106 protein-coding genes and 1 riboswitch (2 of these 107 only partly in view) are annotated in these 111,368 nt (G+C 75.2%); of the genes, 45 read left to right on the top strand and 61 right to left on the bottom strand.

The features are described 5' to 3' along the window. The 5 genes from ACIBPB_RS05305 to ACIBPB_RS05285 all read right to left on the bottom strand — a co-directional run. On the bottom strand, positions 1 to 704 hold the 5' portion of the coding sequence (locus ACIBPB_RS05305; protein ID WP_396838327.1) for an amino acid ABC transporter ATP-binding protein. It extends 52 nt beyond the left edge of the window; only the first 704 of its 756 coding nucleotides appear in the window; the start codon lies at positions 702 to 704; its stop codon lies off the left edge, out of view. Further along, a complete protein-coding gene (locus ACIBPB_RS05300; protein ID WP_396838326.1) occupies positions 701 to 1,474 on the bottom strand; it encodes an amino acid ABC transporter permease in 774 nt (257 codons plus the stop codon). The genes ACIBPB_RS05305 and ACIBPB_RS05300 overlap by 4 nt, the downstream gene beginning before the upstream one ends. 36 nt (positions 1,475 to 1,510) lie before the next feature. After that, positions 1,511 to 2,368 carry an ABC transporter substrate-binding protein gene (locus ACIBPB_RS05295; protein WP_396838325.1) on the bottom strand — a complete coding sequence of 286 codons (858 nt, stop codon included), beginning with the start codon at positions 2,366 to 2,368 and terminating at the stop codon, positions 1,511 to 1,513. A gap of 105 nt (positions 2,369 to 2,473) precedes the next feature. Beyond that, positions 2,474 to 2,605: a hypothetical protein gene (locus ACIBPB_RS05290; RefSeq protein ID WP_396838324.1), complete on the bottom strand. Its 132-nt coding sequence runs from the start codon at positions 2,603 to 2,605 to the stop codon at positions 2,474 to 2,476. Positions 2,606 to 2,637: 32 nt separating this feature from the next. Continuing rightward, positions 2,638 to 2,748: riboswitch (SAM riboswitch) on the bottom strand. A gap of 69 nt (positions 2,749 to 2,817) precedes the next feature. Further along, positions 2,818 to 4,293 carry an NAD(P)/FAD-dependent oxidoreductase gene (locus ACIBPB_RS05285; RefSeq protein ID WP_396838323.1) on the bottom strand — a complete coding sequence of 492 codons (1,476 nt, stop codon included), beginning with the start codon at positions 4,291 to 4,293 and terminating at the stop codon, positions 2,818 to 2,820. A 199-nt stretch (positions 4,294 to 4,492) separates the two neighbouring features. On the opposite strand from ACIBPB_RS05285, the gene ACIBPB_RS05280 reads away from it, so the two are divergent. The 5 genes from ACIBPB_RS05280 (at position 4,493) to ACIBPB_RS05260 (ending at position 9,568) form a co-directional block, all read left to right on the top strand. Further along, a complete protein-coding gene (locus ACIBPB_RS05280; protein WP_396838322.1) occupies positions 4,493 to 5,800 on the top strand; it encodes a hypothetical protein in 1,308 nt (435 codons plus the stop codon). A 48-nt stretch (positions 5,801 to 5,848) separates the two neighbouring features. After that, on the top strand, positions 5,849 to 6,421 hold the full coding sequence (locus ACIBPB_RS05275) for a PadR family transcriptional regulator (RefSeq protein ID WP_396838321.1): 573 nt from the start codon (positions 5,849 to 5,851) through the stop codon (positions 6,419 to 6,421). After that, on the top strand, positions 6,418 to 8,139 hold the full coding sequence (locus ACIBPB_RS05270) for an acyl-CoA dehydrogenase (RefSeq protein WP_396838320.1): 1,722 nt from the start codon (positions 6,418 to 6,420) through the stop codon (positions 8,137 to 8,139). Before ACIBPB_RS05275 ends, ACIBPB_RS05270 begins: the two co-directional genes overlap by 4 nt. Positions 8,140 to 8,395: 256 nt before the next feature. Then, positions 8,396 to 8,944 (top strand): GNAT family N-acetyltransferase, encoded by a 549-nt coding sequence (locus ACIBPB_RS05265; protein WP_396838319.1) that lies wholly within the window; start codon positions 8,396 to 8,398, stop codon positions 8,942 to 8,944. 213 nt (positions 8,945 to 9,157) lie between these two features. Beyond that, a complete protein-coding gene (locus tag ACIBPB_RS05260) occupies positions 9,158 to 9,568 on the top strand; it encodes a type II toxin-antitoxin system Phd/YefM family antitoxin (RefSeq protein WP_396838318.1) in 411 nt (136 codons plus the stop codon). Positions 9,569 to 9,658: 90 nt separating this feature from the next. Here the strand turns inward: ACIBPB_RS05260 and pgi are convergent, their stop codons facing one another. After that, complete coding sequence (pgi, locus tag ACIBPB_RS05255; RefSeq protein WP_396838820.1) at positions 9,659 to 11,293, bottom strand: glucose-6-phosphate isomerase; 1,635 nt, start codon at positions 11,291 to 11,293, stop codon at positions 9,659 to 9,661. 242 nt (positions 11,294 to 11,535) lie between these two features. Between pgi and ACIBPB_RS05250 the strand changes: the two genes are divergently transcribed. The 3 genes from ACIBPB_RS05250 to ACIBPB_RS05240 all read left to right on the top strand — a co-directional run bounded on the left by ACIBPB_RS05250 (position 11,536) and on the right by ACIBPB_RS05240 (position 14,410). Continuing rightward, positions 11,536 to 12,585, top strand: coding sequence for an aldo/keto reductase (locus ACIBPB_RS05250; protein ID WP_396838317.1), 1,050 nt, complete (start codon positions 11,536 to 11,538; stop codon positions 12,583 to 12,585). A 155-nt stretch (positions 12,586 to 12,740) separates the two neighbouring features. Beyond that, complete coding sequence (locus ACIBPB_RS05245) at positions 12,741 to 13,829, top strand: hypothetical protein (protein WP_396838316.1); 1,089 nt, start codon at positions 12,741 to 12,743, stop codon at positions 13,827 to 13,829. A gap of 41 nt (positions 13,830 to 13,870) precedes the next feature. Further along, entirely contained in the window at positions 13,871 to 14,410 is a 540-nt protein-coding gene (locus tag ACIBPB_RS05240; protein WP_396838315.1) for an RNA 2'-phosphotransferase, read from the top strand. A gap of 60 nt (positions 14,411 to 14,470) precedes the next feature. Here the strand turns inward: ACIBPB_RS05240 and ACIBPB_RS05235 are convergent, their stop codons facing one another. The 7 genes from ACIBPB_RS05235 to ACIBPB_RS05205 all read right to left on the bottom strand — a co-directional run bounded on the left by ACIBPB_RS05235 (position 14,471) and on the right by ACIBPB_RS05205 (position 20,101). Next, a complete protein-coding gene (locus ACIBPB_RS05235; protein ID WP_396838314.1) occupies positions 14,471 to 15,754 on the bottom strand; it encodes a sulfite oxidase in 1,284 nt (427 codons plus the stop codon). Positions 15,755 to 15,871: 117 nt separating this feature from the next. Beyond that, a complete protein-coding gene (locus ACIBPB_RS05230; RefSeq protein ID WP_396838313.1) occupies positions 15,872 to 16,387 on the bottom strand; it encodes an NUDIX domain-containing protein in 516 nt (171 codons plus the stop codon). A 188-nt stretch (positions 16,388 to 16,575) separates the two neighbouring features. Next, positions 16,576 to 17,151, bottom strand: a complete 576-nt coding sequence (locus ACIBPB_RS05225) for an NADAR family protein (protein WP_396838312.1) — start codon at positions 17,149 to 17,151, stop codon at positions 16,576 to 16,578. A 164-nt stretch (positions 17,152 to 17,315) separates the two neighbouring features. Beyond that, positions 17,316 to 17,957, bottom strand: coding sequence for an SRPBCC family protein (locus ACIBPB_RS05220; RefSeq protein ID WP_396838311.1), 642 nt, complete (start codon positions 17,955 to 17,957; stop codon positions 17,316 to 17,318). Then, positions 17,954 to 18,316 (bottom strand): ArsR/SmtB family transcription factor, encoded by a 363-nt coding sequence (locus ACIBPB_RS05215; RefSeq protein ID WP_396838310.1) that lies wholly within the window; start codon positions 18,314 to 18,316, stop codon positions 17,954 to 17,956. The genes ACIBPB_RS05220 and ACIBPB_RS05215 overlap by 4 nt, the downstream gene beginning before the upstream one ends. A 254-nt stretch (positions 18,317 to 18,570) precedes the next feature. After that, on the bottom strand, positions 18,571 to 19,245 hold the full coding sequence (locus ACIBPB_RS05210; protein ID WP_396838309.1) for a peptidoglycan recognition family protein: 675 nt from the start codon (positions 19,243 to 19,245) through the stop codon (positions 18,571 to 18,573). Positions 19,246 to 19,354: 109 nt separating this feature from the next. Further along, a complete protein-coding gene (locus ACIBPB_RS05205) occupies positions 19,355 to 20,101 on the bottom strand; it encodes a lysozyme (RefSeq protein ID WP_396838308.1) in 747 nt (248 codons plus the stop codon). Between the two features lie 223 nt (positions 20,102 to 20,324). Here ACIBPB_RS05205 and ACIBPB_RS05200 point away from each other — a divergent pair, with 223 nt between their 5' ends. Genes ACIBPB_RS05200 through ACIBPB_RS05190 form a run of 3 tightly spaced genes read left to right on the top strand, consistent with a single transcriptional unit; the run spans position 20,325 to position 23,152 of the window. Next, the gene (locus tag ACIBPB_RS05200) at positions 20,325 to 20,675 is read left to right on the top strand and encodes a YciI family protein (RefSeq protein ID WP_396838307.1); all 351 of its coding nucleotides are present in this window, start codon (positions 20,325 to 20,327) and stop codon (positions 20,673 to 20,675) included. Beyond that, on the top strand, positions 20,672 to 21,895 hold the full coding sequence (locus tag ACIBPB_RS05195; RefSeq protein WP_396838306.1) for an RNA polymerase sigma factor: 1,224 nt from the start codon (positions 20,672 to 20,674) through the stop codon (positions 21,893 to 21,895). Before ACIBPB_RS05200 ends, ACIBPB_RS05195 begins: the two co-directional genes overlap by 4 nt. A gap of 54 nt (positions 21,896 to 21,949) precedes the next feature. Then, positions 21,950 to 23,152, top strand: a complete 1,203-nt coding sequence (locus ACIBPB_RS05190) for an endo-1,4-beta-xylanase (protein ID WP_396838305.1) — start codon at positions 21,950 to 21,952, stop codon at positions 23,150 to 23,152. Between the two features lie 18 nt (positions 23,153 to 23,170). Here ACIBPB_RS05190 and ACIBPB_RS05185 read toward each other — a convergent pair whose 3' ends face one another. Then, entirely contained in the window at positions 23,171 to 23,626 is a 456-nt protein-coding gene (locus ACIBPB_RS05185) for a MarR family winged helix-turn-helix transcriptional regulator (protein ID WP_396838304.1), read from the bottom strand. 103 nt (positions 23,627 to 23,729) lie between these two features. Between ACIBPB_RS05185 and ACIBPB_RS05180 the strand changes: the two genes are divergently transcribed. Next, positions 23,730 to 25,481 (top strand): ABC transporter ATP-binding protein, encoded by a 1,752-nt coding sequence (locus ACIBPB_RS05180; protein ID WP_396838303.1) that lies wholly within the window; start codon positions 23,730 to 23,732, stop codon positions 25,479 to 25,481. 73 nt (positions 25,482 to 25,554) lie between these two features. Here ACIBPB_RS05180 and ACIBPB_RS05175 read toward each other — a convergent pair whose 3' ends face one another. Continuing rightward, positions 25,555 to 26,514 carry a hypothetical protein gene (locus ACIBPB_RS05175; RefSeq protein ID WP_396838302.1) on the bottom strand — a complete coding sequence of 320 codons (960 nt, stop codon included), beginning with the start codon at positions 26,512 to 26,514 and terminating at the stop codon, positions 25,555 to 25,557. A gap of 100 nt (positions 26,515 to 26,614) precedes the next feature. Here ACIBPB_RS05175 and ACIBPB_RS05170 point away from each other — a divergent pair, with 100 nt between their 5' ends. Continuing rightward, positions 26,615 to 27,301 carry a VOC family protein gene (locus tag ACIBPB_RS05170; RefSeq protein WP_396838301.1) on the top strand — a complete coding sequence of 229 codons (687 nt, stop codon included), beginning with the start codon at positions 26,615 to 26,617 and terminating at the stop codon, positions 27,299 to 27,301. A 5-nt stretch (positions 27,302 to 27,306) separates the two neighbouring features. On the opposite strand, the gene ACIBPB_RS05165 is transcribed toward ACIBPB_RS05170, so the two are convergent. After that, positions 27,307 to 30,066: an AAA domain-containing protein gene (locus ACIBPB_RS05165; RefSeq protein WP_396838300.1), complete on the bottom strand. Its 2,760-nt coding sequence runs from the start codon at positions 30,064 to 30,066 to the stop codon at positions 27,307 to 27,309. 169 nt (positions 30,067 to 30,235) lie between these two features. Between ACIBPB_RS05165 and ACIBPB_RS05160 the strand changes: the two genes are divergently transcribed. Further along, the gene (locus tag ACIBPB_RS05160; protein WP_396838299.1) at positions 30,236 to 30,793 is read left to right on the top strand and encodes a M23 family metallopeptidase; all 558 of its coding nucleotides are present in this window, start codon (positions 30,236 to 30,238) and stop codon (positions 30,791 to 30,793) included. Positions 30,794 to 30,817: 24 nt separating this feature from the next. Here the strand turns inward: ACIBPB_RS05160 and ACIBPB_RS05155 are convergent, their stop codons facing one another. Then, the gene (locus ACIBPB_RS05155; RefSeq protein WP_396838298.1) at positions 30,818 to 31,969 is read right to left on the bottom strand and encodes a hypothetical protein; all 1,152 of its coding nucleotides are present in this window, start codon (positions 31,967 to 31,969) and stop codon (positions 30,818 to 30,820) included. 274 nt (positions 31,970 to 32,243) lie between these two features. Between ACIBPB_RS05155 and ACIBPB_RS05150 the strand changes: the two genes are divergently transcribed. Further along, the gene (locus tag ACIBPB_RS05150; protein ID WP_396838297.1) at positions 32,244 to 33,359 is read left to right on the top strand and encodes a MerR family transcriptional regulator; all 1,116 of its coding nucleotides are present in this window, start codon (positions 32,244 to 32,246) and stop codon (positions 33,357 to 33,359) included. A 43-nt stretch (positions 33,360 to 33,402) separates the two neighbouring features. Here the strand turns inward: ACIBPB_RS05150 and ACIBPB_RS05145 are convergent, their stop codons facing one another. Both ACIBPB_RS05145 and ACIBPB_RS05140 read right to left on the bottom strand, forming a co-directional pair. Further along, the gene (locus tag ACIBPB_RS05145) at positions 33,403 to 33,666 is read right to left on the bottom strand and encodes a hypothetical protein (protein WP_396838296.1); all 264 of its coding nucleotides are present in this window, start codon (positions 33,664 to 33,666) and stop codon (positions 33,403 to 33,405) included. A gap of 2 nt (positions 33,667 to 33,668) precedes the next feature. Next, positions 33,669 to 33,947: a cell division protein DivIVA gene (locus ACIBPB_RS05140; RefSeq protein WP_357326652.1), complete on the bottom strand. Its 279-nt coding sequence runs from the start codon at positions 33,945 to 33,947 to the stop codon at positions 33,669 to 33,671. A 244-nt stretch (positions 33,948 to 34,191) separates the two neighbouring features. Here ACIBPB_RS05140 and ACIBPB_RS05135 point away from each other — a divergent pair, with 244 nt between their 5' ends. Next, on the top strand, positions 34,192 to 34,431 hold the full coding sequence (locus tag ACIBPB_RS05135) for a winged helix-turn-helix domain-containing protein (protein ID WP_357326655.1): 240 nt from the start codon (positions 34,192 to 34,194) through the stop codon (positions 34,429 to 34,431). A gap of 123 nt (positions 34,432 to 34,554) precedes the next feature. Here the strand turns inward: ACIBPB_RS05135 and ACIBPB_RS05130 are convergent, their stop codons facing one another. Next, positions 34,555 to 37,308 (bottom strand): LamG-like jellyroll fold domain-containing protein, encoded by a 2,754-nt coding sequence (locus ACIBPB_RS05130; protein ID WP_396838295.1) that lies wholly within the window; start codon positions 37,306 to 37,308, stop codon positions 34,555 to 34,557. 613 nt (positions 37,309 to 37,921) lie between these two features. Here ACIBPB_RS05130 and ACIBPB_RS05125 point away from each other — a divergent pair. The 4 genes from ACIBPB_RS05125 to ACIBPB_RS05110 all read left to right on the top strand — a co-directional run bounded on the left by ACIBPB_RS05125 (position 37,922) and on the right by ACIBPB_RS05110 (position 43,442). Beyond that, the gene (locus tag ACIBPB_RS05125; protein ID WP_396838294.1) at positions 37,922 to 40,849 is read left to right on the top strand and encodes a M36 family metallopeptidase; all 2,928 of its coding nucleotides are present in this window, start codon (positions 37,922 to 37,924) and stop codon (positions 40,847 to 40,849) included. A gap of 212 nt (positions 40,850 to 41,061) precedes the next feature. Then, positions 41,062 to 42,327 carry a cellulose-binding domain-containing protein gene (locus tag ACIBPB_RS05120; RefSeq protein WP_396838293.1) on the top strand — a complete coding sequence of 422 codons (1,266 nt, stop codon included), beginning with the start codon at positions 41,062 to 41,064 and terminating at the stop codon, positions 42,325 to 42,327. 262 nt (positions 42,328 to 42,589) lie between these two features. Next, on the top strand, positions 42,590 to 42,961 hold the full coding sequence (locus ACIBPB_RS05115; protein WP_396838819.1) for a ribonuclease domain-containing protein: 372 nt from the start codon (positions 42,590 to 42,592) through the stop codon (positions 42,959 to 42,961). A gap of 64 nt (positions 42,962 to 43,025) precedes the next feature. Then, complete coding sequence (locus ACIBPB_RS05110) at positions 43,026 to 43,442, top strand: barstar family protein (RefSeq protein WP_396838292.1); 417 nt, start codon at positions 43,026 to 43,028, stop codon at positions 43,440 to 43,442. 21 nt (positions 43,443 to 43,463) lie between these two features. Here ACIBPB_RS05110 and ACIBPB_RS05105 read toward each other — a convergent pair whose 3' ends face one another. Continuing rightward, entirely contained in the window at positions 43,464 to 44,222 is a 759-nt protein-coding gene (locus ACIBPB_RS05105) for a phosphohydrolase (RefSeq protein ID WP_396838291.1), read from the bottom strand. A gap of 60 nt (positions 44,223 to 44,282) precedes the next feature. Further along, a complete protein-coding gene (locus tag ACIBPB_RS05100) occupies positions 44,283 to 44,723 on the bottom strand; it encodes an ATP-binding protein (RefSeq protein ID WP_396838290.1) in 441 nt (146 codons plus the stop codon). A 188-nt stretch (positions 44,724 to 44,911) separates the two neighbouring features. Here ACIBPB_RS05100 and ACIBPB_RS05095 point away from each other — a divergent pair, with 188 nt between their 5' ends. Continuing rightward, positions 44,912 to 45,571 (top strand): DedA family protein, encoded by a 660-nt coding sequence (locus ACIBPB_RS05095; RefSeq protein WP_396838289.1) that lies wholly within the window; start codon positions 44,912 to 44,914, stop codon positions 45,569 to 45,571. 114 nt (positions 45,572 to 45,685) lie between these two features. On the opposite strand, the gene ACIBPB_RS05090 is transcribed toward ACIBPB_RS05095, so the two are convergent. The 7 genes from ACIBPB_RS05090 to ACIBPB_RS05060 form a co-directional block, all read right to left on the bottom strand. Next, the gene (locus ACIBPB_RS05090) at positions 45,686 to 47,323 is read right to left on the bottom strand and encodes a polysaccharide lyase family 1 protein (RefSeq protein ID WP_396838288.1); all 1,638 of its coding nucleotides are present in this window, start codon (positions 47,321 to 47,323) and stop codon (positions 45,686 to 45,688) included. A gap of 201 nt (positions 47,324 to 47,524) precedes the next feature. Then, on the bottom strand, positions 47,525 to 48,874 hold the full coding sequence (locus ACIBPB_RS05085; protein ID WP_396838287.1) for a polysaccharide lyase family 1 protein: 1,350 nt from the start codon (positions 48,872 to 48,874) through the stop codon (positions 47,525 to 47,527). Between the two features lie 195 nt (positions 48,875 to 49,069). Then, on the bottom strand, positions 49,070 to 50,248 hold the full coding sequence (locus ACIBPB_RS05080; RefSeq protein WP_396838286.1) for a Gfo/Idh/MocA family protein: 1,179 nt from the start codon (positions 50,246 to 50,248) through the stop codon (positions 49,070 to 49,072). After that, on the bottom strand, positions 50,245 to 51,735 hold the full coding sequence (locus ACIBPB_RS05075) for a mannitol dehydrogenase family protein (protein ID WP_396838285.1): 1,491 nt from the start codon (positions 51,733 to 51,735) through the stop codon (positions 50,245 to 50,247). The genes ACIBPB_RS05080 and ACIBPB_RS05075 overlap by 4 nt, the downstream gene beginning before the upstream one ends. Further along, positions 51,726 to 53,027, bottom strand: coding sequence for an enolase C-terminal domain-like protein (locus ACIBPB_RS05070; RefSeq protein WP_396838284.1), 1,302 nt, complete (start codon positions 53,025 to 53,027; stop codon positions 51,726 to 51,728). The genes ACIBPB_RS05075 and ACIBPB_RS05070 overlap by 10 nt, the downstream gene beginning before the upstream one ends. After that, the gene (gene uxaC / locus ACIBPB_RS05065) at positions 53,024 to 54,454 is read right to left on the bottom strand and encodes a glucuronate isomerase (protein WP_396838283.1); all 1,431 of its coding nucleotides are present in this window, start codon (positions 54,452 to 54,454) and stop codon (positions 53,024 to 53,026) included. The genes ACIBPB_RS05070 and uxaC overlap by 4 nt, the downstream gene beginning before the upstream one ends. Before the next feature lie 17 nt (positions 54,455 to 54,471). Next, on the bottom strand, positions 54,472 to 55,800 hold the full coding sequence (locus ACIBPB_RS05060) for a Gfo/Idh/MocA family protein (RefSeq protein WP_396838282.1): 1,329 nt from the start codon (positions 55,798 to 55,800) through the stop codon (positions 54,472 to 54,474). Positions 55,801 to 56,038: 238 nt separating this feature from the next. On the opposite strand from ACIBPB_RS05060, the gene ACIBPB_RS05055 reads away from it, so the two are divergent. The 6 genes from ACIBPB_RS05055 (at position 56,039) to ACIBPB_RS05030 (ending at position 62,161) form a co-directional block, all read left to right on the top strand. Next, positions 56,039 to 57,085: a LacI family DNA-binding transcriptional regulator gene (locus ACIBPB_RS05055; RefSeq protein ID WP_357322463.1), complete on the top strand. Its 1,047-nt coding sequence runs from the start codon at positions 56,039 to 56,041 to the stop codon at positions 57,083 to 57,085. Positions 57,086 to 57,182: 97 nt separating this feature from the next. Then, a complete protein-coding gene (locus tag ACIBPB_RS05050) occupies positions 57,183 to 58,523 on the top strand; it encodes an ABC transporter substrate-binding protein (protein WP_396838281.1) in 1,341 nt (446 codons plus the stop codon). A 26-nt stretch (positions 58,524 to 58,549) separates the two neighbouring features. Beyond that, positions 58,550 to 59,530 (top strand): carbohydrate ABC transporter permease, encoded by a 981-nt coding sequence (locus tag ACIBPB_RS05045; RefSeq protein WP_396838280.1) that lies wholly within the window; start codon positions 58,550 to 58,552, stop codon positions 59,528 to 59,530. Next, complete coding sequence (locus ACIBPB_RS05040) at positions 59,527 to 60,402, top strand: carbohydrate ABC transporter permease (protein WP_396838279.1); 876 nt, start codon at positions 59,527 to 59,529, stop codon at positions 60,400 to 60,402. The genes ACIBPB_RS05045 and ACIBPB_RS05040 overlap by 4 nt, the downstream gene beginning before the upstream one ends. Next, positions 60,399 to 61,115, top strand: a complete 717-nt coding sequence (locus tag ACIBPB_RS05035; protein ID WP_396838278.1) for a hypothetical protein — start codon at positions 60,399 to 60,401, stop codon at positions 61,113 to 61,115. Before ACIBPB_RS05040 ends, ACIBPB_RS05035 begins: the two co-directional genes overlap by 4 nt. After that, positions 61,112 to 62,161, top strand: a complete 1,050-nt coding sequence (locus ACIBPB_RS05030; protein ID WP_396838277.1) for a DUF6807 family protein — start codon at positions 61,112 to 61,114, stop codon at positions 62,159 to 62,161. The genes ACIBPB_RS05035 and ACIBPB_RS05030 overlap by 4 nt, the downstream gene beginning before the upstream one ends. A gap of 55 nt (positions 62,162 to 62,216) precedes the next feature. Here the strand turns inward: ACIBPB_RS05030 and ACIBPB_RS05025 are convergent, their stop codons facing one another. From ACIBPB_RS05025 to ACIBPB_RS04945, 17 genes are all read right to left on the bottom strand, one after another. Continuing rightward, positions 62,217 to 63,224, bottom strand: coding sequence for a LacI family DNA-binding transcriptional regulator (locus tag ACIBPB_RS05025; protein ID WP_357322445.1), 1,008 nt, complete (start codon positions 63,222 to 63,224; stop codon positions 62,217 to 62,219). An 84-nt stretch (positions 63,225 to 63,308) separates the two neighbouring features. Beyond that, a complete protein-coding gene (locus ACIBPB_RS05020; protein WP_396838276.1) occupies positions 63,309 to 64,079 on the bottom strand; it encodes a hypothetical protein in 771 nt (256 codons plus the stop codon). 18 nt (positions 64,080 to 64,097) lie between these two features. Next, a complete protein-coding gene (locus ACIBPB_RS05015) occupies positions 64,098 to 64,574 on the bottom strand; it encodes a hypothetical protein (protein WP_396838275.1) in 477 nt (158 codons plus the stop codon). A 70-nt stretch (positions 64,575 to 64,644) separates the two neighbouring features. Further along, positions 64,645 to 65,568 (bottom strand): hypothetical protein, encoded by a 924-nt coding sequence (locus ACIBPB_RS05010; RefSeq protein WP_396838274.1) that lies wholly within the window; start codon positions 65,566 to 65,568, stop codon positions 64,645 to 64,647. 10 nt (positions 65,569 to 65,578) lie between these two features. Next, positions 65,579 to 66,196, bottom strand: a complete 618-nt coding sequence (locus tag ACIBPB_RS05005; RefSeq protein WP_396838273.1) for a phage tail protein — start codon at positions 66,194 to 66,196, stop codon at positions 65,579 to 65,581. Further along, complete coding sequence (locus ACIBPB_RS05000) at positions 66,177 to 68,885, bottom strand: putative baseplate assembly protein (protein ID WP_396838272.1); 2,709 nt, start codon at positions 68,883 to 68,885, stop codon at positions 66,177 to 66,179. The genes ACIBPB_RS05005 and ACIBPB_RS05000 overlap by 20 nt, the downstream gene beginning before the upstream one ends. After that, positions 68,882 to 69,325 carry a GPW/gp25 family protein gene (locus ACIBPB_RS04995; protein ID WP_396838271.1) on the bottom strand — a complete coding sequence of 148 codons (444 nt, stop codon included), beginning with the start codon at positions 69,323 to 69,325 and terminating at the stop codon, positions 68,882 to 68,884. The genes ACIBPB_RS05000 and ACIBPB_RS04995 overlap by 4 nt, the downstream gene beginning before the upstream one ends. Further along, positions 69,322 to 69,660, bottom strand: coding sequence for a hypothetical protein (locus ACIBPB_RS04990; RefSeq protein WP_046563466.1), 339 nt, complete (start codon positions 69,658 to 69,660; stop codon positions 69,322 to 69,324). The genes ACIBPB_RS04995 and ACIBPB_RS04990 overlap by 4 nt, the downstream gene beginning before the upstream one ends. After that, positions 69,660 to 71,231: a phage baseplate assembly protein V gene (locus ACIBPB_RS04985; RefSeq protein ID WP_396838270.1), complete on the bottom strand. Its 1,572-nt coding sequence runs from the start codon at positions 71,229 to 71,231 to the stop codon at positions 69,660 to 69,662. Before ACIBPB_RS04985 ends, ACIBPB_RS04990 begins: the two co-directional genes overlap by 1 nt. Further along, entirely contained in the window at positions 71,228 to 71,998 is a 771-nt protein-coding gene (locus tag ACIBPB_RS04980; protein ID WP_396838269.1) for a hypothetical protein, read from the bottom strand. Before ACIBPB_RS04980 ends, ACIBPB_RS04985 begins: the two co-directional genes overlap by 4 nt. After that, complete coding sequence (locus tag ACIBPB_RS04975) at positions 71,998 to 72,681, bottom strand: hypothetical protein (RefSeq protein ID WP_396838268.1); 684 nt, start codon at positions 72,679 to 72,681, stop codon at positions 71,998 to 72,000. Before ACIBPB_RS04975 ends, ACIBPB_RS04980 begins: the two co-directional genes overlap by 1 nt. A gap of 1,141 nt (positions 72,682 to 73,822) precedes the next feature. Continuing rightward, positions 73,823 to 74,305, bottom strand: coding sequence for a phage tail protein (locus ACIBPB_RS04970; RefSeq protein ID WP_046564871.1), 483 nt, complete (start codon positions 74,303 to 74,305; stop codon positions 73,823 to 73,825). Position 74,306: 1 nt separating this feature from the next. Beyond that, complete coding sequence (locus ACIBPB_RS04965; protein WP_396838267.1) at positions 74,307 to 75,551, bottom strand: phage tail sheath family protein; 1,245 nt, start codon at positions 75,549 to 75,551, stop codon at positions 74,307 to 74,309. A gap of 17 nt (positions 75,552 to 75,568) precedes the next feature. Then, on the bottom strand, positions 75,569 to 76,246 hold the full coding sequence (locus ACIBPB_RS04960) for a carboxypeptidase regulatory-like domain-containing protein (protein WP_396838266.1): 678 nt from the start codon (positions 76,244 to 76,246) through the stop codon (positions 75,569 to 75,571). After that, entirely contained in the window at positions 76,243 to 76,851 is a 609-nt protein-coding gene (locus tag ACIBPB_RS04955) for a glycine zipper family protein (RefSeq protein WP_396838265.1), read from the bottom strand. Before ACIBPB_RS04955 ends, ACIBPB_RS04960 begins: the two co-directional genes overlap by 4 nt. 14 nt (positions 76,852 to 76,865) lie before the next feature. After that, complete coding sequence (locus ACIBPB_RS04950; RefSeq protein ID WP_357322405.1) at positions 76,866 to 77,210, bottom strand: hypothetical protein; 345 nt, start codon at positions 77,208 to 77,210, stop codon at positions 76,866 to 76,868. 108 nt (positions 77,211 to 77,318) lie between these two features. Next, positions 77,319 to 78,113 (bottom strand): LppM family (lipo)protein, encoded by a 795-nt coding sequence (locus tag ACIBPB_RS04945; RefSeq protein ID WP_396838264.1) that lies wholly within the window; start codon positions 78,111 to 78,113, stop codon positions 77,319 to 77,321. Between the two features lie 364 nt (positions 78,114 to 78,477). Between ACIBPB_RS04945 and ACIBPB_RS04940 the strand changes: the two genes are divergently transcribed. Beyond that, positions 78,478 to 79,647 carry an aromatic acid exporter family protein gene (locus tag ACIBPB_RS04940; protein WP_396838263.1) on the top strand — a complete coding sequence of 390 codons (1,170 nt, stop codon included), beginning with the start codon at positions 78,478 to 78,480 and terminating at the stop codon, positions 79,645 to 79,647. A 6-nt stretch (positions 79,648 to 79,653) separates the two neighbouring features. Here the strand turns inward: ACIBPB_RS04940 and ACIBPB_RS04935 are convergent, their stop codons facing one another. Then, positions 79,654 to 80,334, bottom strand: a complete 681-nt coding sequence (locus ACIBPB_RS04935) for an alpha/beta hydrolase (RefSeq protein ID WP_396838262.1) — start codon at positions 80,332 to 80,334, stop codon at positions 79,654 to 79,656. An 8-nt stretch (positions 80,335 to 80,342) separates the two neighbouring features. Beyond that, positions 80,343 to 80,804: a DUF6328 family protein gene (locus ACIBPB_RS04930; protein WP_396838261.1), complete on the bottom strand. Its 462-nt coding sequence runs from the start codon at positions 80,802 to 80,804 to the stop codon at positions 80,343 to 80,345. 194 nt (positions 80,805 to 80,998) lie between these two features. On the opposite strand from ACIBPB_RS04930, the gene ACIBPB_RS04925 reads away from it, so the two are divergent. Together ACIBPB_RS04925 and ACIBPB_RS04920 are read left to right on the top strand one after the other, a co-directional pair. Next, positions 80,999 to 82,396, top strand: a complete 1,398-nt coding sequence (locus ACIBPB_RS04925) for a sulfatase (RefSeq protein ID WP_396838260.1) — start codon at positions 80,999 to 81,001, stop codon at positions 82,394 to 82,396. 12 nt (positions 82,397 to 82,408) lie between these two features. Continuing rightward, complete coding sequence (locus ACIBPB_RS04920) at positions 82,409 to 83,272, top strand: bile acid:sodium symporter family protein (RefSeq protein WP_396838259.1); 864 nt, start codon at positions 82,409 to 82,411, stop codon at positions 83,270 to 83,272. A gap of 46 nt (positions 83,273 to 83,318) precedes the next feature. Here the strand turns inward: ACIBPB_RS04920 and ACIBPB_RS04915 are convergent, their stop codons facing one another. Both ACIBPB_RS04915 and ACIBPB_RS04910 read right to left on the bottom strand, forming a co-directional pair. Further along, the gene (locus ACIBPB_RS04915; RefSeq protein ID WP_396838258.1) at positions 83,319 to 83,879 is read right to left on the bottom strand and encodes a DUF421 domain-containing protein; all 561 of its coding nucleotides are present in this window, start codon (positions 83,877 to 83,879) and stop codon (positions 83,319 to 83,321) included. 136 nt (positions 83,880 to 84,015) lie between these two features. Then, positions 84,016 to 85,005 (bottom strand): LacI family DNA-binding transcriptional regulator, encoded by a 990-nt coding sequence (locus tag ACIBPB_RS04910; protein WP_396838257.1) that lies wholly within the window; start codon positions 85,003 to 85,005, stop codon positions 84,016 to 84,018. A 146-nt stretch (positions 85,006 to 85,151) separates the two neighbouring features. Between ACIBPB_RS04910 and ACIBPB_RS04905 the strand changes: the two genes are divergently transcribed. The 4 genes from ACIBPB_RS04905 (at position 85,152) to ACIBPB_RS04890 (ending at position 88,112) form a co-directional block, all read left to right on the top strand. Continuing rightward, on the top strand, positions 85,152 to 86,369 hold the full coding sequence (locus tag ACIBPB_RS04905) for an MFS transporter (RefSeq protein WP_396838256.1): 1,218 nt from the start codon (positions 85,152 to 85,154) through the stop codon (positions 86,367 to 86,369). A gap of 187 nt (positions 86,370 to 86,556) precedes the next feature. Further along, positions 86,557 to 86,889: a hypothetical protein gene (locus ACIBPB_RS04900; RefSeq protein ID WP_396838255.1), complete on the top strand. Its 333-nt coding sequence runs from the start codon at positions 86,557 to 86,559 to the stop codon at positions 86,887 to 86,889. A 121-nt stretch (positions 86,890 to 87,010) separates the two neighbouring features. Beyond that, positions 87,011 to 87,652, top strand: coding sequence for a DUF2306 domain-containing protein (locus tag ACIBPB_RS04895; RefSeq protein WP_396838818.1), 642 nt, complete (start codon positions 87,011 to 87,013; stop codon positions 87,650 to 87,652). Between the two features lie 79 nt (positions 87,653 to 87,731). Continuing rightward, the gene (locus ACIBPB_RS04890; protein ID WP_396838254.1) at positions 87,732 to 88,112 is read left to right on the top strand and encodes a VOC family protein; all 381 of its coding nucleotides are present in this window, start codon (positions 87,732 to 87,734) and stop codon (positions 88,110 to 88,112) included. A gap of 36 nt (positions 88,113 to 88,148) precedes the next feature. Here ACIBPB_RS04890 and ACIBPB_RS04885 read toward each other — a convergent pair whose 3' ends face one another. The 3 genes from ACIBPB_RS04885 to ACIBPB_RS04875 form a co-directional block, all read right to left on the bottom strand. Next, positions 88,149 to 88,838, bottom strand: coding sequence for an MBL fold metallo-hydrolase (locus ACIBPB_RS04885; RefSeq protein ID WP_396838253.1), 690 nt, complete (start codon positions 88,836 to 88,838; stop codon positions 88,149 to 88,151). 183 nt (positions 88,839 to 89,021) lie between these two features. Continuing rightward, a complete protein-coding gene (gene crcB, locus ACIBPB_RS04880; protein WP_396838252.1) occupies positions 89,022 to 89,384 on the bottom strand; it encodes a fluoride efflux transporter CrcB in 363 nt (120 codons plus the stop codon). Further along, a complete protein-coding gene (locus ACIBPB_RS04875; protein WP_396838251.1) occupies positions 89,381 to 89,896 on the bottom strand; it encodes a CrcB family protein in 516 nt (171 codons plus the stop codon). The genes crcB and ACIBPB_RS04875 overlap by 4 nt, the downstream gene beginning before the upstream one ends. A gap of 264 nt (positions 89,897 to 90,160) precedes the next feature. Between ACIBPB_RS04875 and paaK the strand changes: the two genes are divergently transcribed. From paaK to ACIBPB_RS04860, 3 genes are read left to right on the top strand one after another with little or no spacing between them, the layout of a single operon-like run. Further along, complete coding sequence (paaK, locus tag ACIBPB_RS04870) at positions 90,161 to 91,468, top strand: phenylacetate--CoA ligase PaaK (protein WP_396838250.1); 1,308 nt, start codon at positions 90,161 to 90,163, stop codon at positions 91,466 to 91,468. 1 nt (position 91,469) lies between these two features. Further along, positions 91,470 to 91,877 carry a hydroxyphenylacetyl-CoA thioesterase PaaI gene (paaI, locus tag ACIBPB_RS04865; RefSeq protein ID WP_396838249.1) on the top strand — a complete coding sequence of 136 codons (408 nt, stop codon included), beginning with the start codon at positions 91,470 to 91,472 and terminating at the stop codon, positions 91,875 to 91,877. A gap of 47 nt (positions 91,878 to 91,924) precedes the next feature. Then, positions 91,925 to 92,491, top strand: a complete 567-nt coding sequence (locus ACIBPB_RS04860) for a dienelactone hydrolase family protein (protein ID WP_396838248.1) — start codon at positions 91,925 to 91,927, stop codon at positions 92,489 to 92,491. Positions 92,492 to 92,703: 212 nt separating this feature from the next. Here ACIBPB_RS04860 and ACIBPB_RS04855 read toward each other — a convergent pair whose 3' ends face one another. After that, positions 92,704 to 95,382, bottom strand: a complete 2,679-nt coding sequence (locus ACIBPB_RS04855; protein WP_396838247.1) for an adenylate/guanylate cyclase domain-containing protein — start codon at positions 95,380 to 95,382, stop codon at positions 92,704 to 92,706. Positions 95,383 to 95,572: 190 nt separating this feature from the next. On the opposite strand from ACIBPB_RS04855, the gene ACIBPB_RS04850 reads away from it, so the two are divergent. From ACIBPB_RS04850 to ACIBPB_RS04840, 3 genes are all read left to right on the top strand, one after another. Further along, entirely contained in the window at positions 95,573 to 98,503 is a 2,931-nt protein-coding gene (locus ACIBPB_RS04850; protein WP_396838246.1) for a helix-turn-helix transcriptional regulator, read from the top strand. Positions 98,504 to 98,622: 119 nt separating this feature from the next. Beyond that, the gene (locus tag ACIBPB_RS04845) at positions 98,623 to 99,393 is read left to right on the top strand and encodes a DUF5995 family protein (RefSeq protein WP_357322341.1); all 771 of its coding nucleotides are present in this window, start codon (positions 98,623 to 98,625) and stop codon (positions 99,391 to 99,393) included. A gap of 76 nt (positions 99,394 to 99,469) precedes the next feature. Beyond that, on the top strand, positions 99,470 to 100,210 hold the full coding sequence (locus tag ACIBPB_RS04840; RefSeq protein ID WP_396838245.1) for a phosphotransferase enzyme family protein: 741 nt from the start codon (positions 99,470 to 99,472) through the stop codon (positions 100,208 to 100,210). A 4-nt stretch (positions 100,211 to 100,214) separates the two neighbouring features. Here the strand turns inward: ACIBPB_RS04840 and ACIBPB_RS04835 are convergent, their stop codons facing one another. Further along, a complete protein-coding gene (locus ACIBPB_RS04835) occupies positions 100,215 to 100,763 on the bottom strand; it encodes a CGNR zinc finger domain-containing protein (protein ID WP_396838244.1) in 549 nt (182 codons plus the stop codon). Between the two features lie 126 nt (positions 100,764 to 100,889). On the opposite strand from ACIBPB_RS04835, the gene ACIBPB_RS04830 reads away from it, so the two are divergent. From ACIBPB_RS04830 to ACIBPB_RS04820, 3 genes are all read left to right on the top strand, one after another. After that, positions 100,890 to 101,765, top strand: coding sequence for an alpha/beta hydrolase family protein (locus tag ACIBPB_RS04830; protein WP_396838243.1), 876 nt, complete (start codon positions 100,890 to 100,892; stop codon positions 101,763 to 101,765). 127 nt (positions 101,766 to 101,892) lie between these two features. Beyond that, positions 101,893 to 102,327, top strand: coding sequence for a hypothetical protein (locus tag ACIBPB_RS04825; protein ID WP_396838242.1), 435 nt, complete (start codon positions 101,893 to 101,895; stop codon positions 102,325 to 102,327). 101 nt (positions 102,328 to 102,428) lie between these two features. Beyond that, entirely contained in the window at positions 102,429 to 104,531 is a 2,103-nt protein-coding gene (locus ACIBPB_RS04820) for an amino acid transporter (protein ID WP_396838241.1), read from the top strand. Between the two features lie 11 nt (positions 104,532 to 104,542). On the opposite strand, the gene ACIBPB_RS04815 is transcribed toward ACIBPB_RS04820, so the two are convergent. The 6 genes from ACIBPB_RS04815 to ACIBPB_RS04790 all read right to left on the bottom strand — a co-directional run bounded on the left by ACIBPB_RS04815 (position 104,543) and on the right by ACIBPB_RS04790 (position 109,894). Further along, on the bottom strand, positions 104,543 to 105,502 hold the full coding sequence (locus ACIBPB_RS04815) for a TIGR03557 family F420-dependent LLM class oxidoreductase (RefSeq protein WP_396838240.1): 960 nt from the start codon (positions 105,500 to 105,502) through the stop codon (positions 104,543 to 104,545). Positions 105,503 to 105,719: 217 nt separating this feature from the next. Then, positions 105,720 to 105,926, bottom strand: a complete 207-nt coding sequence (locus ACIBPB_RS04810) for a hypothetical protein (RefSeq protein ID WP_046564384.1) — start codon at positions 105,924 to 105,926, stop codon at positions 105,720 to 105,722. A 145-nt stretch (positions 105,927 to 106,071) separates the two neighbouring features. Then, entirely contained in the window at positions 106,072 to 107,280 is a 1,209-nt protein-coding gene (locus tag ACIBPB_RS04805; RefSeq protein WP_396838239.1) for a low temperature requirement protein A, read from the bottom strand. Positions 107,281 to 107,459: 179 nt separating this feature from the next. Then, positions 107,460 to 108,296, bottom strand: a complete 837-nt coding sequence (locus tag ACIBPB_RS04800) for a helix-hairpin-helix domain-containing protein (RefSeq protein ID WP_396838238.1) — start codon at positions 108,294 to 108,296, stop codon at positions 107,460 to 107,462. Between the two features lie 231 nt (positions 108,297 to 108,527). Next, a complete protein-coding gene (locus ACIBPB_RS04795; RefSeq protein ID WP_357322314.1) occupies positions 108,528 to 108,875 on the bottom strand; it encodes a TcmI family type II polyketide cyclase in 348 nt (115 codons plus the stop codon). 209 nt (positions 108,876 to 109,084) lie between these two features. Then, positions 109,085 to 109,894 carry a BTAD domain-containing putative transcriptional regulator gene (locus ACIBPB_RS04790; protein ID WP_396838237.1) on the bottom strand — a complete coding sequence of 270 codons (810 nt, stop codon included), beginning with the start codon at positions 109,892 to 109,894 and terminating at the stop codon, positions 109,085 to 109,087. 436 nt (positions 109,895 to 110,330) lie between these two features. Between ACIBPB_RS04790 and ACIBPB_RS04785 the strand changes: the two genes are divergently transcribed. Both ACIBPB_RS04785 and ACIBPB_RS04780 read left to right on the top strand, forming a co-directional pair. Next, positions 110,331 to 110,663: a TcmI family type II polyketide cyclase gene (locus ACIBPB_RS04785; protein ID WP_357322308.1), complete on the top strand. Its 333-nt coding sequence runs from the start codon at positions 110,331 to 110,333 to the stop codon at positions 110,661 to 110,663. Continuing rightward, a protein-coding gene (locus tag ACIBPB_RS04780) for an acetyl-CoA carboxylase carboxyltransferase subunit alpha (RefSeq protein WP_396838236.1) crosses the window boundary here: on the top strand, positions 110,660 to 111,368 show its 5' end (the start). It continues 1,004 nt past the right edge of the window; only the first 709 of its 1,713 coding nucleotides appear in the window; the start codon lies at positions 110,660 to 110,662; the stop codon falls past the right edge of the window. Before ACIBPB_RS04785 ends, ACIBPB_RS04780 begins: the two co-directional genes overlap by 4 nt.

Genomic DNA, 111,368 nt, shown 5'->3' with positions numbered 1-111,368 from the left:
AACACGGCGGCCGGCTCGCCGGCTTCGAGGACCACGCCGCGGTCCATGAACGCCACCGTGTCGGCGACCTCGCGGGCGAAACCCATCTCGTGGGTGACCACCACCATGGTCATCCCGGCGGCGGCGAGGTCGGCCATCACCGCGAGCACGCCCTTGACCAGCTCCGGGTCGAGCGCGGAGGTGGCCTCGTCGAAGAGCATCACCTGCGGGCGCAGGGCCAGCGCCCGGGCGATCGCCACCCGCTGCTGCTGCCCGCCGGAGAGCTGCGCCGGCCGGGCGTCGGCCTTGTGCGCGAGCCCGACCAGGTCCAGTTGGGCCCGGGCGAGCCGCACGGCCTCCTCCTCGGGCAGCTTCTTCAGCTTGCGCAGCGCCAGGGTGATGTTGCGCAGCACGCTCAGGTGCGGGAAGAGGTTGAACTGCTGGAAGACCATGCCGACGCGCTGGCGCAGCGCGTCCGGGTCGTCGTGCAGCACGCTGCGTCCGTCCAGCAGCACGTCGCCCCGGTCCGGCTCGATGAGCCGGTTGATGGTGCGCAGCAGGGTCGACTTGCCGGAGCCGGACGGCCCGATCACGCAGGCGGTGCTGCCCCGGGCGACGTCCAGGTCGGCGCCGCGCAGCACCTGGTGCGACCCGAAGGCCAGGTGCACGTCCCGGACGGCGAGACCGACCGAGCCGGCGGGGGCGGTCGTGGTGGTGGTGCTCATCGCGGGTCCTTCCCGGTGCTGGCCGGCGCGGGGTCGACGTCGAGGTCCGGGTCGGGCAGGGCGACCGCCCGGCCCTGGCGCAGCCGCCGGTCGAGCCAGTTCACGGCGTGGGTGAGCGGCACGGTCAGCGCCAGATAGAACAGCCCGGCCAGCAGCAGCGCCGACTCGTTGCCGGTGGTGGCGGCGTAGTCCTGACCGATCCGGAACAGCTCCCGCTGGCTGGCCACCAGGCCGAGGAAGTAGACCAGACTGGAGTCCTTGATCAGGGCGATGAGCTGGTTCACCCAGGCCGGCAGCACCCGGCGTACGCCCTGCGGGATGATCACCAGCCGCATCGCCTCGCCCCAGGAGAAGCCGAGCGCCCGGGCCCCCTCGAGCTGGGCGGCCTCGACGCTCTGGATGCCGGAGCGGAAGATCTCCCCGAGGTAGGCGGCGGCGATCAGCGACAGCGCCAGCACGCCGAGCGGATAGGGGTTGGGACCCCACACCCGCATGCCCAGCGGCGCCAGGCCGACGCCGATGAGCAGGATGGTCGCCGCCGCGGGCAGGCCGCGGAACACGTCGGTGTAGACCCGGGCCGGCCACCGCAACCAGCGGGTACGCGAGATTCCGGCGACCGCCAGCAGCATGCCCAGCACCGAGCCGAGCAGGGCGGCGGAGACCGCCAGGAGCAGCGTGTTCGGCAGCCCGACGGTGACCATCTCGGGCAGCGCCTCGCGCATCGAGGCCCAGTCGAAGAAGGTCTCCCAGAGGGTGCTCAGTGGATCCATGTCTGCCTCCGCCCCGCTCGTGCCACGTCGGTCCGGTCAGGAGGCCGCCGACGGCGACGGCACCGCGACCGTGCCGCTGCCCGGCGTGAAGTCGGCCGGGATGGGCCGGCCCGGGTAGTACTGCGCCTCGAGCTTGCTCCAGGTGCCGTCGGCGATCACCTCGTCCAGGCCCTTGTTCAGCGCCTCGCGCAGCGTGTCGTTGCCCTTGGCGACGGCGTACGCGGTCGGCGCGGGGCTGAGCTGCTTGGCGGCCACCTTGATCTTGCCGTTGCTGTCCGCGGCGGACGTGTCGCCGATCTCGGCCGGGGCGATCCAGGCGTCGGCGGTGCCGGCCTTGAGCTGGTTGACCGCGCCGTTGTAGTCGGGCACCCGCACCGGGTTCAGGTTCTGCCTGGTGGCGTAGTCGTCCTGCACGGTGCCCTGCACGACCACCACCCGCTTGCCGGCGAGCTGGTCGAAGCCGGTGATCGTCGAGCCGGCCGGCACGTCCAGTCCGAAGTAGCCGAAGTCGTAGCCGTTGCCGAAGTCGACGGTCTTCTTCCGCGCCTCGGTGATCGTGATGGACGAGCTGCCCACGTCGAACTTGTGGTTGTTGACCTGCGCCAGCAGCGCCGAGAAGTCGGTGCCGACGAACTCCACCTTCAGCCCGGCCCGGGCGGCGACGGCGGTGAGCAGGTCGTTGTCGAAGCCGGTGAACTTCCCGTCCTTCAGGTACACGTTCGGCGGGGCGTCGGTGAGCGTGCCGGCCCGCAGGACGCCGGGCTGGAGCAGCCCGTACGGGTTGGCGGCCTCGCTGGTCGAGCCGTCGTCACCGCAGGCGGTCAGTCCGGTGGCGGCGAGCACGGCGGCGGCGCCGAGCACGGCGACGCGGGTCAGGGCGGTACGGATACGCACGTGTCTTCTCCAATGTGGACGGCGACGCGGCGCGCGCGTCGCCGACGGCACCGCCGGACAGGGCGGGGCCGCGAGGTGGATCGAGGAAAACGGGGGAGGTGGCGCTCAGCGCGCGCCGGCGCCGCGACAGCCGTCGCTGCACACCCGCATCAGGTCGACGTGCCGGCGCTTGACCAGCGCGAAACCGGCCGGGTGGGCGACGCCGTCGGCGGGTGGGGTGCGGAGTCGAGCAGACATGGGTCTCCCTGGTCGTTGCTGACCTGGGTGCCAGGCCACGCTTGCACCGGCGGCTGCCGGTGCCTGGTCCTCACCCGGGGCACCCCACCGCGGAGGAGGGTTGCCGGCCAGCGAGCCGGGGCTTGACGCTGGCGCTCATGACCTGCGCAGAAGGCTAGCAGCAGCCCCGCCGGTGTCGTCCAGCGGTTATGACCACCCTCACGCGCCGCGCCTTACCGGCGGGCCGGCATGATCGGCGCGTCCCGGCCGGTGCCGTGCCGCGACGGCGCCTTCTGCTCGTGGTAGTCCTGCTCGACGTTGACCGTCCAGACGTCGTGGCCGGCGCCGTGGGCGATGTTCTCCGCGGTCAGCATGGCGGTGAGCATCGAGTGGTCGGCGTTGTTGTAGCGGTGCATGCCGTTGCGCCCGACCGGGTGCACGTTCTCGGCCTCCCGGGCCAGCCAGCCCCGGATCACGTCGACGTTGTGCTGGTAGTGCTCGTCGTAGACCGGGTACGCCTTGGGCATCCGGACCACGTAGCCGGTCTCCACGCAGCCGGGGCGGACCAGGCCGAGCCGCTCCAGTTCGGCGGTGGCGAGGGCGATCAGGTCGGCGTCCGGGGTCCGCCACATCTCGTCGTCCTCGAAGACGAAGTACTCCAGCCCCAGGCAGGTCCGCCCGTCCTTGACCAGGTACGGCGACCAGGAGCCGAAGTTCTGGATCCGCCCCACCTTCGCGGCCGGGTCGTGCACGTAGATCCAGTTGTCCGGGAAGGAGAACTCGGCGGGCACCACCAGCGCGACGGTGAGGAAGTCCCGGTAGCGCAGGTCGTCCGCGGCGGCGCGGACCTCGGGCGGCGCCGCCGGCCGCATGGCGTGCACCAGCGCCGAGATCGGCATCGAGGAGATCACGTGGTCGGCGGGCTCGGTCCGCTCGCCGTCGGCGTCGAGCACCGTCACGGCGGTGGCCCGGCGCGTCGCCGGGTCCCGGTGCACGGCGGCCACCCAGGTGTTCAGCCGTACCGTGCCGCCCCGCTTCTCCACCTCCTCGGTGCAGCGCTCCCACATCATGCCGGGGCCGTGCTTCGGGTACTGGAACTCCTCGATCAGGCTGGTCACGTCCTTGCGGTTGCGCCGGGGCAGCAGCGCGTTGAGCACCGCCGTGGACAGCGACAGGTTCTTGATCCGCTGGGCGGCCCAGTCCGCCTGCAACTGGTCGGCCGGCATCCCCCAGACCTTCTCGGTGTACGTCTTGAAGAAGATCGAGTAGAGCCGCCAGCCGAACCGGGCGGAGACCCAGCCCTCGAAGTGCGACTGGTCCCGCGGCGGGCGCAGCCGGGCCCGCCCGTACGAGCCGACGCAGCGCAGCGCCTCCCGCAGGCCCAGGTTGCGCAGGGCGTTGGTGGCGTTGAGCGGGTAGTCGTAGAGGGCGCCCCGGTAGTAGATCCGGCTCATCCGGGGCCGGAGCAGGAAGTCCTCGTCGGGCAGGATCTCGTGCCAGAAGTCCTCGACCCGGGAGACCTTGGTGAAGAACCGGTGCCCGCCGATGTCGAACCGCCAGCCGTCGCGTACCACCGTGCGGCTGATCCCGCCGACCACTTCGTCGGCCTCGTAGACCCGTACCGTCTCGCCGTGGCGCAGCAGTTCGTAGGCGGCGGTCAGCCCCGCCGGCCCCGCTCCGATGACCACGGTTCCGTTGCCGTCACCCATACCGTCCGTGCCCCCCGTGAGCGTGCCGATGCGGCCCCGCCCTTACCCGTCCTGGCCGCGAACTCACCTCCGGTGCGGCCCGGGATCGGAGGTGAGTCCGGCCGGTCGGGGGGCCGAAGGTGTCAACCGGGCCGGAACGGGGATGCCGGGGACGGTTCGCGGTCCGAGGGTCGGTCGCGGGGCGATCGGTGGGAGCGCGATGGCGGACGAGGTGCGGGCCGGCCCGACCGGCGGCTCCGCGGCGACCGGGCGGTCGGGCGTACCGGCCCGGGGGGTCGGCCGCGGCGTGCGGGCCCGGCTGGCCGGCGCCGGCCGGCGGGTGTCCGGCCTGGCCGACCGGATCCCGACGCCGTGGGGCTTCGTGCTCGCCGTCTTCGTCGGTTCGAAGGTCGTGCTCAGCCTGGTCGGCACGCTGGTGCTGACCGCCTGGGACCTGGCGCCCGGGTCGCTGCCCGCGGACGAGGCGACGATGCGGGCCCAGCAGGACGCGATCTCCGGGCAGCGCTGGTTCTCGCTCTGGTTCGCCTGGGACTCGTTCCTCTACGACCACCTGACCCGGTTGCCGCTGGACCGGCCCTGGACCGACTTCGGGTTCCCGCTGCTCTACCCGTTCCTGGCCCGGCCGCTCGCGCCGCTGCTGGGCGGCCACACCGCCTGGGCGCTGCTGCTGGTCGCCAACGTGGCGCTGCTGTTCCAGCTCTACTACGCGTACCGGCTCGGCGGCCGCCTGCTCGGCGCGGCCGACGGGGACGCCGCCGGCGCGGACGGCCGGCGGTCGGTGCGGTACCTGCTGCTCCTGCCGACCGCGTTCCTGTTCCAGGCGGCGCTGACCGAGTCGCTCTTCGTCTGCCTGGCCCTGGCCGCCTTCTGGTACGCCGAGCAGCGCCGCTGGCTGGTGGCCGGGATCGTCGGCTACTTCCTCGCGATGAGCCGCTCGGTCGGCTTCCTGGTGGTGATCCCGCTGGCCCTGGTGCTGCTGAACCAGCACGGCTGGCGGTTGCGCCCGGCGAGCTGGTGGCGCTACCTGCGGCAGGGCTGGCCGCTGGTGCTGGTCCCGGCCGGCTGGCTGACCTTCATGGCGTTCTGCCGGTGGCAGGGCGGCGACTGGTTCGCCTACCAGCACGCCCAGGAGAAGGGCTGGGGCATCAGGGTGCAGAACCCGCTGCCGGTGGCCTGGGCGGCGCTGGCCGGCGACAACTCGGCGGACGCGCTGCGGGTGTGGATCGCGGTCGCCATGGTGGCGGTGGCCGTCGCCGGGCTGCGCCGGCGCGCCGAGTGGCCGTACCTGGTCTACACCCTCGTCGTGGTGCTCGTGCCGCTGTCGATGGGGCCGCCGGTGTACAAGAGCCTGCTGCGCTACCTGCTCGCCGCCTTCCCGGTGGCGCTGGTGCTGGCCCGCTGGGCGCGCCGGCCCGGCCTGGACCCGTGGCTCACCGCGGGACTGGCGCTGCTGCAGGGCGTGCTCTTCGCCGTCTGGCTCACCTACTGGACCCACTTCATCATCTGACGCCGGCGCGGCTTGCTATGCAACGAGTTGCATAGCAGGATGGCCGGCATGTCGCTGGAGCACGCCATCCTCGTCTCGCTGCTGGAGCAACCCGCCTCCGGCTACGACCTGGCCCGGCGCTTCGACCGCTCGATCGGCCGCTTCTGGACCGCCACCCACCAGCAGATCTACCGGGTGCTCAAGCGGATGGACGGCGACGGCTGGGTCACCGCCGAGGCGGTCGGCCAGGCGGCGCTGCCGGACAAGAAGGTCTGGTCGGTCACCCCGACCGGGCGGTCCGCCCTGGTCGGTTGGCTGCGCGCCCCGGTGCAGCCGGAGGCGGTCCGGCACGAGCTGGCCGTCAAGATCCGCGGCGCGGCCTTCGACGACGACGCCGGCCGCGCCGCGCTGGTCGCCGAGGTCGAGCGCTACCGCGCCGACCACGCGGCGATCCTCGCCGGCTACCTGGCCGGCGAGGCCCGCGACTTTCCCGACCCCGCCGCCCCGGACGCCCGCGGGGCGCTCCAGCACGTCGTGCTGCGCGGCGGCATCGCGTACGAGCGGATGGTGCTGGCCTGGCTCGACGACGTCCTCGACACCCTCCGCGACCTCGACCGCTGCCCAGAAAGGCGACCGGCGTGACCGACCCGCTGCTGTTCCACCCGCACCACTACGACCCCGCCGACCTCGACGAGACCTCCCGGCGGCTGCTGCGCGCCACCATCGACTGGTTCGAGTCCCGGGGCAAGCGCGCCCTGGTGGAGAGCTACAACCACCACGAGTGGTACGCCGACTTCCTCGACTTCGCCGCCAAGGAGCGGCTCTTCGCCACCTTCCTCACCCCGGCCGCCGACGCCGGCGGCGACCCGGACAAGCGCTGGGACACCGCCCGCAACGCCGCGCTCAGCGAGATCCTCGGCTTCTACGGCCTCGGCTACTGGTACACCTGGCAGGTCACCGTGCTCGGCCTCGGGCCGGTCTGGCAGAGCGGCAACACCACCGCCCGGGCCCGCGCCGCCGCGCTGCTCGACGAGGGGCACGTCATGGCGTTCGGCCTCTCCGAGCGGCCGCACGGCGCCGACATCTACGCCACCGACATGCTGCTCACCCCGGACGGCGCGGGCGGCTTCCGGGCCACCGGCGGCAAGTACTACATCGGCAACGGCAACGTCGCCGGGCTGGTCTCCGTCTTCGGCCGCCGCGCCGACGTCGACGGCCCCGAGGGGTACGTCTTCTTCGCCGCCGACAGCCGGCACCCGGCCTACCGGCTGGTCCGCAACGTGGTGAACGCGCAGATGTACGTCAGCGAGTTCCGGCTCGAGGACTACCCGGTGCGCGCCGAGGACGTGCTGCACACCGGGCAGGCCGCCTTCGACGCCGCGCTGAACACCGTCAACGTCGGTAAGTTCAACCTCTGCACCGCCTCCATCGGCATCTGCGAGCACGCCATGTACGAGGCGGTCAGCCACGCCCACAACCGGGTGCTCTACGGCCGACGGGTCACCGACTTCCCGCACGTGCGCCGCGAGTTGACCGACGCGTACGCCCGCCTGGTGGCGATGAAGCTGTTCAGCGACCGCGCGGTCGACTACTTCCGCTCGGCCGGCCCGGACGACCGGCGCTACCTGCTGTTCAACCCGATGACCAAGATGAAGGTCACCACCGAGGGCGAGAAGGTCATCGACCTGCTCTGGGACGTGATCGCGGCGAAGGGCTTCGAGGCCGACACCTACTTCGACAAGGCCGCCCGGGACATCCGCGGCCTGCCGAAGCTGGAGGGGACGGTGCACGTCAACCTGGCCCTGATCCTCAAGTTCCTGCCGAACTACCTGTTCCGGCCGGCCGAGCACCCGCCCGTGCCGACCCGCCGGGATGCGGCCGACGACGAGTTCCTGTTCCGGCAGGGCCCGGCCCGCGGCCTCGGCGCCATCCGCTTCCACGACTGGCGCACGCCGTACGACGCGCACGCCCACCTGCCCAACGTGGCCCGGTTCCGGGAGCAGGCCGACGGGCTGGCCGCGCTGCTCGCCGCGCACGCCCCGGACGAGGCCCAGCAGCGGGACCTGGACTTCCTGCTCACCGTCGGCCAGCTCTTCGCCCTGATCGTCTACGGTCAGCTCATCCTGGAGCAGGCCGGGCTGACCGGCCTCGACGCCGACCTGCTCGACGGGATCTTCGACCTGCTTATCCGGGACTTCTCCGGGTACGCCACCGAGCTGCACGGCAAGGCCGCCACCAGCGACGAGCAGGCCGCCTGGGCGCTCACCCAGGTGCGCCGCCCGGTCCGCGACGCCGAGCGCGCCGCCCGGGTCTGGGCGCGGGTCGTCGCCCTCTCCGGCGGGTACGAGATGAACCCCTGACGGTCGGGAGTGTCGTTCCCGGCTGCCGCTGGCCTGCGGGTGGGTCGGTGACGGCGCGGAGTGCCTTCCTAGCCGCTGCCGACTTGATGACGTGGACGGATCACCCGTTACCTCGGCGGGGTCCGGACCCTGGCTGGGCAGCTCGGTCGCGGCCGGCGGGCGGGGACAGCGGTGCGGCGGCCCGGGTGTCTCACGCGCGACCGCCAGGCGGGGAAAGCCGGTGCGGCGCCGAGGGGGCCGGCACTAGGTTGCGGGGATGTTCTCCCTCGCGCTGACCGATGACGCCGAGCTGCGGCCGCTGCAGCCGTGGCACTCGACCGAGTTCCTCGCCAATCTCGACCGCTGCCGGGAGCACATCGCCCCCTGGGTGGGCGCCTCCTTCGTGGCCACCGATCCCGAGTCGGCCCGCCGGGTGCTGCAGAACTACGCCGACCGGTGGGCCCGGGACGACGGCGGGATCTGGGGCATCTGGCGGGGCGGCACGCTGGTCGGTGGGGTGATGTTCGTGTCGCTGAGCACCGCCACCGGTGTCGCCGAGGCCGGCTGCTGGCTGGAGCCCGCGGCCGAGGGGCAGGGCCTGGTGACCCGGGCCGCCCGCGTGATCATCGACTGGGCGATCCGGGAGCGCGGCATCCACCGGGTGGAGTGGGTCACCAAGGCCGCCAACGCGCGCAGCATCGCCGTCGCTCGACGGCTGGGGATGAGCCGCGACGGCGTGCTACGGGCGGCCGCACCCGGGCCGGGCGGCCGGGCCGACCTGGAGGTCTGGTCGGTGCTGGCCCCGGAGTGGCAGCCGGCGGGCTAGCCGGGCGATCCCGGGCACCGGAGGTTTCCGGCACCGGCCGCGGCGCATGGCGCGCCGCGGCCGGCTGCGCCCGGCGCGGGCTGCGGCGTCCACCCCGCCGGCTGCGGCGTCCACCCCGCCGGCTGTGGCGTCCACCCCGCCGGGTGTCCGCGCCGACGGCCCACGGTGGACACGCGGCGGAGTTTTGTCGTACCCGGACGTGAACATGTGTCCATGGCTGCCCCCGCCCTGGCCGACCGGTCCCCCCAGCCGCGCGCCCTGCCGCTGCGCGAGGTCCGCACCCGGCTCACCCAGCTCGTCGCCCTGGCCGAGCTGACCGACACCGTCACCGTGGTCACCCGCGACGGCGACCCCCGACCCATCGCCGCGATCGTGCCCGCGGCGGCGGCCCGCACGGCGGCCCAGACCCGGGCCGACGCCGAGCGGATCGCCGCGATCAGCGCCGGCTGGTCCCGGCGGCTGGAGGAGCAACGCCGGCAGAGCAGCCGGCGGCACGCCGCCGAGCGGCAGGCCCTCGTCGACGCCCTCGCCGAGGCCTGGGCCGAGCTGGACCGGCGCGCCCCGGCCGGCGACCCGGCGCTGGCCCGGCTCCGCGCCGCCCACGCCGACCTGCTGCGCGACTGACCCGCGCCGCCGGCCACGCCGGCCTTTGGCGCGACTGACCCGCGCCGCCGGCCGGCGACGCCCGACGCGGGCGCCGCCGGTGGCGTACGGTCAGTCGCGGCCGCGCTGGGCGCGGTAGCGGCGGATCAGCGCGGCGGTGGAGGAGTCCACGTCGGCCAGGTCCGGGCCGGCCCCGGTCAGCTTCGGCGCGAGCTGGTTGGCCATCACCTTGCCCAGCTCCACCCCCCACTGGTCGAACGCGTTGATGTCCCAGACGGCGGCCTCGGTGAAGACGATGTGCTCGTACAGGGCGATCAGCTGGCCCAGCGTCGACGGGGTGAGCTTCGGCGCGATGATCGAGGTGGTCGGGTGGTTGCCCGGCATCACCCGGTGGGGCACCACCGCGGCGGCGGTGCCCTCCGCCTCGACCTGCTCCTTCGTCCGGCCGAAGGCCAGCGCGGCGGTCTGCGCGAAGAAGTTGGACATGAACAGGTCGTGCATGTCGCCGAGGTCGTGGTTGGGCTGGCTGAACGCGATGAAGTCGGCCGGGATCAGCCGCGTCCCCTGGTGGATGAGCTGGTAGAAGGCGTGCTGGCCGTTGGTGCCGGGCTCGCCCCAGAAGACCTCCCCGGTCGGGTACGTCACCGGCCGGCCGTCCACCGTCACCGACTTGCCGTTGCTCTCCATGGTGAGCTGCTGCAGGTACGCGGGGAACCGGTGCAGGTACTGCGAGTACGGCAGCACCGCGTGCGTCTGCGCGTCGAGGAAATCGGTGTACCAGACGTTGAGCAGGCCGAGCAGCGCCGGCACGTTGCGCTCCACCGGCGTGCTGCGGAAGTGCTCGTCGACGGCGTGGTAGCCGGCCAGCAGGTCCCGGAACCGGTCCGGACCGACGGCCAGCATCACCGACAGCCCGACCGCCGAGGGCAGCGAGTACCGGCCGCCCACCCAGTCCCAGAAGCCGAACATGTTCGCCGGGTCGATGCCGAAGTCGCGTACCCGCTGCTCGTTGGTGCTGACCGCGACGAAGTGCCGGGCGATCGCCGAGTCGTCGGCGTCCAGCCCGGCCAGCAGCCAGCGCCGGGCCTGGTCGGCGTTGGCCAGGGTCTCCTGGGTGGAGAAGGTCTTGGAGACCACCACGAACAGGGTGCTCGCCGGGTCCAGGTCGGAGGTCTTGTCGTGGATGTCGGTCGGGTCGATGTTGGACACGAACCGGCAGGAGATCCCCGCGTCCCGGTACGCCTTGAGCGCCTCGTACGCCATCACCGGCCCGAGGTCGGAGCCGCCGATGCCGATGTTGACCACGGTGGTGATCCGCTCGCCGGTGTGGCCGCGCCAGGCGCCGGAGCGTACCCGGTCGGCAAAGGCCGACATCCGGTCCAGCACCGCGTGCACGTCGGCCACCACGTCCTGGCCGTCCACCACCAGCGTGGCGTCGCGCGGCAGCCGCAGCGCGGTGTGCAGCACGGCCCGGTCCTCGGTGGCGTTGATGTGCCGCCCGGCGAACATGGCCGCGATCCGGTCGGCCAGCCGGATCCGCTCGGCCAGGGCGGTGAGCAGCGCGACGGTCTCGTCGGTGACCAGGTTCTTGCTGTAGTCCACGTGCAGGTCGGCGACCTCGCCGGTGAGCCGCTCGCCCCGCTGCCCGTCGGCGGCGAACAGCTCCCGCAGGTGCGTGCCGCGCATCGCCTCGGCGTGCTTGCGCAGCGCCTGCCATTCGTCGGTGGTGGTGACGTCCACAGCCATCGGGTCGATCTTCTCCTTCACGACGGGTCTGCCAGCGGGCCGTCGTCGCCCCGCTGCCGGCGACCCCACCAGCCTGCCACCCGGGCCGGGCCCGCGCGACGCGACCCGGCATCGCCCACCCGTCGGGCGTGGCGGGACGCCGGGCCGGCCGGCGCGGTTGACCTCGAGTGCGCTCGAATCCCTACCGTGGCGGGACCGGTCGCCGCCCGGTCAGCGCGGCGACACCCCGGAGAAGGAGCAGTATGCGTTACCGCGTTCTGGGCGGCACCGGCATCCAGGTGAGCGTCCACACTCTCGGCACGATGATGTTCGGCGCGGTCGGCAACCCCGACCACGACGATTGCGTACGCATCGTGCACGCCGCCCTCGACCAGGGCATCAACGTCGTGGACACGGCCGACATGTACTCCGCCGGGGAGTCCGAGGTGATCGTCGGCAAGGCGTTGAAGGGCCGCCGGGACGACGTGGTCCTCGCCACCAAGGTGCACTTCCCGATGGGGGAGGGGCCGAACCGGGGCGGCAACTCGCGGCGCTGGATCGTCCAGGCGGTCGAGGCCAGCCTGCGCCGGCTCGGCACCGACTGGATCGACCTGTACCAGGTGCACCGCCCCGACCACACCACCGACATCGAGGAGACCCTCGGCGCGCTGACCGACCTGGTCCGGGCCGGGAAGATCCGGGCCTTCGGCTGCTCCACGTTCCCGGCCGAGGAGATCGTCGAGTCGCACCACGTCGCCGAGCGGCGGGGCCTCGGCCGGTTCCGCACCGAGCAGCCGCCCTACTCGATCGTGGCCCGGGGGATCGAGACGTCGGTGCTGCCGATCTGCCGGCGCTACGGCATGGGGGTGCTGGTGTGGAGCCCGCTGGCCTCCGGCTTCCTCTCCGGCCGCTACCGGCGGGGCCGGTCCGTCGACCTCACCGCCGGCCGGCCGGCGCGCACCCCGGCCCGGTTCGACCCGACGCTGCCCGGCAACGCCGCCAAGTACGCCGCCGTCGAGGAACTGGCCGCGCTCGCCGACGAGCTGGGCTGCACGCTGCCCGAGCTCGCCGTGGCGTTCACCGTGGCGCACCCGGCGGTCACCTCGGCGATCATCGGGCCGCGCACCATGGAACAGCTCGACGGGCTGCTCAAGGGGGCCGCGCTCACCCTCGAGGACGCGGCGCTGGACCGGATCGACGCGATCGTGCCGCCCGGCACCAACCTCTACCAGCCCGACGGCGTCTGGTCGCCGCCGTCGCTCACCGATCCGGCCCACCGCCGCCGCCCGGCCGCCGCCCGGGCCGCCGCCTGAGCTGACCGCCGCCCGGGTCGGCCCGAGCCCGTGCTGGGGCGCGTCGTCCGGCGCCGGTGGTGGGGTGCCGGGTGGTGGGGGTGCCGGCGGTGGGGGTGCCGGCGGTCGGTGCCGGTGCTGGACGCTGCGGCCGGACCTGCGGCAGGATGCCCGGAATGGCCACCCCGCCCGCCCGCCGCGCCGGCGTCGCCGCCGCCGCCGCGCTCGCGCTCCTCGCCGCCGGCTGCTCGGGCCCGGCCCCCTCCACCGCCGCGCCCGCGCCGGCCGCCACCACACCCGCCGCCACCGCGCCGGTCGCCACCGCCGCCCCGGTGCCGCCGGCACCCGCCGCCGCGCCGGCGGCCCGCAGCGGCCTCGGCGCCCGGCCCAGCCGGGCCGCCCGGGCCTGCACCGTCTTCCCGGCGGACAACGTCTGGCACGCCGACGTGTCCCGGCTGCCGGTGCACCCGCGCTCCGCGGCCATGGTCGACGCGATCGGATCCGGGGCGGCGGTGCACGCCGACTTCGGCTCCGGCACCTGGCAGGGCGGGCCGATCGGCATCCCGGTCACCGTGGTGCCGGCCGGGCAGCGGCGGGTCCCGGTCTCCTTCACGTACGCCGACGAGAGCGACCCGGGCCCGTACCCGGTGCCGGCGAACGCGGCGGTCGAGGGCGGGCCGGCCGCGACCGGTGACCGGCACGTGATCGTCTGGGACCGGGCGGCCTGCCGGGCGTACGAGTTGTTCGACGCGCGTCCGGCCGGGGCTGGCTGGCGGGCCGGCTCGGGCGCGGTCTTCGACCTCCGGTCGAACCGGTTGCGGCCGGCCGGGTGGACCTCGGCGGACGCCTCCGGGCTCGCCATCCTGGCCGGTCTGGTCCGCTACGACGAGGTGGCCGCGGGCCGCGTCGACCACGCGGTCCGGGTGACCGTGCCGCGTACCCGCACCGGCTGGACCTGGCCGGCCACCCACTCCGCCTCCTCGGCGACCGACCCGAACCTGCCCCAGCTCGGCCAGCGGCTGCGGCTCAAGCCCTCGGTCGACCTGTCCCGGCTGCCCCGGCAGGCACGCATCGTCGCCGAGGCGATGCGCCGGTACGGGCTGATCGTCGCCGACCACGGGTCGGCCTGGTACCTGTCCGGCGCGCCGGACCGGCGCTGGGACAACGACGCGCTGCACGCCCTCGGCGGCTTGCGGGGCAGCGACTTCGAGGTGGTGGACGCGTCCGGGCTGGCGGTCGGCCAGGGCTCCGGCGCCGTCCGCTGAACCCGGTCGACCGCGCGCCGGCCGTCCGCCACACTGACGGTGTGGATCATCGTGACCTGGTCCGGGTGAGCAAACGGATGTCCCTGGCCCTGCGGCACCGGCCGGACCGGTTCGGGCTGGTGCTCGACCGGGCTGGCTGGGTACCGGTCGCCGACCTCCTCGCGGCGCTGCGGATCGGCCGGGCCGAGCTGGACGCCGTGGTCGCCGGCAACGACAAGCAGCGCTTCGCGGTGCTCCGTGGCGCGGACGGTGTCGACCGGATCCGGGCCAGCCAGGGCCACTCCGTCCCGGTCGAGCTGGGGCTGGCCCCGGCCGTCCCGCCCGACCGGCTCTACCACGGCACCAGCGAGAGCGTGCTGGCCGCGATCCGGGCCGAGGGGCTGCACCGGGGCCGCCGCCACCACGTACACCTCTCGCCGGACGTGGCGACGGCCCGCCGGGTCGGCGCCCGCCGTGGCGGCGCGGTGGTGGTGCTCACCGTCGACGCCGCCGCGATGGCCGGCGCCGGGCACCTCTTCTTCCGCAGCGACAACGGCGTCTGGCTCACCGACACGGTCCCGCCGCGCTACCTCACCGCCTGACCGGCCCCGCGCGCCGCCGCCGCGGGCACCCGCCGGTCAGCGCGCCGGGGGGCGGCCGGGTCAGCCGGCGGTGACCGGGTGGCGCACCACCCCGTCGAAGAGGTAGCCGAGGTCGTTGGGGGCGGCGCGGTCGGGCTGGACGGCGCCGGTCACGTCGGTGGCGCGGGCGCGCAGGATCCACCGGCCGGGCGCCGGCGGGCGCCACCGGACGGTCCACCGCTGCCACGGTCCGCCCCGGTCGGCGGCGACCAGGTCGGCCGGGCGCCAGCCGTCCCCGGTGTCCACCTCCACCCGGTCGATCGGTCCGGCCCCGGACCAGGAGCGGCCGCGCAGCAGCACCTCCTCCCCGGCGGTGACCCGGGCGTCCCAGGCCAGCTCGAAGGCGCTCTTGATCGACTGGGTGGCCAGCATCCCGCCGCCGGCCGGCTGCCCGGGCCCGAACATCCGGTAGAACTGGGTGTTCCACGGGGAGAAGAGCGGGGTGGCGGAGACCTCCACCGGGCCCACCCACTTGATCGAGGAGATACCGATCCAGCCGGGCACCACCACGCGCACCGGGAAGCCGTGGTCGGCGGGGAGCGGCTCGCCGTTCATCTCGTACGCCAGCAGCACGTCGTCGAGGGCCTTGGCGATGGGCAGCGGCCGGCGTACCCGGCCGAGGTTGATCCCACCGGTCACGTAGTCCGGGTCCAGCCCTTCCGGCATCACGTCGACCGCGTCCCCGGTCAGGCCGGCCAGCCGGAGCACCGTGCCCAGCCGGACGCCCCGCCAGCGGGCCACCCCGACGCCGCCCAGGTCCCAGGCCACGCCCGGCGCGGGCTCGTCCTGCTGGTCGGCGAAGAAGCGCCGGCCGTTGCCGGCGCACTCCAGCAGCGCGGCGCTCTCCTCGGCGGGCAGCCGGCGCAGGTCGTCGAGGCCGAACTCGACCGGGGTGTCGCGGGTGGGCGCGCCGCGCAGCCCGGTGCCGAACAGGCGCAGCCGCCAGGCGTCCGGGTCCAGGCGGGGCGTCACCGTGTGGTTGCGCACGAAGAAGCGGTCGTTGGGCACCACGTAGCCCTGTCCGGCCAGCGCCGTCCAGCGCATCTCCGCGTTGGTGTCCAGCGGGCGCAGCAGGTCGGGCCGGAGCGGCTTGCGGATCGGCGTACCGGGGTCGACGCCGACCGGCGCGGCGGCCACCGCGACCGGTTCGCGTTCCGCCGCGGCGGCGGTGAGGGCGGCCATCGCGGCGCCCACCTCCAGCAGCCCGTCGCGGTCGACGCCGGCGCCGTGCGCCTCGCCGGCCAGCCACTGCCGGCTGCGGCGGGCGTCGTGCCCGGCTTCCTGGGGCGGCGGGGTACGGGACACGACTGACCTCCGGCTCGGCGACGTTGCCGGCCCCATTCAACCCCGGTGGTACCGGTCGATCCGTCCCAGGTCAGGACCCGTGCCGGCCCGCCCAGCCAGGCACCGGCGCGGGCCGGGTCAGACCGGACGCTGGCCGGCGAGGAAGTCGGCCAGCACCCGGGTGTGCGTGGAGAAGGCCAGCTCGACCGGCTCGGTGAGGACCAGCCACTCGGTGGCCTCCTCGGTGGGGGCGGACGGCGGCAGGTCCCCGACCGGCCGCTCGGGCAGCACCCCGAAGACCATCATGGTGCCGCCGGCCGGCGCCCCGTGCACCGCGAACAGCCGGGCCTCGTCGGCCTCGGCCAGCAACCCGGTCTCCTCGCGCAGCTCCCGGACCAGCGCCGCGGACCACTCCTCGCCGTACTCGATGAAACCGCCGGGGAGGGCGAGCTGGCCGCGGGCCGGCTCGATGTCGCGACGGACCACCACCACGCCGAGGCCCGCCGGCGTACGGACCGGCAGCACCGCCACCGCGACGGGCAGCGGATTGCGCCAGACCGTCTCCCCGCAGACCGCGCAGAGCCGCGGCCAGCCGGCGTCGACCGGGTAGGCCGAGCCGCAGTACGAGCAGTGCGAGAAGGGTGCAGCGGTCACGCCGCAGCACGTTACCCGCCGGGCGGCCGTCCGTCAGGCGTCGCGCCGCGCCCGGTGGCCGGTCGGGCGTCGCGCCGGGCGGTCGGTTGGGCCCCGCGCCGGGCCGCCGGGCGGTCGGGCCCTCGGCACCGGGCCGTCGGTCAAGCCCTGCGCCGGGCCGCCGATCAGCCGCCGCGCCCGGCAGGTGGTCAGCTGTCGCGTCCCTCCGGTGGGGCGGCCCGGAGGGTGGCGCGCGCCGCCATCAGCGCGAAACCGAGCAGGTTGTCGCCCCGCCAGCTCGCCGGATCGGCGGTACGGGGATCGTCGGCGGCCAGGCCGATGCCCCAGATCCGGTCCAGCGGGCTGGCCTCCACCAGTACCCGGTCACCGGTGCCGAGCAGGTAGCGGCGCAGCTCCTCGTGCTGGCCGAACTTCGCCACGCTGCCGGCCACCACGATGCCGTAGCGGCGGGCCGTCCAGGTGGCCCCGTCGAAGCCGCGCACCTGCCGGCCCAGCGCCTTGGCCCGCTCCGGATGGTCGGCCGCGAGCACCCGCCCGGCGATGGCGTCGTCGCCGAACAGGGTGGCCTTGTGCCACATCATCCAGTGTTCGGCGGTGGCGTAGGTCCGGCCGTCCACGGTGAACGGCGCCGGCCACCACTGGCTCAGGCAGCCGGCGCCGACGCTGCCGTCGCGCTGCGGTCGGTGCCCCCAGAAATACAGGTAACGCGGTCGCTGGCCGGACTCGACGGCGGCGAGCAGTTCGGCGACGGATCGGATCGGCACGATCGACAGTGTGCCGGACGGCACCGACACCCCGCCCCCGTGTTTTCGCCCGCCGCCGCCCGGCCTCGCCGCCGTCCGCCGCCCGCCCCAACGCTCGCCGCCGCTCGCTGCACGCCGCCGGCCGCCGTTCGTCGTGGCCGTCGGGATGCCGCGCGCCGGCCGCGTCAGGAGGCCGGGGCGCCGGTGTACGCCGCGGTGGTCCGGTCGGCCGCCGCGCGGGCCTCGTCGGCCGGGGTGCCGGCGGCCACGCTCGCCTCGCACCAGCGCTCGCTGCTCAGGACGATGAAGCGGCGCGCGTCGTCGGAGCCCATCCACTCGGCGGCCTGGTCGGGGGTGACCCCGCTGCCGTCGGCGGCGAGGTGGGAGGCGAGGCCGAGCAGTCCCATGTCCCAGCCGACCCCGACCGCGCCCGGCCCGAACTCGGCCCAGCGCTGGTCGTCGACGTGCGCCACGTGCTCCAGCTCGAACCGGGTACGCCCGGCGCCGGCCTCGGTGAGCCGCACCTCGATCCCGCTCACCTCGCCGCCGTACTCCCAGGTGGCGGCGAAGCTGTGCGGCGGGTCGCACCGCTCGATCGTGCCGCCGGCGTTCCCCTCCAGCTGGTAGCGTCCGCCGACCTTCAGCTCGCCGGAGACGGGCAGGAACCAGCGGGGGATCCGCTCGGCGGTGGTGCAGGCGTCCCAGACGTCGGCCAGCGGCGCGTCGTAGGTCTGGCTGATGGTGAGCACCCGGGCCTGCCCGGCGGGCAGCGTCCGGCTGCCGACGGTGCGCTCGACGGCGCTGATCTGCCCGGTCGTGTCGGTCATGGTGTTGTCCTCTCGTCGGAAGTGTCCTCGCGCAGCCGCCGTTCGCGCCGGCCTCGGGCCAGTTCCGTGGCGAGCGCCGCCAGCGGGGGCGTCCAGAACCGCCGGAAGCCGGCCAGCCACTCGTCCATCTCCCGCAGCGGGCCCGGCTCCACCGCGTAGAGCCGGCGGCTTCCGGCGGCGCGCACGCTGGCGAAGCCGTGCTCCCGCAGCACCTTGAGGTGTTGCGACACGGCCGGTTGGCTGATGCCGAACTCCCGCTGGATGGTGGCCCCGAGCGCGCCCGCCGGCTGCTCGCCGTCGGCGAGCAGCTCCAGGATCCGGCGGCGCACCGGGTCGCCGAGGACGTCGAAGGCGTGCACGGCCTCTTTCTATCAGACCCAGCTTATATAAGCGAGCACTGCATCAGGGCGCGCCGCAGGCAGGCGCACCGCGTGAGGGCCGCACCCGCGTGAGGGCCGCACCGCGTGAGGGCGCGCCGCGTGAGGGCCGCACCCGCGTGACGGCGCGCCGCACGAGGGGGTGCGGCGCGGGCGGTGGCGGGTCGAGCGGTGGCGGGTCGAGTGGGCCGGGTGGCGGGACGCCCGGCGGGGCCGGGCGTCCCGCGAGAGGCCGGTCAGCCGCCGAGGCGGGCGGCGACGGTGCTGCGCAACTCCGGCAGCCGGTCGTGCAGCAGCCCCGGGCACTGGGTGTTGTTGAAGTCCTTGTGCCCGTAGATCTCGGTCGGCGGGATGCCGTACTGCTGGCAGGTGAACGCGCAGAACCAGACCAGGCTGTTCCAGAGCGCCTGCGGTGGCTGCACGTCGAGGTAGATGCCGTCGTTCTCGATCCCGATGGCCTGGCTGTTCTGGCCCACGCAGTGCGCGCCCTGCACCATGGTCTGCCCGTGCAGCAGCGCGTACAGGCTGCCGTGCCGGCCCTCGGTGAGGTAGCCGCCGCGGCTGTTGGTGAAGTGCTGCCCGGAGTCGAGCCAGCCGTTGGTGTCCATGTGCAGATTCTGGATGTCCCGCGAGTTCCGGTAAGCCTGCGCGAGGCTGTAGTCGGTGGTGTTCGGGAACGCCGTGTGATGAATGATGATCTTGTTGGGCCGGCTCTGCACGATGCTCACCGCCGACGACGGGGGACGGGCGCCCCAGGTCGCGCAGTTGGCGATGGTCGGCTGGTCGATCCGGGTGGCGGCGGCGCGCGCGTCGCGGCCGGCGTCGAACTGGGTCAGCGCGGTGGCGCCGGCGGCGGCACCGAGCAGGACGGCGCCGCGCAGCACGGCCCGCCGGGGTAGGGGAACGGACATCGGGGCCTCCTCGTCGGGGACGGACGGCGCCGGTGGCGGGCGGTCGCTCCGGGCCGGGCGTGCGTCCGGCACGCCCGGCCCGACGGAGCGGGCCCGCCACCGGGGCGGGTCAGCAGGGTCCGTTGCAGGCCATCACCTTGAGCCGGTCCCAGCTCCCGTTCCAGACGTTCTGGTCGCCGGGGAAGACGCCGGAGGACGACCACTGCCAGAAGGAGTACGTGCCCCAGCCGGCCGGCAGCGTGCCGACGCTGCTGGAGTAGCGCGCGATCCACAGCGGGTTGTTCGCGGCGAACTGCGAGGTGTTGCCGGTGCAGGTGCTCCACCAGTCGGTGGTGGTGTAGATGGTGGCCCACCGGCCGGTGCGCGCGTAGTACTGGTTGACGAACGAGGCGATCCAGCTGCGCATCGAGGCCTGGCTCAGCCCGTAGCAGGTCGAGCCGTACGGGTTGTACTCGATGTCCAGCGCGCCGGGCAGGGTCTTGCCGTCCTTGGACCAGCCGCCGCCGTGGTCGACGAAGTAGTTGGCCTGGGTGGCGCCGCTGGTGGTGTCCGGCCGGGCGAAGTGGTACGACCCGCGGATCATGCCGACGTTGTAGGAGCCGTTGTACTGCTGGGCGAAGTACGGGTTGGTGTAGTAGGTGCCCTCGGTCGCCTTCACGTACGCGAACCGGGCGCCGTTGTTCCAGGCGCCCGACCAGTTCACGTTGCCCTGGTAGCTGGAGACGTCCATGCCGGGCAGGCCGGCCGGCGCGGCGCTGGCGGGAGTCGCGCCGACGAGGGCCGAGGCGGCGAGGGTGGCGGTGGCGAGCAGGGCCGTGGCGGCCGTACGCAGCGCCGTTCGCAGGGGACGGTGCATCTTTCCTCCCTGGGGGTGTGGGGAGTGTGACGAAAGGAACTGTCAGTATTAGGTCACAGGGTGGAGAAACTTTTCAATAGAGGTATGGAAATTTTTCTCTGTCCTGGGAGTCGCCCGGTCCGGCGGCGGAATCCGCTCCGGCCGGCGTGTCGAAACCGGTCCGCGCCGTTCGTATGGAGGGTGGAGGGGCGGCCGGGCCGCCCCGGGCCACGAGGAGGAGCGGATGAAGCAGTACCTGATCAGCATGTACCAGCCGGCCGGCGCGGCGGCGCCGGATCCGGAGTTCCTGGCCGGGGTGATGCGCGAGGTGGACGCCATCGGCCGGGAGCTGCGCGAGGCCGGCTGCTGGGTGTTCGGCAACGGCCTGCACGCCCCGCAGACCGCCACGGTGCTGCGGGCGGAGGGTGACGACGTGCTGGTCACCGACGGCCCGTTCGCCGAGGGCAAGGAGTACCTGGGCGGCGTCACCATCATCACCGCCCCCGACCTGGACGCCGCGCTCGACTGGGGCCGCCGGTACGCGCGGGCCACCACGCTGCCGATCGAGGTGCGCCCGTTCCAGAGCGGGGCATGACCGGCCCGGCCGACGTCGAGCGGGTCTTCCGCGCGGAGTACGGCCGGGCGGTGGCCGTCCTGGTCCGCCTGCTCGGCGACCTCGACCTCGCCGAGGAGGCGGTCCAGGACGCGTTCGCCACGGCGGTCGACCGGTGGGCCGCCGACGGCCCGCCGCCCAGCCCGGCCGGCTGGATCATCACCACCGCCCGGAACCGGGCGATCGACCGGCTGCGCCGGGAGGCGTCCCGCGCGGACCGGCACGCCGAGGCCGCCCGGCTGCGCGCCCCCGAACCGCCCACCGAGGAGGGACCCGTGCGCGACGACCGGCTCCGGCTGATCTTCACCTGCTGCCACCCGGCGCTCGGCCCGGCCGCCCGGGTCGCGCTGACCCTGCGCCTGCTCGGCGGGCTGAGCACCGCCGAGATCGCCCGGGCCTTCCTGGTGCCCGAGCCGACCATGGCGCAGCGCCTGGTCCGGGCCAAGGCGAAGATCCGCGACGCGGGCATCCCGTACCGGGTGCCCCGCGACGCCGACCTGCCCGACCGGCTGCGGGCCGTGCTGGCCGTGCTCTACCTGGTCTTCAACGAGGGGCACACCGCCAGCGCGGGGCAGCGGCTGAGCCGTGCCGACCTGTGCGCCGAGGCGATCCGGCTGGGCCGACTGCTCGTCGAGTTGATGCCGGACGAGCCGGAGGCGCTCGGGCTGCTCGCGCTGATGCTGCTGGCCGAGGCGCGACGGGACGCCCGGACCGGGCCGGACGGCGCGCTGGTGCCGCTGGGCGCGCAGGACCGCCGCCGCTGGGACCGCGCGCTGATCGCCGAGGGGCAGGCGCTGGTGCGACGCTGCCTGCGCCGGGACCGGCCCGGCCCGTACCAGATCCAGGCCGCGATCAACGCGGTGCACGCCGACGCGGCGACCGTGGCGGAGACCGACTGGCGGCAGATCCTCGCCCTCTACGACCAGTTGACGGCGCACGCCCCCGGGCCGGTGGTGGCGCTGAACCGGGCCGTCGCGCTGGCCGAGGTGGCCGGGCCGGCCGCCGCGCTCGCCGAGGTCGACCGGCTGGACCTGGCGGACTACCACGTCCGGCACGCCGTCCGCGCGGACCTGCTGCGCCGCCTCGACCGGCCGGCCGAGGCGGTGGCCGCGTACGACGCGGCGATCGAGCGCACCGGCAACGCCGCCGAGCGGGCGTTCCTGCGCCGCTCCCGGGACCTGCTGGCGTACCCCGGGCCCTAACCTGTGATCCGGACGCCCGGCACCGGGGCGTCCGGATCACCCCGGGGAGGACCGATGGAACACCGCACCGCCGAGGCGACCGTGACCGTGACCCGCGACGGCCGGCCGCTGGCCGGCCAGGAGGTGACGGTCGCGCAGCGCGAGCACAGCTTCCGGTTCGGCTGCACCGGCTTCGAGTTCGTCGACCTCGCCAACGGCGCCGGCACCGCGCGGGACGAGGCGCTCGCGGGGGAGTGGTTCGAGCTGTTCAACATGGCCACGCTGCCGTTCTACTGGGGACGCTTCGAGCCCGAGCGCGGCCGGCCGGACACCCGGCGCCTGCTGGCCACGGCCCGCTGGTTCGTCGACCGCGGCTGCCCGGTCAAGGGCCACCCGTTGGCCTGGCACACGGTGACCGCCGACTGGCTGCGCGAGCTGCCCACCGAGGAGATCGCCCGGGTCCAGCGGGACCGGATCACCCGCGAGGTCACCGACTTCGCCGGGGTGATCGACGCGTGGGACGTGATCAACGAGGTCGTCATCATGCCGATCTTCGATCGGGACGACAACGGGATCACCCGCCTCTGCCGCGAACTGGGCCGCATCCCGCTGGTCCGGATGGTGTTCGACGCCGCCCGGGCCGCGAACCCGCACGCCACGCTGCTGCTCAACGACTTCGACATGTCGGCCGCGTACGAGTGCCTGATCGAGGGGGTGCTGGCGGCCGGCGTCCGGATCGACGCGCTGGGCCTGCAGAGCCACATGCACCAGGGCTACTGGGGCGAGGAGAAGACGCTGGGCATTCTGGACCGGTTCGCCCGCTACGGGCTGCCGATCCACTTCACCGAGACCACGATCGTCTCCGGTCACCTGATGCCGCCGGAGATCGTCGATCTGAACGACTACCAGATCCCGGACTGGCCGACGACGCCCGAGGGTGAGCAGCGCCAGGCCGACGAGATCGTCCGGCACTACCGGACGCTGCTGTCGCACCCGTCCGTGCAGGCCGTCACCTACTGGGGGATCAGCGACGGGGGCTGGTTGGGCGCGCCGGGCGGTTTCCTGCGTGCCGACGGCAGCCGCAAACCCTCCTACGAGGCGCTGCACGGGCTGATCAAGGGCGACTGGTGGCTGCCACCGACCACGCTGGTCACGGATGCGCAGGGCCGGGTCCGGTTCCGTGGCTTCCTGGGCGCCTACGAGGTGGGCGCCGCGGGCCGTACGGCCACGGTGCGCCTGGACGCCCCGGGCGAGGTGGCGCTCGACGCGGCGCTGTGAGCCGGCCGGCGCCGGCGGTCAGTCGCGCAGCGTCCGCAGGATGCGGGCGAGGTCGGCGCGGTCGCTGTCGCTGAGGCCGCCGAAGACGCGTTCCGCCTCGGCGGCCCGGGCGGCGCGGATGGCCCGGCCCACCCGGGTGCCCTCGGCGGTGGGCCCGACCAGGGTGGCCCGCCGGTCGGCGGGGTCGGGCCGGCGCGCCACGAGGCCGCGCTCCTCGAGGCCGTCGACCACCTCGGTGGCCGAGCGGGGCGCGATGCCCAGGTGCTCGGCGAGGACGCTGAGCCGCACCGGGCCGTGCCGCAGCAGCACGCCGAGCGCCCGGGCCTGCCCCGGGTTGATCTCCCACGGTTCGAGGGTGCGCTTGGCCTGGTGGCGTAGCCGTCGGGCCACCGCCCAGAACGTCTCGGCCAGGCTCTCCTCGTCGCCGCCGCTCACCGGAATGCTGCCGCTCACCGGAATACGGTAGCAGCACATGCTGTTGTTCCCTCATGATGAGGTAGCCTCAGCATTGTTCCCCGACGAGAGAGAGCACTCCTTGGACGGATTCCGAGACGGCCGCGGCGGCGGCCGGAGCACCGTGACCCCCGCCGAGAAGGCGCAGGCCCGCGAGGTCTCACTGCGCCGCATCGGTGGTCTCTTCACCGCCCACCGCGGCCCGCTCGCCGCCGTGGTGGCGATCATCGTGGCGTCGTCGATCCTCGCCATGGCGACGCCGTTCCTGCTCCGTACCGTGATCGACCGGGCCCTGCCGGAGCGCGACCTGACCCTGCTGGCCTGGCTGGTCGCGGGCATGGTCGGGGTGGCCGCGGTCACCGCGGTGCTCGGCGTGGTGCAGACCTGGATCTCCACCCGGGTGGGCCAGGAGGTGATGCACCGGCTGCGCACCGACGTCTTCGCCCACCTCCAGCGCCAGTCGATCGGCTTCTTCGTGCGCACCCGCACCGGCGAGGTGCAGTCCCGGATCACCAACGACATCGGCGGCATGCAGGCGGTGGTCACCTCCACCGCCACCTCGATCGCCGCCAACCTCACCACCGTGGTCGCCACCGTCATCGCCATGGTGGCGCTGAGCTGGCGGCTCACCCTGGTCTCGGTGGTCGTGCTACCGCCGGCCATCTGGCTGACCCGCCGGGTCGCCCGGCTGCGCCGGGAGATCACCGCCCGCCGGCAGCGCGAGCTGGCCGACCTCAACGTCACCATCGAGGAGGGCCTGTCGATCAGCGGTGTGCAGCTGGCCAAGACCCTCGGCACCGGCGCGGCCCTGGTCGACCGGTTCACCGCCTCCTCGGCCCGCCTGGTCGACCTGGAACTCCGCTCGGAGCTGGCCGGCCGGTGGCGGATGGCCTCGATGTCGGTGATCTTCGCGGCCATCCCCGCCGTCATCTACCTGGGCGCGGGCCTGCCCGGCACCGCCGGCACCCTGACCATCGGCACGCTGGTCGCCTTCACCGCCCTCCAGGGCAACCTGTTCCGCCCGCTGATGGGCCTGCTCAACGTGGGCGTGACGCTGACCGCCTCGCTGGCCCTGTTCGCCCGGATCTTCGAATACCTCGACCTGCCCCTCGAGGTGGCCGACCCGGCCCGGCCGGTGGCCGTCGACCCGGCGCGGGCCCGCGGCCACCTGCGCCTGGAGAACGTCACCTTCAGCTACCCGGGCAGCGACACCGCCGCGCTGGCCGGGGTCAGCCTGGACGTGCCCGCCGGCACCAGCCTGGCCCTGGTGGGGGAGACCGGCTCCGGCAAGAGCACCCTGGCCGCCCTGATCAGCCGGCTGCACGACCCCGACGCCGGCCGGATCACCGTGGACGGCGTCGACCTGCGCGACCTGCGCCTGGTCGACCTGGCCGCGATCGTCGGCGTGGTCAGCCAGGAGACCTACCTGCTGCACGCCACGGTGCGCGACAACCTGCGGTACGCCCGCCCGGACGCCACCGACGCCGAGATCGAGGCCGCCGCGCGGGCCGCCCGGATCCACGACCTGATCGCCGCGCTCCCCGACGGGTACGACACGGTCGTCGGCTCCCGTGGCCACCGCTTCTCCGGCGGCGAGAAGCAGCGCCTGGCCATCGCCCGGACCCTGCTGCGCGACCCGCGGATCCTGGTGCTCGACGAGGCGACCAGCGCGCTGGACACCGAGACCGAACGGGCCGTGCAGCGGGCCCTCGACGAGCTGGCCCGGGGCCGCACCGTGGTGACCATCGCGCACCGCCTCTCCACGGTCCGCCACGCCGACCGGATCGCCGTGCTGGACCACGGCCGGATCGTCGAGTCGGGCAGTCACGACACCCTGCTGGACCGCAACGGCCGGTACGCGTCCCTCGCCGCCTGAGCGCGGCGCGCACCGGCCCGCACCGGCCCGCACCGGCGCGCAGCGGACCGCCGCGGGCCGTCGCGCCGCCCCGTCAGGCGCCGTCGTACCGGTGGCGCCAGAGTCGGCCGTCGTCGTCGGTCCGCAGCCAGGTCCCGTCGCCGAGCGGTTCCAGGTCGTACGCGTGCCGGGTCTGCGCCGCCGGGAACGCGCCCCGGAGCTGTCCGGTATGGACGTCGACCAGGTGGTGCCGGTACCACTCCTCCTCGGTCTCCTCGTCCTCGCCGGCGACCGCGACGACCGCGGTGTCCCCGTCGAGGTAGCCGCCGGCCCACTCGACGACGGCATCGCCCCACTCGTGGCCGAAGGCGGCCAGCGGGACCCGGGCCGTCACCGCCCCGTCCGGCCAGGTGTGGAAGGCGGCGTCCTCCTGCTCGTGGTGCACGGTCATCACCTGCCGCCCGTCGGGCGCGAAGCCGATCACCGTCCGGTCGTCGTCCCAGAGGTCGTCGCGCAGCTCGATGCCGGTCTCCGTCAGGCGGCCCCGGAACACCCGCGAGCCGTCCTGCCCCTCGCCGACGTCGAGCAGCATGTGCTCGCCGTCCGGCTCGACGAAGTGCTCCCCGCCGTGGCCGACGCTGAGCAGCTCGGCCTCGGCCCGCAGGGCGCCGGTCGCCGCGTCGAGCACCAGCCAACGGTCCAGCTTGTCGCGCATGGCCATCGCGTCCGGCCGGTACACCCACAGCAGCCGCTCGTCGGCGGAGAACGTGCAGGAGACCCGGGCGTTGACGATCCGCTGCTCCGGCCGCGGACCGAAGTCCAGCCGCCAGAGCGGACGGCCGTCGGGGTCGACACACCGCACGTCGTCGGTCGTCGCGTAGACCAGCCGGCGCAGGTCGCGGGTGACCGCCCAGCCCTCGATCCGGCCGTCGGCGCCGCCGAGGTCGAATTCGGCGGCGGGGGAGAGCCGGCCGGTCACGGCCGGGTCGGCGAGGTCGTACACCTGCAGCCGCCCGTCAACGAGCCGGGCGCGGACCGGGGTGATCACCGTCATGGGTGGTGACGGTAACGGACGGGTGGGACCGAGGTTGTACCCGAAAAACACCTGATCTCCAAGACGTGATTCGCAGGTCCGAGGTGGATACAGTGGCGCGGTGCGTGACGGAGTGCGGGCCCAGGTGCCGGTGCTGTACGTGTCGGACGCGGACGCGTCCCGGCGCTTCTACCAGGCGTTCGGCTACACCCAGGAGCGCGCCGGCGGCGACGGCGACTCCCGCTGGTGCCACCTGCGCTGCGGAGAGCTGGCCCTGCTGCTGGCCGCGGTACGCCCGCGCCTGGTCACCGTGGAGCTGCCACTGCTCATCTACCTCTACGTCGACGACCTCGCCGCCACCGCGCAGCGCCTCACCGACGCCGGCTACCCCGTCGAGCGGGTCGGTCACCCCGAGCACGCCCCCGGCGGCGAGTGCCGCACCGTCGACCCGGACGGCAACACCGTGGTCTTCGGCCGGCGCCGGCCCGCGCCCGGGCAGTCCGCCGGGCCGGACACCGGCGAGCAGGCCCGCTTCTCGCTGATCCGGGAGGCCGCCGCCACCCTCAGCCGGCGCGGCGGCGCGGCGGCCCGGTGCCAGATCGGCGGCCCGCGCGGCGAGGCCTGCCCGGAACCGGCCGAGGTGAAGCTCGCCGACACCTGGGGCGACACCGTGTGGGGCTGCCTGGCGCACGCCGACGAGGCGCTGCTCAACGCCCGCGGCGCGTTCCTGGCCAGCGAGGACGCCACCGGACTGGGCGCCTTCCTGCGCGCCCGCCAGCCGCAGCCGGACAAGGTGCCGCTGGCCTGAGCCGATCAGGCCAGGCCGAACCGGGACACCAGGTCGAGGGCGGCCCGGATCGGATCATCGGCCCAGCGACTGGCGAACGCGTCGTGCAGCCGCCAGCCGGCCCGGGTCAGCGTCCGCTGCCGCTCCACGTGCGCGGCTACGCCGTCCGGGTGCACCGCGCAGAGCACCCCCACCGCGACCTCGGCCGCGCCCACGCAGAGGTCCACCCGCCACCGGCCCACCGGATAGCCGGGCCGCACCGGCACCCCGAGCCGGCGCAGCTCCTGGGCCAGCGCCGCCGTCCAGCCCGTCGCCGGATCCGGGTCCGGGCCCGTCGGCGGCCGGTCCGCGTACGCCAGGTAGTCGCCGACCAGCCCGCTCGGCGCGCGCAGCGAGGTGACCACGGTCAGGTGCGCGCGGGCCCGGGTGACCAGCACGTTGAACAGGTTGGGCTCGGCCACGAACCGGTGCCGCGCCGGCGGGTCGTCGTCCACCAGCCCCAGCGAGGCGACCACCGCGTCCGCCTCGCTGCCCTGGAACGCGTGCACGGTGCCCGAACGCAGGCCGAGGCGTTCGATCTCGTCGACGTCGAAGGCGGCCAGCAGCGCCGCCTCCAGCGCGTCGGCCTGGGCCCGGAACGGGCTGACCACCGCGATCCCGCCGGCCGGCGGTACGGCGGCGAGCCGCCGCACCACGTCCAGGGCGGCGGCGACCTCGGCCTGGTTGACCCCGTCGACGACCGTGGCGTCGGCGACGGTCAGCACGTCGATGACGTCGGCCCGCTCGTTGCGCGGGTGCCGGGTCACCAGCTCCAACCGGTCCTGGTAGAAGCGGCGGGCGCAGAACTGGATCAGGTGCGGCACGGACCGGTGGTGCTCGCCGAGCCAGCTGACCGGCGCGGCCCCGGCCGCCACGTCGAAGGCGCTCGACCGGCGCACGTCGAGCCGGTCGCCGAACCGGTCCAGGCCGTGCCGGCGCAGCGTGCTGGTGACGTCCACGTCGGCCACGAACGACACGAACCGGAGCTGGCGGGGATCGCCGGCCACCAGCGCGCGCCGCGCCCGGGCCAGCACCGGTGCGGCCCGGAGCTGGTCGATGTGCGCCGCCTCGTCCAGCACCACCAGGTCGAACATGCCGGCCACCGGGGGCAGCAGGTCCTCCACGTCGGTGACCGTGCCCACCCACAGCGGCAGCGCCCGCACCAGCGCCTCGGCGTCCAGCCCGGCGAGCAGTTCACGGCGGCGGTTCCGGCCCGCGCGCAGCGCGACGCCGAGCCCGCTGGTGGCCCGCCGCGCCGCGTCCGTCCACCGCCGGGCGCCGGCCGAGCGGTGCCGCATCGCCGTGCCGACGGCCTCGGCCAGCACGGCGTCCGCCTCGGCCAGGCTCCGCCAGGCGGCCGTCAGGTCGGTGCCGCCGGTGGCGGCCAGCCGGGCCGCCGCCCGCACCGCGGTCGCCGCCTCCACCGCGGCCCGCACCCGGTCCACCGGTGTGTCGACGGCCCCCACCAGCCGGTGCAGCCGCTGTCCGGCACGCGTTCGCCGCCAGCGCCGCCACCAGCCGTCGCCGGCCCGGGTGGCGGCGGCCAACGCGGCCCGCACCGCCGCCAGGTCGGTGTCCGGGTCGAACACGCCCGGCGCGTCCCGGCTCAGCGCGGGCAGCAGCGGCTGCCAGCCGGGCAGCGTGGCGGCCAGGCGTTCCTCGTCGAGGGCGGCCACCAGGCCCGCCGACACGGCGGTGACCCGCTCGCGGGCGGCGGACACGGCGGCCTCGTCGGCCCGCAGCGTGCCGTCGTCCACCCCGGCGGCCGCGCCGCCGGCCAGGTCGGCGGCGATCGCCTCCCGCCGCTCGGCGTCGCCGAACAGCACCGGCGTCGGTCCGGGGTGGCGACGCAGCAGGTCGCCGAGCACGTCGGCGGCGTGCACCGACTGGGTGGCCACCAGCACGGAGCCGCCCCGGTCCACCGTGTCCAGCGCGGCGGCGACCAGGGCGTGGCTCTTGCCGTTGCCGGGCGCGCCCGAGACGACCACCACCGGCTGGGTCCTGGTCCGCCGCACCACGTCCCGCTGGGCGGTGTTCAACGGCAGCGGCGACAGCACCTCCCCGTCGTCGGCCAGGGGCTCCGGCGGCGCGTCGTCGGCGGCCCCGCCCAGGTAGAGCCGGTGCAGCGCGGTGCCGGCCAGCCCGGGGCGGGTCGCCCAGCCGCGCAGGGTGTCGCGCAGCCGGCCACCGAAAAGGTCGCGGGTGGTGAAGAGCGCGGCGGCGGCGACCCCGGTCAGCACGCCGTCGTCGATGCCGCGCGGTGGCCGGGCCAGCACCGCCTCCACCTTCAGGCCGGCCGCCTCGGCGGCGGTGGTGAGCCATGCCGCGGTGCCGGGCGCGCCGAGCCAGCCCGGTCCGGCGAGCCCCGGGGCGGCCTCCAGCCGGGCGGCCAGCTCCCGGTCCTCGATCAACGAGGTCAGTTCGAGGTCCCCGGCCGGCACCACCCGGTAGCCCCGGCGGGTCCGGTCCAGGCGTACCGGCTGGGCCAGCAGCGGCACGCGGACCCGCCGGCGGCTCCCGTCGAGGTCGGCCCCGCCGACCACGAAGGCCAGGCCCCGGCGCAGGATCCGCTCGTCGCGGTGCAGCGCGTCCAGCGCCGCGAGCCGGTCCAGCCGGGCGCCGCGCGGCCCCCGGTCGGGCTCGGGCAACCAGATCAGCGGGCGGCCGGCGCCGGACACGTCGAAGGTCCGCTCGGCGCCGGCCGGAGCCAGGTCGGCGAGCGCGGTGAGGATCCTCGCCGCGTCCATCGCCCGCCGATTCTGCCGTACCGGGACGCGGGGGACCGGCCGGCCGCCGACGCCGCGCACAACGGGATGTAGGAAACCTTTGTCCGAGCATTCACCTCCGTAGGTATTTACCCGGACGGCGGCGGGCCCTAGCATCGACAAACATCGTTGATCTGTGCGGAGGGGACCGATGTCCATCTCGTTCACCACCACCCGGTGGCGCTTCGTGGCACTGCTCGCGGTCGGCGTCGTCGTCGGCGCGCTGCTCGGGGTGCAGCCCGCGCAGGCGGCCCGGCCGGGCTTCCGGATGCCGTTCCTGTGCGGCCAGACCTGGCAGGGCAACAACTGGAACGGGCACAGCCCGGCCCACTCCATCGACTGGAACCACTACGACGCGAACGGCAACCCCGACGATCTGGGCCGCCGGGTGGTGGCCAGCGCCGGCGGCACCGTCCTGGAGTCGTACTACTCGACCACCACCGGCTACGGCAACACCATCGTCATCGGGCACGGCGACGGCTGGCGCACCCGCTACGCCCACCTCAGCGAGCGCCTGGTGGCCGAGGGCGCGAAGGTGAGCCAGGGCACCGTCATCGGCAAGGTCGGCGCCACCTCCGCCAAGTACGACCTCAGCCCGCACCTGCACTACGAGCAGATCCACGACGGCAGCGTGGTCGTCTCGGTCGTCCAGGGCGTCACCTGGTCGGACTACCTCAAGCGCAACCAGACCAGCACCAACAACTGCTGACCGCCGGCCCGGTGCCGCCGGCGCTCAGGGCGTCGGCGGGCCGGTCTCCCGGTCGCCCCGCGCCGGGTCCTCCGGCTGCGGCCGGTCGGGCTCGGCCGGGGGCATGGCGGGCGGTTGCAGCAGGGGATCGAGCAGGTTGAACTGCTCCACCGCCGAGTGCGGCCGAGGGCCGCGCCGGCGCTGCTGCCCCGGGCGGGGCGGCACCGCGTCCGACCCGGTGCCCCGCTGGCGCGGCGGGCGCTCCTCCCGCAGCGACTCCGGCATGCCGGGCGCCGGTGCGGCGTCGGCGCCCGGCGCCGGCCCGGGCGGGTGCTCGTCGGCGTACGCGGCCCGCCGCCGGTGCAGGTCACGCTCCCACTCCAGCGCGATGCGCTGGTCCCAGTACGGCTGGAGGAGCTTGCGGACCGGCTCGTCCAGGTGCACGGACACGTCCGGCTCGCACCGGAGCGTGACGTCCCCGTACGTGTAGTCCCAGGGCAGCGCGTTCTCGCCGGTCAGTGCCGCCGCCAGCGCCCGGGCCACCGCCCCGGGGCGGTCCGGCGGGAACGGCGCGGCGCACCGGGCGGCGATCCGGCGCAGCCGGTGCGCCGCGTGCGGCTGGAAGTAGTCGACATACCAGCCGAACAGTTCCGGCCGCGCGTCGTCGGAGGACCAGGTGAACATGGTGCGGACCACGAAGTGGTAGACGTGCCCCTGGGCCGGCAGCCGCAGGGCGGGGGCGACCCGCCGCACCACCAGGGTCACCGCCGGGCGATCCGGCACCTGGTCCGGCCAGCGCAACTGCCGCAGGACGGGCCGGGCCGCCGTCCACATCCGCGCCGCCGCCTGCCGCGCCGTCGCCCACCATTGCCGGGTACCCGCCGGCCACCGTTGCCACCGGTCGCGGGACGGCCCCTCCGCCGAGGTGGTCCCGCCGGCCGGGCTGGGGTCGGCCGCCGGCCCGCCGTGCTCCACCCGGCTGACGTCGGCCGCCGGCCCGCCGCCGTCCGCCGGCCCGCCGCCGTCCGCCGGCCCGCCGTGCTCCGCCGGCCCGCCGTGCTCCGCCCGGCTGACGTCGGCCGCCGGCCCGCAGTGGTCCGCCGGGTTGGCGCCGTTCACCGCGCCGCCGCCGGTCGGGCTACGGTCATCCGCCCCGGCAGCGCGGGAGCCGTCGTCGGCGCCGGACGTCCCGGTCATCGCACCCCTCTCCGTCGAGCAGCCGCGCGTCCCCGGCGGCGCGGTGCGTGCCGGGTGCGGTCGGGCGAGGGGTGTGCGGAGGCGCCCGTCGGCGCTCCGCCGCCCCACGCTAACAAGTCGGCACCGCGACGGAGGGCAGCCGCGCGGGCGGCACGATCCGGGGGCGGACGCCGCCGGCGGCCATCCCGGGACCGCGACGGCCCATGCCGGGAACCCGCCGACCGGCGCCGGTGGGCTTGCTCCTCACGCGGCGTCATGTCCCATAGTCGGTCGCGTGGAGGAGCACCTGACCGTGGGGCGGGTGGCGGAGTTGGCCGCCGTCAGCGTCCGCACGCTGCATCACTATGACCAGATCGGCCTCCTGGTGCCGTCCACCCGGACCGCGGCCGGGCACCGGGCCTACTCCGCGGCCGACGTGGAGCGGCTCCGGGAGGTGCTCGCCTACCGGCGGCTCGGCTTCGGGCTGCGGGAGATCGCGGATCTGGTCGACGACCCGGCCACCGACGCGGTCGCGCACCTGTGCCGGCTGCGTGGCCTGCTGACGGACCAGCGCGACCGGGCCGCCGCCATGGTGGCGGCGATCGACCGGGAACTGGAGGCACGCGCAATGGGACTCAGGACGACCCCGGAGGAGCAGTTGAAGATGTTCGGCGCGCAGTTGTACGACACCATCGGATCCGCCTACCCGGCGACGCGGCGCACCGAGCCACGGATCGCCGCGCGGATCTGGGCGGCCCTCGGGGACGCCCGGACGGTGCTGAACGTCGGCGCCGGCACCGGCTCCTACGAACCACCCGACCGGGACGTCACGGCGGTGGAACCATCGGCGGTCATGCGGGCACAGCGCCCCGCGGGTGCCGCGCCGTGCGTGGCCGCCGCCGCGGAGCACCTGCCGTTCGAGGACCAGTCCTTCGACGCCGCGATGGCAGTCAGCACCGTGCATCACTGGCCCGACCCGGTCGCCGGGCTGCGCGAGATGCGCCGGGTGGCCCGCCGGGTGGTGGTGTTCACGTACGACGCCGACGACACCGGCTGGCGTCAGCGGTTCTGGCTCACCCGCGACTACCTGCCCGAGTTCGCGAACCTCCTGGTCGGCTGGCCGTCGCTGGCCGACCTGACCCGCGCGATCGGCGGGCGCGCGGAGCCGCTGCTCGTCCCGTGGGACTGCGCGGACGGCTTCTTCGAGGCGTACTGGCGCCGGCCCGAGGCGTACCTGGACGACCACGTCCGCCGCGCGGTCTCGGTCTGGACCCGGGTCGGAGCGCAGGCCGAGGAGCGGGCGGTCCGCACCCTGCGCGCCGACCTCGCCTCGGGCCGCTGGGCCGAGCGGAACCGGGACATCGTCGCCCTCGACGCGGCAGAACTCGGGCTCCGCCTGCTCGTGGCCTGACCGCGGCGTGCCGGCGGGCGCGTCGGCGCCGTCATGGGGCCGTTCATCGCCGCCGGGCGGTGGCCCGGCCGGTACCGCCCGCCGGGCCGCCGGCCGCCCGGCGGAGTCCGGCGAGCTGGACGAAGACCTCGCGCCGCGCCACCGCCTGGCCGCGCCGGTCCAGGACGTAGCCGGTCAGCCAGACCCAGCCGGCGTACGTCGGCCGGGGACAGACCGCGACGACCCGCACGGTCAGCGCCCGCTCGCCGGCGAACTGCACCGAGGCCCGGCCGTCGATCCGCAGCAGGTCGCCGGCTCGCGGTCGCACCGCTACCGGTGGCTCTCGTCCGGTGGTCGGCACTCGCGGGCGTGCATCGTCTGCCAGTCGCGCAGCGCCTGGCGCAGCCGCCCGTTCTCCTCGCCGAGCCGGCGGATCCACCGGTGCAGCTCGGCCAGCTCGTCCGCGACCTGGGCCTGGAACTCGCGTACCTGGTCGGGGTCGACGCCCGGGCCGCGCGAGTCGAACACGCGGATCCGCGCCTCGTGCGCGGTGAGCCGGGCGGGCAGGCCGCTGCCGTAGGGCTGCCCGCCTCGATACACCTGGGTCACGTCGGTCCTTTCCGGAGGTCGGAGGTCGAAACGCGCTGCGCCGGACCGGCCGCGACAGGGGTCCGGGCCTGCTCGGGTGGGTCGGGACGGGCGCGCGCACCCGCCCCGACCGGGGAGTGAGCCGAACTCGGTGCCACGCGAGGAGCGACTCCGGCTCAACATATCTAGACATGTCAGATGAGTCAACGCTGCTTGTTAGGCGAGTCGCGGTGTGATCGAATCGGATCGCCACGCGAGGAGTGCCATGCGAGAAGTGCCGGATTACTGGCGCATCGCCGACGATGTGATCGCCGATGTCAGATCGAAGAGGCTGAAGCCGGGGGACAAGCTGCCCTCGATCGCCGAGCTGCGCGATCGCTACGCCGTCAGCCACGGCACCGTGCAGATGGCCTATGCCCGTCTTGAAGCCCTTCGGGTGATCCGCCGCCAGCAGGGCAAGGGCGTCTTCGTGACCGATCCGAAGACCTGGATGCGGGAGCCCTGACCGGTCCGGCGGCCGGGGTGGGTGGCCGCCGTCGCACCGTCCCGTCCCGCGGTCGCCGGGGAGCCGCCGGGGGTGGCGGTGCCACCCCCGGCGCTCGTACGGTCGATCCGATCGCGCTCGGCGTCAGTTCGCCGCGAGGAACTCGATCTCCGACAGCTCGGGTGCCCGCTGGTACGCCCAGACCTCGTCGATGTCGCCGATGAAGTAGCTGTTGACCGAGAACTCGTCCGGGCCCTGGATCGCGCCCACCCCGAACACGTGGGCGCCGTCCCAGACGCTGGTGAAGGTGCCGGTGGCGATCTCGGTCCGGGAGTCGTCGATGAACCCGTCGGCGCCCTTGCGGTGGACGTACAGGGTCATCGTGCCCGCCGTGCCGTCATAGACGGCGGCGACGTGCGCCCATTCGCCGGCGATCACCGGGGCGGGGGCGCACACGTGCGTCCCGCCGGTGGTCGTGGTGTCGGCCGCGTACATGGAGAAGCAGTAACCGGACCCCTTGCGGTACCCCAGCTCGTACATGCTGTGGTTGTCGCCCGACTGGGAGATCGCCGTGCGGTTGGCGGTCAGGTCGGTGGGGCGCACCCAGGCCGCGACGGCGAAGCTCCGGCGGACCCCGGTGCTGGAGAGCGGGCCGGTGGCGACGGGCACCTCGAAGCTGCGGAGGTAGGCGGTGCCGTTGAAACTGGCCTCCTGATAGCCCTCCGGGTACGGCTGGTCGGTCCACCGTCGCTGGACGAAGGTCGGGGCGGTGTCTTGCTCGGTCAGGTCGTGCGGGTTCTCCAGCAGCGTCTCGTCGTCGTCGTAGTGGCCGTCGAAGGTCCAGTGCCCCGCCTCGGGCGGCGGCGAGGTGACCCGGAACTGGTAGGTCCCGGTGGACGACATCCCGTTGGCCGCGATGAACTTGACGGTCAGGGTCCGCAGCAGGTCGGTTCGCGGGACAACCTCGCACTGCCCGCCCCACCAGAGCTGCATGACGCCGTCGACGATCACCCCCCGGTTGCTCTGCGTGTAGGCGGATTGCCAGGGAGATCCGTCGAGTGAGCACAGGATGTCGTCGATGGGGTTGTTGTAGTCCTGGGGCGTGCGCGCGGTGATGAAACCGCGCCGGCCGATCTCACCTGACGACCTGCCGGACCCGTCGTCCTCGAAGTACAGGCTCGAGCTCGACGAATAGATGACCGGCGGGGCCGGTGCCGTCGTGCTGGTCCGGAACGTCGCCCAGGCCGTGTACGGGGAGTAGGCGCCCTGCTCATCCTTGGACCGGCTCCGCCAGCGGTAGGCGCCGTCCGCGAGCGTCGGGGTGACCCGCCACTTCGCCGGTTGGGCCGGCGTACTGGGGCCGGAGGCGTAGCCGGTCTTCACGCCCGTGGCGACCGTGACGCCGGCGGCGGTCTGGACGTCGAAGTAGACCGTCAGCACGGTGCCGCTGTCCGGGTCGGTGGCGAAGACCGACAGCTCCGGGTCCCGGCGGCCGACCACCGGGCTGGAGGTGCAGCTGCTGAAGCAGTCGGTCACCGCCATCCCCGTCGGGGTGCCCGGCGTGCGGTTGTAGGTGGCCTGCAAGCTGACCGAGGAGGCGTGGAACCGGGTCCAGTCGTACTGGTCGGACTCCTTCGTCGCACGCAGGCCGAACGCCATCCGGGTGGCCTTGTTGGTGGCCTGGGTCTGCAGCTTCGACCGGAGGCTGCCGGTGAACTCGCCCGGGTCGTCGCCCTTCGGGCAGGTGCTCTCGTTCGCGGAGAACGTGTCGGTGTCGACCCGGGACATCCAGTCGCCGTCGGAATCGTTGTACCAGGTGTAGGTCGACGGGGTGTTGAACAGCTGCGTCTGCCACAACTCGATGCTGGTGGTGGCGCAGTCCGCGGTGTGGTCGGCGGTGATGTGCAGCGAGGCGGACAGCACCTGTGCCCCGGACATCTCGGCGATGTTGAACTGCATGTGTGAGCGCCACACGTCCGAGGTCTGCCATTGCCGGCCGACCCGCATGTCCGAGGATTCCCCGTAGTAGGAATGGTTCGGATTGTGGTTCATCACGTTCGTCCAGTGCGTCGGTGACGGCTTGCTGAACGGCGGGTCGATGTAGACCGGGAAAATCGTGTCCGGGGCGGCGAGCATCTTCGTGTCCGGCAGCACCGTCAAGCTGTCCTTCGACACCTGGACCGGCATCCGCACCAGGCGGTGCGGAGTGGGCTCCCCGCCGGTCGAGGCGGCCTGGTCGGCCAGCAGCCGGGCGCGTTCCGCCGCCGGCCGGGCGGCGATCGACGGGATCGGCGCGGGGGAGTCCCACATGTGCGCGCCGGGCGAGACGAACAGCGGCTTCCCGGCGCGGTCGACGACCTCCACGCCGTTGCCGGCCGACGTACGCACCTGCGCGCCGTCGGCGGCCAACCCGAGGGTCACCCGGCGCAGCGCCGGGTTCGTCGCCGCTTCCCGGGACTTCACGACGAGCAGCTGCCGGAACCCGGTCGGCTCCGCGGTCACCGCGAGATCCACGCCCGGCAGGACCTCGGGATAGGTGGCCGTGTCCCCGGTGAGGACCGGCGTCGGCAGGGCCGCCGGCCAGGTCAGCGAGAACCGGGCCCCCGGCTCACCCACGGAGACCAGCGGGCCGCTCCCACCGCCGGACAGGCGCAGCGGCACCGTGGTCACCTTCGGCGCGATCCCGCCGTCTGCCGTCCGTTGCAGGGAGACGTCGATGGCCGCCCACCCCTTGGGGGTACGCGCCCGCACCGGCACCGGCGTCGACCGCATGGTGAAGCTGCCGTCCGGGTTGGCGACGGTGAGGTTGGTCTCGGAGGTCCGCGACGAGACCTCCACGGTGCGGTCGCAGGCCTGGGCCATCCGGCTGGCGGCTGAGTCGTCCGCGACCGCGCCCACGCAGTCGGCGGCTGACGCGGAATGGGCCGGGAGAGCGATGAGAACGGGCGCGGCCAGGAGCAGGGACGTGGCGGCCGAGGCCGCCCCGAACCTCGTTAATGCAGGTCTCAAGACATTTCCTCTGGTGAGAGTGGCGCACGGATGATTTCCGGCTGCCGGCGACCGGGCGTAACGGTGCGAGGGCATGACGAACTGCCGTACGGAAAGCGTCGGCGCCCCGGCGAAAGACGCGGATTATCCGCGTCGGGATCCGTTACCTGTGCCGGGTGAGGGGCCACATTCGACGCGCGGACAACGCGCGGTCGCATAAGGCGGAGAGCTGCCTTGAGTGGTGCGTGCAGAAGTCGGCCATCGGTCCCCCGTGATCAATGCCAGACAGTGTGTCGGATTTTAGGGAGTCAATTGACCCTTGTGAAGGGCCGGGCACAGATTGACAGCACAAACTGGGGCAGGGGCATACCGACCGGTCCGCACGTTGACGGGCTGTCACCGCGCCGGGCGCCGGCGTCGGCATCGACACACTGGCACATATGGATGTTCGGTCGGTGTCGCCCCCGCACCCGGCCTGGTCGGATGGCAGAACGGACACCGCCGTTCGACGACAGGAGGGACCGTGCGCACACCAACGCGTGCGACGACGGGGGCCACCGCGCTGCTACTCGCGGCCGGACTGGTGCTCACCGCGACAGCGGGCAGCCAGGCGGCACCCCGGGACGAGACCCGGACCCAGGCGACACCCGGGCAGCTGCCCGGCGACAGCCACGACAGCAGGGCACGGGACAACCGCACGGGGCGGACCGCCCCGACCGGCCGGCAACGGGACCGGGCCGCCGCGCTCGGCGCCCGGGTCCGGTGGACCGACTTCGGCACCCCCGCCAGCCTGACCCCGACCGACCGGCCGCTCGCCACCGGCCTGCCCGCCGACCCGGCCGCCGCCGCGCGGGCGTACCTGGCGGCCAACCGCGAGCTGCTCGGGCTGACCGAGGCGGGGGCCGCGGCGCTGGAGCAGTTGACCGTCGCCCCGATGGGCGAGGGCGCCACCGTGCTGTTCCGCCAGCGCTTCGGCGACCTGCCGGCCGCCGTGGACGGCGTGCTCGCGGTCGGCGTCCGCGACGGCGCGGTGTGGCACGTCAGCTCGTCGCTGGCCCGCGACGGCGCGGCGCCGGCCCCGGCCACGCTGAGCGCCGAGCAGGCGCGGCGGGCGGCGGCCGTCGACGCCGGCCTCACCGACCCGACCTTCCTGCGGACCACGCTGGTCGCGGTGCCGACCGCCGACCGGGGCGCGCGCGCCGCGTACGAGGTGGTGCTCGGGGCGCGGCTCACCGGCGCGGACCCGGCCGCCTACTCGACCTACGTGGACGCCCGCGACGGCAGCGTGCTGGTCCGTGAGGACCTGGTGGACCACGACGCGGACAACCCGTCCTGGGAGGTCTTCCCGAACTCGCCGCGGGTCGACAAGTCGTCCACCGACACCCGGGTGCGCTGGTGTGCCGCGCCGGCCGCCGGCTGCGCCGAGGTGGTCGGCGTGCCCGGCTCCCCGGCCTGGGACGTCGACCCGGCGACCGGGGCGTCCACCGCCACGACCCGGGGCAACAACGCGATCGCGGTGCAGAACTGGTTCAGCAACGACCCGTTCAGCGTCGGCACCGAGACGGCCACGCCGCGCCCGGACCGGAACTACGCCTACCCGTGGACCAACCAGTGGTACGAGCAGCAGTGCAACCCGGACGCCTTCACCTCGCCGCGGGCCAACGACATCGACGCGGCCCGGGCCAACCTGTTCGCGATGCACAACCGGATGCACGACTGGTCCTACCACTTGGGCTTCACCGAGGCCACCTGGAACCTGCAGCGGGACAACCTCGGCCGCGGCGGGCTGGGCAACGACGCCGAGCAGGGCAACGCCCAGGCCGGCGGGGTCACCGGCGGCCCGCCCGGCTTCGCCGCCCGGGACAACGCCAACCAGATCACCCCGGGCGACGGGATCGCCCCGATCACCAACATGTACCTGTGGCAGCCGATCGCCGGCTCCTTCTACGCGCCCTGCGTGGACGGTGACTTCGACATGTCGGTGATCGCCCACGAGTACGGCCACGCGATCAGCAACCGCATGATCGCCGGCCCGAGCACCGGGGTCAGCTCGCCGCAGGGGATGAGCGAGAGCTGGTCGGACCAGCTCGCCATGGAATACCTCTACGAGCACGGGTACGCGGCGCCGGGCCGGCGCGGCTTCACCATCGGCGAGTACACCACCGGCGACCCGGACGCGGGCATCCGCAACTACAACATGAGCCGCAGCCCGCTCAACTACAGCGCGATCGACTACGACTTCGTCGGTCTCCAGGTGCACGCCTCCGGTGAGGTGTGGACCGCCACCAACTACGACATCCGGTCGGCCCTGATGCGCCGCTACGGCGCCGGGAACCGGGCGGTGCAGAAGTCCTGCGCGGTCGGGGCGACCCCGGTGACCGCCTGCCCGGGCAACCGGCGGTGGATCCAGCTCGTCTTCGACTCGTTCCTGCTGATGGCGGTCGGCCAGGTGAGCATGGTCGACGCCCGGGACGCCATGCTGGCCGCCGACCGGATCCGCTTCGGCGGGGCCAACCAGGATCTGCTCTGGAACGCGTTCGCCGCGCGCGGGCTCGGCGAGGCGGCGGCCAGCGCCGGCAACGCCGACGCCAACCCGACGCCCGACTTCACCTCCCCGTACGCGAAGGAGGGGGTGCTGCGCCTGCGGCCGGTGGACGGCCGGGCGGTGCCCGGGGCGCAGCTGTTCGTCGGCCGCTACCAGGCGCGGGCCGTGCCGGTCGCCGACACCGACGCGACCACCCCGCTGACCGACGCGGTACGCCTCGTGCCGGGCCGCTACGAGTTCGTGGTCCGGGCGCCCGGCTACGGGCACGTGCGGGTCGGCCAGGTCACGGTCAGGGCCGGCCAGGTCCGTGACCTGCCGGTCAAGCTGCGCCGCAACCTCGCCTCGGCCGCCGCCGGCGCGACGGTCGGCGGGGACGGGGTCAACCTGGGGCTGATCGCCGACGACGACGAGAACACCAACTGGGCGTCGCTGGGCGCGCCGGTCGCCGGCCGGCAGGTCACCGTCGACCTGGCCGGCGGCGTCCAGCAGGTCCGCCGGGTGCAGGTCAGCGCGATGCTGCGCCCGCCGGTGGTGGGCGACGCGGACGCCGGCACGCAGAGCCGGTTCTCCGCGCTGCGCCAGTTCCGGGTCCTCGCCTGCACGGCGAAGGGCGCGGTCAGCTGCACGCAGCCGGGCGACTTCCGGGCCGTCTACACCAGCCGGGCGGACGCCTTCCCGTCCGTCGCGCCCCGGCCGCGGGCCCCGGAGCTGATCATCCGATCCTTCGACATCCCGCGGACCAAGGCGACCCACCTGCGGATCGAGGTGCTGACCAACCAGTGCACCGGCGCGCCGGACTACGCCGGTGAGCAGGACGCCGACCCGCGGGCGGCGACCGACTGCGCCACCGCCAGCCCGCAGGCGCAGAACGTGCGGATCGCCGAGTTCCAGGCGTTCGCGCAGTAGGCGACGGGGTGCGGGCGGGCACCGCCCGCCCGCACCCCTTGCCATACATCGTCAAACATCACTAGATTGGCCGACGGGCGCCGCCGTACGGCGGCTGAACGTCCCCGCCCGAGCCGGGCAGGTCCGCACGCGTATCCGCGCGTCGGCACGCGAGGTCCCCGCAGCTTCCGCACCGCCGGTCCCGCGACCGGCGGTCCGTTGAGAGGACCCCGATGAGGATCTCCCACGCCCGTCTCGCCCCGGTGGTGGCGGTCGCCACCACCCTGGCCGCCGCCGTCGTCGTCACCCCGCTGGTGGCCGGCCCGGCCGCCGCCGCGCAGGGGTGCCAGGTCGACTACCTGCCCAACGTGTGGCCGGGCGGGTTCACCGCCACGGTCCGGGTCGCCCCCGGCGACACCGCCGTGAACGGCTGGACGGTCACCTGGACCTACCCCGGCGACCAGCGGATCACCGGCGCCTGGAACGCCGTGGTCAGCCAGTCCGGCGCCACCGTCACCGCCCGCAACGCCACCTGGAACGGCAGCGTGCCGGCCGGCGGCACCACCGAGTTCGGCGTCCAGGGCACCGTCGGCGCGAGCGCGCCGGCGCCGACCGCCTTCGCGCTCAACGGCGTGCCCTGCAACGGCGCGCCGCCGTCGCCGACGGTCTCGCCCACGACGTCGCCGACCACCTCGCCGAGCCCGACGGTGTCGCCGAGCCCGACGATCTCGCCGAGCCCGACGATCTCGCCGAGCCCGACGGTGTCGCCGAGCCCCACCACGTCACCGAGCCCGACCGGGCCGCCGCCGGCCGGCTGCGCCGGCGCGGTGCTCTGCGACGGCTTCGAGAACCAGACCGGTGCCACGCCCGCCGGCGACTGGGCCGTGGTGCACCCGGACTGCTCCGGCACCGGCACCGCCGCGGTGGACACCGCCACCGCCCACGGCGGCACCCGATCGGTGCGGGTCAACGGCGGGGGTGGCTACTGCAACCACGTCTTCGTCCGGGCCAACCGCGACCTCTCCGGCGTCGGCGCGGTGTGCTACGGCCGGCTCTGGGTCCGGCACAGCACGGCGCTGCCCGCCGACCACGTCACCCTGCTGGCCATGGCCGACGCCGCGGACGGCAACCGCGACCTGCGGATGGGCGGGCAGAACAGCGCCATGCAGTGGAACCGGTCCTCCGACGACGCCACCCTGCCCGAGCAGAGCCCGGCGGGGGTGGCGTTGAGCGTGCCGCTGCCCACCGGCCGCTGGTCCTGCCTGGAGTTCATGGTGGACGGCGGCACCGGGCAACTGCGTACCTGGCTGGACGGGGCCGCGATCACCGGGCTGACCGCCGACGGCGTACCGACCCACGATATCGACGGGCAGTGGTACGGGCGCACCTGGCGACCGGCGCTGACCGACCTGAAGCTGGGTTGGGAGAGCTACGGCGGGGCGACGGACACCCTCTGGTTCGACGACGTGGCGCTGGGCAGCACCCGGATCGGCTGCTGACCGGCGACCCGGGGCCGGGCCGCCGCGCCCGGCCCCGGGCCACCACGTACCCGGCGTTCACCCGCCGGTGCGCCACCGTTTTCCCCCGGGACCTTCCGGTGGGCGACGATCACCGCCAGACTGGGCGCGACCAATGCAAAGACGTTGGTCGATGTCGTCGTATCCGGACAGGGAGGACCCCTTGACCACGCCTACGACCCCGCCGCCCGCCACCGGCTCCCGCGTACGCCGCATCCTCGGCGCGCTCACCCTGCTCACGGCCATGGTCGCCACCGCGCTCGTCGGCCCCTCCGTGGTGTCACCGAGGCTCGCCGAGCCCGCCCAGGCCGCCGTCTACGGCTCGTGCACCATGACCCGCTGCGCCGACGCCCGCACCGCCCGCTCCGGCTGGTCCGGCAAGGGCTTCCCGACCAGCCGGGGCTGGTACTCGTGGAGCGGCGGGCAGTGCAACTACGCCGGCGGGCAGTTCTACAACCGGGAGGGGCAACTGCCCACCGGCGCCACCTACTACGAGTACGACGTCTACCCGCGCGCCTGCGGGGCGTCCCGCGACGCGTACCGGATCGTGGTCAACCGGAGCACCGGGGTGACCTGGTTCTCGCCCGACCACTACGCGAACTTCTACCGGCTCTGACCGGCCGCCGTCCCGGGCCGGGCCGCCCCGCGCGGTCCGGCCCACCCGGCGGGAGAGGAGGCACATGGTGGCTGCCCACCCGGGAAGCTGGCTGACCGTCACGGCGGGACCGGCCCCGGCCCCGGCCGGCGTGGCGCTGGCCGGGGCGGCCGCCCGGACCCGGGCCGGCCTCTTCGACGCGCTGACCGCCGCCCTGGCCCTGCCCGACTGGTTCGGCCGCAACTTCGACGCCCTCGCCGACGTGCTGGCCGATCGGCTCGACGCCGGACCGCTCACCCTGGAGGTCCGCGACGCGGGGCAGTTGCTGGTCGACGAGCCGCCCGGGCAGCTCGGCATCCTGCTCGACGTGCTCGGCGGGGCCGCCGCCGGCGGGCGGTACCCGCTGCGGGTGGTGCTGCGCGAGCCGGCCGACCGGCTCGCCGCCCTGCACCGGCGGATCAGCGCGGCCCGGCCCGGCCGCGACGCGCCCCCGGCCGGCTGACCGCGCGGGCGCGGCGGTGGGTCAGTTCGGCTGGTCGAGGATGGCGCTGAACCGCTCCTCGGCGAGGTCGAGCTGGGCGAAGATGTGCCGCTTCACCGGCGCGGAGAGCGGCGTGTCCGGCCGGGCGATCAGGTCCCGGAAGACCGGCACCAGCGGCCGGTACTTCGCCGCCGACCGGGCCACCTTCGGCCCGGTGGTGTGGATCACACCGACGCCGTTGTCGGTGAAGTCGGACACCTTGATCACCCGGGCCCAGGGCTCCCGGTCCAGGCTCGCCGCCACGTGCTCGCGGTACTGGACGTGCCGGTCCCGCCCCGGGTCGTACACCGGGTTGGTGACCGCGCCGACCAGGCGGGCCACCCGCGGGCCGAACCGGTCGGCCAGCACGGCCAGCGCCGCCCCGGTCGGCTCGGCGGCGTCCGTCCGGTCGGCGGCGGCGGGCGCGCCGGTCGGGCAGCGGCGCAGGCCGGCCAGTTCCGCCGGGTGGTCCTCCACCGCGTCGTGCAGCAGGCCCGCCACGATCACGTCCACCTCCCGCACCTGGTAGTGGTGCATCATCCGGATCGCCACCCGCAGCAGGTGGTTGAGGTACGGCTCGCGGACCCGGCGGTCGTCGCGGTGCAACGCGGCGGCCAACTCCTCGGCGGCGGTCAGCCGGCCCCGCGCGGTCTCGTCGAACGCCTCGATCTCCAGCCGGAACCGGGCCCGCAGCCCCGGCTCGCCGTGGATCTCGGTGATCGCGTGCATCGGCATGGTCGCCAGGTAGGCGGGGAACTCCATGCGTCCCTTATAGCTGATCTTCGCTACCGGCGGGGCCACGCGGTCGGCCACCCGACGCCGTCAAGCGCTGCCGAGCCGCTTGACCAGGCGCACCGTCGTACCCTCCGGGGTGCCCTCGATGGCCGCCTCGTCCATCACCCGCGCCATGATCAGCCGCCCCCGGCCCCGGTCGGTGGCGTCCCCGCCGACGTCCTCCCGCCAGCCGCCGTCGTCGCGGATCTCGATCTCCAACCGGTCGCCGCGCAGCTCGGCGCGGACCGTGGTGATCCCCTCCGGGGCGAACCGGTAGCCGTGCTCGATCGCGTTGGCGCAGGCCTCACCGGTCGCGATGAGCACCGTCTCGACGTCCCACTCGTCGACGCCGAGCCCGTGCAGCCAGCGCCGCAGCCGCTCGCGGGTGGGGGCGAGCTGCCCCGGGTCGGCCGGCACGGTGAGGGTGAGCACCTGGCCGGATCGCGGCAGGGACGGCGCGGCGGCGTCGCTGCCCACGACACCCTCCATCTCCGGCCCTCCTGTCCCCGTGTACGGCACCGGGCCCGGACGCCCAGGGGCGCCGTCCGTGGCCCGTCCCGGCCCATTGTCCCCGGTCACCTTGGGCTTCATTCCCCGACCCTGCGGTTCGAACCGGGATCGGGTCCGGCAGAACCGGGCCGGGCCCGGACCGGCCCGGCGCGGGGCACAATCGGCGCATGGACCGGGTGCTGGACCTGCTCGTCGGGCTGCCGCCCGCCGTGGTCCTGGCGCTGGTCTTCCTGCTGCCCGCGCTGGAGGCGTCGACCTTCCTCGGCCTGCTCGTGCCCGGCGAGGTGGCGGTGCTGGTCGGCGGCGTACTGGCCCACGAGGGGCGGCTGCCGCTCTGGGCGGTGATCATCGCGGCGGCGGCCGGCGCGGCGCTCGGCGACCAGGTGGGCTACCTGGTCGGCCGCCGCTACGGCCAACGGCTGCTGGCGCGGACGCCCCGGCGCTTCGTCCGCGGCGCGGAGCTGCGGCGGGCGCTGGACCTGGTGCGCCGCCGGGGCGCCACGGCGGTGGTGGTGGGCCGGTGGGCGGCGGCGCTGCGGGCGCTGGTGCCCGGGCTGGCCGGGCTCAGCGGCATCCCCCGGCGCGCCTTCACGCTGGCGAACCTGGCCGGCGGCGTGCTCTGGGCCGTGGTCGTGGCGGTGGCCGGCTACCTGGCGGGGGCGTCGTACCGGCTGCTGGAGCGGCGGCTCGGCTGGGCCGGGGAGGCGGTGCTGGCGGTCGTGGTGCTGCTGGTGGCCGTGCGGATCGTCCGCGCCCGGCGGGCCGCCACCCGGGAAACGGCGGGGCCCGCCGACCGGGAACGGGCGGGGCCCACCGACCGGCGCTGAGGGCCGCCGCACGGGAACGCGCGGGGCCCGCCGACCGGCGCTGAGGGCCGCCGCCCGCCCGCAGGTGGCTCCGGGCCGGCGCCCCGACAGGACGCCGGCCCGGAGCCGGTACGGTCAGCCGCTGATCCGGCCGGTACCGGCGCCGGCGGTGACCGTCGACTTCACCGTGCTGGCCGCGTCCAGGGTGTAGGCGTACGGGACGGCGGCCACGCTGCCGGCCGTCTGCGGGGTGCCCGAGTTGACGTACAGGTTGTTCCGCTCGACCAGGTTGCCGGCCGGCGAGGAGCCCTCGCCGACGTGCGTCGGGTCGGTCATGTTCTCGAAGTAGTTCCCCTCGACCAGCACCCCGGCGCCGCAGGTGGTGGCGATGCCGTAGCTGTAGGACGGGTTGGCGGTGGTCACGTAGTAGTTGTTGAACACGTGCACCGGGTTGCCGAAGCGGACCCGCGGGTTGCGCTGGAAGCAGTTGCTGAACGCGTTGTGGTGGTAGGTCACCTTCAGCTTGCCGGTGTCCTCCGAGGAGTTGCTGTCGCTGTGCCCGACCAGCGAGCACTTCACGTGGTCGTGCAGCCGGTTCCAGGAGACGGTGACGAAGTTGGACCCGTGGGTGATGTCGAGCAGGCCGTCGTAGTAGTCGGTGCCGCTGGTGGTGTCGCTGGACAGGTCGTTGTGGTCGATCCAGACGTTGGTGGAGTTGTCCAGGTGGATGGCGTCGCCGTTGCCGACGCCGGCGCGTACCTTGGCGATCCTCAGGTTCCGGATGATGATGTTGCGCGCGTCCCGCAGGTTGAGGCCGCAGCCGGTCAGGCCGGCGCTCGACCCGACGCCGATGACCGTCTTGTTCGAGCCGACCCGGATCTCGGTGGAGCAGCTGAACGCGCCGTTGACCCGTACCGTGGTCGCGGTGTCGCCCGCCACCGCGTTGGCGAGCGCGCCCGCGTCGCTGACCGTGACGGTGCCGCCGCCGGCCCCGCCGGTGGTGCCGCCGTTCTGGGTGGCCCAGCCGACCAGCCCGGTGGTGGGCGCCGGGGTCGTCGGCGGCGGCGTGGTCGGCGGGGGCGTGGTGGGCGGCGGCGTGGTCGGCGCGGCGGTCGGTGACGAGGTGGTCGGCGGCGTGCTCGGGGCGCCGCCGGCGCCGTCCACCACGACGTCGTCGAAGACCGCGCTGGCGTACGCGGTGACCAGCACGATCCGCCCGGCCGAGTAGGCCGGGTCGGTGCCGGCGCCGATCTGGGCGCCGTTCACGAAGCCCTTGATCGTGCTGCCGGTGGCCTCGATCCGCAGCGTGTACCAGGTGCCGGTGGTGACGGCCAGTGCGGTGGAGCCGAGCACGCTGAGCTGGCTGCCGTTGACCATCTGGAGTTCGGCCCGGCCCGCGTTGGTCAGCGCCAGCCGGTACATCTTGGTCGAGCTGGTGGAGCGGGAGGCCAGACCGACCAGCCGGTTGCCGCCGTTGAACGACAGCGGCTTGACCCGGGCCTGCACCTGGTAGTCCGTCCAGCCGGTCTGGCCGGCGAAGGCGCGGGCCAGCTCGCTGGCGTTGTTGCCCTGCCGGTAGGCGGGGGAGCCGTCGGTGACCACCGACCAGTCCCCGCCGGACTTGGACCAGCCGTCGGCGTTGCCGTCGTCGAAGGTGTCGGTGAACAGGGTGGCCGCGGCGGCGTTGCCGGCCATGCCGAGGGTGAGCAGCACGGCGGTGAGGCCGGCGCCGGCCGTGGCCAGCAGACCTCGATGGTGGTGTCGGAGTCGCACGGTGCTTCCTCCTGTGCTGGTGGGCGCGAGGCCCGGGGACGTGGTGGGCGGGGTGGTGCCGTGGTGGTGCGGGCCGGACGCCGCGGGCTGGTCGGCGGCCGGCTCCGGCCGGTCCGGGACGGACGTGCCCGGGACCGGACGAGGGGAGGCGGGCGGCGGGTGCGGGCCGCGCGGGGGCGGGTGCGGTGCTGGCCGGGCCGCCTAGCGCGGCAGCCGGCCGGCGCCGGCGAAGGCGTCCACGACGAGCGGCACCAGCGGGGTGGGCAGCACCGGGGCGGCCCGCAGGGTGGGCGTCCAGCCGGCGTCGCCGCCGAGGTCCGGGTCGTGCGCCGCGTTGTACGCGCCGAGCAGGTCGACCGGGCGCGGCCGGTCGGCGCCCTGCCGCAGCCAGCTGCCCCGCTCGGTGAGCGCGGTGCCGCCCCAGTCGTGGATCAGGTCGGCCGGGGCGACGTCGCCGGCCAGGGTGAAGTAGTTGTTCTCCGCGTACATGGCGGACTGCACGCCGACGCCGAGGGCGTACTCGAAGCCGGGGCCGCCGAGGCGGTAGTGGTTCTCGTGCACGTCGACCTGGCCGAACCGGACCCGGGGCAGCCGCTGGAGGTCGCCGTCGAAGAGGTTGTGGTGCACGGTGACCTTGAGCCGGCCGACGTCCGGGCCGACCGTGTTGGAGGAGCCGATCAGCATCAGCTTGTCCCGGCCGACGAACCGGTTCCAGCTGGCGGTGACCAGGCTGGCGGTGTGCGTGACGTCGAGCGACCCGTCGTGCACCTGGTAGGGGCGGCCGAAGTAGCGCGGCTGGGCGGCGTCCGGGTTGTCGCCGTCGGTGAAGGTGTTGTGGTCGACCCAGACGTGCTCGCTGCGCCGTACCGAGATCTGGTCGTACTGGGAGTTCCAGTTGCCGGCGTCGCCGTCGGTGGGGGACCAGGCCGGGAAGCAGTCGCGGGCGTCGGCGAAGGTCAGGTTGCGCACGATCACGTTGCTGACCTTGTCGATCATCAGGGTCAGCCCGGTGAGCCGGGCGCCGGGCAACCCGACGAGGGTGGTGTTCGCGCCGACGTTGAGCTGGGTCTGCCGGGTCTGGTTGGCCACCGAGCGCACCCGCGCCGCCTCCAGCGGGCCGTCCGGGTTCACCCGCCCCCACACCGCCGGGTCGTACGCGGCCAGGTAGCCGTCGAGCGAGTACGCCGGGTCGGCCAGGTCGGCGCAGTCCAGCAGGGTGCCGTCCGGGCCCTCGAAGCCGTCGATCGTGCCGGCCAGGTACACGATCTTGGGGGTGGCGTCGGCGGCGTTGGTGGCGTTGTCGCCGCCGAGCGCGTCGACCAGCTCGGCGCGGGTGTGCGCCACCCGGATCCGGTCCGGGGCGGCGGCCGCGCCACCGGTGGTGCCGGCGCCCTCGGCGGCCCAGCCGTCGTTCGCCGGCAGCGCCTGGCGGCCCAGCTCCCGGGCGGGCCGGGGCAGCGGCGCGCCGGCCGGGGCGGCCGGCGCGGGTGCGGCGGTGGTCACCGCGAGCGCGGCGGCGAGCAACGCGACGCCCGCTGTTGTTCTACGCATGACTATTACCGTCCTGTCAGCTTTTGGTGGCCGATATCTGTGACGGTAAGGACATTCTTTTATAAGAGTCAATGCGTATTGTGTGCAGGTTTGTTGCAATAGCGGAATGCGGGGGGTATTGCCCCGGCCGGTACCGGCCGGGATAAGCGGGCATCTGTCCGGAACGCCCGGGACCCGGCCCTGCCGGGATGTGCACTACCGTTGCGGCGCCCCCTCGACCCGGTAGGGCGCGACCGCCCACGGCACCCCCGTCTCGGAGGGCAGCGCGCCGGTCTCCGCGGCGTGGCGCAGCACCGCGTCGACCCCCCGGATCACCCGCTCCCGCCGTGGCCCGTCGCCCACCGTCCCGACCAGCGCGCCGCCGAGCAGGGTCGGCTCCGGCGCGGCGCGAAGCGCGTCCAGCACCCCGGTGAACGGCGCGGTACGCGCCAGCGGCGCGAGCAGCGGCGTCCCGTCGGCCCGGTGGTCGAGCAGGTTCTCCAGCAGCCCGCGCCGGCCGGGCACCACGCGCGGCGCCGGCTCGCCGGGCAGCCGCAGCCGGTCGGTCGGGTATTCGAGCACGGCCCGGCCCCGGTCGCCGGTGACGATCACCTCGCCGGGCACGAAGTCCTCGCCGGCCAGGGTGAGCGCGGCCAGCACCGGCGGCCCGCCGTGCGGCGTCACCCGCAGCACGGCGGTGTCGTCCACCTCGATGGGACGCACCCGGTACCGCTCCACCTCGATCCGGGCCGGCCGCACCGGCGCCCCGGTCACCGCCTCGGCCACCGCGAGGCACTGCATCACCGCGTGCGCGAGGGGATTGGCCAGCGCCCCGTCGAGCACCGGTCGGCCGTCGAGGGATCGCCGGCCGGCCCAGGGGGACCGCGCGTAGTAGCCGTCGGGGCGGCGCCAGGCGGCCACCGCGGCGATCCGGCTGACCGGGCCGAGCCGCCCGGCGGCCAGCGTCCCGGTCAGCTCGGCCAGCGCCGCCGAGCCGAGCGCCTGGAAGCCGACCTGCACCGCCCGCCCGCTGGCCGCCGCCGCGCCCGCCAGGGCACGGTGCTCGGCCAGGTCGAGCACCGGCGGCTTCTCCAGCAGCAGGTCCGCGCCGGCGGCCAGCACGTCGAGGGCGATCGGCAGGTGGGTGTGCGGCGGCGTGCAGACCACCACCACGTCCGGGCGTACGGCGGCGAGCATCGCCCGGTGGTCGGTGAAGGTGCGCGCCCGCGGCGGGACCGGGGCGGCCGGCTCCTCCTCCAGCGGCCGGACGTCGACCAGGCCGGCCAGGCACAACCGGCCGGCGGCGTGCAGCGGGGCGATCGCCCGCCGGTGCCACCGCCCGTGCCCGTTCGCCCCGACCAGCGCCACCCGCGGCGGCCGCCCCCCGCCGGTCACGTCGCCGCCGCCAGGGTGGCCCGGACGCCGTGCCGTTCCAGCGCGGCCAGCCAGCCGGTCACGTCGGCGCGGACCTCGTCGTCGGCGGCCAGTTCGGCGGGGAAGACCTCGCGCAGGGCGAAGAGCGCGTCCACCACGCCGGCGGGGGTGTCCCGGCCGGCGGCCAGGGCGGCCCGGATCCGCTCGGCGAGCGGGTCGTCCAGCGGCAGCGGACGGCCGTCGTCGGCGTACCCGAGCAGGAAGCGCATCCAGGCGGCGACCACGAGCGACGCCCACCGGGCCGAGCGGCCGGCGGCCCGCAGGTCGGTGATGGTGTGCAGCACCCGCTGCGGCAGCTTCTGCGAGCCGTCCATGGCGATCTGCAGGGTGCGGTGCCGCATCGCCGGGTTGGCGAAGCGGCCCAGCACCTCCTCGCCGTAGTCCGGCACCGAGACGCCCGGGGGTGGGGCGAAGCTGGGCGCGACGTCCTCGGCGACCAGCCGGCGCAGCACGGCGGTCAACCGCGGCAGCGCCAGCGTCTCGGCGACGGTCTCCGCGCCGGCCAGCGCGCCCAGGTAGGCGGCGGCCGAGTGCACCCCGTTCAAGGAGCGCAGCTTGAGCCGCTCCCACGGGCCGGCGTCGTCGGTGAGCACCGCCCCGGCCCGCTCCCAGGCGGGCCGCCCGCCCGGGAAGTCGTCCTCGATCACCCACTGGGAGTACGGCTCGGCGGCCACCGCCGCCAGGTCGCTCACCCCGAGCGCCCGCCGGGCGGTGTCCAACGTGTCCGCGGTGGTGGCCGGCACGATCCGGTCGACCATCGTGCCCGGGAAGCTGACCTGCTCGGCGACCCAGCAGGCCGCCGCGTCGGGCACCCGGGCCACCGCGAGCGCCTGGGTCACCAGGCCGCGCAGCCGGCGGCCGTTGGCGGGCAGGTTGTCGCAGCTGACCAGGGCGAGCGGGCCGGCGTCGGCGGCCGCCCGGGCGAGCAGCCCGCGCACCAGCAGCCCCGGCACGGTACGCGGTGGCCGGTCGGTGGTCAGGTCGGCCAGCAGGTCCGGATCGGCCTGCAGCGCGCCGGTGACCGGGTCGAGCTGGTACGCCTTCTCGGTGACGGTCAGCGTCACCATCCGGATCGCCGGGTCGGCGAGCAGGCGCACCACGGCGGCCGGGTCGCTCGCGGCGTGCCGTACCCCGGTCAGCGCGCCGACCACCCGGGTGGCCGCGCCCTCGGCGGAGAGCGTGGTGACGCTGAACAGGCCGTCCTGCGCGGCCAGCGCCTCGACCACCCCGGTGCTGCGTGGCGCGACCCCGATGATGCCCCAGTCCCCGCCGGCCGCGCCGACCGCCGCCTCGGTGTGCACGGCCTGGTGGGCGCGGTGGAACGCGCCCAGCCCCAGGTGGACGATGCCGGCCGGCACGGTGCTGGGGCGCAGCAGCGGGCGGCACTCGACGGGCAGCCGGCGCAGGGTGGCCAGGCCGAGCCGGTCGGCGCCGCCGGTCAGTGCCATGCCGGGCCGTCCGGGAAGCGGAACCGGGCGATCGACTCCGCCCGCATGGTGCTGCTGTAGCCGGGGGCGGTGGGCAGCAGGTAGCGGCCGTCCCGGGTGCGGACCGGGTCGACGAAGTGCTCGTGCAGGTGGTCGACGTACTCGACCATCCGGCCGTCCAGGCTGGCGCCGACCCGCAGGTAGTCGAAGATCGCCAGGTGCTGGACGTACTCGCAGAGGCCGACGCCGCCGGCGTGCGGACAGACCGGCACCCCGAACTTCGCCGCCATCAGCAGCTCGGCGAGGACCTCGTCGACGCCGGCGACCCGGCAGGCGTCGACCTGCATGACGCCGATCGCCTCGGCCTGCAGCAGCTGCTTGAAGATCACCCGGTTGGCGGCGACCTCGCCGGTGGCGACCCGGCACCGGCCGCCGGTCAACTCGGTGACCGCCCGGGCGATCCGGGCGTGGCCCAGCACGTCGTCGGCGTGCGTGGGCTCCTCGATCCAGTACGGGTCGACCTCGGCCAGCGCGGTCATCGCGGTGATCGCCTCGTCGACGTCCCAGACCTGGTTGGCGTCCATCATCAGCAGCGCGTCCGGGCCGATCTCGGCCCGGATGATCCGGGCCCGGCGCAGGTCGTCCTCGGGCGGGCCGCCGACCTTCATCTTCACCGCCCGCCAGCCGTCGGCGTACGCGGCGCGGGTCAGCGACCGCACCTTGTCGTCCGGGTAGCCGAGCCAGCCGACCGACGTGGTGTACGAGGGGAAGCCGTCGCGCTCCAGGACGGCGAGCCGGTCGGCCAGCCCGTCGCGCCCCTTGTCCAGGATGGCCGCGGCCTCGTCGGGGGTGAGCGCGTCGGTGATGTGGTGGAAGTCGACGGCGGCCACCAGGTCGTCGGTGGGCAGCTCGGCCAGGTACCGCCACAGCGGCTTGCCGGCCAGCTTGGCGCGCAGGTCCCAGACCGCGTTGACCACCGCCCCGGCGGCCAGGTGGATCACCCCCTTCTCCGGGCCCAGCCAGCGCAGCTGCACGTCGGCGGTGAGCGAACGGGTGAACGCCACCGGGTCGGCGGCGATCTCCTCGACGGTGCGCCCCCGGACGTGGTGCGCGAGCGCGTGCACGGCCGCGCAGGTGATCTCGTTGCCCCGGCCGTTGGTGAAGGTGAACCCGGCGCCGGTCGGACCGCCGTCGGTGGCCAGCTCGACGTAGCTGGCCGAGTAGTCGCCCCGGTTGATCGCGTCCGAGCCGTCGCCACTGGCGGCGGTGGGGAACCGTACGTCGTGCACGGTGACGTCGGTGATGGTGGTCATGAGCTCTCCCCGAACTTGAAGACCCGCTTCGGTAGCCGGTACGCCAGGTCGACGATGGTCTCGGCGGCCTCGTCGAGGGGCAGCCGGTGCTCGGCGACCAGCCGGGCCAGGAAGCCGGCGTCGACCCGGCGGGCCACGTCGTGGCGGACCGGGATGGAACAGAACGCGCGGGTGTCGTCGACGAACCCGGCGGTGTTGTAGAACCCGGCGGTCTCGGTGACCGCCTCCCGGAACCGGCGCAGCACCTCCGGCGAGTCCAGGAACCACCAGGGCGCGCCGAGGTAGAGGGCGGCGTAGCCGCCGGCCAGCGGGGCGAGTTCCCGGGTGAAGGTGTCCTCGTCCAGGGTGTACAGCACCACCCGCAGCCGTGGCTCGTTGCCGTACGCGTCCAGCAGCGGGGCGAGGCCGTGCACGTACTCGGTGGCCTGCGGCACGTCGCCGCCCACGTCGCGGCCGTGCCGGGCGTACAGCCAGCGGTTGTGGTTGCGTACCGCGCCCGGGTGCAGTTGCATGACCAGCCCGTCGTCCAGCGACATCCGGGCGAACTCCAGCAGCATGTGCGCCCGGAACGCCTCGGCGTCGGCCGGGTCGGCCCGCCCGCGCCGGCCCCGGTCGTAGAGCGCGGCCGCCTCGGCCGGGTCGAGGGCGAGGGTACGGGCGGTCGGGTGCCCGTGGTCGGTGGAGGTGGCCCCGGCCGCGACGAACGCCGCCCGGCGCTGCCGCAGCGCCGCCAGGTAACCGGCGTACGTGCCGGTGTCCTCCCCGGAGACCTCGGCGAGCCGGTCCACGTTGGCCGACCAGTTGTCGAACTCCATGTCCACCACGTCGTCCGGGCGGAACGTGGTGACCACCCGCCCGCCCGGGCCGCCCCACCCGTCGGCGGCGAGCTTCGCGTGCTGGCCCAGGTCGTCCAGGGGCGACTCGGTGGTGGCGAGCACCTCGATGTGGAACCGGCCGAACAGCGCCCGGGGCCGGAACTCCGGCTCGGCCAGCCGGGCGGCCAGCGCGTCGTAGACGGTGTCGGCGGTGGCCGGGGAGAGCGGGGTGTGCACCCCGAACACGTCCCGGAAGGTCTGCTCCAGCCAGAGCCGGGACGGGGTGCCCCGGAACAGGTGCCAGTGCGCGGCGAAGCGCCGCCAGATGGTCCGCCCGTCGGTCTCCACCGGGCTGCCGTCGACGCTCGGCACGCCGAGGTCGGCCGGGGGCACGCCCTGGCTGAGCAGCATCCGGGTGAGGTAGTGGTCGGGCACGATGAGCAGCCGGGCCGGGTCCGGGAACGGGCGGTCCTCGGCCAGCAGGGCGGGGTCGACGTGCCCGTGCGGGGAGATGATCGGCTGCTCGGCCGCCAGCGCGTACAGCTCGCGGGCGAGGGCGCGCTGGCCGGGTTCGGCGGGCAGGAGCAGGTCGCTGCGGGAGATGGTCGGCACGGGGGCGGGCTCCTCGATCAGGGCAGGGTGAGCAGGTCGGCGACCCGGACGGGCGCGCCGGTGTCCAGCGAGCGGTTGGCGGCCAGGCCGGTGAGCAGGGCCAGCGCCCCGTCGTACGCGGTGGCCGCCCGGCCCAGCGGGTCGGGCTCGCCGCCGAGGAGCACCCGGGTCATCCGGGCGTCCGCGCCGCCGTGGCCCTGCCGGGTCCAGCCGTCGACGGGCACGTCCACCGGCGGCGCCCAGAACGGGCGCAGGGTCAGCCGGGCGGCGCCGTGCTCGGCGGCGGCCTGGTCGCCGTGCAGCGCGGCGCCCTTGAGCGCCCCGGCGCCGGCCGGGCTGACGTGGTCGCTCTCGGTGACCTCCAGTTCGAGGCGGCCCCGGCTGCCGTTGACCATGACCCGGTAGCCCTCCCAGGGGGCGTACGCGGTCAGGTGGTAGGTCATGGTGGCCCCGGTGGAGTAGCGGGCCAGCACGGCCAGGTCGTCCTCGATGGTCACGCCGGGGGCGAAGACGTTGCGGTCGCGGTGGTAGCCGTCCTCGGCCTCGGCGTCCAGGTAGAGCTCGCGCAGCCGGGGGTGCTCGGCCAACCGCAGGGCGAACGGGTCGTCGGCGGCGGCGGGGGAGCCGTGCGCCCGGTCGTAGTCGCGGGCGTAGCCGTGCCGGCGGCCCGACTCGCCGTAGAAGAACAGCCGCCCGGCCGCGTGCACCTCGACCGGCCGGGCGTCCAGCCACCAGTTCACCAGGTCGAAGTGGTGGCTGGCCTTGTGCACCAGCAGCCCGCCCGAGACCGCCTTGTCCCGGTGCCAGCGGCGGAAGTAGTCGGCGCCGTGCCGGACGTCGAGCAGCCACTCGAAGTGCACCGAGCCGATCTCGCCGACCGCGCCGTCGGCGAGCAGCCGGCGCACCTGCTCGTGCAACGGGTTGTAGCGGTAGTTGAAGGCGACGGTGACCCGCCGGCCGGTCTCCGCCACCGCGTCCAGGATCCGCCGGCACCGCGGCGCGTCGACGGTCATCGGCTTCTCGGTGATCACGTCGCAGCCGGCCCGCAGGGCGGCCACCACGTACTCGTCGTGGGTGACGTCGACGCTGGTCACCAGCACCACGTCGACCCGCTCCGCGGCGAGCATGGCGGCGAAGTCGGCGGCCGCGTACGTCGGCACCGGCGGGCGCCCGAGCGCCGCCAGCCAGCGGTTGTGCGCGTCCATCCGGGCCTGGTTGACGTCGGCGAGGGCGACCAGCTCGGCGGTGTCGGCGTGGTCGAGGGCCAGCGCGCGGACGAACATCTCGGCCCGCGCGCCGGCGCCGACCAGGGCGTGACGGACCCGGTCCCGGGCGGGTGGTGACACGGTCGGCCTCCCCGGAGTGCTGCAAAGGTTTGCAGCGAAGTAACCACGTCGACGATTACACCGTCAACGGCCAACGGCAAAGCCGTTACCTTTGCCCGCATTTGCGCCGGCACCGTGCGGGGCGCTCAGCACCACCGCAATCGAGCCGTAACAATGGAGCGTTGACAGGGGCGCAACCGTTTGCATTAATTGGCGGCACTCGCGTGACCGCCACCACATCGGACGAGGGGAGCCGGCCGTGCCAGCCACCATCCGGGACGTCGCGCGCGCCTCGGGCGTGCACATCTCCACGGTCTCCCGCACCTTCTCGGCCCCGCACCTGGTCAACCCGGAGACCCGGGTCCGGGTGCTGGCCTGCGCGGAGGACCTGGGCTACCGACCCAACCGGGCCGCGCGGGCGCTGATCACCGGCCGGACCCACAACATCGGCCTGATCGTCGCCGACATCGCCAACCCGTTCTTCCCGCCGCTGATCAAGGCGGCCGAGGGGCAGGCCCGGCACCGCGACTACCACGTCTTCGTGGCCGACACCAACGAGGACCCGGTCGCCGAGGAGGAACTGGTCCACGCCCTGGCCAAGCAGGTCGACGGGGTGCTGCTGTGCAGCCCGCGGATGAGCAACAGCCTGATCGAGCAGGTCAGCCGGGAGGTCCCGGTGGTGGTGATAAACCGCCAGGTCACCGGCCTGCCGTGCGTGATGATGGACGTCGGTCAGGGCGCCCGGCTCGCGGTCGAGCACCTGCTCGGCCTCGGGCACCGCCGGATCGCGCTGCTGGGCGGCCCGCGCGGCTCGTGGACCAACCGCGAGATGCGCCGGGTGGCCGGCGCGGCGGCCCGGGCCGGCGGCGCCGACCTGACCGTCCTGGGCCCCAACCCGCCCACCGAGACCGGCGGCGGCGCCGCCGCCGAACAGGTCCGCCGCAGTGGCGTCACGGCCGTGCTCGCCTACAACGACCTCCAGGCGATCGGCCTGATCGAAGGGCTCGACGCGCTGGGGCTGCGGGTCCCGGCCGACGTCAGCGTCGTCGGCGTCGACGACATCGCGCTGAGCCGGCTGACCCGCCCCAAGTTGACGACGGTGGCCACGCCGACCGCGGCCGCCGGCCGGACGGCCGTCGACATGCTGCTGCAACACGACTCCGAGGGGCCACGCGGCGCCCGGGGCCGGAGCGCCGCGGCCGGCGACCGTCGCACCACCGCACAGGTAATGCTCCAGACCGAACTGGTCGTCCGCGACTCGACCGGACCCGTCCCACCGTCCGGTCGGGACGCCCCCGGCGCCTGACGTGGCGGCCCGGGCCCGCATCGCCGTGCGGACCCGGGCGGCCCGCGGCCAGCCGTCGGTGACGTCGTCGCCTTCCACAGCCGAGGAGTGAGCGCAGATGCACCCCGCAACGTCCCCCACCGCCGGCGCACCCGCCGGGCGGCATCACCGTACCCCGCTGACCCGACGTCGATTCGTCCGCGGCCTGGCCGCCGTGGCGCTGGCCGCGCCCCTCGCGCTGGGCGCCGCGGCCTGCGGCGACGACGGCGCCGGCGACGACGGCCAGGTCAAGCTCTCCATCTTCTGGTGGGGCGGCGACGCCCGGGCCAAGCTCACCGAGGACGCCCTGGCCCTCTACACCAAGAAGCACCCGAACGTGACCTTCGAGAAGACCTGGCAGGCCAACCAGGGCTACTTCGACAAGCTCGCCACGCTGACCGCCGGCGGCAACCCGCCCGACCTGTTCCAGATCGACGACAACTACCTGGCCGAGTATGCCGGCCGCAGCACCACCCTCGACCTGGGCAGCTACCGCGACTCGGGCAAGCTCGACGTGACGAAGTTCCCCAAGAGCCTGCTGGACTACGGGGTGGTCGACGGCAAGCTCGCCGGGGTGGCCGCCGGGGAGAACACCCAGGGCCTGGTCTACAACAAGACCCTGCTGGTCAAGAACGGGCTGCCGGAGCCGACCACCGGGATGAGCTGGGAGGAGCACATCGCCTGGGCCGAGCAGGTGGCGAAGAAGACGAAGGTGCCCGGCACCCAGGACCCGAGCGCCGACTACAAGGCGCTCTGGGTCTGGCTGCGCCAGCAGGGCAAGGACCTGTACCAGGGCAACGAACTCGGCTTCACCGTCGAGGACGTGACGAAGTGGTTCGAGCTGTGGAAGGGTGCCCGCGACCGGGGCGCCACCCCGACCGCGGACGTCATCCACCAGGGCAACGCCACCGACATCACCAAACAGCTCGTGGTCACCGGGAAGGCGGCCACCTCCTGGGTCTGGGCCAACCAGATGCCGGACCTGAAGAAGAACACCAAGGACGAGCTGGGCGTGGTGGCGTACCCGGGCGACCCGAGCGCCCAGTGGGCCCGGGCGTCGATGTACTGGTCGGTGTTCAAGAGCAGCAAGCACCGGGACGTCGCGGTCGACGTGATCAACTTCATGGTCAACGACCCGGAGGCGGTGGCGCTGCTCGGCACCGACCGCGGCCTGCCGTCCAACCTGGACCTGCGGACCAAGGTCAGCGAGACCGCCACCGACCCGGCCATGAAGCAGTCCATCCAGGTCGAGTCCGACCTGGCGCAGAAGTTCGGCACCTCCCCGCAGGTCCCGATCAAGGGGCACAGCAAGGTCAAGGCCGAGCTGACCAAGGCCGCGGAGAACGCCCAGTACGGCCGGGCCACCCCGGCCGAGGCCGCCGAGCAGTTCGTGGCGGCCTGCAAGTCCGCGATCGCCTGACCCGGCCGACGGAAAGGAGCGGCCCCGTGGCCCTCACCACGGCGCCCGACCGGACCCGACGCACCGGTCCGGCCGGCACCCACCCCAGGCGGGGCGGGGCCGGCCGGGCCCGGTACGGCGAAGGACTGGCCGGGTACGTCTTCCTCTCGCCCTGGCTCATCGGACTGATGGGCATCACGGCGATCCCCATGCTGCTGTCGCTGTGGCTCAGCTTCACCGACTACGACATCCTCACCCCGCTGTCCGAGGTGCGCTGGGTCGGACTGGACAACTACGAGCGGATGTTCACCGGGGACCCGTCGTACTGGCACGCGGTGCGGGTGACGCTGACCTTCGCCCTGGTGGCGGTGCCGCTGAAGCTGGCCGCCGCGCTCGGCGTGGCGCTGCTGCTCAACCGCACCTGGCGCGGCGTCGGGCTGTTCCGCAGCCTGTTCTACCTGCCGTCGCTGCTCGGCGGCAGCGTGGCCCTGGCGATCGTCTGGGTCAACATGTTCAACCGGGACGGCGCGTTCAACTCCTTCCTGGCCCTCTTCGGCGTCGAGGGCCTGCCCTGGGTCAGCGACCCGGACTGGGCCCTGGAGACGCTGATGGTGCTGGCGATCTGGCAGTTCGGCGCGCCCATGGTGATCTTCCTGGCCGGGTTGAAGCAGGTACCCACCGAGCTGTACGAGGCGGCCGCCGTCGACGGCGCCGGCACCTGGCGGCAGTTCCGGGCGGTCACCCTGCCGATGCTGTCCCCGGTCATCTTCTTCAACCTGGTGCTGGAGACCATCCACGGCTTCCAGGGCTTCACCGCCGCCTTCGTGCTCAGCAACGGCACCGGCGGCCCGGTCGACTCCACCCTGATGTACACGCTGAAGCTCTACATCTCCGGCTTCACCGACCTGGAGATGGGCTACGCCTCGGCGATGGCCTGGGTGTTCCTGCTGGCGATCGCGGCCATCACGGCCGTCTTCTTCAGCACCGGCCGGTTCTGGGTGCACTACTCCGACGGGGAGGACTCATGACCGCCCTCGCCCCGGCCCGCCCCGGCCGCCGGCCCGGCGGCACCCGGCCGGCCGTCCGGCTGCTGATCCTGATCGCGATCGTCGCGGTGGTGCTCTACCCGCTGGTGTGGATGCTCGGCACCTCGGTCAAGTCGCAGGCCGAGATCGTCAACAACGTCGGGCTGCTGCCCGAGCGGTTCAGCCCCGGCAACTACCACGCCGGCTGGACCAACTTCGACGTCAGCTTCGGCCGGTTCTTCCTCAACAGCGCGATGGTCAGCCTCTTCACCGTGTTCGGCAACGCGGCCTCCTGCCTGCTGGCCGCGTACGCCCTGGGACGGCTGCGGTTCCGGCTGCGCCGGGTCTGGTTCACCGTCATGATCGGCACCCTGCTGCTGCCCGGGCACGTGCTGATCGTGCCGCAGTACATCCTGTTCCGCAGCCTCGGCCTGGTCGGCGGGGACTGGCCGTACCTGCCGCTGCTGATCCCGCACTTCCTGGCCACCGAGGCGTTCTTCGTCTTCCTCATGGTCCAGTTCATGCGCGGCATCCCGCGCGAGCTGGACGAGGCCGCCAAGATCGACGGTGCCTCGCCGTTCGGCGTGTTCCGGCACGTCATCCTGCCGCTGAGCCGCCCGGCGCTGGTCACCACCGCGATCTTCTCGTTCATCTGGACCTGGAACGACTTCTTCCGCCAACTGGTCTACCTGTCCACCCTGGAGGACTACACCGTCCCGGTGGCGCTGACCCTGTTCATCGACTCCACCAGCCAGAGCGCGGTCGGGCCGATGTTCGCCATGTCGGTGCTGTCCCTGCTGCCGGTCTTCCTGTTCTTCCTGGCCTTCCAGCGGATGCTGGTCGAGGGCATCAACACCAGCGGGCTCAAGGGATGAGCGCGCCCACCGGCCGGCTCGCCGGCGCGCCACCCGACCCGGCCGGCGAGCACGCCGGGCGGCCCCGCCGGGACTGGCGGGACACCCTGCGCGAGGCCACCGACCTGGCGCTGCTCGGCTTCGCGGTGGCCCTGGCCGGCCTGCCGCTGCTCACCCTCGCCCCGGCCGTCGCCACCGCCAGCGCCGCGCTGCACGACCGCGAGCGCACCGGGAGCTGGCCCGACGTGCGGAGCACCCTCGCCCGGTTCGGCCGCGCGCTCCCGGCCGGGCTGGCGGCCAGCGCCGCCGGGCTCGCCGTGGCCGGCGCGCTCGGCGCCGACCTGCTCGCCCTCGCCACCGGCCGGGTGCCCGGCGGCGGGCCCGCCACGGCCCTCACCGCCGTGGTCACCGCCGCCCTCCTCGGGTACGCGGGCCTGGTCGTCGTCGCCGTCGGGCGCACCGGCGGCCGCGGCTGGCGGGCCGCCGCCCGGGCGGTCGCGCGGGCCTGCCCGCAGCGGCCCGGCACCTGGGCCGCCGCCAGCGGGGTGTGCTGCCTGGCCGGGCTGCTCGCCGTGCTGGTCACCCCGGTGGCGGTGCCGATCCTCGGCGGGTACGCGCTGGCCGCTCTGCAGGCGGTGGCCGCCCGCCGGCCGCTGGCCGGCCCGGAGCCCGCGGCGAGCGCCGGCACCGCCGCGCCCGCCGGCCCTGCGATGCCCGGCCCGGAACCGCGGTGACCGCCGACCGTCCCGGTCCCGGCGCCGCCGGTCGTCCCGACCTCGCCGCCGCCGCGGACCGTCCCGACCTCGCCGCCGGCGATGCCGACCGTCCCGACCTCGCCGCCGGCGATGCCGACCGTCCCGACCTCGCCGCCGGCGATGCCGACCGTCCCGGCCCTGGCGCCGGCGATGCCGACCGTCCCGGCCCTGGCGCCGGCGAGGCCGACGCTCGGCTGGTCGTGGCCGGCGTCGAGGTGGCCCGCTACGTCGTCCGGCCCGACCTCGCGCCCGAGCACGGGCCGCGGCCCTACCTGCACCCGGTGCGTACCCGCGCCGGCACCCCGGTCACCGACGCGCTCCCCGCCGACCACGTCTGGCACCTCGGCGCCTCCCTCGCCGTGCAGGACGTCGACGGGGTCAACCTCTGGGGCGGGCGCACCTACGTGCGCGGCACCGGCTACACCTGGCGGGACGACCACGGCGTCATCGCGCACACCGGCTGGCAGGAGCGGGCCGCCGACCGGCTGACGCACGACCTCGACTGGCGCGACCGCACCGGCCGCACGCTGCTGCGCGAGCGGCGCCGGCTCACCGCCGCCCCGGCCGGCCCCGACGCCTGGTGGCTGGACGTGTCCAGCACGCTCACCGCCGCCACCGGCCGCGACGTGCACCTGGGCAGCCCGGCCACCAACGGCCGCCCCGGCGGGGCCGGCTACGGCGGCTTCTTCTGGCGGGCGGTCACCGCCGACGAGGCCCGGGTGTTCACCGCCGACGCCACCGGGGAGGAGGCGGTCAACGGCTCGGCCGCGCCCTGGCTGGCGCTCACCGGCACCGGGCCGGGCGGCGGGGCGTACACCCTGGTCTTCACCGGCCTGGGGCCCGGCGACCGGTGGTTCGTGCGGACCGCCATGTACCCGGGTGTCTGCGCCGCGTACGCCTTCGACCGGCCCGCGGTGGTCCGTGCCGGCACCCCCCGGCGCGGCCGGCACCGGGTGCTGGTCGCCGACGGCCACCTGGACCGGGCGGCCGTCGCGGCCCGGCTCGCCGACCCGGCCCGGGACTGACCGCCGGGGTCGCCGGGCCGGCGCCGGCGGCGCGCCGCCGAGCTGTTCCGGCGGGTCAGGTCGGCGGGGGACCGAGGCTGTCCCGGCGGACCAGTTCGGCGGGGAGGGTCTCCACCCGGTCGCGGCCGTCGGCCGCCTCGAGGGCCAGGGTCATCGCCCGCGCGCCCAGCTCGGCCAGCGGCAGCCGGACCGTGGTCAGCGCGGGGGTCACGTCGGCGGCGACCGGCATGTCGTCGAAGCCGACCACGGAGACCTCCGCCGGCACCCGCACCCCGCGCCCGCGCAGCACCCCCAGGGCACCTACCGCCATCGAGTCGTTCAGCGCCACCACCGCCGTCAACCCCGGCACGGCGTCCAGCAGCTCGGCCATCGCCCGCGCCCCGCCGTCGCGGGTGAAGTCCGCGTACCGGATGTGCTCCGCCGGCAGCGGCTCGGCCAGTCCCTCGTGGAGGCCGGCCAGCCGGTCGGTGGTGGTGGTGAGCGTCGCCGGGCCGGCGATCACGGCGATCGCCCGGTGGCCGAGCCGGCGCAGCTCGCCGCCGATCAGCCGGGCGCCCTCGGCGTTGGCCGGCAGCACGGCGTCGCCCCGGTGCTGGTGCCGGCCCACCACGGCCACCCGCCCGCCGGCCGCCGCGTACGCGCCCAGCCGCTCGTCGAGCACGGCGTTGACGGCCGGGTCGTGGTAGCCGGAGCCGGCCAGCACGATCGCGGCCACCTGCTGGGCGCGGAGCATGTCGACGTACTCGACCTCGCGCTCCGGGTCCCGGTAGCTGTTGCAGATGATGACGAGCCGCCCCCGCTCGGTGGCGACCCGTTGCAGCCCCCGGGTCAGCTCGGCGAAGTACGGGTCGGAGACGTCGTGCACCACCACGCCGACCACGCTGCGCTGCGGCCGGGCCAGCAGTTGGGCGTGCGCGTTCGGCACGTACCGCAGCTCGGCGACGGCCCGCAGCACCCGCTCGCGCAGCTCGTCCGCGACCGGTTTGCTGCTGCCGCTGATGACCCGCGAAGCGGTCGCGGGGGAGACGCCCGCCCGGCGGGCGACGTCGGCCAGCGTCGCCATGCCACCCCCCTTGCTCACCCGTGGCGAGAGGCTACCGCAGCAGCGGGGGGAAAGCCGTTGCCTGATCGGCCGGCCCGAGCCGCCTCACCGGGTCGAGGCGGTCGGCCGGGAGGTGGTCGCCGTCGTGCGGACGGCCTTCACGATGGCCGGGATGGAACCGATCAGCAGCACCAGCGCCCAGACGATCGCGACCACCGCGAAGACCAGCGCGCCGAGGTCGTCGGTGATGCTGACCAGGATCCCCGGCACCAGCCGGTGCAGGAACTCCAGCACCACCGTGCAGAGCAGTGTGGTCAGCGCCAGCAGCACCAGGCCCTTGTTCTGCAGGAAACGCGGCTGGGCGAGCAGCAGCAGGCCGGCCCAGACCAGCTTGAGCAGCAGCACCAGGCCGAGCAGGGCGGCCGCCTCGCCGACCGGGAAGAACCCCCACACCGCCAGGTACGCCAGGGTGCCGAACGGCGCCGCCAGGAACAGCGAGACCAGCACGGTCAGCTCGACGAACGCCACGATCAGCAGGACGAAGGAGACGATCAGCAGCACGATCGAGAAGATCAGGGTGGCCACTCCCTGCACCCGGCCCTGGATCCGCTCCGGCAGCACCAGGCTCAGACAGAACAGCCCGGTGGTCCAGAGCGCCACCACGTCGATGAGGGCCAGGTAGCCGGTGCCCCGACCGGACGGCTCGGTGACCCCGCCGACCTCGCCGAGCTCCACGTCGAGGCGGCCGGCGCTCTCGCGCAGCGCGGCGCCGGCGTCCCCGCCGCCGGTGAGCAGCGCCGCGCCCAGTTCCAGCCCCACCACCAGGGCGACCGCGAGCAGCGCCAGCAACAGGAACGGTTTGCGCAGCTCACCCATGACGTACCTCCCCGCCGGTCAGGACCGGGCAACGGTGACCGTGCATCCGCCACCTCCCGGGCAGCCCAGGACCACCTCGGTGGCCTTGTCGACGGCCACCTTCGCCACCGCCGTACCGTCCTCGCCCGGCGTCACCTCGTCGCGCACGGTGACGTCCGCGTCCCCCGGCGCCGGGGCGCTCACCACGAACCGCGCCCCGCTGCGCAGCACCAGGGTGTGCAGCCCGCCGGGGTCGGCGACCCGCAGCACGCAGCCGGTGCTGAAGCCGACGACGGTGCCCTTTGCGGTCGCGGTGGGCGCCGGCGCGGGCGGCGCGCAGTCCACCGTGACCGTGGCCGGGTCGACCGCGCTCCGGTCGCCGCCGAGCCGGCCCAGCCAGCCGGGCCGGGCGGCCGGATCGCCCCGGTCGTGCCGGCCGCCGCCGACCGCCACCAGGTAGAGCACCACCAGCAGCGCCGCGAGGGCGGCGAGCAGCAGCTTCTGCCGCCCGCTCATGTCGCCGCCCGGTCGGTGACGCGGCGCGGTCCCGGCGCGCCGGACCGCCCGCTCCGGCCGCTCCGCCTGCTCACGGGGCCAGCAGCTGGGTGAAGCGGATCTGGTCGATGCCGGCGAAGTACCGGTCGGTGCCCTGCGTCTTGCTCACCACGACCAGGGTGAGCGTGTGCGGGCCCTCGGCCAGCCGGACCGTGCCCACGTCGACGAAGTCGGTCTTCACCACGGTCGGGGTGAAGCCGAGGAAGGTGTCGCCGACCTGCCGGCCGTCCACCAGGAAGATGGTGTTGGCGTAGTCGAACGACGTGGTGCGCGACGCCGACAGCCGCCAGGTCCCCGCGGCGGGCAGGTCGACCGGGACCGTCACCCGGTCGCCGACCGAGCGGCCCTGGAAGAACAGCTGGGCGTTTCCCGACCAGGTCACCTGGCAGCAGTTCGGCTGCGCCACCACGGTCGCCGCGACCGTGCCGCGGGACTGGACGGTGGCCTCGCCCACCAGGCTCTCCGCCTCCAGGGTCAACTCCCGGGCCTGCGCGGGCGGCGGTGCGTCGCCCCCGTCGCGGGTCACCAGGAAGCCCACCACCCCGGCCACCACCAGCACCAGCGCGGCCGCGGCCGCGATCCACGGCCACGGCGTACGCCGGGGCGGCGCGGCGGCCCGCACGTCGTAGGTCACCCGGCCGCTGGACCGGGAGCTCTCCTCCGGTGCGGTGTTCGCCGAGTACGCGAAGCCGGTCATGTCGTAGCGCCGGGGCGGGGTGCCGGCCGGCACGGCGAGCCGGACCAGGAAGGACACCGACCCCTGCCCGGGCACCACCCGTTGCGGCTCGGCCACCGTGAACCAGGCGCGCTGGCTGCCCTCGCCGGGCGCGACGTCGAAGACCACGGTGTCCGGCGCCACCCCCGGGTTGGAGACGGTGAAGGTCAGCTCCCCGTTGTTGCGGGCGTCGAGGGTGAACTGCTCGGCGGCGGCGACGACCGCCCACTCGGTGGTCATGACGACTCCTCTACGGCTGATCGGGCGGGACAGGGGAGGACACGTGGGCCCGGCCGACCGCGCGGACCCCCGCCACCCCGACGGCATCCGGGTCGGCGGGGTGCGGGTCGGCGGGGTCCGGGGCCGGGTCGGTGACGATCTCGACGGTGACCGCGGCGGGCTTCTCCGCCTCGACGATCCGGGTGATCACGGCGAGCTGGCCGGCGGCGGCCGGCGGTACCCGCACCACCACGTGGAACGGCCGGTCGGCCGGCTCGTCCAGCCCGAAGCCGGTCACCCCGGTGGCCAGCTCCAGCGCGGTGCGCATCCCGTACGGGGTGCCCCGCCAGCGGGCCAGCAACGCGCCGTGCGCGACCAGGTCCCGCAGCCGGCCCAGCGGCAGCGGCGGCGGCGTGTCGGCGCGGGGCGCGGCCACCACGTGGTCCATCGCCACCCACCGGGTCAGGTACGCCACGAACCCGTCCGGCGTCCGGTAGGGCGCGAAGAGCGAATCGACGTCGGCGAGCACCGCCTCGTCGGGGGCGTGCAACGCCTCCATCACGTCCAGCAGCGCGCCCAGCACGCTGCCCGGCCCGGCGGCCCGCTGGTAGGCCGCCGGCAGCAGCCGCTCAATCGCCGCTCGTCGCATCCTGCCGCACCACCTCGATGTCGTGCTCGCCGGAGCAGAGCAGCCAGGTGCCGGGGACGGTGACCACGTCGGCGGTGGCCTGGTTGGCGCTGGCCGCCCAGTCGACCGCGTCGGCGCTGCGGTGCACGCCGCGCTCGCCGCCGGCGAGGATCAGCCGGGTGCTGCCGCCGGCGCCGGCGGACGGCACGGTCGCGGCGATCGCGTCGACCGGGACGAACCGGGTCCGGTCCCGCAGCGGCAGCCCGCAGTTGACCATCACCGGCTGCCACTGGGGCTGGGCGGCGAGGGTGTCCAACCGGACCACCCCGCCGCTCTGCGTGGCGGCCAGCGCGAGGCTGCCGCTGAAGGCGAGATCCCGGCAGGTGCCGCCGATCCAGCCGGCCTGCACCGCCTGCCACTTGACGTCCGACTCGAACAGCCGGGTCCGGTGGCAGCCCTGCCCGGGCTTGCGCGGGTCCGGCTCCCCGGCGCCGCTCCACAGCAGGGTGGCCGGCCCGTCGTACTGGACGGCGAGCACCCGGTTGTCCACGTTGGCCAGCCCCACGTGGGCGAAGGTGCCGGGGCGGCCGGCCGCCGTGGACAGGTAGACGCCGAAGCCGGCCTGCGCCGCGACCGCCACCCCGGGCGCGCCGCGCTCGGAGACGAACGACCCGACCGCGTAGAAGCCGCGGTCGGCGTCGGCCGGGTCGACCAGGATCTGCAACGGCACCGCGCCGGGCAGCAGCGAGACCTCGTACAGCCCGGCGTCGGTGGCCAGCAGCAGCGCCCCGGCGCCGTCCCGGTCGATCCAGGCCAGGTCCCGCACCCCGGAGTCCAGGCCGGTCAGCGGCGTCCACGTCTCGCCCAGGTCGGTGCTCAGGTGCACCCGGGAGCCGCCCGAGTCGCGCGCGGTCACCACCGCCACCGAGCCGGCCCGGGGCACGATGCCCGGCCGGACCGGGGCCGGGGCGGGCACCACCCGCACCACGCTCTCCCCGTCGAACCGGCCGGCCGGTTCCCAGCCGGCCCCGGCGTTGGTGGACCGGAACAGCACCGGGCCCCGCCCGGCGTACCAGGTGCCCGGCTGGTACTGGTCGACGGCGAGGGCGCGGACCTGCGCGTCGGGCGCCTCGTCGACGACGAACCGGACCGACTCGACATAGCGCACGCCCGGCTCGGCGTGCTCCAGCATCCGGTACACGTTGGAGGCGCGCAGCGGCTCGCCGAAGGCCCAGCCGGTCGGGTTGAGCGGGGTGGGCAGCGGGCTCAGCGTCTGGTGCAACCGGTCGTGGATGCGCCGGCGTACCGCGTCCACGTCCTCCTCCCGGCGCACCACCACCCGGGCCTGGATGGAGACCGCCTTGTAGCGGGCCCAGCCGGCCCGGACCGCGGTGCCCAGGGCGCGGCGCCGCTCCAGGTCGGCCGCCACCCCGCCGCGGGCCTCCTCGACCTCGTGCTCGCGCAGCACCTCGACCGGCAGCCGGCCGCCGGGGCGGGCCTGCTCCGGCACGTACGGCACCAGCACCACCTCGACCTCGCCCGGGCGGGCGAAGCTGTAGACGGCCGCCCGGGTGAACGCCCGGGCCCGGGCCACCGCGCCGGAGCCGGCGGCCAGGATCTCGTAGTCGCGGGCGGTGACGGCCCGCTGCTGGGCGAAGAACTCGTACGGCCCGCGGGCCAGCGCCGACTCCAGCGACTCCAGGTCCCGCCCCCCGCCGGCCGGCTCCGGGTTCTCCACCCGCAGTCCGGGCAGCGGGTCGCGCAGGCTGGTCAGGGTGCCCGCCGCGACGTTCCCGGCCGGGCCGCCTCCGCACCGGTACCAGAGCCGCACCTGCCGCCCGGCGGGCGGCACCGCGGCCACCGTGGTCGCCCCGGCCGCTGTGGTGGCCCCGGCCACCGGCGCCGGCCCGGCGGCTCCGGCCGGCGCGGCACCGGGTCCGGGCGTCCCCTCGCCGCCCGGCCCCGGACCGCCGCCGCCCGGCCCGGCCGGCGGGCGCAGGTCCAGCGCGGGCGCGAAGGTGACCACCCCCGCCGCCCGGTCGACCAGGTAGACCTTCGCCTGCGGGCCCAGGCCGGCGAAGCTGTCCACCGGCCGCCAGATCTCGTAGGTGCGCCCGTCGTGCTCGCGGGCCGCGGCGCCCAGCTCCACCGAGCCGGCCGGCACCTCCACGCCGAGCAGCAGGTCCAGCGGCTCCGCGGTCCGGGCCAGCGGCGGCCGGGCCGCCCGGAACACCTGGCCGGCCTGCCCGGTGCCGGTGCCGAGCAGTTCCGCCTCGACCACCTCGCAGTGGTGCAGGCGTACCGTCACCTCGGTCTCGCCGGCGGGCAGCAGGGCCGGCTCGGTGGTGACGAAGACGACCGGTCGGGGGTCGGCGCCGCGGGCGGCGGCGACCCGGGTGCCGGCGGGGATGCGGACCGCGCCCCGGTCGGACCCGGTCCGGCTGAACCGGACGTCCGCCCAGGCGGCGCTCGGCGGGTGCCGGGTCACCCCGAGCAGGTTCAGGAACGCCACGTACGCCTTCTCCGGCAGCTGGTTCAGCCGGTAGATCATCACTTCGGTGAGGTACGCGAACGCCTCCAGCAGCGCCATGCCGGGATCGTGCGCGGAGAGGTCCGTCCAGTCCGGGCAGGACCGGCGGATCCGTTCCCGCGCCTCGGTGACCAGGTCGAGGAAGGCGCGGTCGTCGAGGTGCGGCACGGGCAGCGTCATGACGTTCCCTCCTCGGCGGGTACGCCGGGATCGTCGGCGGGCAGCAGGTCGACGGAGAAGACCAGCTGGCCGGGGGAGAGGCTGGCCCGCACCCGGTAGTCCAGCCGGATCACCAGCCGCCACGGGTCGTCCGGGTCGGGCCCGGCGTCCACGTCGATCACCTCGACCCGGGGCTCCCACCGCCGGATGGCCTGCCGGACGTAGTGGATGGCCAGGCCGGCGGTGGTGTCGTCGTTGGGGGCGAAGACCAGCCGGTGCAGCCGGGAGCCGTACCCGGGCCGCATCAGCCGCTCCCCGGGCGTGGTGGACAGCAGCAGGTACAGCGCCTGGCGTACGGTCTCGTCGCCGTCGGTCATGGCCAGCCCGCCGGCCGCGGTCAACCCCAGGCCGCCGGCGCGTCCGGCGTCGAAGCCGGCCCCGACGAAGCGGAACGCCCTCATCCGTCCGCCCCCAGGAAGGTCTGCCGCGGGTCGCGGACGGTGTGGTGGACCAGACCCGGCGGGGTGCCGTCGGTGAGACCGTCCAGGTTCGACAGCACCACCCGGTGCCCGTCCACCCGCAGCCAGGAGCTGTAGCCGACGGTGACCCGCAGCGTCGTGGCGCACGGCTTGATCGTCGGCCCGTAGTTCGGGCAGGCGGTGATGTCCCGCCCCTCCGGGTCGGCCTCCACCAGCACCGGCACCCCCTGCACGGTCAGCCACTGCTGGGACGGGCGGTTGGCCACCCGGCCGTCATGGTCACAGGTGATCAGCGAGTCGCGGTGGATCCAGCGCATCAGCCACCTCCGAGAGCGCGGGCGAGAGTGCGGGCCTGGTTGGCGGCGGTGCTGGCGTCCTCCGCCGCCGGGGCGTGCTGGAAGTCGACGGTGCGGGCGCGCACCACCATGGCCCGGCCCGGCGCGGAGAGCACCAGGTCGCCGGCCGCGTGCACGGTGGTCAGCCCGGGGCGCAGCTCGACGAAGCTGCCCTCGTCGGTGGCCATCCGCAGGGTGCGCCCGTCGTCGTCGATGACGATCGACTGGCCGGTGCCGGTCCGCATCGACCAGCGCCGGGACCGGCCGGCGACGATGCCCGCGTCGTACGGCTCGATCGTCCCGAAGAGCGAGCCGAGCACCACCCCGGCGGCCGGCTCGCCGCCGGGCAACGCCACCAGCACGGTGTCGTCCGGGTCGGGCAGCGCCACGATGCCCCGGCCCCGGCCCGCCCCCGGACAGACCACCGCCAGCCAGCCCGCGTCCAGGTCCCCGTACGCGGGCAGCGTCACCCGGGCCCGGCCGAGCCGGTCGGGGTCGTCGACGTCGGTGACCGTGCCGAGGGTGACCGTGGCCGGGGCGGGCGCGGCGGGCGGCGGCGGCTCCGGCGGGACCGTGGAGAAGCGGGTCAGGTGGCCGTTCGCGTCGACGGTGTGCACCACCTCGGTCAGCACGTACACCCCGGCGACCGGGTCGGGGACGCCGGCCAGGGCGATCCGCCGGCCGGGGCGCAGCGCCGGGTCGCCCTCGGCGGTGCCCTCGGCGGTGACCAGCGCGGCGACCCGCGCGTCCAGTCCGGCCTGGGCGAGGGCGGCCAGCTCGTCGTCGCTGCGTCCCGGCTGGTCCACCGCGGTACGCACGCCGTCCGCCCCGACCTCACCCGGGTCGGGGCGCAGCGGGACCCGCCGGCCGGAGCGGGCCTGGTCGGCCTGCTGGCGCAGCGGCTCGGCGCGCTGCGGGTGCCAGCCGAGCGCCACGGCCTCGCCGCCGGCCCGGTCCAGGTTCTCCGCGATCCGCAGGAGGTGCACGGTCGTGCCGAGGGTCACCGGGACCGGCTCGCCGTACCCGTCGAGGGTCAGCAGGCGCAGCCGGTCACCGTCCACCGCCAGGTGCAGGCCGGCCCGGCCGGTCACCTCGCGCAGCAGCTCCAGGTCGGTGTGCCGGTGCTGGAGCAACCGGTCCAGCCGCGGCCCGTCGGTGTCGGCGTCGACGCTGAGGCCCACGTCGGCGCAGAGCTCGGCGGCCAGCTCGGCGGCGGTCACCGACTCGAACACCCGCAGCTCCTGCCGCTTGCGCAGCCGGTGCAGCGGGTCGTACGCCCGCACCCGCAGCAGGGCCGCGCCGTCCCCGGCGTACTCCACCTCGACGCCGGTGACCTCGCCGGTGAACAGGGCGTCCGGCTGGCCGTCCAGGCGGACGCCGAGGGCGGCTCCGGGGCGTACCGGCGGGTCGAGGGCGGCGGCGCCGGGCGCGGTGGCGAGGGTGAGTTCGCACTGGGTCGGCTGGTCGAGCCGGGCGGCGACGCGGATCCCGCGCAGCCGCCGGGCGTCGGCCAGCGGGGTGCCGTCGACGGTGACGGTGGCGGCCCGGATCACGGCGCACCGCCCGTCCCGGCGGCGACCCCGACCTGGGTCGGCGGGGCGCCGGCGGCGGTGAGCGGCGGCACCGCGAGGGCGGTACCGGCCGGCACGGTCAGCGGGTCGCTGACCCGGTTGTGCTCGGCGAGCAGCCGCCAGCGCAGCGGCGAGCCGAGCGCGTCGTGGGCGAGCAGGTCGAAGCGCACCCCGGACCAGCCCGGCTCGGCCGCGCCGTCGGCGGCGGCCACCACCGCGGACCCGGGCGGCACGGTCGGGGTGCTCGCCGCGGCCAACTCCTCCTCGAAGCCCGCCTGGGCGGCCTCCGCGTTCTCCGCCATCCGGACCAGCTTCAGCCGCAGCCAGGAGCGGCGGGGCGTGCCGGTGAGGGCGAACGCGTCGAAGCGTTCGGCGATCGCCACGATGACGCCCGGCACGTTCCAGGTCTTGCCCCAGACCAGCCGGACCAGTGGTGGCCGCAGCCAGCCGTGCTCGGCGGTGGAGTTCTCCGCCAGCATCCACAGCGGACGGGTGAGGGCACGGACGTCCTCGGGGCGGACCTGGGACTCCACGAAGTCGATGTCGAAGAGCAGGTCCAGCACCAGTTCGGTGCGCCCGCCACCGGTGAAGACCAGCGGGTCGTCGGCCAGACCGGCCCCGGTGAGCCGGCCGTCCGGCGCGCCCCGGGGGCGTACCCCGGCCAGCCGGGTGACCTGCACGGTCTCCGGGTTGAGCAGGCAGTCCACCCGGGTGCCGGACTCGTCCACGAGGAAGGCGACGCGTTCCATCAGCCACCCGCCTGTTCCCGGTCGAGCCGGCGCAGGTGCGCGGCGTCCGCGGCGCTCGCCGCCGGCACCCACAGCTCCCGGTCGTCGGGCAGCGCCGGCCACGGGTCCCGCACCGGCGTCCCGGGTACGGCCCGCCGCGCCGTCGGCGGACGAGCCTGCCGTGCACCGCCCTCGTCCGGCAGCGCCGGCCACTGTCCGGTCGCCGGGCCACCCCGTCGCGCGCCACCCGGACCGTCGCCACCCGCCGTCCCCGGCTCCGGCTGTTGCTGCCCCGACGACCACAGCTGCCCCCGGAGACCGGCCGCCGCCGCGCCACCCGCGGGCGCGCCGCCGAGCGGGTGCGCGGTGTCGTGGGCGCCGTGCGGGTGCGCGGCGCCGGGTGCGCCGAGCGGGTACGGGGTGCCCGCCGCACCGGATGGCCGTCCGGACCGGTTCACCCGGGGGCCCCGCCCGGCCGCGGTGAGTCGGGCCGATTCCCGGTCGACGACGTACCCGCCGGCGGGTCCGGGCAGGTCGCTGCCGGTGCCGGATCGCGCCGTGGCGTCGCCGGGCCGCGCTGCGCGGCTGCCGGGCTGCGCCGTGCCGTGCCCCGGCCGGGTGGTGCCGTCGCCGGGCCCGGTCTGCCGGCCGCCGGGCCGGGCCGTCCGGTCGCCCAGGGCGGCTGCGGTTTCCGGCCCGACCACTCCGTCGCCGGACCGGCCGGTCCCGTCGCCGCGCCGAGCAACCCTGCCGCCGGAACCGCCACGCCAGCGTCCGAACCAGCCAGCCCGGTCACCGGACCCGCCAGCCCTCCCGCCGGACCCGCCAGCCCTCCCGTCGGAACCGCCAGCCCTTCCGTCGGAACCGTCAGTCCAGCCACCGGAACCGTCAGTCCAGCCGCCGGACGCGCCGGCCCGGCCGGCAGATCGGGCGGCAGCGCGGCCGGTCGGCGACGTGTTGTCGGGCAGCCGGAGCCCTCCGCCACCCGACCGCGCCGCCCCATCGCCGGGCAGGGCCGCCGTCTCGCCGCGCTGATGATCGCCGTCGCCGGGTAGGCCGTCGGCAGACCCGACCCAGCCGCCGTCATCGCGCCACCGACCGTCGCTGCCGCGCCGCCGCCCGCCGTCGCGCCACCGGCCGTCGCCGTCGCCGTTCCTGCCGCGCCACCGGCCGTCGTCGCGCCACCGGCCGTCGTCGCCGGACCGGCCAACGCCGTCCGCACCGGACCATCCGGTGCCGGCCCCGAAGCCGAACCAGGCCAGGAGCCTGCTGAGCCCGGGCCGGGCGTACCGCCTGGGGACACGGCTGTCCCACAGGACGGCGTCGCCGGGCGCGCCGGCACCCGCACCGCGCCGGCCCCGCCATCCGGCACCACCCTCACCACCGGAAGCCGCGGACCGCGCGCCACCCCCCGGCGAGCCGGGCGACCGCCACCACCCCCGGCCGGGACCGCGCCAGGCGCCCTCGCGCCGCGCCGCGTCCCGGTCCGGCCCGCGGCGGCCGGCCGGGTCGCCGGCGGTCCACCGACCGGGCCCGCCGCCCGCGTCGCCGGTGCCCGGCGACCCCGGGTCCGTACCGTCCCATCCGTCCCGGGCGTCGCGGTCGCCCGCATCCGGGTGGCTCGCGTCGTCGGGGAACCCGGGGCCGAGCGGGCGGTGCTGACCCGGGGCGTACGGGAGGTCGCGGAGCAGGCCGGGGGCGTGCGCGGCGACCAGGCGCAGCCAGTGCTCCGGCGGGTCGCCGGGCCGGCGGGGCGTGGGGTCGCCCGGCGCCGGCCGTCCGGCGGCCCGGCCGGTGGGCGGGGCGAGCCGGTCGGCGGTGACCCGCAGCGCCCGGGCCAGCCGGTCACGCGGGCGTGGGCGCGGCCGCACCGCCGGACTCCAGTTCCAGTCCCTCGTACGCGAGGGTCAGCGCCTCGATGGCGATCTCCTGCGCGAGGGTGTTGAGGTGGGCGCCGCGCCACCGGGTCGGCCACGCGTTGATCATGTTCCAGCGCAGCACCTCGGCGGTGCCGGCCGGGTCCAGCAGCACCACCGAGACGTTGCGCCGGCTCACCGTCCCCTTCGCCGCCGCGTTCACCCAGTCCCACAGCTCGCGGGACACGGTCAGGCCGAAGTGGAGGGTGACCGGGGCGTACTCGACCTGGCCCGGCACGGCCCGGATCCGCTCGTTGCCCGCCTCCCGGTAGCTGACCGACGGTATCTGCACCTCCAGGCCGCTGACCTCGGTGAAGTGCCCGTTGGTGATGCCGTTGATGAGCAGCTTGAAGTGGTAGGCCCGGTACGGGTCGACGGGCGCGCCCGGTTGCGGGGTGGCCGTGGTCGGCATGTCAGCCTCCGATCGTCTCGGTCTCGGTGCCGCCGGCCCACTGGCTCAGCTTGAACACCACGAACTCCGCCGGCTTCACCACCGCGATGCCGATGTGCGCGACCACCATGCCGGCGTCGCGGACGTCGGCCGGGTTGGTCTCCTCGTCGCACTTGACGAAGAACGCCTCCTCCGGCGTACGCCCGAGCAGCGCGCCGTCGCGCCACACCCGGGTGAGGAACGCCCCGATGTCCCGGCGGATCGATCGCCAGAGGGTGTAGTCGTTGGGCTCGAAGACCATCCACCGGGTGCCGTTGGCGATGGCCTGCTCGATGGCGATGGAGAGCCGCCGTACGTTGAGATAGCGCCACTCGCTGGCCTCGGCGGCGAGGGTACGGGCGCCCCAGAGCCGGATCCCCTCGCCGGCGAAGTAGCGGATGACGTTGACGCCCTTGGGGTTGAGCACGTCGTGCTCCGGGCGGGTGACCAGGTAGCCGAGGTCCACCGCGCCGCGTACCGGCTCGTTGGCCGGCGCCTTGTGCACGCCGCGCAGCGCGTCGGTCCGGGCCCAGATGCCGGCCACGTGCCCGCTCGGCGGGGTGAGCACCAGTTCCCCGCTGATCGGGTCGCGCACCCTGATCCACGGGAAGTAGAAGGTGGCGAACTCGGACTGCCGGGGCCGGTCGCCGGTCGGCCCGTCGTCGTCGTCCGGCTTCGGCCCGCCGTCGGCGGGTTTCGGGGCGCCGTCGGCCGGTTTGCCGGCGGGCTTGCCGGAGCCCGGTGTGGCGACCCGGGTGAGCCGGGAGATGTCGGCCACGTCCGGCGGTGGATCGCAGATCGCCACCATGGTGCGCAGCCGCTCGGCCATGCTGATCAGGGCGTCGTGCGAGACCGGGTCGTGGTAGCCGGGGGCGGCGAGGATCGAGATCTCGTCGACGGCCTCCAGCAGTTGCAGGCCGCCGCGCCGCCCACCGGTGCCGGTGAGCTGGCCACCCTCGCCGACGTTCACCACCCAGCAGCGGGTGCCGCCGTTGTCGAGGAAGCCGAAGACCGCCCGGGCCAGCGGGGTGCTCTCCGGCTGCTCGCCGTCGGCGTACAGGCGGACGAACTCCGACCAGCTGTTGACCGCCAGGGCCTGGTTGACGTGCGCGGTCCGGTTCGGGGCGACGCCGACGAAGGCGGCCGTGCTGGTGCCGACGGGGCCGATCGGGCGGGCGCCGCTGGGAACCTCCTCGACGTAGATGCCGGGGGAGAAGTAGGTGGGCATCGGTCCTCCTTGAGGAGTCAGTCCGGGGCGCAGACGATGACGAGGTCGGGATCGGCGGGGTCGAGGTCGGCGGTGTGGGTCCGGCCCCGCCCGACCAGCCGCACCCGCACCGGCCGGTCCGGGGCGTCCGGGTCGTGCGGCACGCCGACCAGCCGGAACCGTCCGGCGTGGTCGGTCTCCGTGGCGTACGGGGTGCCGGGCACCTCGATCCGCATCGCGGCGAGCGGCTGCGCCTCGGGGCCGACCACCCGGCCGTCGAGGGTGCGCATGCCCAGCTGCCGCAGCCGCAGCGGGTGACGTACCGGCGGCGCGGCGGGCAGCGGCCGGTCGATCCGGGCCGGCACGTCGAGCAGCAGCGCGGGCCGGGGAGCCACCCCGAAGGCCCGCCAGAACGCCGGGTCGCCGGTGCCGAGCACCACCTCCGGTTCGCCGGCCGTGGCGGCGGCGGCCAACACCCGGTCCAGTGCCGGCAGCGCGTCCGGTCCGGCGCCGGCGAGCAGCGACCGGACCACGAACCGGTACGGCTCGCGCGCCCCGCCGCCGGCCGCGGTCGGCCGGACCGGCCGCAGCTCCAGCGGCCAGACGGTGAGGCCGCCCGGGGCGTCGCGGGGCGGGCCGACCGGGACGGCGGCGCCCGCCGCCCCGGTCAGCCAGGCCGCGAGGTCCGCGACGGCCGCCTCGATCGCGCCGGTCATCGCGGCGGCGTCCCCTGGATCCGGTACGCGATGGCCTCGTTCCACACGTGCGGGTAGACGCCGATCTCGAAGTACCGGGTGAACCGGTTGATCGGGGCGTTGCTGTGGTCGTGCCAGAGCAGCCACACCGGGGCGATGGTGAACAGGGCGTAGTTGAGCACGACCAGCGGCAGGTAGAGCGGGCCGAGCAGCCGGGCCTGGAAGACGTGTACGTCCTCGTGGCGCTGGATGCCAGGGCTGGAGCCGGCGCAGACCGTGCCGATCGTGGTGGCGTACCGCGGGGAGACCCCCTCGACCAGGTTGACCCGGCCGCTGGCCTGGGAGACCACCCGGTCGAGCTGGTGCCCGAAGATCAGGTGCAGGGCGAGGTAGAGCGCGCCGACCACGGTGTTGAGCAGGCTCCACGTGTGGTCGACCACGAACAGGAAGATCCCCCGGGCGTCCGTGCCGTACGTGCCGGCCGAGGCGACCGCCCAGCCGAACGGGGCGCCGAGCAGCAGCCCGACCGCCGCCCCGATGAGCAGGCCGAGGGGGCCGCCGGCGAGCCCGCCGAGCAGGGCGCCGAGGCCGACGTGTACGGCGGCGCTGATGATGCCGAAGACCATGGCGGGTACCTCTTTCAGACCCACGAGCGGATGAAGCGGGGCTCGCGTCCCTGCGCGAGCTGGGTGGGCGAGGCGTTCGTCGCCTGCCGGTTGCCGGGTGGCAGCTGGTTGATGCCGAGGGCGGCGGAGAAGATGACCAGCCCGTTGAAGAACGCGATGATCCACTTTTCCGGTCCGGCGTCGTCGGCGAACCCCGCGGTCAGGTAGGACAGCGCCAGCGCGACGCCCAGGGCGAGCCACTTGCGCGCCTTGTCGCCGCTGGGGCCGAGCAACCCGCCGATGACGTTGGTGGCCAGCAGGGTGGCGGCGCTGGCGCCGGTGAGGCTGCCCAGCGCGGCCCAGGTGAAGAGATCGTTCACGGCGATCTCCCTTCGGATGGTGCCTACGTGCTCGGGGTGGTGGGGAGGTACGGCGGGCGGGCCGGTTGCGGCCGGTCCCGTCCGCCCGTGGTGCGGCACCGGGCCGGGTCAGGCCGGATGGTCGGCCTGGGGGGCCGGCGCGGGGCTGGCGGCGGCCGGGGCGACGGCCGTCGGGCTGGCGGCGGTCGGGGCGGCGCCCGGACCGCGGGGGCGGCGGAGCAGGAGGACGACGACCACGGCGACCAGCAGCAGGGCCAGTACGCCGCCGACCACCAGCAGCCAGGGGAAGCCGCCGCCGGCGGGGTCGGCCGCGGCCGGCGCGCCGCCCGGCGCCTCGGCCTCGGCGACCAACTCGGCCGGCTTGTTCTGGTTGCTGTCCACCTTCCAGGTCACCGAGCGGCCGTTGATCGTGCCGTTGGCGTCGAGGACCCGGCCGGGAAATGTCACCGAGATCTCGAACGACATCAGTTTGACGAAGGTCCGCCGGGTGTCCGCATTTTGTTCGGGCACCTTTCCGGCGTAACCGTCCGGGTCGAGCGGGAAGGAGAAGTGGTAGCGGTCGCCGGTGCGGATCAGTTTCACGCTGTCGCTGGTGAATTGTGACAACGGCGTTTTCCGGTAGCTGACCTGTACGCCGTAGTATTTGGCGTCCTCGTAGCGGCTCTCGTCTCCGGCGGGCAGCGTGGGCAACTGCCGTCGCATGTCGGCGAAGGCCGTCGGCACGTCGGGGTTGCGCCCCTTGAGCAGGCCCTTGTCGGCGGTGACCAGGAGTTGGCCGGTGACCGTGTCGTCGGCGTTCACGGTCAGCCCGAGATTGAGTTGCATGCAGCCGCTCAGCGCCGCCACGAGGGCGAGACACACCGCGAGCGAAAATACGCGGCTGCGGCGGAGTCTCCTATTCATGTGCCCAGTGTGTGTGATCGCTATCACGTCCAGCAGTCAGCGATCAGTCAGATGCCTGTCGCCGATCTTACGGGCCGGTCATCCCGTTCGGCCGACGCCGCGAACTTCGCCGGCCGATAACCTGAAGGGTTGACCATTTTCCACAATTGCGCGGCGGCCGCCGCCGTGCGGGCCGCCGCCGTCCGGCCGGATGTTGGCCCGCCTGCCCGCCTGCCCGCCGGCCGGGATGCTGGCTCGCCGGCGCGATCCGCCGTGCGGCACCGGCCGGCGTGACCGGCCCCACGGGGCGCGCGTGGTGTTCAACGCTGCTGGCCGCCCCGGCGCGACGCAGGATGGTGGGGCGAGGCGACGGGAGGCGGCGATGGTGCGGTGGGGCAGGGGCCGGCGGCGTGGCGGGGCCGGCCCGACGGTGCGGGCCCGTGCCGCCGTCCGGGCCGCCGCCGGGCGGCTCCGCCGCGGCTGGCCGCCGGTGGTCGAGGCCACCCTGGCGGCCACCGTCGCCTGGATCCTCGCCACCCGGCTGGTCGGCCACCCGCAGCCCTTCTTCGCCCCGGCCGCCGCGCTGATCGTCCTCGGCCAGGCCCGCGGCCAGCGGATCCACCGGGCCGTCGAGGTGGTGCTCGGGGTCGCCGCCGGCGTGCTGGTCGGCGATCTGGTGGTGCAGGCGCTCGGGCCGCGCAACACCGGGACGGTCCTCACCGTCATCCTGCTCACCATCACCCTCGCGGTGGCGGTCGGCGCCAGTTCGGTGACCGTCGTGCAGGCCGCCGTCTCCGCCCTCTACCTGGTGGTCGCCGAGCCACCGACGCAGGGGCTGATCCCGTTCCGGTTCGTCGACGCGCTGATCGGCGGGGGCGTGGCCGTCGTGGCCAGCCAGCTCGTCGACGCCCGGCGGCCGCTCGCGCCGCTGGTCGCCGAGTTCCGGCACACCTTCGACGACCTGGCCGGGGTGCTCGACGACATCGCCGGGGCGCTGGACCGCCGCGACGACGCGGCGGCGCTGGCCGCGCTGGAGCGGGCCCGGCAGGCCGACGCCGGGGTGGAACGGCTGCGCGGCGCGGTGCGGGCGGCCGGCGAGGCGCTCCGGCTCAACCTGCGCCGCCGCGCACAGCTGGGGCGGCTGCGCTCGGTGGAGGGTTCCATCCGGCAGATCGACTACGCGGTACGCAACGTGCGGGTCCTGGCCCGCGCGGCGGTCACCCTGACCCGCAGCCCGACGCCGGCGCCACCGGAGCTGGGCGACGCGGTCCGGACCCTGGCCGAGGCGGTGCGGTCGGCCGGGAACGCGCTCGCCGCCGACCTGACCGGGCAGGACGCCGCCGCCGACGCGCACGCCGAGCGGGTCGACGTGGCCGCCCTGACGGCGGTGCGGGCGGCCGGCCGGCTGTTCACCGCCGGTCAGACGCTGCCGCTCGCCATGATCATTGGCCAGGTCCGGGCCACCGCCATCGACCTGCTGCGCGGGGTCGGGGTGGACGACGACGCGACGGTGCTGAGCCGGGTCGACGCGGCCGTCGCCCGGCCCGGACCCTGACCGGGCTCAGCCCACCAGCCAGTCCACGGCCCGCTGCCGGATCTCCGCCGGCACCTCGTGCCCGCCGGGGAACTCGGCGTACTCGGCCGGGTAGCCGAGGGCGTGCAGGCGGGGCACCAGGCGCCGGCTGCACACGTCCACCGGCAACACCCGGTCGTCGGTGCCGTGCGAGACGAACAGCCGCGGCCGGCCCTGGGTCACCAGCGGCGCCGCGAAGCCGGGGGAGAAGGCCAGCACCGCGTCGACCAGGTCGCCGTTGGTCAGCCCCAGGGAGAGGGCGTACGAGGCCCCGTCGGAGAAGCCGCCGAGCGTCACGCCGTCCACCGGATAGGCCGCGAGCGTCCCGGCCAGCAGCGCGTCGATCCGGGCGACGTCCGGGCCGTACCCCTCGGCGATCAGGTCCCACGTGCTCGCGTCGGCCTGCGGGGCGAGCAGCAGCAGCCGGTGGGCGTCGGCCAGCGGCAGGAGCAGGTCCAGGCCCTGCCGGGCCGACCCGCCGGCGCCGTGCAGCAGCAGCACGAGCCGGTACGGTCCCGGGCCGCCGGACGGCACGTGGCGCAGCGCGGGCGGCCCGCCGGCCGGATCGGGGACCTCGGCCGGGCCGGCCGGGCCGGGCGCCGCCACGGTGACCGGCCGGGCGGTCAGCCGGCCGTGCCGGTACCCCGGCGCCGGTTGCCCCGCTGGCACGGGTCCGGTCACCTCGCCCGCCCCCACTCGCGGCGGGCGAGCGGCAGCCCCACCCAGAGCAGCAGCAGGACCACCGCGGTCAGGCCGGTGAGCAGCAGCGCGGCGCCCCGCGGGAGCACGAAGTCGGTGATCAGCAGCACCGCGCTGGCCATGGCGATCAGCAGGAAGCCCAGCGCGCCGCTGGACAGCCGGTGCGCGTACCGGACCAGCTCGGACTTGCGGCCGCGGCGGAACAGCGCCGCGTGCAGGGCGACCGGCGCGATGATCAACGCGGTCGCGGCGCCGGCGGAGACCAGCGCGACGAGATACGCGCCGCGCTGGAACGGGGTCACGCGCGGGAACCCGGCGGTGAACGGCAGGGTGAGCAGGAAGGCGAAGAGGATCTGCACGCCCGTCTGCGCCACGCGCAGTTCCCGCAACTCGTCGGTGAAGTTGCGCTCCAGGCGCTTCTTCTCGGTCTCCCTGGCCATCACCCTGCACCGTCCCGTCCGGCTCGGCCGCCCGGGGCGGGACCGGTACCCGATGCTAGAACGACGCGGGCCCGCCGCGCCGGTGTTCGAGGTTGGCGGCCCTGGTCACCGGCGGGAACCCGGGCTCGCCGACGCCGCCGGGCACCCGATCGTGCCGGCACGTTAGGTCCCGTCCGGAACAGGTATAGGGGGACGTGGCGACGGCCGGTGGCATCGGGACGGTGGCGGGTGGCGGACGGCCGGCCGGGCCGCCCAACATCCTCGTCGTCCTGGCTGACGACCTGGGCTGGGCGGATCTCGGCTGTTACGGCTCCACCCGGATCCGTACCCCCCATCTCGACCGGCTGGCCGCCGCGGGCCTGCTGTTCCGGCACGGCTACGCCTGCTCGCCGTGGTGCTCGTCGACGCGCATCGGGCTCTACACCGGGCGCTATCCCACCCGCCTGCCGGCCGGCCTGGAGGAGCCGCTGACCACGCGCGCGGCGGGCAACGGGATCCCCGCCGACCAGCCGACCCTGTCGTCGTTGCTGCTGGCCGCCGGTTACGAGACGGCGATGTTCGGCAAGTGGCACTGCGGGTGGCTGCCCTGGTACAGCCCGCTGCGCATCGGTTTCCAGCGCTTCTACGGCAACTTCGACGGGGCGATCGACTACTTCGAGCACGTCAACACCACCGGCGAGGCCGACCTGTACGAGGGGGAGACCCCGGTGGCGGAGGCCGGCTACTACACGTCGTTGATCTCCGACCGCGCGGCCGAGTTCGTCGCGGCGGACCGGGCCGGCCCGTTCTATCTGCAGCTCAACTACACCGCGCCGCACTGGCCCTGGGAGGGCCCGGGGGACCGCGACGTCGGTGCGGAGATCCGCCGCAGGTTCGCCCGGGAGCCGGTGCCCACCCCGCTGATCCACCCGGACGGCGGGTCCCTGGAGAAGTACGCCGAGCTGGTCGAGGAGATGGACGCGGGCATCGGCCGGGTGCTCGCCGCGCTCGCCGGGGCCGGGCGCGCCGATAACACGATCGTCGTCTTCACCTCCGACAACGGCGGTGAGCGATGGTCGAAGAACTGGCCGCTGGTGGGCGAGAAGGGGGATCTCGCCGAGGGGGGCATCCGGGTGCCGCTGATCCTGCGCTGGCCGGCCGCCGTGGCCGGCGGCCAGGTCACCGACGCGCCGGTGCACACCCTGGACCTGACCGCGACGCTCGTCGACGCCGGCGGGACCGTGCCGGACGAGCGGTACCCGCTGGACGGGGTGAACCTGCTGCCGTGGCTGGTCGACGGCGCCGACTTCCCCGCGCACGACCTGTTCTGGCGCACCTCCAACCAGGGTGCGCTGCGTCGCGGCCGGTACAAGTACCTGTTCGACCGCCGCGACCGCTCGGTGCTCGGCAACTGGCCGCGCCGCCCGGGTCCCTTCCATCTGCTCTACGACCTGAGCGTGGACGGCCGGGAGCAGGCGGATCTCGCCGGCCACCACCCGCAACTACTGGACGACCTGCGCGCGACCTGGACCCGGATCGACGCCGAGCTGCTGCCCTTCCCTCCAGAGCACCCGGGCGTGCCGACGACGGCCGAGCACAGCGAGCCGGACTGAGTCGGTGTGATGATGCTGCGGGATGTCCTTTCCGGGCTGGCGAACCTGGCGATCCTGCTGTTCGCCGTCACCTCGATGCTCTCGGTCGGCCTCGCCCACTCGGTCAAACAGATCCTCGGCCCGTTGCGTAACCTGTGGGCCCTGGCACGGGCACTGCTCGCCAACTTCGTGCTGGTCCCCCTCCTCGCGCTCGGCATCGTCCGGCTCTGGCCGTTCGACCGACCGCTCGAGGCCGGGCTGATCCTGGTAGCGATGACCGCAGGCGCACCGTTCCTGATCAAGCTGGCGGAGGCGGCCCGGTCGGACGTCGCACTCAGCGCCACGCTGCTGGTGCTGCTGCTGCCGGCGACCGTCGTGTACGCGCCACTCGCCGTACCCCTGGTGCTGCCGGAGGCGGAGGTCTCCGCGGTCGGCCTCGCGGTGCCGCTGTTCCTGACCATGCTGCTCCCCCTCGCCGCCGGCCTCCTGATCAACACCCGCTGGCCGGCCCCGGCCCGCCGCTGGGCACCGATCGCCAACCGCACCTCGACCATCACGCTCGTGGTGATCGTCCTGGCCACCACGCTGGCCGATATCCCGGGGATCGTCACCCTGTTCGCCGAGGGGGCGATCGTGCCCGCCATCGCGGTGATCGCGGGTGCGTTCGTGGTCGGCTACCTACTCGGCGGCAAGGACCGGACCGCCCGCATCGTGCTCGGGCTCGGCACCTCGCAGCGAAATATCGCGGCGGCGACGGTGATGGCGACGCAGGGCTTCGCCAGCAGGGAAACGGTGGTCATGGTGATCGTGACTTCGCTGGCGGGCTTCGCACTGCTCTTCCCTGCGGCAGCAGCGCTGCGCCGGCGTGAGTCCGCCACCGCCACCCCGAACGGTTGAGACGCCTGGTCCACGCTCGAACCAGACGCACGGGGGCGCCGATGCGTCACTCCACCGCTATCCGTACCACCTGGACGCCCTGGTCGACGCGCACCTCGAGGATCCGGGGCCCCTCGTGGCGCGGGATCACGCTGATGGTGCCGTCCCGTTCCAGGTAGGCGAGCCGCACCCGGGAAAGGTCGGTGTCGCTGCCCTTCTCGTGCAGCGCCTGGTCGAGGTCCATCCGGGAGATGTGCGCGTCACGCAGCGCGGCGGGGTCGGCCCGCCCGTCCTGGACCAGCAGCACCGGATGCCCCTTGACCAGCGGACCGAACCAGTGCAGGTGGTACGCGAGGGTCGCCATCAGCCGGTGCAGCAGGATGAGCACGAAGCCGGCGAGCCAGACGGCGAGCAGTCCCAGGGTGTTCGTGATGGCGCGGCTCAGCACCGAGCCGATCATGATCGCGACGACCAGGTCGAACGCGGTCCCCTTGCCGAACAGCCGCTTGTGGCCGAGGCGGACGATGATCACCGCGACCACGAAGGTCAGCACCGCCCGCACCGCCATCTGGCCGGGGTTGAGGGTGTCCGCGTCGATGCCCAGCACGGACCGCAGAAATTCGATCATCGGACGGGCGCCTTCCCCGAATGGTCAGAATCGGGACTAACCGGAGGCTACCGGGCGCGGCCGCGCGGCGGGGCGAAGCGGCGTTCTGCCGTGGGCGGGACGGATCCGGCGGGTGCTCCGAGCGCCCCGGCTGCCGCTACGCGCTCTCCCGGGCCACCAGCCGGGAGGGGAACGCGGTCACCGGCGGCACCGGCCGGCCGTCCAGCACCGCGCTCGCCGCCGCGGTGCCGATCCGGGCCACCGGATGGGTCGCCGTGGTCAGCGCCGGAGCGCTCACCGCCGCGTACGGGATGTCGTCGAAACCGGCCACCGCCACGTCGTGCGGCACCCGGATCCCGCGCCCGCGCAGCGCGGCGATCACGCCCAGCGCGGTGGCGTCGCTGACCGCGTAGATCGCGTCGGTGTCCGGCCAGCGGCGCAGCGCCGTCAGCGCCGCCCGGCCACCGCGCGCGGCGGTGAAGTCGCCGGTGACCAGCCGCACCGGCAGCCCGGCCCCCCGCATGAGCCGCTGGTACGCGGTCACCGACCGCTCGGCGCAGCTCAGCCAGCGCGGGCCGGTGACCATGGCGATCCGGCGGCGGCCGCCGGCGTGCAGGTGGCGCAGCACCGCCTCGGCGCCGCCCGCGTTGTCCACGTCGAACGAGGGGACGTCCGGCGAGCCGGCGCCGATCGAGATGACCCGCCCGCGCAGCCCGGCGGGCACCGCGTCGAGCACCGGCGTGGTGGTGTTGACCAGCAGCACACCGCAGACGCTCCGGTCGTCGCCGAGGCGGCGCAGCCCGGTCGGGGCGTCCCGCGGCAGCCACTCCAGGGCGACGCCGACCCCGTGCGGGGCGCACACCCGGGCCGCCGCGCCCACCAGGCGGTCCACGTACGGATCGTCGAGCACGGTGGCGTCGGTGCCGGAGACCGCCACGACGAGGCGTACCCCGGCGCCCCGGACCAGCGCGCGGGCGGTGATGTTCGGCACGTAGCCGAGCCGGTCCGCGGCGGCGCGGACCCGGTCCCGGGCGTCCACCGAGGCGAACCCGTAGCCGCCGAGCACCCGGGACGCGGTGGCCCGGGAGACGCCGGCCGCGCGGGCCACGTCGTCGAGGGTCGCCGGTCGGGCGGTGGATGGCTGCATGTCTGGTCCTCCCCGTGCTGGCCGTTCTGCCGGCATCATGCCCGGTCCGGGCCGGCCGGGGTAAGGGGCGGGGGCGTTTGTGGTGGTAGCGCTCTCAGGTGTGCGATGGTCGTCGGACCAACCCTGGGGGAGAGGACACCAGCACGGTGAGCGGCACCATCAACGCGCCGGCCGAGGCCCGCGGCGCGACCCCGTGGGCGGTCGTGGCCGCCCGCAACGGCGTGGCGACGGTGTTCGCCCTCAACGGGCTGGCGGTGGCCACCTGGTTCTCCCGGGTGCCCGCGGCCCGCGAGGCGCTCGGGCTCAGCGCCGGGCGGCTCGGCCTGCTGCTGCTGGCCATGTCGGCCGGCGCGCTGGTGGCCATGTCCACCGCCGGCCTGGTCACCCTGCGGCTCGGCCCGGCCCGTACGGTGGCGGCCTCGACCGCCCTGCTCGCGCTCGGCCTGGCCGTCGTCGGCCTCTCGGCCAGCCTGGCCGGTTCGCTGATCGGCGTCGTGGTCGGCCTCTTCGCGGTGGGGTACGGCTCCGGCGCCTGCGACGTGGCGATGAACGTCGAGGCCGCGGCGGTGGAGAAGCGCCTCGGCCGGACCATCATGCCCCGGTTCCACGCCGCCTGGAGTCTCGGCTCGGTGGCCGGCGCCGGTCTCGGCGCCGGGGCCGCGCGGCTGGGCGTGCCGGTCGGCTGGCACCTGCCGGTGATCGCGGTGCTGGTCCTGACCGGCACGCTGCTCGGTGTCCGTGCCTTCCTGGCCGCGCCGGCCGAGTCGGCCGATTCGGCCCGGTCGACCGACCACCGGCGCGCGCTGCTGGCCACCTGGCGGGAGCCGCGCACCCTGCTCATCGGCCTCTTCGTGCTGGTGATGGCGTTCACCGAGGGCAGCGCGAACGACTGGCTGGCGGTCGCGTTCGTCGACGGGTACGGGGTGAGCGAAGCCGCCGGCGCCGCCGTCTTCGGGGTGTTCGTGGTCGGGATGACGCTGGGCCGGACCGCCGGCACCGTGGCGATCGACCGGTGGGGTCGGGTGCCGGTGCTGTTCGGCACCATCGGGCTGGCCGTCGCCGGGTCCACCTGCGCCGTGCTGGCCGGCTCCGGCGCCCTGGCCGTGGTCGGCGTCGTGCTCTGGGGCATCGGTGCCTCGCTCGGCTTCCCGGTCGGGATGAGCGCCGCCGCCGACGAGGAGGACCGCGCGCCGACCCGGGTCAGCGTGGTCGCGATGATCGGCTACACCGCCTTCCTCGCCGGCCCGCCGCTGCTCGGCTTCCTCGGTGACCACCTGGGCATCCTGCCCGCCCTCGGTCTGGTGCCGCTGCTCCTGCTGCCGATCCTGGCCCTGGTCCCGGTCCTGCGCCCGCCGGCCCGCTGAGGGGCGGGCGGGCTCCGTTCGGCGCCCGCCCGCCGCCGGCCGCCGGCCGCCCGCCGCCGGCCGCCCGGCGCCCGTCGCCGGCCGCCCGGCGGTGGCGGAGAGGGCTCAGCTGACTGTCACCCGGCTCGCAGCGCGTTGACAGGTATCGGTGCTGCACTGGGAGGCACGCCGAGGAGAGGAGCCGGAGATGGGCTGGTTCAGCCGCCGGGCCACCGACCCGACCACCCCGACCAAGCTCGACCGCGAGGCGAACCGGGAGGACCTGGCCGCCCTGGCGGCGTTCGCGACCAGCCGCCGTGGGGTCGAGTTCTACCTGGAGCCGGAGACCACGGCCACCGACACCACGGTGGTCGCGATCGCCCACGACGGCGAGTGGATCCGGCGCCGGACCGGCTCGCCCCGGGTCGCCGCGAAGATCGCCCAGCGGCACGGGATCCCGCTCTACGAGGCGGCCCGCACCGGCTATCCGGAGCGGATGCGGGCCTGGAACCGCGCCCACCCGGAGCGCCGCGCCCGCTGACCGGGTTGCCGTCCACCCTTGACGGTGTACGGCGTACACCCTAGCCTGACCGAAGACGTGTACGCCGTACACCTCGACGGACGGGGTCGCCATGAACTCCACCCGCACTCGGGACTGGCTGGTGCCGGCCGGACTGATCCTGCTCAGCGCCGTACCGGTCATCGCCGGCGCGGCCCGGCTCATCGAGATCACCGGCGGCGCGACGGTGACGCCGGAGAACGCGCGCTTCCTCGCCTCGCCCGTGCCGGTGCTCGTGCACATCGTCGGCGCGACCCTGTACTGCCTGCTGGGTGCCCTCCAGTTCGCCCGCGGGTTCCGCCGCCGCCGGCCCGGCTGGCACCGGCTGGCGGGACGGTTGCTGATCCCCTGCGGGCTCGCCGCGGCCCTGTCGGGCGTGTGGATGGCGGCGTGCTATCCCCGGCCGCCCTTCGACCACGTGCTGCTGACCCCGATCCGGCTCGTCGTCGGCGTGGCCATGGCCGGCTGCATCGTGCTCGGCGTCGCCGCCGTCCGGCGTCGCGATGTCGCCCGGCACCGGGCCTGGATGGCCCGCGGCTACGCGCTCGGTCTCGGCGCGGGCACCCAGGTCCTGACCCACCTGCCCTGGATGCTGCTGGCCGGCCAGCCGAGCGGCCTCGGCCGGGTCGCGCTGATGGTCGCCGCCTGGGTGATCAACCTGGCCGTGGTCGAATCGGCGCTGCGCAGGCGGCCGGGACGGCCGGCCCGGACGGTCGGTGCCCCCGCGGCCGTCCTCGCCCGCTGACCCGCCCCGGCCGGGAGTCGACGAGGCCGCCGGTCGGCACGGGGCGGACGGGATCGGGCATCGTTGATAGCCTCCCGCCATGCATCGCAGCCGAATGGTCGGGATCCTCATCGACACGCCGGCCGAGCACGTCGACGCGACCGTGGGCTTCTGGTCCGCGGCGCTGGGCGCGCAGCCCTACCCCGCGCCCGGCGAGGAGCAGTTCACCGCCCTGATCGACGCCGCGCCCGGCCTGTTCACCGTCGTCCAGGCCGTCGATGACGCGCCGCGCTACCACGTCGACATCGAGACCGACGACCTCGAGGCGGAGGTGGCCCGACTGACGGCGCTGGGCGCGGAACTGGTGACCCGCTGGAAGGACGCCTTCACCCTGCGCGCCCCGGGCGGCCACCTGCTCTGCGTGGTGCCCGTGCACAGCGACCCCGAGACGTTCGCCGCCTCGGCCCGGACCTGGCCCTGAGCGCACCCGCCGGCCTCCGTGCCGGCACCGGCGCCGTCAGCCGGTCAGGGCGGCCCGTGCCTCGGCCAGCCGCACCGGCTCGTCGTGCGCCGAGACGTACCAGTCGACGTCGTCGCTGAGCAGGCCGCGCGCCATCGCCAGGTCGGGTCCGTCCTCCGGCGTACGCAGGTGCGCCGGGGGCGGGTACCAGCAGTCGCCGAGCAGCAGCACCCCGGAATCGGGCACCAGCACCACCGCCGAGTCCGGGGCGTGCCCGCCGCCCACGTGCCGGACCAGCACACCGGTGGGCAGGGTCAGCTCGTCGGCGAACGTGCGGGCCGGCGGGAGCACCGCGAACCCGTCCCAGCAGTCCACGGCGAGCGCCCGGGCCCGGAAACTGTGGCCGAGCAGCGGGTTCTCGCGTACCTGCTCGCGGAGGTAGCGGTGGCTCCACGGCCGGGCGGCCTCGGCGCGCAGCGGCGCCACCCCGGCCTCGTGCCCGACGATCTCGACGCCCGGCCACGCGCAGGCGCCCCAGACGTGATCCCAGTGGTGGTGGGTGTAGACCAGCCAGCGCGGCTCGGGCAGCCCCGCGGCGGCCAGCCCGGCGCGGATCTCGCGGGCGTGCGCCGGGCTCTGGCCCGCGTCGACGAGCGTGCTTCCCCGCTCGTCGGCGACGACCGCCACGGTCGGCCGGACCGCCAGCGGATCCGGGTCGCCGGGAAACAACCAGACCCGGCCGGCCAACCGGGTGGGTGCGAGCGCGTCGATGGCGGCGACTCCCCTCGGTCGGTGGCGGACGTTTCACAGCCGACGTGGATGCTATCGGTCCGGGTCCGCCCCGCCTCGGCTGGCGTGCCGGCCCGGGCGGGTTCGTTGACCCGCGCCGGGGCGGTGGCGACACACGTACCGCCGGCCCGCCGGCGCCGGTCAGCCGGTGACCGCGCGGGCCAGCGCGTAGCCGACGGTGGCCGCGGCCAGCCCGGCGGCGATGCTGGCCAGCGGGTAGGCCAGGGCCAGCCGGCGGTTGCCGGCCCGGCGCAGTCGCAGCGTCTCGTAGCTCAGCGTCGACCAGGTGGTCAGCGCGCCGCAGAACCCGGTGGCGAGCAGCGCGGTCACCGCCGGGTCGGCCGGCAACGCGGCGACCAGACCGAGGAGCAACGAGCCGGCCACGTTCACCGTCAGCGTCCCGAACGGCACGGGCGAGTCGTGGCGGGCCTGCACGGCCCGGTCGGTGAGGTACCGCAGCGGGGCGCCGAGCGCCGCGCCGAGCACGATCAGCAGCGCGGTCACCGGGGCGCGCTTCCGGCGCGGGCCAGCAGCCGGGCGGCGAGGGCGTCACCGGCGGCGACCGCCAGCAGCGCCCCGACCAGGGTCGCCGCCAGGTACGCCAGCGCGGTGCCGGGCGCTCCGGCCAGCACCGCCCGCTGCCCGTCGACCACGTAGGTGGAGAAGGTGGTGAACCCGCCGAGCACCCCGACGCCGAGGAACGGCCGGGCCAGCGGGCCGGCCGGGCGGGCGGTGAGCACCGCCATCAGCACGCCGATCAGCAGGCAGCCGCTGACGTTGACGCCCAGGGTGGCCCACGGGAAGCCGGTCGGCGAGTGCGGGAACAGCGCCTGCGTCCCGGCCCGGGCCAGCGCGCCCAGCGCGCCGCCGGCGGCCACCGCGCCGAGCACCGCGGCCGGGTGCGCGGCCAGTTCGCCCCGGTCGGCGGGTACCCGGAGGTCGACGTCGGGATCGACGCGAAGGTCGACGTCGGGATCGACGCGGCGCTCGGACGGTCCGGTCACGGGGCCTCCCACCAGGACGGGCAGCACTGGCAGGGACCGTCGGCGAGGGTGTCGCGGTTCTCCCGGCCGGTCCCGGGACGGCGGGCCCCACCGCCGGTCCCGCCGAGCATAACGCCGCGCCCCGTCGCACCGGCCGGGCCGTCCGCGCCCGTCCGCCGCCGTCCCGGCGCCCGGCGATGGCCCCCCGCTGACCTGGCAGGACGGGCCGTACGGGCGTACGGTGATCGGCATCGCCCGGCGCGCGGCGGCGTCGGGGCCGTCGCGCAGGAGGCAACCGTGCAGGACCGCACCCCTCGTCCGGAGGAGCTGGAACCCGTCGAGCGGGTCGGCGTCGACGAGCTGCGGGCCGGGCAACTGGAGCGGCTGCGCTGGTCCCTGCGGCACGCCTACCACAACGTGCCGCACTACCGGCGGGCGTTCGAGGCCGCCGAGGTGCACCCGGACGACCTGCGCGAGCTGGCCGACCTGGCCCGTTTCCCGTTCACCGGCAAGGCCGAGCTGCGGGAGAACTACCCGTTCGGGATGTTCGCGGTGCCGCGGGAGCAGGTGGCCCGGCTGCACGCCTCCTCGGGCACCACGGGCCGGCCCACCGTGGTCGGCTACACCAAGCGCGACCTGGACACCTGGGCGAAGCTGATGGCCCGCTCGATCCGGGCCGCCGGCGGCCGCCCCGGCGACCGGGTGCACGTGGCCTACGGCTACGGGCTGTTCACCGGCGGGCTCGGCGCCCACTACGGCGCCGAGGAGCTGGGCTGCACCGTCATCCCGGTCTCCGGCGGGATGACCGAGCGGCAGGCGATGCTGATCCGCGACTTCACGCCCGAGGTGATCATGGTCACCCCCAGCTACATGCTCGCCATCGTCGACGAGCTGGAACGCCAGGGCGTCGACCCGAGGTCGACCTCCCTGCAGGTCGGCATCTTCGGCGCCGAGCCGTGGACCGAGGACATGCGCCGGGAGATGGAGCAGCGCCTCGACATGCACGCGGTCGACATCTACGGCCTCTCCGAGGTGATGGGCCCGGGCGTGGCCGTCGAGTGCGTGGAGACCAAGGACGGGCTGCACCTCTGGGAGGACCACTTCTACCCGGAGATCATCGACCCGGTCACCGGCGCCGTGCTGCCCGACGGCGAGCGGGGTGAGCTGGTGCTCACCTCACTGACCAAGGAGGCGATGCCGGTGGTCCGCTACCGCACCCGGGACCTCACCCGGCTGCTGCCGGGCACCGCCCGCAGCATGCGGCGGATCGAGAAGATCACCGGCCGGACCGACGACATGATGATCGTCCGAGGGGTGAACGTCTTCCCGACCCAGATCGAGGAGCTGATCCTGCGGACCCCGGCGCTCTCCCCGCACTTCCAGTGCGTGCTGGACCGGCAGGGCCGGATGGACACCCTCACGGTGAAGGTGGAGCGCCGGCCCGGGGTGGCCGCCGACGAGGCCGAGCGGGCCGGGGTGGCCCTGGTGCAGCAGGTGAAGAACACCATCGGCGTCAGCGTGGCGGTGCGGGTCATCGAGCCGGACGGGGTGGAACGGTCGATGGGCAAGATGCGCCGGATCGTGGACCAGCGGCGGGGTCGCTGAGATGGCGGGGAACGACGGCCGCACCCCGGCCCACGACATGTTCGACGCCGATGTGGCGTCCAAGGGGCTCGGCATCGAGCTGGTCTCCGCCGGCGACGGCGCGGCGGTGGCCCGGATGCGGGTCACCCCGGCCATGCTGAACGGCCACGCCATCGGCCACGGCGGGTTCGTCTTCCTGCTCGCCGACACCGCATTCGCGCTGGCCTGCAACAGCCACGGACCGGTGACCGTGGCGGCCGGCGGCGAGATCAGCTTCCTGCGCCCGGTCCACGAGGGCGACCTGCTCGAGGCGCGGGCCACCGAGCGGATCCGGCACGGTCGCAGCGGCATCTACGACGTCACCGTCTGGCGCGACGGCGAGGTGGTCGCCGAGTTCCGCGGCCGCAGCCGCACCATCGCCCGCGGCTGACCGGCGCGCCGGCCGATCGTGTCGGTGGGGTGCGACAGGATGGGCCGATGGCACACATCCTGCTCCTGCACTCCGTCTACGGGCTGCGGCCCGCGGTGTCGGCCGCCGCCGACCGGTTGCGCGCCGCCGGCCACCAGGTGACCACCCCCGACCTGTACGGACTGCCCGCCGCCGACACCGTCGAGGAGGGTTTCGCGCTGCTGGAGAAGGTCGGCCGGGACGCCGTCCTGGAGCGGGCCCGGGCGGCGGCGGCCGGGCTGCCCGCCGCGGCCGTGCTCGCCGGCTTCTCGATGGGTGCCGGCGTCGCCGGGGCGCTGCTCGCCGAGCGGCCGGCCGCCGCCGCGCTGCTCCTGTTGCACGGCACCGGCGGCGCCCCCGAGTCGGTCCGCCCCGGCCTGCCGGTCCAGCTGCACCTCGCCGACCCGGACGAGTACGAGCCGCAGGAGGAGGTGGACGAGTGGCAGCGTGCGATGGCGGACGCCGGCGCGGTGGTGTCCGTGCACCGCTACCCGGGCCCCGGCCACCTCTACACCGATCCCGACCTGGCCGACCACGACCCGCTCGCGGCCGCGCTCACCTGGGACCGCACGCTGGCCTTCCTCGCCGAGCGCTGAGCCCGCAACCGCCGCCGGCGCACCCCGTGCGGCGCACGGCCGAGCCGTTCCGTGTGGTCGGCCGCGTCGGGTCGGCGCGGGTCCGCCGCCGGCCACGCCGTGTCGCCGGCCGGACGTGCCCCGTGGCCGGCCGGTCGGCGGCGTCCCGCCACCCGCCCGGCGTGGTGCCCGGGTCGGAGTGGCCCCGTGCCCGCTCCGACCCGGGCACCGGCTCAGGCGGCCCGTGCCGGACCGCCGCCGGTGTCCCGGGTCCGCGCCGCCGGCCGGCCCGGGCGCACCGCCCGGGCCGGCCGGCGATGCCGCTCCGGCGCGGGCGGCCCGACCGTCGGAGGTCGACCGCCCACCGTCGCGCCCGGTACACCCACCGGTGCCTCCGCCCCGCGGCCTTCCCCCGGCGCGACCGGGGCGACCGCCTGCCGGGCGTGCCCCGGTCCGGTCGGGGCCACCGGTTGCCGGGCCCCCCTCGGCCCGGCCGGGGCCCCGGCTTGGCGGGCGGGTCCCGCTCCGGTCGGGGCCACCGCATGCCGGGCCCCCCTCGGCCCGGTCGCCGGCACCGCCCGCAGCGCGGCCCTCGGCCCGGTCGGCCCGGGGACCGGCGGCACCGCCGGTGCGCGCCCCGACCCGGCCGGCTCGCGGCCGTCGGGCCGTAGGCCGTGGGCCGCGCCGGTCGCCTCGGCGGGCGCACCCCCGGCCCGCCGGCCGGCCCGGTCGGCGAGCCCGCCGGGGCCCGGGACCGGAGCCGAGCCGTCGGCCCCTGCCCGTGGCCGGTCGCCCGGCCCGCCGGGGCCCGGGACCGGAGCCGAGCCGTCGGCCCCACCGGCTGCGGCGCCTGTCCGTGGCCGGTCGGCCGGCCCGCCGGGGCCCGGGACCGGAGCCGAGGCACCCGCCCCGCCGGCGGCGGCCCCCGGCCGGTCGCCCGGCCCGGGTCGGCGGGAGCCATCCGTCCGGACCGGTGCCGCCCCCTCAGTCGGCACCGGCCCGCCCGGGCGGCCCGCGACCGCCAGCCCCGCTCGGCCCCGGACCGCGCGCCGGGCCCGGCGCGCCCGGTCCACACCGGCGGCGCCGGCCGCCGCGGTGGCGCGGGTACCGGCCCGACCCGGGCAGGACCCGGGCTCGGCGTGGCACGCCGGCCGCACCGGCCCGCCCTCGGCGCCGGCCAGCACCGGGTGCGGCCCGTCCGGCAGGCGGCGGGTGAACTCGGCGCGCAGCGCGCGGGGCAGCCGGTCCCGGGCCACCCGGCCCACCGTCGGTTCGGCGACCGCGTACCCACCCGGGACGCGGCGCAGCAGACCGGTGCCGGCCAGCGCGCGCAGCACCGGCTCGGCGTCCGCCGCGGGCCAGTCGAGCAGCCGCGCCACCAGGTGCGCGTCGGCGCTCGCCCCGTGGTGCGCCACCGCCATCAGCGCGGCCCGCTGCTCCCCGTCCAGCCGGTCCAGCCGGACGTCCACCAGGCGGCGTACCGGCTCCGGCACGCCGGTCGGCACGCCGTCGCGGTCCACGGCCGCCACGTACGCGCCCGCCACGGCCGGGTTGCCGCCGACCAGCGGCAGCAACCGGTTGGCCAGCGCGGCCGGACGGTCCGCCCGGGTCAGCAGGTGGCGCAGCAGCCGCCCGGTGTCGACGGCGCCCAGCGCGGGCAGCGGCACCCGCCGGCGCCGGCCGGCCGCGCCGGGGAGCAGGTCCGCCCAGCCCGGCCCGTGGGTGGCCACCACCGCCAGCGGCAGCGACCGTCGCGTCGCGGCGGCGAACAGCAGGTGCAGGAACCGGTTCAGCGGCGCGGCGGCCCGGTCCAGGTCGTCGACGGCCACCACGACCGGCTGCTCCGCCGCCAGCGCGAGCAGGACCTCCCGCCACGCCTGCGCGCCGCGGCCGGCCGCCGGGTCCGCCTGCGCGGTCACCAGGTCGGCCAGGGCCTGCACCGCCTCGGCCCGCCCGTGCGGCGCCAGCAGCCCGTGCAGGGCCCCGGCCAGCCGCCGCCGTACCGTCGCCGGCGGATCGCTGTCGCGGAGCCCGGCGAAGGCGCGGACCATGTCGGCCAGCGGCGCCAGATCGCCCCGCGGGTACGGCGGGCAGTGCGCCACGTACCAGCGGACCGGCCGGCCGTCCACCGTCGACACCGCCCGGGCCAGTTCGTGCAGCAGCCGGCTGCGCCCGCTGCCGCCCGGGCCGACCAGGGAGACCCAGCGGGGCCGGCGGTCGCGCACCGCGCGGCTGATCTCGTCGCCGGCGGTGGCCAGCTCTCGCCGGCGGCCGACCAGCCGGCCGCGGTGGCGCGGCCGGCGGGGCCGGGCCAGCCCGGCGACCCGCCAGACATCCAGCGGCGCCGGCCGGCCGGCGAGCGCCGTCGCGGCCGCCGGGCGCAGGTCGAGCAGGCCGACGGTGGCCCGTTGGGTGGCGGCGCAGACCACCACCCCGCCCGGCGGCGCGTACTCCTGCAGGCGGGCCGCGGCGGTGATGACCGCGCCGCTGGCGGTCCCGTGCCCGCCGTCCCGGGTGCCGGCCAGATCCACCAGGACCTCGCCGGTGGCCACCCCGACCCGGACCCGCAGCCGGACGCCGGCCGGTGCCCGCCGGGCCAGCGCGTCCTGGATCTCCAGCCCGGCCCGCACCGCCCGGTACGCGTCGAAGCCGTCCGAGCCGTGCACCCCGAACAGGGCCATCACCGCGTCGCCGACGTACTTCTCCACCACGCCGTGCCACCGGCGCAGCACCCCCGCCACGGTGCCGAAGTACGCGCGCTGCAGCGCCCGGACGTCCTCCGGGTCGAGCCGTTCCACCAGCCCGGTCGAGCCGACGATGTCAGCGAAGAGCACGCTGACCGTCCGCCGCTCCTCGGGCACCGGCCAGCGCGTGACGGCATCCCGACACCCCACGGTCGAGGTCATTGGCATCGTGCCCACCCTTTCCCCCCGTCCGCTGCCTGACGACCTCCGGAGACTTTCACCACCGGGTCGTCGGGGGATCGGTAGGACGACGTATGTCGACCACCCGCAACCTTTAGTCGCAATGTCGACGCGAGAGGTACCACAAGGGCACCGAGCCCGTAGAAGGGCGCGGGAAGCGGTGACTAGGCTGCGTGCCATGGCCAGCGATGTGGACACCGCGCCGCTCGTCGGCCGTGCCGACACCGTCGCGTCGCTGCGGTCGGCGCTGCTCGACGACGTCGCGCCGGGCAGCACCGCGGCGGTCTTCCTCACCGGTGAGAGCGGCGTGGGCAAGACCCGGCTGCTCACCGAGGTCAGCGAGCGGGTGCGGCAGGCGGGCGCGCTGGTGCTGACCGGCTCCTGTCTGGACATCGGCGACGCCTCGCCACTGCACCCGCTGCGCCAGGCGCTGCGCCGCTTCGACGCCGAGCCGGCCGAGGCGCGCACCGCGGCCGCGGTGCGCGGCCTGCTCCAGGTGTTCGACGAGGAGACGCCCGGCCCGGACGGCGCGGGCGCGCTGCTGGAGCGGGTCACCCGGGGCCTGCACCTGGTCTCCGGCGGACGCCCGCTGGTCCTCGTCCTCGACGACCTGCAGTGGGTCGACCGGAGCACCCGGCAGCTCCTGCTCTATCTGCTGGCCGGCCTCGGCGACCTGCACCTGTCGGTGCTCGCCGCGATCCGCGCCGAGTCCCTGCAGGGCGCGCACCCGCTGCGCCGAGTGCTCACCGAGCTGCGCCGGCTGCGCTCGGTGCGGGTGGTCGACCTGGCGCCACTGGACCGGGCCGGCACCGACGAGCTGGCCGCCGCGATCACCGGCGAGCCGCTGGCGCCGGAGGCCGCCGACCGGATGTGGCAGCGCAGCGGCGGCAACCCGTTCGTGGTCGAGGAACTGGCCCGCGACCTGCGTGACGGCCGGCACGGGCTCTCTGACACGCTGCGCGAGGTCTTCCTGTCCCGGGTGGACGCGCTGCCGCAGCACGCGCACGCGGTGGTGCACGCGGTCGCCGCCGGCGTCGAGCCGGTCGAGCACTGGCTGCTGGCGCAGGTGGTGCGGCTGCCCGAGGAGGAGCTGATCGAGGCGGTCCGCGCGGCGGTGGCGCACCGCCTGCTGGTCGGCGCCGACGACGGCTACCGACTGAAACACCGGCTGGTGGCCGAGGTGCTGGCGCACGAGCTGCTGCCCGCCGAACGGGCCGTGCTGCACCGCCGCTACGCCGAGGCGCTGACCTCGGCGACCGGCGAGCTGCACCAGGCCCGGCTGGCGCACCACTGGCGGTTGGCCGGCGAACCGGCCCGGGCGCTGCCCGCCGCGATGGCCGCCGCCCGGGAGGCGGAGCGGCTGCACGGCTACGCCGAGGCGCACCGGCACTGGTCGGTGGCGTTGCAGCTGGCCACCCCGACCGAGCCGGACCGGGCCGCGCCGGCCGGGGTGGACCGGGCGGAGCTGCTCACCCACGCCGCCGAGTCGGCGCACCACTGCGGCGAGCACGCCCGCGCGCTGGACCTGCTGGAGGAGCTGGCCGGGGCCTCGGGCGGCCCGCCGGCCTGCGCGCTGCACATCCGGCGGGCCCGCTACCTGGCGGCCGCCGGCCGTTCGGCGCCCGCCGAGGCCGAGTACCGGCGCGCGCTGGAGTCGGCCGACTGCACGCCGCAGGAGCGGGCCACCGCCGCCGCCCACCTGGCCGAGCTGCTGCTGCACCTGGGCCGGTACGCCGAGGCGGGTGACCAGGCCCGGGAGGCGCTGCTGCTCGCCGCGGCGGTGCCCGGCGCCGCCTCGGAGGTGGTGCTGGCCAGCGCCGCGCTCGGCTACAGCGAGGCGTACCTGGAGGATCCGGAGACCGGGCTGACCGTGATGCGGCGGGCCCTGGAGACCGCCGAGCGCTCCGGCCGCCCGGAGGACGTGGCGTGCGCGTACCTGCACCTGGCGGAGCTGCTGACCGGGCCGCTGAACATCCTCGAGGAGGGGGTGGTGGTGGCCCGCCGGGGCGCGGAGCGGGTCGCCGAGCTGGGGCTGGGCCGCACCTGGGAGACCCGGCTGCTCGCGATCGCCACCAACGGCCTGTTCCGGGTGGGGCAGTGGGCCGAGGCGGAGAAGGTGGTCGCCGCGGCGCTGCGGCACCGCCCGTCCGGCGCCGACGCGGTGGAGCTGCTGCTGGCCCGCTGCCGGCTGTCGGTCGGGTACGGCGACGTCGAGGCCTCCGACCGCGACCTGGAGGCGGTGGCCACCGTGCTGGCCGGCGGGGGTGCCCGGCACGTGCTGCCGATGCTGATCCTGCGCGCCGGGCTGGCCATGTGGCAGGGCCGGCACGACCTGGCCCGGCAGGCGGTCCAGCGGGGCCTGACCGAGAGCCGCTCCGACGACGTCATCGTGCTGGCCACGCTGGCCTGGCACGGGTTGCGCGCGGAGGCCGAGGCGTCCGCCAGCCGCACCGTCGAGGTGGACCCGACGGCGGTGCGCCGGCTGCGCGAGGTGGTCGACCGGGTGGCCCGCAAGAGCGAGAAGGCCGGCGCCCCGGTGCGCTACGTGGCCGACGGATTCCTGGCGCTCTGCGCCGCCGAGATCAGCCGGCTCGACGACGGTCGGGGCGACCCGGAGCTGTGGGCCCACTCGGCGATCGAGTGGGACCGGCGCAACCATCCCTACCCGGCGGCGTACTCCCGGTTGCGGCAGGCCGAGGCGCTGCTGGCCCGGCGCAGCCGGGTGGCGACCGCCGGCAAGCTGCTGCGCCAGGCGTACCGGACGGCGCAGGCGCTGGGCGCGGCGCCGCTGAGCTCGGAGATCCGCACCCTGGCCGGGCGGGCCCGGGTGACCCTGGAGGAGCGGGAGGCGGCGGCCCGTCCGGTGCCGCTGCCCCGGTCCGCCCCGCCGGCCGACGGCCCGGTGGTCGACGAGCTGGCCGCGCTGACCGCCCGGGAACGGGAGGTGCTGGCCGCGGTGGCCGAGGGGCTGACCAACAAGGAGATCGGTCAGCGGCTGTTCATCAGCGAGCGGACCATCGGGGTGCACGTGTCGCACATCTTCGACAAGCTCCAGGTCCGCACCCGGGTCCAGGCCAGCGCCATCCACCTGCGCAACCGCCCCGAGTAGCGGCCGCCGGCGGGGCGCCGAATACGTCGTTCTACTGATTCGGCCGGCGTACCGCGGCTGGCAGGCTGTGCGAGGTCGATGGGGGCGCTGTGGGGGCGCCGGCCACTGTGGAGGGGACAATGACGGAACCGGTCTGGGGTCCGGTGCACCAGGACATCGTCGGGCTGCTCGCCGACCATCCCGCCGACGTGCCGGCCGTCGTCGACCACCTCACCAAGCTGCAGGACCTGCTGGTCCGGCTGCCTCCGTTGGAGGCGAGCTGCCCGCTGGCCGACTTCAACAAGCTCTATCTGGTCATCACCAGCACCGTCCTGGACGGCCTGTACGACGACCGGTTCAGCGACCCGGCCTTCCTGGCCCGGCTGGACGTGGAGTTCGCCGCCCGGTACTTCGACGCGCTGCGCTACTGGACCGACTCCAGCCCGAGCACCCCGAGGGCGTGGTCGTGCCTGTTCAAGCGGATGCGCGGCCCGGACGCCCGGCCGTTGCCGTCGGCGGCCGCCGGGGTGAACGCGCACATCAACTACGACCTGCCGTTCGCGCTGGTCACCACGTTCGACAGCCTGGAGTCCGAGCCGGTCGACGGCAGCGACCAGCACCGCGACTACCTGGAGATCAACGAGATCTTCGCCGAGCGGATCCCGGTGCTGCGCCGGGGCTACCTGGACAACTGGCAGCTCATGATCGACATGGTGAACGGCGACATCGACGACTGGTACCAGGGCGAACTCGTCGAGTACACCCGCAACGTGGCGTGGCGCAACGCGCAGAAGATCTGGCGGTGCCGGCACGACCCGGACGCCCGCGAGTGTGAGCGGACGCGGTTGGACGACAACGCCGCGCTGCTCGGCCGGCTGCTGCTGTCGCCCCTCGGGGCGTTCCTCCAGTAGCCGGGACGGGGGGTCCCCGCGTCCCGCCGTCCGGGCGTGGGGCGCGGGGACGCCGTCCGGCTGCCAGGATGGGCCGGTGGAGCAGCCGCTGATCGGCAACGTCAGCACCGGCGTGGTGCGCGTCGGTGACACCGTACGGCGGCCGGCGGGCCCGTGGACCGACGCGGTCGACGCCCTCCTGGCGCACCTGCGCGAGGTCGGTTTCACCGGCGCGCCGCGGCCGCTCGGCCGCGACGACCGGGGCCGGCAGGTGCTGGAGTACGTCCCGGGGGAGCTGGGCGACGCCACCGGCACGTACTCGGTGGCGGAGCTGGCGTCGATCGGCGCGTTCCTGGCCGACCTGCACCGCGCCACGGCCGACTTCGTGCCCCCGCCCACGGCGTCCTGGCAGCGGGTCATCCCGCCGGACGGCGCGGAGCTGATCTGCCACCACGACGTCGCGCCGTGGAACCTGGTCCGCGCGGCCCGCGGCTGGGTGCTCATCGACTGGGACGGGGCCGGCCCCGGCACCCGCGGCTGGGAGCTGGCGTACGCGGCCCAGAGCATGGCGGGGATGCGCCCGGAGCGGCCGGTCGCCGAGTCCGCCGCGCGGCTGCGCGCCTTCGTCGACGGCTACGGGCTGCCCGACGCGGAGCGGCCGGCGCTGGCCGCGCTGCTCGGCCGCCGGGCCCGGGCGATGTCGGAGCTGTTGCGCCGGGGCGCCCGGGACGGGGTGCAGCCGTGGGCGCGGATCCACGCCGAGGACGGCGCGTACTGGGCGGCCACCGCCGAGCTGCTGGACGCGCACGTGGACCGGTGGACCGCCGCGCTGGCCTGACCGCTCAGCCGCGCCGGGACCGGCTCCGGTACGCCGCCGCGGCGGCCCGGTTGTTGCACAGCTCGCAGCAGTAGCGCTGCCGGCCGGCCCGGGTGCGGTCCAGGTAGGGCGCCCGGCACGGGTCGGCGGCGCAGACCCCGAACCGGTCGGTTCCGCCGGTCGCCGCGGCCCGGGCCAGCGCCCCGGCGACCAGGGCGGCGAACGGGCCCACCGGGCCGGGCCGGGGCAGCGGGGTGAGCCGCAGCGTGGCGTCCGGGCCGGACTCGACGGCGGTGCCGGCGCTGACCTCGGCCAGTACGCCGTTGAGGGTGGCCAGCCGGGCGGCCGGGTCGGGCGCGGCGAACACCTGGTAGAGCCGTTCCCGCAGCTCGCGCAGGCGGGGCAGGTCGTCCTCGCCGAGCGGGTCGGTGACCTCGGCGAGGTCGAGGTCGCGGCCGGCGGCCCGGATCCGGGCCACCGAGAGCTGGTCGGCCGGCTCCTGGAGCACCCAGTAGCTGTGCAGCAGCGTGACGGCCAGCCGCAGGGCGGGCTCCAGCGGTGGCACCGCGCTCATCGGCGCCCGCTCCGCCGCCCGGTTGTCGACACGCCCGCCGTCCCTCCGTACTTGACCGATCGCCGGCGCCCATCCTAACGTCATCAGTTGTAAAACGCGTTTAAAAACTTATGGAGGTGTGTGCTGATGCGACGTCTCACGATCCTCGCGTCCACGGCCGTGCTGCTGGTCTCCGGCGCGCTCACCGGCGGCGCCGGCGCGCACGCCCAGGCACCGGCCGGCGCCACCGGGGCCGCGCCCGCCGGCGGCGGGTCCGCGCCGGCCGTGCTGGTCCGGGACATCGAGATCCCGGTGCCCGGCCAGCCCGCCGTGCGGGCCTGGCTGGTCCGGCCGCAGCGGGCCGGCGGCCGGCTGGCCGGCGTGCTCGACCTGCACTGGTTCGAGCCCGGCCGGGCCAGCCAGGACCGCGGCGAGTTCCTCACCGACGCGACCCTGCTGGCCGGGCGCGGCGTGGTCTCCGTGCTGCCCCAGCTCACCTTCCCGTGGGCCGGCGACCCGGTCGGTGACGCCCGGGACCGGAGTGCGGTCACCGCCCAGCTCGACGCCGTGCGGCAGGCGTACCGTCGGCTGCTCGCCGAGCCCGGCGTGGACCGCACCCGCACCGCGGTGGTCGGCCACGACTACGGCGCGATGTACGGCGCCGGCCTGGCCGCCACCGAGCCGGGGCTGCGCGGCGCGGTCCTCCTCGCGCCCGACGCCACCTGGGCGAACTGGTTCGACACGTACTGGCTGCACCTGCCGGCGGGACAGCAGGCGGCGTACCGGGCGGTCTTCGCCGGACTGGACCCGGTGGGCCAGGTGGGGCGGCTCGGCGCCGGGGCGTACCTCCAGTTCGCCGGGGCGGACCGGTTCGTGAGCGCCGAGACCCGGGCCGCCTTCGCCGCGGCCGCGCCGCGGGCCCGGGTGTCGCTCTACCCGCGGGAGGAGCACGACCTGGGCGCGAGCCAGGCCCGCGACGACCGGCTCGGCTGGCTGGCCGACCGGCTGGACCTGCGCGGATGATCCGGGCGGGCGGGGACCGGCCGGCCCGGGGGGTGCCGGCCGGTCCCGGCGTACGGGGCACCGGCTGGGCCGGCCCCACCTGAGCGGCGGCGGGTGTCGGCGCGGTCGGGCCGGGTACCTCGCGGCCATGGCACTGAGCGAACCGGCCCGCACCGGGCCGACCCCGGACGGCACGGTCCGCCGCTTCGCGTTCCGCTTCGACCGGCCGTTCCGGCTGCCGCTGGCCCTGCTCGGGGTCCGGCCGGACACGGCCCGGGTCGAGGTGGGCCCCGACGAGGTGACCGTCCGGTTCGGGCCTTGGCGGCTGCGCACCCCACGGGCGAACGTCACCGGGGCGGAGCTGGGCGGGCCGTACCGCTGGTGGCGGGCGATCGGGCCGCACCTGTCCCTGGCCGACGGCGGGGCGACCTTCGGCAGCAGCGTGACCGCCGGGCTCTGCCTGCGGTTCGCCACCCCGGTGCCGGCGCTGGTCCCCGGTCCCTGGCCGGCCCACCCGGCGGTGACCGTCACGGTGACCGACCCGCAGGCGCTGCGCGCCGCCCTGGTCGGCGCGCCCGGCTGACCACCGGGCCCGCGGATCTCCGGCCGGCTTTGTCGGGTTCCGCCGGGCGGGACCCGCGGTACCGCCTACCGTCGGGACAGGGCCGGGAAGGGATGCGGATGGTGGACGGGCGGAGCGGGGAGCGGCCCCGGCGTACCCGGGGGCGGCGCGACCACGCGCACCCGCCCGCGGCGGAGCGGGCCCTGCGGGCCGCCCGGGACCCGGAGCGGCGGGAGCGTTCCGGCCGGGAGCCGGGCGTGATCCCGGCGTGCGTGGACAGCCCGGTCAAACCCCGGGAGCCGGACCGCCCGTTCACCCGGTGGCTCTTCGCGCACCGGGTGCAGCCGGTCGGCCCGGAGACCCGCGAGCACCAGGTGTCCGCGCGCCCCTGGTGGCAGGTCATGTGCCTGACCGGGGTCGACTACTTCTCCACGCTGTCGTACCTGCCCGGCATCGCCGCCGTGGCGGCCGGCGCGCTCTCGCCGCTGGCGACCCTGCTGATCGTCGCGCTGACCCTGCTCGGGATGCTGCCGATGTACCGGCGGGTGGCCCGGGAGAGCCCGCACGGGCAGGGCTCGGTGGCCATGCTGGAGCGGCTGCTGCCGTTCTGGCGCGGCAAGATCTTCGTGCTGGTGCTGCTCGGGTTCGTGGCCACCTCCTGGATCATCACGATCACCCTGTCGGCGGCCGACGCCACCGTGCACCTGCTGGAGAACCCGGTCCTGCCCGAGTCGTTCCCGAACGGCAGCACGGCCGCCGTGGTGGTCACGGTGGTGCTGCTGCTCGTCCTCGGCGGGGTGTTCCTGCTGGGTTTCAGCGAGGCGGTGCAGGTGGCCATCCCGCTGGTCGCGGTCTTCCTGGCGCTGAACGCGGTGATCGTGGTCGCCGGCCTCGCGGCGGTCGCCGCCGACCCGGCGGTGCTCACCGGCTGGACCGACCGGCTGACCCGGCTCGGCGGGCTCGGCGACGTGCTGGGCACCAGCGTCCTGGCGTTCCCGCTGCTGGTCCTGGGGCTGTCCGGGTTCGAGACCGGGGTGAGCATGATGCCGCTGGTCAAGGGGGGCGGCGCGGACCCCGAGCAGCGGCTGGCGGTGCGGGTCCGCAACACCCGCAAGCTGCTCACCACCGCCGCGTTGATCATGTCGGTCTACCTGATCGCCACCACGTTCGTGACCACCGTGCTGATCCCGGCCGACGAGTTCCGCCCCGGCGGGGCGGCCAACGGGCGGGCGCTGGCCTTCCTGGCGCACGAGCACCTGGGTGAGGCCTTCGGCACCGGGTACGACATCAGCAGCATCCTCATCCTCTGGTTCGCCGGCGCCTCCGCGATGGCCGGCCTGATCAACATCGTGCCCCGCTACCTGCCCTCGTACGGCATGGCGCCGGAATGGGGGCGGGCCGTGCGACCGGTGGTGCTGGTCTACACCGCGATCAGCATCGGCATCACGGTCGCCTTCCGGGCCGACGTCAACGCCCAGGCCGGCGCGTACGCCACCGGCATCCTGGCCATGATGGTCTCCGGGGCGATCGCGGTGACCATCTCCGCGTACGCGGAGCGGCACCGGTTCGCCGGGGCCGGCTTCGCGGCGCTCACCGTGGTGCTGCTCTACGCGCTGGTGGAGAACGTGGTCGCGAAGCCCGACGGGATCACCATCTCCGGACTCTTCATCGCCGGCATCATCGTCGTCTCGCTGATCTCCCGGGTGTCCCGGACCACCGAGCTGCGGGCCGAGGCAATCGAGTTCGACGACGCCGCCCGCCGCTTCGTCGCCGAATCGGTCGCCCACGACGGCCGGCTGCACCTGATCGCCAACAAGCGGCAGAGCGGCTCGCTCAAGGAGTACCGGGTCAAGGAGCGGGCGCAGCGCGGGATGAACCCGGTGCCCGGCGCCGCCGACGTGCTCTTCCTGGAGATCGACGTCACCGACCCGTCGCGGTTCAGCGGCGTGCTGCGGGTGCAGGGGGTGGAGGTCGGCGGGTACCGGATCCTGCGGGCCGGCAGCCCGGCCGCCCCGAACGCCATCGCCGCCATCCTGCTGGCGCTGCGCGACGCCACCGGCATCCGGCCGCACTGCCACTTCGAGTGGTCCGAGGGCAACCCGATCGCCCACCTGCTGCGCTACCTGATCCTGGGCCGGGGCGACACCCCGCCGGTGGTCCGGGAGATCATTCGCAAGTCCGAGCCGGACCCCACCCGCCGCCCCGGCATCCACGTCGGCGGTTGAACCCGGCGGGCTCAGCCCATGGCGCGCAGCGGCGCGGCGAGTTCGGCGGCGAAGAAGTCGAGGAAGCCGTCCGGGTCGGGGCCGGCGTTCTGCAGCACGATGTGGTCGTAGCCCGCCTCGACGTAGGCCCGCGCCCTGGCCAGGTGCACGGCCGGGTCCGGACCCACCGCGAACTGCTGGCGGATGTGGTGGTCCTCCACCCAGCCGGTCGCGGCGTCGAAGTTCGCCGGGTTGGGCAGCTCGCTCATCACCTTCCACCCGGTGACCGCCCACCGGCTGGTCTCCTTCGCCGCCCGGACCGCCTGCTCCTCGTCCGTGGCCCAGGCCAGCGGCACCTCGGCGTACCGGGGACCGGTGCCGCCGGCGTCCCGGTAGTGCCCGACGATGGACGACTTCGGCTCGGTGGCGAACAGCCCGTCGCCCAGTTCGGCGGCGAGCGCCGCCGAGTCCTGCCCGCTGGCCGCCACCGCGATCACCGGCGGCGTGTCCGGCAGGTCCCACACCCGGGCGTCCTCCAGTTGCAGGTGCCGTCCCTCGTACGACTGGTAGCCGCCCCGCCAGAGCAGCCGGATGATCTCCAGCGCCTCGCGGAGCCGCTCGTGCCGGCCGCGCACGCTCGGGAAGCCCTGCCCGACGACGTGCTCGTTGAGCCGCTCCCCGGCGCCCACGCCGAGGGTGAACCGGCCGTCGGAGATCAGCGCCATGGTGGCGGCGGCCTGCGCGATGATCGCCGGGTGGTAGCGGACGCTCGGGCAGGTCACCCCGGTGGCCAGGCGCAGCGTGCTGGTCTTCGCCGCGACGGCGCCCAGCGCGCTCCAGGTGAAGCAGGAGTGGCCCTGCACCTCCAGCCACGGGTGGTAGTGGTCGCTCATCTCGACGAAGTCGAACCCCACCTGCTCGGCGCGGACCGCCTGGCGGATCAGCTCCTGCGGTCCGAACGCCTCCGAGGCCAGCTTGTAGCCGATCTGCATGCCGGTTCTCCCGTTCCCTGCGCGCCGGACCGCTGCCCTTCCCGTCCCGCCGGCCGGCAAACGCCCCGCTCACCCGCGAAGCCCAGCCTCCTAGGAAGCCCTACGGGTGGTGACGCCGGCCGCGCTGGGCGGCGGTGCCGCCGGCCCGTGCTGGCACGACGAGGCCCGCGCCGCGGGGGAGCGGGGCGCGGGCCGGGGGGAGCGGAGCCGGGGTGACCTACTTGGACGGCTCGGGAAGCTTGCAGTCCACCTTGGGGTTGGCGCCGATGTAGTTCAGCGGGCCGGCCACGATGGTGACCAGGATGGTGCCGGCCTCGGCGCAGTTGGTGTCGTCGTTGGAGTAGTAGCCGCGCTGACCGGCGGCGATCGCGCCGATGATGAGCCAGATGACGACCAGGACGCCGAGTATCGAGGTGCCACGCATGGGTTGCCTCCACGGGGTTGTGGTGGATTCGAGGTGGAGGTCATGTACCCCGGGCGGGTCGCCGGCCAAACGGTGTGTGGCATCGGCGAGGCTGATTTCGATCGCATCCGGCCGGCGCGGGTGCGGGCCCCGGTGGTCTCATCGGCTAGTGCGGCGGCGCCGGTTCCTCCGGTGGCCTGCCCCGACTGCGCAGGTGGTCGGCGATGGCGACGCCGGCCAGCACCAGCATGGCGCCGAGCGAGGCGTAGACCGGCGCGAGGAACAGCACGCCCGGCGCGATGGTGAGCAGGGCCAGGACGCCGCCGGGGCGGGACAGCGACACCCGGCTGAACACCTCGTACTCGAACGCGGCGCGACCGACCAGGAACAACGCCGGCCCGCCGATGATGACCGCCAGCCAGGCCGGTGGGGTGTGCCCGGTCGGTTCGAGCAGCACCAGGTCGAAGCCGGCGGCGGTGGTCACCACCCCCGCCACCATCAGCAGGTGCGTGTAGGGGGCGGTGTTCAGGAACCGGGCCGGCTGCCGCGACCGGGCGATCGCGTGCGGCAGCAGTTCGCCGGACTTGTGCACGTAGATCCGCCAGAGCAGCAGGGTGGTGCTGAACGCGGTGGTGAAGGCGGCGATGTTCTCCACCTCGGAGTGGTGCAGGCTGAAGACGGTGCCGGCGACCAGGATGGCGTCGCCCAGCGCGATGATGAAGAACTGCTGGTAGCGCTCGGAGAGGTGTTCGGCGGTCACCGCCCGCTGGGCGTCCGGCACCACGCCGAGGCCGGGCACCGGGTAGGCCAGCCGGAAGCCGACGTAGTCGATCGCCAGCGCCAGCGCCCACCACCACTCCCGGCGGTATCCCTCGCTCGACACCACGCCACCGACCAGCCACGGCACCGCCGAGACGGCGAACCAGATGAAGATCCGGGTTGCCCGGCGCTGGGTCTGGCGGTGCCGCCGCACGGCCGGCATCAGGTACAGCCCGCGACCGAGATGGATCGCCACGTACGTCCCGGCGAAGATCAGGCCGCGGGCGGCGAACGCCTCCGGGATGGCGGTGGTCATCAGCAGCGCCCCGAACATCACCGCGATGATCAGCACCTTGATCTCGGGGCGCTGCGGGTCGTACAGGTCGGTGACCAGCGTGGTGATCGCCCAGGTCCACCACATGGCCATCAGCATGATCAGGGCCTGGAAGGCGCGGTCCCATCCCAGGTCGACGATCAGGCCGCGCGAGATCAGGGAGAGCGCGACCACGTAGACCAGATCGAAGAAGAGCTCCAGCAGGGTCACCCGACGCGGTGACTCCGGGTCGCGCACCAGGGGCTGCCGTGCGGGGGACGGCTCCGGCGTGGCGAAGGGCACGAACTGCTCCTGCGGGCGGATCGGCGCGGCGGGCCCCTTCTGGCCCTGTACCGACCGTAACGACGCCCGCTCGGGCCCGGGTGTGCTTTCGGCTATCCGGGCGACCGCCCCCCGCCGCGGCGGGCGGGGATCCGGCCGGGCCGGTGCCGACCGTCGGTCAGCACCGGCCCGGACCTGACTCAGGCGTCGGCGCCGCCCGCCGGGAGCACCGCGGTGGCCTCGTCACGGGCGCCGGCCAGCACCTTGGCCTGCTGCGACCAGGTCGCCAGGCCCGGCGCGGCGCGCAGCCCGGCGGCCTTGACGGTCTCCCGCAGCGCCGCCTCGTCCAACTCGGCGAGCTGCTGGTAGGTACGGATCCCGGCGGCCTGCAGCGCGGCGGCCAGCTTGGGCCCGATGCCCTGGATCCGGCGGAAGTCGTCGGCGGCCTCCGCGCCGGCGGGGACGGCGTCCTCGACGGCGGTCCGCTGCGCCGGCACCGCCACCGGCGTGACCTCGGCCGGCCCGTCCGTCGCGGCGACCGGCTCGGCCAGCGCCCCGGCACCCGCCGGCTCGGCGGCAGCCGCGACCGGCTCGGCCTCGGCCACCGGCTCAGCGACGACCGGCTCAGCGACGACCGGCTCAGCGACGACCGGCTCAGCGACGACCGGCTCAGCGACGACCGGCTCAGCGGCGACCGGCTCAGCGGCGACCGGCTCAGCGGCGACCGGCTCGGCGGCGACCGGCTCAGGAGCGGCGACCGGCTCGGCGGCGACCGGCTCAGGAGCGGCGACCGGCTCGGCGGCGGCCGCGTCCTGGTCGGCGGGCGTCGGCTCCTCCGTCACGGCCACGGCCTGCGGCACCTCGTCGACCACGGCCGTCGGCCGCTCCTGGTCGACGACGGCGCCCGCCGGCGCACCCTCCACGGTGGGCGACACCCGGTCGGCGCCGGTGCGCCGGCCGCTCACCACCCAGCCGATCACCAGACCCACCAGCAGGGCCAGGATCAGGACCAGCCACTGCCCGAGATTCGACGGCACGGCCTACCTCCTCATATGTATGTGCTCGACAGTCGCGAGAAACCCGGGGCAGCTTCGCACACGTGCGGCCGGGACGACAGGGAGGTCCGCCCGATCCCGGCGCCGGTGGGATGGGGGGTGTCGCCGGGTGGCGGGAGGATGACCGAGCGTGCCGCGACGCGAGGGCGCCCCGGACCCTGGTGCCATCAGGGGTCCGGGACGCCCGGTCCGGGCCCGCGCGGGGCGGGCGGTTCAGCGCAGCGAACCCGCCGCGGGCTCGTCGGCCGCGTTCCAGCTGTAGAAGCAGGGCGCGATGGCGTCCCGCGGCGACCGCCAGGTCGGCAGGTACGGCGAGGTGTGCGCGGCGAGCCGTTCGTCGACCCGCCGGTACAGCGGGTGGGCGCGGGCCTCGGCCGCCGTGTCCGGGTCGACGTCCGTGGTCTCCATGAGATGGACGCAGAGGTCGTGCAGCGAGTAGAGCGAGCGGTGCCGCAGCCCGGTGAGCCGGGGCAGCCCGGTCGCGTCGGCCTCGGCGAGGATCTGGCCCACCCGTCCCTCGGCGCCCGGCACGATCCGGCTGACCACCAACAGTCGACTCATCTCCGACCCCTCTCGCCGGTGCCGCCCGGGTCTCGCCGGCCGGGGGGCCTCGGGCGCCGTCTGCCGCCAGCCTGCCGGCGCCGCTGTCACCTGCCCGTCACCGGGCATTCCCACGCGGTGACGTCGACTGTGGCCGGTGCGCGCGGACCGACGGGGCCGACCCGGCCGCGACGGGCTGCGGTCGGAACCTGGTACCGGGCGGACCCGGCTCACCGGTTGCCCGGGGCGGTGGGCGCGGTCGGGCCCCGCTGCGGCGCCGGGCCGGCGCGGTCCGGGCGGCGCGGCGGCTCCCGGCGGCTGGCGTGCCGGATCGGGGCGAGGGTGTCGGCGAGCAGCGCGGCCATCGCCGGCGACGGTTCCAGCCGCAGCTCGCGCAGGAGCAGGTCCCGGTAGACGTAGAAGGCGTGCACCGCTTCGAACGCGTTGCCCTCGGCCAGGTGGACGCGGACCACCAGGCGGTGCGGGGTCTCCCGCAGCGGCTCGGCGGCCATCGCCGCCAGGGCCGCCTCCAGGGCCTCGCCGTGCCGGCCGGCGGCCAGGTGGTTGCCGGCCAGCTCCTCCAGCAGGTGCAGGCGCAGCTGGCGCAGCCGCTCGCGTTCCAGCAGCACCCAGTCGTCGTACCAGCCGGGGAGCAGGTCGTGCCGGCAGATCTCGGCGGCGACCCGGGGCAGGTCGCCGGCGCGGACCCGGGTGGCGGCCCCGACCAGCTCGTCCACGTCGAGGCGTACGGAGTCGCCGAGCCGGACGGTGTCGCCGTCGGTGAGCAGCGGGCAGCACGGGTCCTGCCGCAACCGCCACAGCGCGGTCCGCAGCGACGACAACGCCCGCTCCTCGGAGGTCTCCGGCCAGAGCAGCCCGGCCAGGTGGCTACGGGTGGCGGCCGGCCGGAGCCCGATCAGGGCGATGACCCGTTGCAGGCCCCGGGGCACCACCACCGGGACGTCGTCGTGCAGCAGCCGGAATCCTCCCAACAGGTGCAGCGACACCCGTGGCGGTTCCGGGTCCCCGGCCGTCGGCATCCTCGAATGACCGGACACGGGCGCACCCCCTGCACCGGAACCCTCGTCCCGACCGTCTCGTGACGCCCGGCTCGGCGGCCCGCGACCCCGGTGTCGGCGCGGCTTGGCCGCCGCGGCCGGTGCCGCGGACGCCGGGCTTATCAGGACGGACATTATCAACGCCGATTACGCTGGGTCAACGGGTGGCCGCCTATGCGACAGTCTTCTCTGGAACCAGTCAAACCCACGTTGAACTGCAAAGAAGTGGTGCCCTGGCAAATCCTGAAGATGACCTTCGGATAGCTCACGCACAGGTTGCGTCAACGGAGCGTCACCGTATTCCGGATGGGATGGCGGCCGGGTGACGCCGCGTTGACGGCGCCGGCGGCACCGTGTCGGCAGTCGTCCGGCGGAACCGGTGGTACCCGCACCGGGACGCCCCCAGGGGAGGCTGTCCATGGATCGTTCGCTCATCGTCGCCAAGGTGGTGCCCACCGCCGAGGACCGGGTCGCCGAGATATTCGCCGAGTCCGACGCCACCGACCTGCCCGGTCTGGTCGGCGTCCGGCACCGGTCGCTCTACCGGCTGCACGACCTGTACGTCCACCTGCTCGAGACGGAGCGGCCGGCCGAGGGCGCCGTCGAGGACGCCCGCGGGCATCCCGAGTTCGTCCGGGTCAGCGAACGGCTGCGCCCGTTCATCTCGCCGTACCTGCCGACCTGGCGCTCGCCCCGGGACGCGATGGCGCACTGCTTCTACCGGTACGACGCCCCCGGGCGGCGGCCGTGACCACCACCGCGCCCCGCGACGAGCAGCTCTGGTCGCGCTGCGCCGGCTGCGCCTCGCTGCTGTACCGCAAACGGCTGCGCCGCAACCTCGACGTCTGCCCGGAGTGCGGGTCGCACGCCCGGCTCGACGCCCCGGACCGGGTGGCGCAGCTGGTCGACGCGGACTCGTTCACCCCGCTGCCGGACCGCGCCGCCCGGGTCGACCCGATCGGCTTCGTCGACGCCCTGCCGTACCCGCAGCGGCTGGGCGCGGCCCGTGCCGGCACCGGCCTCGAGGAGGCTGTGGTCTGCGGCACCGCCCGCATCGGCGGGCACCCGGTGGCGCTGGCGGTGATGGACTTCCGGTTCCTCGGCGGCAGCCTCGGCTGCGCGGTCGGCGAGCTGATCACCCGTACCGCCGAGCGGGCGCAGGCCGACGAGGTGCCGCTGGTGCTGGTCACCGCGTCCGGTGGGGCCCGGATGCAGGAGGGCGCGCTGTCGCTGATGCAGATGGCCACGGTCAGCCAGGCCATCGCCGGGCTGCGCGAGGCGGGACTGTTCACCGTCAGCGTCATCACCGACCCGACCTACGGCGGGGTGGCCGCCTCCTTCGCCACCAACACCGACGTGGTGCTCGCCGAGAGCGGCGCGCGGATGGGCTTCGCCGGGCCGCGGGTGATCCGCCAGGTCACCGGGGCCAGCCTGCCGGAGGGCTTCCAGACCGCCG

The organism is Micromonospora sp. NPDC049836, from assembly GCF_044465125.1.
In the GTDB taxonomy this organism is placed as follows: Bacteria; Actinomycetota; Actinomycetes; order Mycobacteriales; family Micromonosporaceae; genus Micromonospora.
Note: the sequence above shows the minus strand (reverse complement) of the source record. Positions and strands in the feature narration are given on the sequence as shown.

Excerpts from the sequence above, each read along its gene's own strand:
- ACIBPB_RS05300 (WP_396838326.1), bottom strand. The coding sequence starts at position 1,474 with ATGGATCCACTGAGCACCCTCTGGGAGACCTTCTTCGACTGGGCCTCG.
- ACIBPB_RS05290 (WP_396838324.1), bottom strand. The coding sequence starts at position 2,605 with ATGTCTGCTCGACTCCGCACCCCACCCGCCGACGGCGTCGCCCACCCG.
- ACIBPB_RS05285 (WP_396838323.1), bottom strand. The coding sequence starts at position 4,293 with ATGGGTGACGGCAACGGAACCGTGGTCATCGGAGCGGGGCCGGCGGGG.
- ACIBPB_RS05280 (WP_396838322.1), top strand. The coding sequence starts at position 4,493 with ATGGCGGACGAGGTGCGGGCCGGCCCGACCGGCGGCTCCGCGGCGACC.
- ACIBPB_RS05275 (WP_396838321.1), top strand. The coding sequence starts at position 5,849 with ATGTCGCTGGAGCACGCCATCCTCGTCTCGCTGCTGGAGCAACCCGCC.
- ACIBPB_RS05265 (WP_396838319.1), top strand. The coding sequence starts at position 8,396 with ATGTTCTCCCTCGCGCTGACCGATGACGCCGAGCTGCGGCCGCTGCAG.
- ACIBPB_RS05260 (WP_396838318.1), top strand. The coding sequence starts at position 9,158 with ATGGCTGCCCCCGCCCTGGCCGACCGGTCCCCCCAGCCGCGCGCCCTG.
- pgi (WP_396838820.1), bottom strand. The coding sequence starts at position 11,293 with ATGGCTGTGGACGTCACCACCACCGACGAATGGCAGGCGCTGCGCAAG.
- ACIBPB_RS05250 (WP_396838317.1), top strand. The coding sequence starts at position 11,536 with ATGCGTTACCGCGTTCTGGGCGGCACCGGCATCCAGGTGAGCGTCCAC.
- ACIBPB_RS05245 (WP_396838316.1), top strand. The coding sequence starts at position 12,741 with ATGGCCACCCCGCCCGCCCGCCGCGCCGGCGTCGCCGCCGCCGCCGCG.
- ACIBPB_RS05220 (WP_396838311.1), bottom strand. The coding sequence starts at position 17,957 with ATGACCGACACGACCGGGCAGATCAGCGCCGTCGAGCGCACCGTCGGC.
- ACIBPB_RS05210 (WP_396838309.1), bottom strand. The coding sequence starts at position 19,245 with ATGTCCGTTCCCCTACCCCGGCGGGCCGTGCTGCGCGGCGCCGTCCTG.
- ACIBPB_RS05205 (WP_396838308.1), bottom strand. The coding sequence starts at position 20,101 with ATGCACCGTCCCCTGCGAACGGCGCTGCGTACGGCCGCCACGGCCCTG.
- ACIBPB_RS05200 (WP_396838307.1), top strand. The coding sequence starts at position 20,325 with ATGAAGCAGTACCTGATCAGCATGTACCAGCCGGCCGGCGCGGCGGCG.
- ACIBPB_RS05195 (WP_396838306.1), top strand. The coding sequence starts at position 20,672 with ATGACCGGCCCGGCCGACGTCGAGCGGGTCTTCCGCGCGGAGTACGGC.
- ACIBPB_RS05190 (WP_396838305.1), top strand. The coding sequence starts at position 21,950 with ATGGAACACCGCACCGCCGAGGCGACCGTGACCGTGACCCGCGACGGC.
- ACIBPB_RS05185 (WP_396838304.1), bottom strand. The coding sequence starts at position 23,626 with ATGTGCTGCTACCGTATTCCGGTGAGCGGCAGCATTCCGGTGAGCGGC.
- ACIBPB_RS05175 (WP_396838302.1), bottom strand. The coding sequence starts at position 26,514 with ATGACGGTGATCACCCCGGTCCGCGCCCGGCTCGTTGACGGGCGGCTG.
- ACIBPB_RS05165 (WP_396838300.1), bottom strand. The coding sequence starts at position 30,066 with ATGGACGCGGCGAGGATCCTCACCGCGCTCGCCGACCTGGCTCCGGCC.
- ACIBPB_RS05160 (WP_396838299.1), top strand. The coding sequence starts at position 30,236 with ATGTCCATCTCGTTCACCACCACCCGGTGGCGCTTCGTGGCACTGCTC.
- ACIBPB_RS05155 (WP_396838298.1), bottom strand. The coding sequence starts at position 31,969 with ATGACCGGGACGTCCGGCGCCGACGACGGCTCCCGCGCTGCCGGGGCG.
- ACIBPB_RS05135 (WP_357326655.1), top strand. The coding sequence starts at position 34,192 with ATGCGAGAAGTGCCGGATTACTGGCGCATCGCCGACGATGTGATCGCC.
- ACIBPB_RS05120 (WP_396838293.1), top strand. The coding sequence starts at position 41,062 with ATGAGGATCTCCCACGCCCGTCTCGCCCCGGTGGTGGCGGTCGCCACC.
- ACIBPB_RS05115 (WP_396838819.1), top strand. The coding sequence starts at position 42,590 with ATGGTCGCCACCGCGCTCGTCGGCCCCTCCGTGGTGTCACCGAGGCTC.
- ACIBPB_RS05110 (WP_396838292.1), top strand. The coding sequence starts at position 43,026 with ATGGTGGCTGCCCACCCGGGAAGCTGGCTGACCGTCACGGCGGGACCG.
- ACIBPB_RS05105 (WP_396838291.1), bottom strand. The coding sequence starts at position 44,222 with ATGGAGTTCCCCGCCTACCTGGCGACCATGCCGATGCACGCGATCACC.
- ACIBPB_RS05100 (WP_396838290.1), bottom strand. The coding sequence starts at position 44,723 with ATGGAGGGTGTCGTGGGCAGCGACGCCGCCGCGCCGTCCCTGCCGCGA.
- ACIBPB_RS05095 (WP_396838289.1), top strand. The coding sequence starts at position 44,912 with ATGGACCGGGTGCTGGACCTGCTCGTCGGGCTGCCGCCCGCCGTGGTC.
- ACIBPB_RS05085 (WP_396838287.1), bottom strand. The coding sequence starts at position 48,874 with ATGCGTAGAACAACAGCGGGCGTCGCGTTGCTCGCCGCCGCGCTCGCG.
- ACIBPB_RS05075 (WP_396838285.1), bottom strand. The coding sequence starts at position 51,735 with ATGGCACTGACCGGCGGCGCCGACCGGCTCGGCCTGGCCACCCTGCGC.
- ACIBPB_RS05070 (WP_396838284.1), bottom strand. The coding sequence starts at position 53,027 with ATGACCACCATCACCGACGTCACCGTGCACGACGTACGGTTCCCCACC.
- ACIBPB_RS05050 (WP_396838281.1), top strand. The coding sequence starts at position 57,183 with ATGCACCCCGCAACGTCCCCCACCGCCGGCGCACCCGCCGGGCGGCAT.
- ACIBPB_RS05040 (WP_396838279.1), top strand. The coding sequence starts at position 59,527 with ATGACCGCCCTCGCCCCGGCCCGCCCCGGCCGCCGGCCCGGCGGCACC.
- ACIBPB_RS05035 (WP_396838278.1), top strand. The coding sequence starts at position 60,399 with ATGAGCGCGCCCACCGGCCGGCTCGCCGGCGCGCCACCCGACCCGGCC.
- ACIBPB_RS05025 (WP_357322445.1), bottom strand. The coding sequence starts at position 63,224 with ATGGCGACGCTGGCCGACGTCGCCCGCCGGGCGGGCGTCTCCCCCGCG.
- ACIBPB_RS05020 (WP_396838276.1), bottom strand. The coding sequence starts at position 64,079 with ATGGGTGAGCTGCGCAAACCGTTCCTGTTGCTGGCGCTGCTCGCGGTC.
- ACIBPB_RS05015 (WP_396838275.1), bottom strand. The coding sequence starts at position 64,574 with ATGAGCGGGCGGCAGAAGCTGCTGCTCGCCGCCCTCGCGGCGCTGCTG.
- ACIBPB_RS05010 (WP_396838274.1), bottom strand. The coding sequence starts at position 65,568 with ATGACCACCGAGTGGGCGGTCGTCGCCGCCGCCGAGCAGTTCACCCTC.
- ACIBPB_RS05005 (WP_396838273.1), bottom strand. The coding sequence starts at position 66,196 with ATGCGACGAGCGGCGATTGAGCGGCTGCTGCCGGCGGCCTACCAGCGG.
- ACIBPB_RS05000 (WP_396838272.1), bottom strand. The coding sequence starts at position 68,885 with ATGACGCTGCCCGTGCCGCACCTCGACGACCGCGCCTTCCTCGACCTG.
- ACIBPB_RS04995 (WP_396838271.1), bottom strand. The coding sequence starts at position 69,325 with ATGAGGGCGTTCCGCTTCGTCGGGGCCGGCTTCGACGCCGGACGCGCC.
- ACIBPB_RS04990 (WP_046563466.1), bottom strand. The coding sequence starts at position 69,660 with ATGCGCTGGATCCACCGCGACTCGCTGATCACCTGTGACCATGACGGC.
- ACIBPB_RS04980 (WP_396838269.1), bottom strand. The coding sequence starts at position 71,998 with ATGGAACGCGTCGCCTTCCTCGTGGACGAGTCCGGCACCCGGGTGGAC.
- ACIBPB_RS04970 (WP_046564871.1), bottom strand. The coding sequence starts at position 74,305 with ATGCCGACCACGGCCACCCCGCAACCGGGCGCGCCCGTCGACCCGTAC.
- ACIBPB_RS04965 (WP_396838267.1), bottom strand. The coding sequence starts at position 75,551 with ATGCCCACCTACTTCTCCCCCGGCATCTACGTCGAGGAGGTTCCCAGC.
- ACIBPB_RS04960 (WP_396838266.1), bottom strand. The coding sequence starts at position 76,246 with ATGACCGGCGCGATCGAGGCGGCCGTCGCGGACCTCGCGGCCTGGCTG.
- ACIBPB_RS04955 (WP_396838265.1), bottom strand. The coding sequence starts at position 76,851 with ATGGTCTTCGGCATCATCAGCGCCGCCGTACACGTCGGCCTCGGCGCC.
- ACIBPB_RS04945 (WP_396838264.1), bottom strand. The coding sequence starts at position 78,113 with ATGAATAGGAGACTCCGCCGCAGCCGCGTATTTTCGCTCGCGGTGTGT.
- ACIBPB_RS04930 (WP_396838261.1), bottom strand. The coding sequence starts at position 80,804 with ATGGCCAGGGAGACCGAGAAGAAGCGCCTGGAGCGCAACTTCACCGAC.
- ACIBPB_RS04920 (WP_396838259.1), top strand. The coding sequence starts at position 82,409 with ATGCTGCGGGATGTCCTTTCCGGGCTGGCGAACCTGGCGATCCTGCTG.
- ACIBPB_RS04915 (WP_396838258.1), bottom strand. The coding sequence starts at position 83,879 with ATGATCGAATTTCTGCGGTCCGTGCTGGGCATCGACGCGGACACCCTC.
- ACIBPB_RS04910 (WP_396838257.1), bottom strand. The coding sequence starts at position 85,005 with ATGCAGCCATCCACCGCCCGACCGGCGACCCTCGACGACGTGGCCCGC.
- ACIBPB_RS04900 (WP_396838255.1), top strand. The coding sequence starts at position 86,557 with ATGGGCTGGTTCAGCCGCCGGGCCACCGACCCGACCACCCCGACCAAG.
- ACIBPB_RS04890 (WP_396838254.1), top strand. The coding sequence starts at position 87,732 with ATGCATCGCAGCCGAATGGTCGGGATCCTCATCGACACGCCGGCCGAG.
- paaI (WP_396838249.1), top strand. The coding sequence starts at position 91,470 with ATGGCGGGGAACGACGGCCGCACCCCGGCCCACGACATGTTCGACGCC.
- ACIBPB_RS04860 (WP_396838248.1), top strand. The coding sequence starts at position 91,925 with ATGGCACACATCCTGCTCCTGCACTCCGTCTACGGGCTGCGGCCCGCG.
- ACIBPB_RS04855 (WP_396838247.1), bottom strand. The coding sequence starts at position 95,382 with ATGCCAATGACCTCGACCGTGGGGTGTCGGGATGCCGTCACGCGCTGG.
- ACIBPB_RS04850 (WP_396838246.1), top strand. The coding sequence starts at position 95,573 with ATGGCCAGCGATGTGGACACCGCGCCGCTCGTCGGCCGTGCCGACACC.
- ACIBPB_RS04845 (WP_357322341.1), top strand. The coding sequence starts at position 98,623 with ATGACGGAACCGGTCTGGGGTCCGGTGCACCAGGACATCGTCGGGCTG.
- ACIBPB_RS04835 (WP_396838244.1), bottom strand. The coding sequence starts at position 100,763 with ATGAGCGCGGTGCCACCGCTGGAGCCCGCCCTGCGGCTGGCCGTCACG.
- ACIBPB_RS04830 (WP_396838243.1), top strand. The coding sequence starts at position 100,890 with ATGCGACGTCTCACGATCCTCGCGTCCACGGCCGTGCTGCTGGTCTCC.
- ACIBPB_RS04825 (WP_396838242.1), top strand. The coding sequence starts at position 101,893 with ATGGCACTGAGCGAACCGGCCCGCACCGGGCCGACCCCGGACGGCACG.
- ACIBPB_RS04815 (WP_396838240.1), bottom strand. The coding sequence starts at position 105,502 with ATGCAGATCGGCTACAAGCTGGCCTCGGAGGCGTTCGGACCGCAGGAG.
- ACIBPB_RS04810 (WP_046564384.1), bottom strand. The coding sequence starts at position 105,926 with ATGCGTGGCACCTCGATACTCGGCGTCCTGGTCGTCATCTGGCTCATC.
- ACIBPB_RS04795 (WP_357322314.1), bottom strand. The coding sequence starts at position 108,875 with ATGAGTCGACTGTTGGTGGTCAGCCGGATCGTGCCGGGCGCCGAGGGA.
- ACIBPB_RS04790 (WP_396838237.1), bottom strand. The coding sequence starts at position 109,894 with ATGCCGACGGCCGGGGACCCGGAACCGCCACGGGTGTCGCTGCACCTG.
- ACIBPB_RS04785 (WP_357322308.1), top strand. The coding sequence starts at position 110,331 with ATGGATCGTTCGCTCATCGTCGCCAAGGTGGTGCCCACCGCCGAGGAC.